We start from the raw sequence: 110625 nt of genomic DNA, 5'->3' as shown, positions 1-110625 counted from the left end.
CGATGAGCAGCAGCATCACCAGCGCGATGCCGTCGACCCCGAGCGCGATCCGCACGCCGAAGTCGGGGATCCAGGCGAAGTCGGTGGTCAGCTGGAAGCGGTCGCCGCCGGTGTCGAAGGCCACGGTCGCGAGCACGGCGAGCACCAGCACGAACAGGCTGACGCCGAGGGCGATCTGCTTGGCCAGCAGGTCACGGCCGCGCGGGAGACCCGCGACGACCGCGGCGGCGACCGCCGGGACGACGATCATCACGAGCAGCCAGGGGAAGTCACTCACCGGTGTCCGGCCTTTCCAGAGGTCGCGCCAGCAGTCATGGTGGTCATCCCGCCGTCACCGCCAGCAGGGCGCCCGCGACGAGCACGGCGCCGCCGAGCATGCCGAGGGCGTAGGTGCGCACGAAGCCGGTCTGGGTGCGGCCCAGCCGCGACGAGGACCCGCCCAGCGTCGCGGCGAGGCCGTTGACGGCCCCGTCGATGCCGCGGTTGTCGAAGAACACCAGCGCGCGGGTCAGCCACTGGCCGGGACGCATGAACAGCGACTCGTTGATCGTGTCGGCGTAGAGCGCCTTCCGGGCGGCCCGCGTCACGAACGAGACCCGGGCCGGGGCGGTCACGGGCACCTCGCGGCGGCCGACGAACAGCCAGGCGAGGAAGGCCCCGATCAGCATGACCGCGAACAGTGCGATCCCGATGGAGAGCGGCGCGACCACGTGCTCGGCCTCCTTCGGCTCCCCGAAGACCGGCGCGAGCCAGTCGCTGAGCGGGAAGGCCTGGACGAGCAGGAACCCGGCGAACACCGACCCGACGGCCAGCACGATCATCGGCACGGTCATCACCGACGGCGCCTCGTGCGGGTGCACGCCCTCCTCCCACCGCGCGCGGCCGAAGAACGTCATGAACATCAGCCGTGTCATGTAGAAGGAGGTGAGACCGGCGGCGAGCACCGCGATGATCCCGAAGGTGTAGCCGAGGGTGTCCCCGCGGTCGAACGTCGCCTCGACGATGGCGTCCTTGGTCCAGTAACCGGCCAGGCCGGGGAAGCCGATGAGCGCCAGGTAGCCCAGCCCGAAGGTCACGAAGGTGACCGGCAGCTTCTTCCACAGCGCGCCGAACCGCCGCATGTCCACGCCGTCGTCCATGGCGTGCATGACCGAGCCGGCGCCGAGGAACAGCCCGGCCTTGAAGAAGCCGTGGGCGAGCAGGTGGGCGAGCCCGGCCACGTAGCCGACCGGCCCGAGGCCCACCGCGAGGAACATGTACCCGATCTGGCTGACCGTGGAGTACGCCAGCACCTTCTTGATGTCGTCGTAGGCGCAACCGGCGATCGCGCCGATCAGCAGGGTGAGCGCCCCGATGCACATGACGACGACGCGGGCGGTCTCGCTGAGGTCGTAGATCGGCGCCGAGCGCGCGATCAGGTAGACGCCGGCGGTGACCATCGTGGCCGCGTGGATGAGCGCCGAGACGGGGGTCGGTCCCTCCATGGCGTCGGGCAGCCACGCCTGGAGCGGGAACTGGCCGGACTTGCTGCAGGCCCCGAGCAGGAGCAGCAGGCCCATCGCCGTGACCGTGCCGCCGGCCAGGGTGCCGACCGAGCCGAAGACGCCCTCGTAGGACGTCGTCCCGAGCTGGCTGAACATCAGGAAGATCGCGAGCGCCAGGCCGACGTCGCCGACCCGGTTCATGATGAACGCCTTCTTGGCCGCGGTGGCGGCCGACGGGCGGGTGTACCAGAACGCGATCAGCAGGTAGGACGCCAGACCCACGCCCTCCCAGCCGACGTAGAGCGCCACGTAGTTGTTGCCGAGGACCAGCAGCAGCATCGCCGCCACGAACAGGTTGAGGTAGGCGAAGAACCGCCGGCGCCCGGGGTCGTGCGCCATGTAGCCGATCGAGTAGATGTGGATCAGCGAGCCGACCCCGGTGATCAGCAGGACGAAGACCGCCGACAGCGGGTCGTAGAGCAGCCCGGCGCGGATGTCGAGCGAGCCGCTGGAGATGAAGGTGAACAGGTCGACGTTCACCGACTTCGCGTCCTGCCCAGCCAGCTGGATGGTGCAGACGAGGCCGATCACGAACGCGGCGACGACGGTCGCCGACCCGAGCAGGTGGCCCCACCGGTCGGTGCGGCGGCCGCCGAGCAGCAGCACTGCTGCACCGGCCAGCGGCAGCGCGATCAGCAGCCAGGAGTACGTGAGCATGCGCGTTTCCCCGTCAGTACTTGAGCAGGTTGGCGTCGTCGACCGAGGCGGACCGGCGGGTCCGGTAGATCGACATGATGATCGCGAGGCCCACGACGACCTCGGCGGCGGCCACGACCATGACGAAGAAGGCCATGATCTGGCCGTCGACGGTGCCACTGGCGCGGGCGAAGGTGACCAGCGTGAGGTTCACGGAGTTGAGCATCAGCTCGACGCACATGAACACGACGATGGCGTTGCGCCGGACGAGCACGCCGACGGCGCCGATCGTGAACAGGATCGCGGCGAGTACGAGGTACCAGGACAGCGTCACCGACGGTCACCCCCGTCCAGGGGAGCCGGGTCGAGCGTGCCCAGCGCGGCGTCCGGGGAGCCGAGCTGCCCCCGGCCGATGGGTCGCGGCATCTGGTCGGGCTCCTGGGGGTCGAGGCCGGTCGCGAGCGAGTCCTCCGCCACCTGGCCGTCGGGCAGGATCGCGGGCACGGCGACGGAGTTGGCGCGCGCGAACACACCGGGTCCCGGCAGCGTCTGCGGCCGGTCGGTGAGGAAGCGGGCCCGCGAGAGGTCCTTCTGGCTGCGCCGGCTGCCGGGTTCGCGCTCGATGTGCGCGAGCACCATCGCTCCGACCGCGGCGGTGATCAGCAGTGCGCTGGTCACCTCGAACGCGAGCAGGTACTTGGTGAACAGCAGCTCGGCGATCGCGTGGATGTTGCCCCTGCCGCCCAGTGCGTCGTTCAGGCCCGCCACCGGCAGGTCCTGGGTGGCGCGGGCGATGCCGGCACCGACCAGCCCGGCGAAGCCGATGCCCAGGACGATCGCCGCGACCCGCTGACCGCGCAGCGTCTCCACGACGGAGTCCGACGAGTCGCGTCCGACCAGCATCAGCACGAAGAGGAAGAGGATCATGATCGCGCCGGTGTAGACGATGATCTGCACGGCGCCGAGGAACGGCGCCTCCTGGACGACGTAGAACACGCCGAACGACAGCATCGTGGTCACCAGGAACAGCGCCGAGTGGACGGCGTTGCGGCTGAGCACCATGCCCAGCGCCCCGGCCAGCGCGATCGGGCCCAGGATCCAGAAGACGACGGTCTCGCCACCGGCGAGGTGCTGGCTCATACCCGCTCCTCGGTGACCGGCTCCGCGGGCGCCGACCCCGGCACGCGCAGGTAGTAGTCCTTCTCGTCGTCCCCGAGCCGCATCGGGTGCGGCGGGGCCTCCATGCCGGGCAGCAGCGGTGCCATCAGCTGCTCCTTGGTGTAGATGAGGTCCTGGCGGTTGTCGTCGGCCAGCTCGAAGTCGTTGCTCATCGTCAGCGAACGCGTCGGGCAGGCCTCGATGCACAGGCCGCAGAAGATGCAGCGCAGGTAGTTGATCTGGTACACGCGGCCATAGCGCTCACCGGGTGAGAAGCGGGCGTCCTCGGTGTTGTCCCCGCCCTCGACGTAGATGGCGTCGGCCGGGCAGGCCCAGGCGCACAGCTCGCAGCCGACGCACTTCTCCAGGCCGTCCGGGTGCCGGTTGAGCACGTGCCGGCCGTGGTAGCGCGGCTTGGTCACCTTGGGCTCGAACGGGTACTGCTCGGTGGTCACCTTGCGGAAGATCTGGGCGAAGGTCACCCCGAAACCCTGCGTCGGGGCGGGCATGACGCTGTCACGGACGGCGGGCCGCTTGCTCCCCCGGCCGGACGAGCGCTCGACCTCGCCCCCCGAGCGCCGGGCGGGTGTCCGGTCAGACATCGCCGTCCTCCTTCTGACTGGTCGGGCCGCGGCGTCCGGTGCTCACGACGGGAGCGCCGTCGCTGGCCACCGGCTGGCGCCGCAGTCGCGGCGACGGCGGCACCTTGAGATCCATCGGCGGGATCGGGAAGCCGCCCTCGGAGCGGCTCGGCGCGCCGGTCGGCCGGCGGCGGGGGCCGAGGGCGGGCAGGACGTCGGGTTCCGGGTCGACGGCGTGCACGCCCCCGGCCGAGGCCTCGACGGCCATCAGCCGCGTGTCGCGGTTGGCCGAGCGGCTGGCGATCAGCAGACCGGCGAGCACCAGCAGCGCGGCCGGGACGCCCACGTAGAGCGCCACCTCGCCGGTGGACAGGTCCGCCTCCCGCGACACGGTGCGCATGGTGGCCACGACCAGGATCCACAGCAGCGCCGTCGGCACCAGGACCTTCCAGCCGAACCGCATGAACTGGTCGTAGCGCAGGCGAGGCAGCGTGCCGCGCAGCCAGATGAAGACGAACAGCGCGACGACGACCTTGAGGAAGAACCAGAGCAGCGGCCACCAGCCGGTGTTGGCGCCGTCCCAGATCGAGATCGGCCAGGGGGCGCGCCACCCGCCGAGGAAGAGCGTCGCGGCCAGCGCGGAGACGGTGACCATGTTGACGTACTCGGCGAGGAAGAACAGCGCGAACTTCAGCGACGAGTACTCGGTGTGGAAGCCGCCGACCAGCTCGCTCTCGGCCTCGGGGAGGTCGAACGGCGCGCGGTTGGTCTCGCCGACGACCGCGACCACGTAGATGACGAACGAGATCGGGAGCAGGACCGCGTTCCAGCTGGGCCCGGTGAACTCCCAGCCGAAGAAGGACAGCTGGTGGCCGTGGGCCTGCGCGCCGACGATCTCCGAGGTCGACATCGACCCCGAGTAGAGGAAGACGGCGACGATGGACAGGCCCATCGCGATCTCGTAGCTGACCATCTGGGCGGCGCTGCGCAGGCCGCCGAGCAGCGGGTAGGTCGAGCCGGAGGCCCAGCCGGCCAGCACGATGCCGTAGACGCCCATCGCGGAGCAGGCCAGGACGATGAGGACGCCGATCGGCGCATCGGTGAGCTGCAGCGGCGTGTGGTGGCCGAACATGCTGACCGAGGGACCGAGCGGGATGACCGAGAAGGCCAGGAACGCCGGGATCGTGGCGATGACCGGCGCCAGGAAGTAGACCGGCTTGTCGGCCAGCGCCGGCATGATGTCTTCCTTGAACGCGAGCTTCAGGCCGTCGGCCAGGCTCTGCAGGTAGCCGCGGGGGCCGACCCGGTTCGGGCCGAGCCGCTGCTGCATGCGGGCGACGACCTTGCGCTCGAAGACGATCGCGAACAGCGTCATGAAGACCAGCACGACGAAGATGCCGACGATCTTGATGAGGACGATCCACCAGACGTCGTGCCCGAAGTCGTCGAGCGTCGGCTGGTTCGCACTGGCCAGCACGTTCACGCGACACCTCCGACGGACAGCCGCACCACGCCACCGGGACCGGAGCCGAGATCGGTGCGGATCTCGCTCCCCGGTGACCTCATCGGCAGCCACACCACCCGGTCGGGCATGGGGGTGATCCGCACCGGCAGCGTGACGGAGCCGGTCGCCCCGCTGACGGTCAGCCGGTCGCCGTCGGCGAGACCCAGCCGGCCGGCGGCGTCGGCGCCGATCCGCGCCACGGGCTGCCGCGCGGTGCCGGCCAGTTCGGGCTCGTCGCGCTGGAGCGTGCCGGCGTCGATCAGCTGACGCCAGGACGCCAGGACGGCGGTCTCACCGGCGGGCAGGTCGGGTGCCGCCGGGGGCCGGACGTCGAGCCCGATCCCCTCCGCGGGCCGGCGGGAGGCGCCGAGGGCGGCGAGTTCGGCTCGCGCCGCCTCGGGGGTGGGCAGCCGGAGGTCGACGTCCATCTCGTCGGCAAGGCCCTGCAGTACCCGCCCGTCGGGAAGCTGTCCGGTGCCGTGCAGCGTCGCGTCGAAGGAGCGGGGGCGGCCCTCCCAGTCGAGGAAGGTGCCGGCCTTCTCCGGCGCGGCGGCGACCGGCAGGACCACGTCGGCCCATTCGGTGACCGCCGAGGGGAACATCTCCAGGCTGACCACGAAACCGACGTTGGCCAGGGCCGCCTCCGCGAGCGCGGGGTCCGGCAGGTCGTGCGGGTCGACCCCGCCGACCAGGAGACCGCCGAGCTCGCCGTCGCGGGCGGCGGTGAGGATGCCGGTGACGTCACGACCCGGCGTGGCCGGCACGTCGGCGCCCCAGCGCTGGGCGACGTCCGCGCGCCCGGCCGCATCGGCCACGCTCCGCCCACCGGGGAGCAGGCCGGGCAGGGCGCCGGCCTCGACCGCGCCGCGCTCCCCCGCCCGGCGTGGGACCCACGCCACCCGCGCGCCCGTCTTCTGCGCCAGCGCGACGAGCGCCGAGAACGCGCCGGGCACCTCGGCCAGCCGCTCGCCGGCCAGGATCACCGCACCCGGCTGCCGCAGCGCCTCGATCGCGGGGCCGCCCCACGAGCCGTCGGTGAGCGCGCGCAGCGACTGGGCCTCGGCCCCGGGCAGCGTGGTCAGGACGGTGGCCTGCAGCTTCTCCGCAGCCCGGGTGGCGAAGGGCGCGAGGTCGAACACCGGCAGGTTGCGGGTGCGCACGTTGCGGCGCAGCCGCAGGAAGACGATCGGCGACTCCTCCTCGGGCTCGAAGCCGGCGAGCAGCACCGCCGAGGCCTCGTCCAGCTGCTGGTAGGTCACCGCACCCCGGCCGGCTCCAGTGCCGGCGACCCGCGCCTCCAGGAACGCGAGCTCCTCGGCCGAGTGCGCGCGGGCGCGGGCGTCGACGTCGTTGGTGCCCAGCGCGACGCGGGCGAACTTGGCGTAGGCGTAGGCGTCCTCGAGGGTCAGCCGGCCGCCGGGCAGGACACCGACGCCGCCCTGCTCACGGGCCGCCAGCAGGCCCTCGGCCGCCGCCGCCCATGCCTCGGGCCAGGACGCGGGCTGCAGTTCGCCGTCCCGTCGTACCAGCGGCGTCGTCAGCCGGGCGTTCGCGCTGACGTAGCGGAACGCGAAGCGACCCTTGTCGCAGTTCCACTCCTCGTTGACCGCGGGGTCCTCGCCGGCCAGCCGGCGAGTGATCTTCCCCCGCCGGTAGTCGGTGCGCTGGGCGCAGCCCGATGCACAGTGCTCGCAGACGCTGGGCTCGCTGCGCAGGTCGAACGGACGCGCGCGGAAGCGGTACTGCGCGCTGGTCAGCGCCCCGACGGGGCAGATCTGGATCGTGTTGCCGGAGAAGTAGGAGTCGAACGGCTCGTCCTCGTAGATCGCGACCTGCTCCAGCGCGCCGCGTTCGAACAGGTCGATGAAGGGATCACCGGCGATCTGCTGGGAGAAGCGGGTGCAGCGTGCGCACTGGATGCACCGTTCGCGGTCGAGCAGGATCTCGCTGGAGATCGGCAGGGGCTTCGGAAACGTCCGCTTCGCCTCCTGGAAACGACTCTCCGCCGGCCCGTTGCTGATCGTCTGGTTCTGCAGCGGGCACTCGCCGCCCTTGTCGCACATCGGGCAGTCCAGCGGGTGGTTGATCAGCAGCAACTCCAGGTTCCCGTGCTGCGCCTTGTCCGCGACCTCGCTGGTGAGCTGCGTCTGCACGACCATGCCCTCGGCGACCGGCATCGTGCAGGAGGCCACGGGCTTGCGCTGGCCCTCGACCTCGACCAGGCACTGACGGCAGGCGCCGACCGGCTCGAGCAGCGGGTGGTCGCAGAACCGCGGGATCTGGACGCCGATCATCTCGGCGGCCCGGATGATCAGGGTGCCCTTGGGGACGGCCACGTCGAACCCGTCGATCGTGCAGTGCACGGCGTCCGGCGGGGTGTGCGGACCAGGCGAACCGGGCGGCACCGCGGGTGCGGGACCGGGGGTCGTCAGCGTCATGAGGCAACCTTCACGGGCTCGATGCGGAGCGTTCGGCCGAGGCGGGCCTGTTCCTCGGGAGGCAGCAGGGCCACGTAGTCGTCCTTGAAGTACTTCAGCGAGCTGACGACGCAACTGGTGGCACCGTCGCCCAGGGCGCAGAACGCGCGGCCCAGGATGCTGTCCGAGATGTCGAGCAGCGTGTCGAGGTCCTGGGCGGTGCCCTGGCCGGCGACCAGCCGCTGGAGGATCCCGACGTACCAGTAGGTGCCCTCCCGGCACGGGGTGCACTTGCCGCAGCTCTCGTGCGCGTAGAACTCGCTGAACCGCAGGGTCGCCTCGACGATCGAGTCGGTCTCGTCGAAGACCATCAGCGCGGTGGTGCCGAGCATGGAGCCCGCCGCTGCGACCGAGTCGAAGTCCAAGGGGATGTCGAGGTGTTCCGCGGTGAAGTACGGCGTCGACGAGCCCCCCGGCGTCCAGAACTTCAGCTCGTGGCCCGGGCGGACGCCGCCGGCCATCTCGAGCAGCTCGCGCATCGTCGTCCCCATCGGGGCCTCGTACTGGCCGGGACGGACCACCCGGCCAGACAGCGAGTAGATCTTCGGACCGGGGGACTTCTCCGGGCCGAACTCCTTGAACCAGTCGGCACCGCCGCGGACGATGAACGGCACGCTGGCCAGCGATTCGACGTTGTTGATCACCGTCGGTGCGCCGTACAGGCCGGCGACCGCGGGGAACGGCGGCTTCAGCCGCGGCTGGCCGCGATAGCCCTCCAGGGAGTCCAGCAGGGCGGTCTCCTCGCCGCAGATGTAGGCGCCGGCGCCGGCGTGGACGATCAGCTCGAGGTCGAAGCCGCTGCCGAGGATGTCCGTGCCGAGGTAACCGGCGTCGTAGGCCTCGCGCACGGCCGACACCAGCCGGCGGTGCGCGTGCACGGCCTCCCCGCGCACGTAGATCACCGCGAGGTGCGAGCGGATCGCGTACGCGGCGATGATCACGCCCTCGATCAGCGAGTGCGGGTCGGCCATCATCAGGGGCAGGTCCTTGCAGGTGCCCGGCTCGCCCTCGTCGGCGTTGACCACCAGGTACTTCGGCATCGCCGCCGGACCGGTCGGGGTCTCCCCCGGCTTGGGCTGCGGGATGAAGCTCCACTTCATGCCGGTGGGGAAGCCGGCGCCGCCGCGGCCGCGCAGGCCGGAGTCCTTGACCAGGTTCACGAGCTCGTCCGGGGCCATCGACAGCGCCGTCCGCAGGGCCGCGTAGCCCTCGAGCCGTTCGTAGGTCGACAACCGCCAGGACTGGTCGGCGCCCCAGCGGGTGGTGAGCACGGGAGTGAGAGGCATCGGATCAGGCCTTCCCGGGACCTTGACCGGTCGTACCGGGCTCGGTCCCTGCAGGGGAGTCGGTGCCGGCGCGACCTCTGCCGGCATCGCGGCGAGCCGGCTCGGGGGCGCCACGCCGGGCGGACTCGACGCCCGCGGCCTCGGCCGCTGAGGCATCGGAGGACGAGGTGGCGGCACGGCGCATCTCGGGGGCCGCCTCGCCGCGCTCCTCGGCCAGGTGCAGCCCGCGCAGGGTCGGCCCGTACTCGCCGGGATTGTCGATCGCGGCGTCGGCGTCCTGGTACTGGTTGAAGCCGGCGAGCTGGCGGGAGATGCCCCGGAAGTCGGTCAGCGGAGCACCGCGGGTCGGTAGTGGCTTCTCGCCCCGGCGCAGCGCCGCGACCAGTTCCCGCGCGCTCTCGACGTCCTGCTGGTCGTAGAACTCGTAGTCGACCGTGACGACCGGCGCGTAGTCGCAGGCGGCCAGGCACTCGGCGTGCTCGAGGGTGATCGAGCCGTCGGCGGTCGTCTCGTCGTGGTGCACCCCGAGGTCGACCGAGAGCGCGTCCATGATCCGCTGACCGCCGAGCACGTTGCAGAGCGTGTTCGTGCAGACGCTGACGATGTGCCGGCCGGTGGGGCGGCGCTTGTACATCGTGTAGAACGTCGCGACCGCGCCGACCTCGGCCTTGGTCAGGCCGAGCTCGTCGGCGCACAGCGCGACGCCCTCGGGCGAGACGTAGCCCTGGTAGCTCTGCACCAGGTGCAGCATCGGCAGCAGCGCCGACCGCGCGACCGGGTAGCGGGCCATGATCTCCCGCGCCTCGAGCCGGGTCTGCTCGGTCAGCGGCGGCAGGTCGGCGTACGCCGGCTGTACCGGGCTCGAGTCGAGCCCGGTGACCGCGGTTCCTTCGGCGGATCCGGGAAGGGCACTCACCGGTCCACACCTCCCATCACGGGGTCGATCGAGGCGACCGCGGCGATGACGTCGGCGATCATGCCGCCCTCACTCATCGCCGCCGTGGCCTGCAGGTTCACGAATCCTGGGTCCCGCACGTGGACGCGCCACGGCCGCGTGCTGCCGTCACTGACCACGTGGTAGCCGAGCTCGCCGCGAGGCGACTCGATCGGCACGTACACCTGGCCGGCCGGCACCCGGAAGCCCTCGGTGACCAGCTTGAAGTGGTGGATCAGGGCCTCCATCGACTGACCCATGATGTGCCGGACATGCTCGAGGGAGTTGCCCATGCCATCCGCGCCGAGGCTCAGCTGCGCCGGCCAGGCGATCTTGCGGTCCTCGACCATGACGGGGCCGGGCTCGAGCCGCTCCAGCGCCTGCTCGATCAGCTTCAGCGACTCGTTGATCTCGGCCATGCGCACGAGGTAGCGGCCCCAGGCGTCCGCGGTGTCGGCGGTCGGCACCTCGAAGTCGTAGGTCTCGTAGCCCAGGTAGGGCTCCACCTTGCGCAGGTCCCAGGCCAACCCGGCGGACCGCAGGATGGGACCGGTGACGCCGAGCGCCAGGCACCCGGTCACGTCCAGGTAGCCGACGTCCTTGAGCCGCCGCTGCCAGATCGGCTGGCCGGTGAGCAGCCGGTGGAAGTCGGCGACCCGCCCCGGCATGATCTTCAGGAATTCCCGGATGTGCTCCACCACGCCCTCGGGCAGGTCCTGCGCCAGGCCGCCGGGGCGGATGTACGCGTGGTTCATCCGCAGGCCGGTGATCTCCTCGAGCAGGTCGAGGCACATCTCGCGCTCGCGGAAGCCGTTCGTCATCGCCGTCAGCGCGCCCAGTTCCATGCCGCCGGTGGCGAGGCCCACCAGGTGCGAGGCGATCCGGTTGATCTCCATCACGAGCAACCGGATCGTCTGCGCGCGCTGCGGCACCTCGACGCCGAGCAGTTTCTCCACCGACGTGCAGTAGGCGAACTCGTTGAACAGCGGGGCGAGGTAGTCCATCCGGGTCACGAAGGTCGTGCCCTGGGTCCAGTTGCGGTACTCGAGGTTCTTCTCGATGCCCGTGTGCAGGTAGCCGATGGTCACCCGCGCCTTGGTCACCGTCTCGCCCTCGAGGTCGAGGATCAGGCGGAGGACGCCATGCGTCGAGGGGTGCTGCGGCCCCATGTTCACGACGAGGCGCTCCTCGCCGTGCGGGTCGGCGAAGGTGAGGTCCCAGTCGCCACCGGTGACGGTGTAGACGCGGCCCTCGGTGGTCTCGCGCGAGCCGGCGTACGGGTCGGCCTCGTTGTAGGCAGTGCTCATCTGCAGGCCCCCTTACCTGTAGGCCCGGCGCGTGTCCGGCGGCGGGATGGTCGCGTCGTGGTACTCCACGGGGACGCCGCCCAGCGGGTAGTCCTTGCGCTGCGGGTGGCCGTCCCAGTCGTCGGGCATGAGGATCCGGGTGAGCGCGGGATGGCCGTCGAAGACGATTCCGAACATGTCCCAGGCCTCGCGCTCGTGCCAGTCCGCGGTGGGGTAGATGCCCGTGACCGAGGGGACGTGCGCGTCCTCCGCGGTGACGGCGACCTCGAGGCGGATCCGGCGCCGGTAGGTCATCGAGGTGAGGTGGTAGACGACGTGCAACCGGGGGCGGCCGGGCGAGACCGCCGGGCCGCCGCTGTCGAGGTAGTCCACCCCGGACAGGCTGCTGAGCAGCTCGAATCGCAGCGCCTCGTCGTCCCGCAGGGCCTGGGCGAGCGCGAGCAGGTGCTCGCGCTCGACGAAGTAGGTGATCTCGCCGCGGTCGACCAGCACCCGTGACACCGCCGCCGCGTAGGTGCCCTCGCCGACCGCTTCGATCAGCGCGTCGGTGACCTCGTCGAAGTAGCCGCCGTAGGGCCGCTCGGTGGAGTGCAGCGCGACCGCACCACCGGGCTCGACCCGCACGAGGCCGCCGAAGCCGGAGGTGTCGCCGCTGCCGGTGACGCCGAACGCGCCCTTCCGGAAGCCGCCGCTCGGCGCCTGGGCACCCTGCGAGGCGTCCATCCCGCTGCGGTCGCCCGGCCCCGTCATCTCCAGGCCTTTCCGAGCCCCGTGGGCCGCTCCTCGGGCAGCAGGACGGCGTTGCCGCCGCGCTGCTCGATCGCGAACTGGCCGGTGCGGCCCTGCGCGGCCGCCTCCTCGTAGGCCCGCCGCGCCTTCTTGTCCACGCGCACCGTGGAGGGCATCTCGACGTGCAGGTCCTTCGCGGTGCCCTCCTCCTGGGCGCGGGCCAGCTGCCGGGCCCGCTTGGCGCCGAGCGGCTCGTGCTGGATCTTGTGGTGCAGCTTGAGGATCGCGTCCATCAGCATCTCCGGCCGCGGCGGGCAGCCGGGCAGGTACATGTCCACCGGGACGATGTGGTCGACGCCCTGGACGATCGCGTAGTTGTTGAACATGCCGCCGGAGCTGGCGCAGACGCCCATGGCGAGCACCCACCGCGGCTCGGGCATCTGGTCGTAGATCTGGCGCAGTACCGGGGCCATCTTCTGGCTCACCCGGCCGGCCACGATCATCAGGTCGGCCTGCCGCGGCGAGGCCCGGAAGACCTCCATGCCGAACCGGGCCATGTCGTACCGCCCGGCGCCCGACGCCATCATCTCGATGGCGCAGCAGGCCAGCCCGAAGGTGGCCGGCCACAGCGAGGACTTGCGCGTCCAGTTGACCAGCTTCTCGACCGTCGTCAGCAGGACGCCGCTCGGCAGCTTCTCCTCGAGTCCCATCTCAGTCCCATTCCAATCCGCCGCGCCGCCACACGTACGCGTAGGCGATGAACACGGTGGCGATGAAGACGACCATCTCGACCAGCCCGAAGACGCCGAGCCGGTCGTTGGTGACCGCCCACGGGTAGAGGAAGACGATCTCGATGTCGAAGACGATGAAGAGCATCGCCGTCAGGTAGTACTTGATCGGGAAACGGCCGCCCGACAGCGGCTGGTGGACCGGCTCGATCCCGCACTCGTAGGCGTCGAGCTTCGCCCGGTTGTAACGGCGCGGACCGACATAGGGCGCAGCGGTCACCGAGAACAGCGCGAACCCGGCGGCGAGCGCGAAGAGCCCGATCAGCGGGACGTAGTTCGACAGCATCAGCGGCACCCTACGGTGAGGGCGATCACGTTCCGGACAGGCGTCATGCCTCACGCTCCGTGTCGGCTTGTGTTCGAGGTGTGATGTCGACCACGATCACACCGCCGGTGTCAGTCGGGTGAGCGCGGCGATGGCCCGGTCGACCCGGTCCCCGTCGGCCCCGTCGGTCAGGTTCCCCATCAACCGCACCGCGGCGCCGACCATCGCCGGCCGCTTCAGGCCGTGCGACGTCGCGAACCGGACGAGGTCCGGACGGCTCAGGAGCGCGAGGAACCCCATGCCCAGCCGGTGGTGCCGGCCGTAGGTGGTCCGGAGCCGGTCCGGGTACCGACGCAGCACCGCCTCGCGCTGCAGGCCCTCGGGACGGGCGAGAGCGTTCACCGAGGTCTCGGCGGCCATGCGCCCGGTCTCCATCGCGTAGCTGATGCCCTCGCCGTTGAACGGGTTGACCGTGCCGGCCGAGTCGCCGGCGAGCAGCAGCCCGCGGCTGTACGCGGGGCCGCGGTTCAGCGCCATCGGCAGGCCGGCGCCCCGCAGCGGGGTGACGGCGTGCTCCTCGTCCAGCCCGTCCTCGGCGGGGAACGTGTCCAGCCACCGGCGCAGGATCTCGCGGTGGTCGCTCCCGTCCCCGCGGCGCGTGTCGAGCAGGCCGAAGCCGACGTTCGCCGTCCCGTCGCCCATGCCGAAGATCCAGCCGTAGCCGGGCATGGACGACCTCGTCGGCCCGTCGGCGGAGAGGTCGAAGGAGATGTCGAGGTAGTCGTCGGACGCGCGTGGGGTGCGGACGTATCGCCGGACGGCGATCCCCAGCGGCCGGTCCTCGCGGCGCACCAGGCCCAGGGACTTGGCGAGGCGGCCCGAGAGCCCCTCGGCCGAGACGACGAGCGTCGCCCGCCACGTGCCCGGCTCCTTGTCCGGCCCCGTGAGGGTGTGCACCCCGACGACCCGGCCGGCCTCGTCGAGCAGGGGATCGGTGACGGTGACACCGGTGTGCAGCCGCGCCCCCGCGGCCTGCGCGTGGTCGGCCAGCTGGGCGTCGAACTCGCTGCGCCGGCGGACCACGCTGTAGTGCGGCCAGGAGTCGAGCTCGGGCCAGTCCACCTCGATGACCTGGCCGCCGCCATGGACGCGTAGACCCTTGTGCCGGACCCAGCCGGCGGCGGGCGAGGTGTCGATGCCCATGTCGTCGAGCACCTTCACCCCTCGCGGCGTCAGTCCGTCGCCGCAGACCTTCTCGCGGGGGAAGGCCGACTTCTCCAGGACGACGACGTCCACCCCGGCGCGGGCCAGCCAGTAGGCGGCGCTGGAGCCGGCGGGGCCGGCGCCGACGACGATCACGTCGGCGGAGGTCACGTCGGCCGAGGTGTCGGGCACGCTCCCCTGCCTCCTCCCGGACCGTTTGCCTGACTTTGTGAATCAGTTCACAAAGTCGCTCGGTCCGAGTCTAGGCCCGGCTGTGAGGAAGGGAACAGCGACCCCCGGTCAGACGGTGTCCCGCCGCACGGGTAGGGCTCCCGCCCTCCCGCATGTCGGTACCGGGTCAGAAGGGTGGTGGGTCGGGATCTCGCTCGGCGGTCACCCGCAGCACGGGTCCGTCGTGGTCGGCGGCGATGCCCGGTGGCCGGCTGGTGCGGGTGACGCCGCTGGGTGTGGTGATGGCGAGGACGCCTTCGGCGGTCATGACGTAGTGCCAGCCGGGGGCGTGGGTCTTCAGCCGGTGATGCCGGCGGCACAGGCAGCACAGGTTGGTGCAGTCGGTCTCGCCGCCGTCGGCGTGCGCGAGCACATGGTCCAGGTCGGCCCAGCCGGCCCGGTTGGCGCAGCCGTAGTGCCGGCAGGTGCGGTCGCGGGTGGTGGTGAACCGCCGCTGGGCGGGGCTGGGTTCGTACCGGTCCACCGCCGGCGGCGGGCACAGTCCCCCGCCGTGCCGCACCGCGGACTCCAGCTCCCGGCGGGTCACCGCGGCGATCAGCCGCCCGTTCTCATCGACCACCGACAGCATCAGGGTGCCGTCGGTGGGCGCCCGCAGCCCGCCCGGGCACAGCGCGTCCAACCGCTCCAGCAGCTGCCGGGCCTGCGCCGCGGTCACCGGCTCCCCGTCGACCAGCACCGGCTCCCGCCCCAGACCGGGCGCCCCGGCGGCCGCGGACTCCAACGCGTCCAGGTGGGCGAGGACCTCCACGTGCGCCGACACCGCCGGCCGGTCCTGCCCGGCGCCGGTGACCCGGGCGTGCAGCGCCACGGCCCGCAGCAGGCCGATCGGACGCTGGTCCCCGGCGGCCTTCGCCGCCCGCGCGTCGGCGTCGACCCGCGCCCGGATCTCCTTCGCCTCCGGCAGCGGCATCGTGGCCCGCAGCTCCCCCATACCGTTCCCGATCCCGCCCGCGGTGACGTCGGCGGCGCGCAGAGCCTTCTTCTTCCGCAGCTCCACGGCCGCGGGGTCGGCCTTGATCAGCTCCGCCCGCACCAGCGCCTGCAACCGGGTGATCGACAACCCGGCCGCCCGCGGCAACACCACCCGCTCGACGGCGGCCAGCACATCCTCGGGGGTCTCCCGGGCCGGCCAGCCCAGCTCGACGGCGATCGCCCGCGCCCGCGGCCAGTCCAGCTCCCCGTCGGCCAACGCCGCCCACGTCCCCGGCAGCCGCCTGCGCAACGTCGTCGACTGCTCCCACAGGTTGGTCGCCGCCGTCCGCGAACAGTTCAGCACCATCGCCAGCTCGTCGGCGTAGAACTCCGACACGTCCTCGTCCAGCAGATCGTCGGCCCACGCATCCGACGCGGCGCCGGTCTGCCCCCGCCGCCGGTCCACCGTCGCCGGCCGATCCGCGGCCAACCCCACCACCAGCTCCACCTCGAAGGCGGCCAGCACCGACTTCGCCTGCTGCACCCGCTGCAGCTGCGCGGCCTTCTGCTCCGGCGACATCGACGCCACCCGCAGCAGGTCCCCGATCCGCGACGGCCGCGACGACACCACACCCTCCGGCACGACATCCGCCCACGGGTCCGGGTGCAGCCGGTCCACGGTCACACCGACCGCGAACGACTCCGGAGGGAACATGCCCGAACGCTAGAACACACGTACGACAGATTTGCCCTGCTCGACGGCAGGACCGGAAGATCAGATCCGGCGGGCGCGGTGCAGCGCGACGATGCCGCCGGTGAGGTTCTGCCAGGCCACGTCCGTCCAGCCTGCGTCCTGCACGCGACCGGCCAGCGCCGCCTGGTCGGGCCACGCGCGGATCGACTCGGCGAGGTAGACGTAGGCCTCGGGGTTGCTGCTGACCGCCCGGGCGATCCGGGGCAGCGCCTTCATGAGGTACTCCGTGTAGACGGTGCGGAACGGCGCGAACGTCGGGCTGGAGAATTCGCAGATCACCAGCGCCCCGCCCGGCCGCGTGACCCGGCGGAACTCCCGCAGTGCGGCGTCCGGATCCGCGACGTTGCGCAGCCCGAACGAGATGACGACGCCGTCGACGCTCTCGTCGGCCAGGGGCAGCGCCATCGCGTCACCGGCCACCTTGGGCACGTGCCGGGAGGCGCCGGCCCGGAGCATCCCCTGCGAGAAGTCGCACGCGATCGCGGTCACGCCGCCGGCCGCCAATTCGACCGTCGACACCGCCGTGCCGGCCGCCACGTCGAGGACGGTCTGCCCCGGGCGGGCCCCCAGCGCCTCGCGGGTGGCCCGCCGCCAGGATGCGTCGAGTCCGCCGGAGAGCACCGTGTTGGTGACGTCGTAGCGCCGGGCGACCCGGTCGAACATGGCGGCGACGTCGGCCGGTTGCTTGTCCAGGCCGGCCCGCAAACCGGTGGTGTGCGCGTCGTCTCCCCGGTCTCCCACGGCGGCGACGGTACCGGGCCTCTTACGCTGGCACCGTGACCGCGGCAGCCCTGACCTCCCCGGCCGCCGCCGCGCGCACGGTGACGACCGTGCGGACCGACGACGCCGTCGCCCTCCTCGACCGCCTGCCGGCCGAGGGCGCCCTGTCGTGGGTGCGCCGCGGCGACGGGCTGGTCGGCCGCGGCGAGGCGGCCCGGCTGGAGGTCACCGGCCCGGAGGCACTCACCGAGGCCGCGCAGTGGTGGGAGTCCTACACCGCCGAACTCGGCGTGGACGACGACCTGGGCATCCCGGGGTCGGGGCCGGTGCTGTTCGCCAGCATCGCGTTCGACCCCGTGGCCGGGACGTCGGTCTTCGTCGTCCCGGAGGTCACGGTCGGACGGCGCGACGGCGTCGGCTGGATCACGACCATCGGCGACGTCGATCCGCGGGACGTCCCCGCGACCGAGCGCCCGGACGACGAGACCCCGCTGCGCCTGCGCTACGCCGACGGCGCGCTCGACCCGGCCACCTGGTGCGCCGCCGTCGCCACCGCGGTCGAGCGGATCAAGGACGGCGACCTGGCCAAGGTCGTGCTGGCCCGAGACCTGCTGGTGTCCGCCGACGTGCCGCTCGACCCGCGCCGCCTGCTGCGCCGGCTGGCCGCCCGATTCCCCGATTGCTGGACCTTCGCCGTCGACCGGCTGCTGGGCGCGACCCCCGAACTCCTTCTCCGGCGCACCGGCCGCGAGCTGTCCGCACGGGTGCTCGCGGGCACCGCCCCCCGAGGCGCGGGCGCCGACGACCAGCGCCTCGCCGATGCGCTGCTGGGCTCGACCAAGGACCGCGCCGAGCACGCCCTCGCGGTCGACTCGCTCGTCGACGCCCTGGCGCCGTACTGCACGGCGCTCCACGCCCCCGCCGAGCCCGAGCTCCTGACCCTGGCCAACGTGCGGCACCTGGCCACCGACGTCACCGGGACCCAGCGCAGCCGGGGCCGCCGCGGCGCGGCCGGGCTGCTCGAACTGATCGGCGCCGTGCACCCCACCGCAGCGGTGTGCGGGACGCCGACCCGCGACGCGGCAGCGCTCATCGGCGAGCTCGAGGGCATGGACCGGGGGCGCTACGCCGGACCGGTCGGCTGGCTGGACGCCCGGGGCGACGGGGAGTTCGGGCTGGCGTTGCGCTGCGCCGAGCTGGTCGGGGACGACAGCGCCCGGCTCTTCGCCGGCTGCGGCATCGTGGCCGGCTCCGACCCGAGCGCCGAGCTCGCCGAGACGCAGTCGAAGTTCGCGGCCTTCCAGGCGGCCCTCGAGGGGTGACGCCCGGTACGGGCCGGCGTCAGGCGCAGAGCACCTGCGCGGTGTGGGCGGATTCCGCCGTCCAGCCGTACGGCGTCTGCGTCCACACGGTGAAGGTCATGACGTAGCCGTTGACGTAGGTGGTCGAGGTGTTGCCGGTCCAGGTCGTGCCGGCCACGGTGGTCACGTCCTGCCACGCATTGCCGAGCCACAGTCGTACGCGGTAGCCCGAGACGCGGGGGGCGGTGCTGGCGTTCCAGGTCACGGTCACCGTCGCGGTGCTGCCGCTGCAGGTCGCGCGGCCGGTGGGAACACCGGGCACCGCGAGCGTCGCGGTGGACACCGTCGTCTGCGGCAGGGCGACCGAGTCGGTGAAGGAGGCCCACGACGGGAGCGCCGCTCCCAGGACCAGGCCGGCGGTGAGCAGCAGCAGGACTGCGATTCGCCGCAGGAGCGAAGGGCGCTGGACGGCGGTCATGGTGTGCCTCCTCTCGACACGAGATGCGGACCCCGGCGGGCCTCCGGGGAGGCCCGCCGGGAAGGTCGCCCGGGAAGGGTCAGCCGAAGATCGAACCGCCGGTGATCTCGCCCTCTTCGGGGATCACGATGCAGCCGTGCTTCAGGTAGACCGCGAGGGGCACGTTGGCCCGCTCCATGTTCTGGCAGGCCTTCAGGGGCACGTTGCCCTGCGCGGCAGAGGGCGCGGCAGAGGCGGGGGCGGCGCCGACGGTCGCGAAGGCGGCGATCGCGGCGGTCACGCCCACGAGGCGAAGCGAGCCCGCGATGCCGCGGGCAGTCGTCGTGGTGCTCATGTCGGTGTCTCCTCGGTCCGTTTCGCCGCGGGTGTCTCCCGCGACAACTAGGACTCTGGACGGCCGACCGCAGGGCACCCGCCAGGAAACCGCAAGAAACCCGCAAGGTCGGACGAGGACGCCGGCACCGGCCGGCGTCAGGAGCAGAGCACCTGCGCGCTGTGGGTGGATTCCGCCGTCCAGCCGTAGGGGGTCAGCGTCCAGACGGTGAACGTCATCACGTACCCGTTGACGTAGGTGGTCGAGGTGTTCCCCGTCCAGGTCGTGCCGGTCACGGTGGTCACGTCCTGCCACGCGTTGCCGAGCCACAGCCGCACGCGATACCCCGAGACGCGGGGGGCGGTGCTGGCGTTCCAGGACACCGTCACCGTCGCGGTACTGCCGCTGCAGGTCGCGCGGCCGGTGGGGACACCGGGGACGTCGAGCGTCGCGGTGGACACCGTCGTCTGCGGCAGGGCGACCGAGTCGGTGAAGGAGGCCCACGACGGGAGCGCCGCGCCGAGGAGCAGACCGGCGGTGAGCAGCAGCAGGACTGCGGCTCGCCGCGCGAGCGAGGGTCGCTGGACGGCGGTCACGGTGTGCCTCCTTCCCGGAGCGGTGCCGACCCGGTGGGCCTCGGGAGAGGCCCACCGGGCATGGGTCAGCCGAAGATCGAGCCGCCGATGATCTCGCCCTCGACGGGGATGACGATGCAGCCGAGCTTCAGGCGGACATCGGTGGGCACGTTGGCCTGCTCCATCTGCACGCAGGCCTTCACCGGCAGCGTGATCTTCGGCAGGGTCACCTTGCTGGCCAGGTTCGACAGCGCTGCGCCCTGCTGGTCGGTGAGCGTGAACTGCGCGACGTTGACGGTGGTGGCGGCCTGCGCAGGCGCGGCGCTCACGGTCGCGAAGCCCGCGATACCCGCGACGACGGCGGCGGTGACGCCGGCGAGGCGGACGGAGCCCACGATGCCGCGGGCGATCATCGTGGTGCTCATGTCGGGGTGTCTCCTCGGTCGGTCCCGTCGCCGGGTTTCCGGTGACAGGACAGACTCTGACGGCCGAACCGCAGGTCACCCCCGCGGAAACCGCAAGACAGCCGCAAGGTCAGAAAGGACCGCCCAGCGCCGCCTGCGCCGCGCTGCGGAGCACACCGGCCAGCTGCGCCTCGGCGCGCTGATCGGTGCCCACGACAACCACCCGCGGTCCCCCCGGCGCGAGGGCCGGCCGGAGCTCGGCGGCCGTGGTGATCCGCGTCGCCGCCCAGCCGAGGCCCTGTGCCACGGCGACCAGGTCCCGCCCGTGCGGGGTGCCGAAGACGCGCCGATAGTCCTGCGCGTAGCGGTCCTCCCCCGGTTCCAGCTGCGCGAAGATCCCGCCCCCGTCGTTGTCGGGCACGACGACGGTCAGATCCGGCAGCCGTTCCCCTTCGCCGACCAGCAGACCGGTGAGGTCGTGCAGGAAGGTGAGGTCACCCATCAGGGTGAACGCCGGACCCCCGTGGGCGAGCGCGGCGCCGATCGCCGTCGAGATCGTGCCGTCGATCCCCGCCACGCCGCGGTTGGCCAGCACGCGGACGTCGGCCCGGGGCACCGCGAGCCGGTCGACGTCCCGGACGGGCGTGGAGGAGCCCAGCACCAGCAGCGCGCCCGCCGGCAGTGCCGCCACCGTGTCGCGGGCCAGTCGCGCGGCGGTCAGCTCGGGTGCGGCGTCCAGCACCGCGTCGATCGCCCGCCCGACCTGCGTGGCGGCGTCCTGCCAGGCGGCGGACCAGCCGCCGGAGGGAGAACCGCCGTCCAGGGTCGCGGTGAGGAGGGCGCTGCTGCGCCCGGGATCGGCCCAGCGGGGGGACGACGGCACCGTCTCCACCCGCACCGCCGGGTCGGCGAGCAACGCGGCGACCGGCCGCGACAGCGTCGGGCGCCCCAGGACGACCACCCGGTCGGGCCGGTGCGCGGCCAGCCAGTCACGGGCGCCCAGCAGGAGCGCGCCGGCCCGCAGCCCGCCCGGTGCGCCCCAGAGCCCGCTGCTGGGCTCCGCGATCAGCGGTGCCGCGGCGACACCGGTACGGACCACTCCGTCACCCGCGACCACGAGTGTCCTCGGCGCGGCGGATGCCGAGCCCTGGACCGGCGGGGGCGTCCGGGCCGCCGTCCACGGGCCGCCGTCCGGCCGGCCGGCCCAGGCGCCGGTGAGCGCGACGCCGTCGTCCTCGGGGAGGAGGGGCTCGCGCAGGGCGAGGTTCAGGTGCACCGGACCCGGATCGCCGGAGACCGCGCCGCCGGCCACCACCAGCGCCTTCGCGACCAGCGACCGCCAGTAGCGGTTCTGCGCCGCCTCTCGCCCCGCCTCGGGCACTCCCACGTCGGCCGCCCAGCGCACCGCGCCGCCGTAGATCCCGGGCTGCGCGATCGTCTGGTTCGCCCCGGTGCCGCGCAGCTCGGGCGGCCGGTCGGCGGTGAGCGCGAGCAGCGGCACGCCGGCGGCGTCGGCCTCGAGCACCGCGGCGTGCAGGTGCGCCGCCGCCGTCCCGGAGGTGGTGAGCACCGGTACGGGACGCCCCGAGCCCTTCGCCAGGCCGAGCGCGAGGAACGCCGCCGTCCGCTCGTCGATCCGCACGTGCAGCCGGAGCCGACCGGCCCGCTCCGCTGCGGCCAGTGCGAGCGCGACCGGTGCCGAGCGCGACCCGGGCGCGAGGACGGCGTCGGTGACTCCGCCCCGCACCAGCTCGTCGACCAGCACCCGGGCGAACGCGGTGGCGGGGTTCACGCGGTCACCGCGGCCAGCCGGGCCGCCCACCGGGCCGTGGTCGCGGGGCCGGCGGTGACGTCGTCGCGGTCGGGCGCCACGCGCCGCACCGGTAGGACGCCGTCGACCGGCAGCAACGGTTGGGTGCAGACGTCGTCGGTGAACAGGGCGACGGTCGCGAGGCCGCAGGCGAAGGGCAGCTCGGGCAGTGCCGCCGCGAGCGCCACCCCGGCGGCGATGCCGACCGACGACTCCAGCGCCGACGACACGACGCAGGGCAGGCCGTGTGCCTCGGCGACCCGCAGGGCCGCCCGCACCCCGCCCAGCGGCTGCACCTTGAGGACGACGACGTCGCAGGCCTCGCGCAGGTCGACCCGCAGCGGATCGTCGGCCCGGCGCACGACCTCGTCGGCGGCGATGCGGACGTCGATCCGCCGGCGCAGCGCGACCAGCTCCTCGAGCGTGGCGCACGGCTGCTCCACGTACTCCAGGCCCACGCGGTCGAGCTCCGCGATCCGGGCGGCGGCGGTGTCGACGTCCCACGCGGCGTTGGCGTCGACGCGAAGGGCGCCATCGGGCCCGAGGGCGTCCCGCACCGCCTCGACCCGGGCGAGGTCGTCAGCGGCGGACTGTCCGGGCTCGGCCACCTTCACCTTCGCCGTCCGGCACCCCGAGTCGCTCACGATGGCGTGCGCCCGCTCGGCGTCCACCGCGGGCACGGTGACGTTGACCGGCACGGAGCTGCGCACCGGGTCGGGCCAGCCGTCGACGGCCCCCTCGACCGCGGCCGCCCACCACCGCCGGCTCTCGGCGACGTCGTAGTCCCAGAACGGGGAGAACTCGCCCCAGCCGGCCGGGCCGCGCACCAGCACGCCGTCGCGGACGTCGATGCCCCGGAACCGCGAACGCATCGGCACCGACCAGACACGGACGTCGGAGATGCCGGCGGGCACGGTGATCACGGGGGCGAGCCTAATGAAAGGAGCCCACTGGCCCCTGTCCCCTCGCGAGCTCGGGGCCGGGCCCCTGCAGCGGGGCCCAACCGTAGGCTTGCCTCTCGTGGCCAGGCAGCTCCGGATCGTCCCCGCCGCCGAGCTGTCCCCCGACGACGTCCGGGCGGCCCTCAGCGGGACCTCGCCGCTCGCCGTCCTCCCGGCCGGGCCCCCCGCTGCCGTCGCCGCCGCCCGGGAGGTCCTCCGGCCCGACGTCCCCCTGGAGCCGGGCGCCGACCTCGTCGTCGTGACGTCCGGCTCGACCGGGAACGGCCGCGGCGTGCTGCTGTCGGCCGCCGCACTCACCGCCTCGGCGGAGGCGACCCACGACCGGCTCGGCGGTCCCGGCGCATGGCTGCTGACGCTGCCGGTCTCGGCGATCGCCGGGCTCCAGGTGCTCTGCCGCGGCATCGTGGCGGGCGAGCCGGCCACGGCGCTCGCCCGCGCGGAGCGCCTCGGCACCGCGGTCGCCCGCATGCCCGCCGGACGCCGGTACACCGCCATGGTGCCCACGCAGCTGCGCCGGTTCCTCGACGCCGAGCCCGACGGGCTGCGCGCCTTCGACGCCGTGATCGTCGGCGGTGCGGCCACCGACCGTGCGCTGCTGTCCCGGGCACGGGCCGCCGGGGTCGCGGTCGTGACCACGTACGGCATGACCGAGACCGCCGGAGGGTGCGTGTACGACGGCCGACCGCTGCCCGGCGTGCAGGTGCGGGTCACCGACGGCGGCGTGGAGCTGTCCGGCCCGATGCTGGCGCTGGGCTACCGCCACGACCCCGCCGCGACGGCCGAGGCCTTCGCCGACGGGTGGTTCCGCACCCGGGACGCCGGCAGCCTGCGCGACGGCATCCTCACGGTCACCGGCCGGCTCGACGACGTCGTCATCACCGGCGGCGTCAACGTCGCCCCGGCGGCGGTCGAGGCCGCCCTGCGCGACCACCCCGACGTGGCCGACGCCGTCGTCCTCGGGTGGCCGGACGACGAGTGGGGCCAGCGGGTCGTGGCCGCCGTCGTGCCGCAGGGCGACCGCCGTCCGCAGCTCGCCGAGCTGCGCGCCTGGGTGGGCGAGCGGCTCGGCGCGCCGGCGGCCCCTCGCCAGCTGCACCTGCTCGCCGAGATCCCGCTCCTGCACACCGGCAAACCCGACCGCCGCACGGTCGCGACCCTCATCGACACGACCCAGCTCCCGGAGGTCTGATGGCCACCCCCGCCCAGTGGGTCGCGGGTGCCCGCCCCCGCACCCTGCCCGCCGCACTGGCGCCCGTGCTGGTCGGCACCGGCACCGCGGTGGCCCTCCACGGCTTCCGCGCGGGCCCCGCCGTGCTGGCGCTGGTCGTGGCGCTCGCGCTGCAGGTCGCGGTCAACTACGCCAACGACTACTCCGACGGCAGGCGCGGCACCGACACCGACCGCGTGGGTCCCATGCGGCTGGTCGGCTCGGGCGCCGCCACCCCCCGGCAGGTGCTCGCCGCGGCCGTCGTGTCCTTCGCCGTCGCGGGGGTGGCCGGCCTGGGGCTCGCGGCGCTGTCGAGCTGGTGGCTGGTGGTCGTCGGCGCGGTCTGCATCGCCGCCGCCTGGACCTACACCGGGGGTCCGCTCCCCTACGGCTACCGCGCGCTCGGCGAGGTCTTCGTCTTCGTCTTCTTCGGCCCCGTGGCCGTCGTCGGGACGACGTACGTGCAGACCCGCACCCTCACGGGCCTGGCGTTCGCAGCCTCGGTGCCGGTCGGCCTGCTCATCGTGGCCATCCTGGTGGTCAACAACCTGCGCGACATCGAGGGCGACGCGCTCGCCGGCAAGCGGACCCTGGCAGTTCTCCTGGGTGACCGGGGGACCCGCCTGCTGTTCACCGGCCTGATCGTCGCGGCCTTTGCCGTCGTCGTCCTGATCGGGGTCGCCCGCCCCTGGGCACTCGTCTCGCTGCTCGCGGTCCCCCTTGCGGCGGCGCCCACGCGTACGGTGCTCTCCCGTGGACGCGGGCCGGCGCTGATCGGCGCGCTCGCAGGCACCGGGGTGCTCACGCTGGCGACCGGCGTACTGCTCGGCGCCGGACTCGCCCTCAGCGGATGACATCGGGGGAGCGCAGCGCATGGCCACAGCCGAGGACTTCCTGACCGCCGTCGACGAGGTCATCTCCGACGGGATCCGCCGGGGACTCCTGCACAACGACGTCGAGGACGAGGTCCTGGACGGCCGCCACATCACGGTCGCCGGCCGGCGGCTGGTCAACTTCGGGTCCTGCTCGTACCTCGGCCTCGAGACCGACCCGCGGCTGAAGGCCGCCGTCCGGGACGCCGTCGACCGCCACGGCACCCAGTTCTCCTCCTCCCGGGCGTACGCCTCCGCGCCGCTCTACCGCGTCGCCGAGGCCGAGCTCGCGGAACTGTTCGGGCGGCCGGTGATCGTGACGCCGTCGACGTCGATCGGGCACATCGCCACGATGCCGACGCTCATCGGCAGCCGCGACGTGCTGGTGCTCGACCACCAGGCGCACCACTCCATGCAGACGGCGGCGAAATTGGCGCAGGCGGGCGGCGCGCGGGTCGAGCTGATCCCGCACAACGACCTGCGCTCCCTGGAGCGCCGGATCGTCGAGTGCCGCGGCACCCACCGGCGCGTCTGGTACGCCGTCGACGGCATCTACTCGATGTTCGCCGACTTCTTCCCGGCCGCCGAGCTGGACGCGCTCGTCGCGCGGCACGACAACCTCTGGCTCTACGTCGACGACGCCCACGCGTTCTCCTGGACCGGCACCTGGGGCCGCGGCTACGCACTCGAGCACCTCGCGCCCGCGACCCTCGCCCGGACCGTGGTGGGGGGCTCGCTGAACAAGTCCTTCGCCGCAGCCGGTGGCGCGATCACCTTCCCCGACGAGGAGTCGCGGCGGCTGGTGGCCACCGTCGGCGGACCGCTGATCTTCTCCGGGCCGGTGCAGCCGCCCATGCTGGGTGCGATCGTCGCCTCCGCGCGACTCCACCGGACGCCGGAGATCGCCGCCCGGCAGGAGCTGCTGCGCTCGCGCATCCGGCTGTTCAACCGGCTCACGACCCAGGCCCGGCTGCCCCTCGTCTCGGAGTCCGAGGCACCGATCCGCTATGTGGGCGCGGGGGTCGCCTCGGTCGCCTATCGCCTGACCGAGCGGCTGCGCGACGCCGGGTTCTTCGTGAACACCGCCACGTTTCCCGCCGTGCCGGCGAAGCGGTGCGGTGCCCGGTTCACGCTGACGGCCCACCACACCGAGGACGACGTCGCCGGTGTCGTCGCCGCCCTCGGCGAGCACCTCCCCGCCGCGATCGCCGACGAGGGCGCCGGCGTCGCAGACCTGCGGCGCGCGTTCGCCCGGCAGCTCCGCGGGCGCCCCGAGGTGCTCCCGGGGCCGCCGCCGGTGGTGCCGTCGCCGCGCCCCGCGCCGTCGCAACTGCGCCTCCAGCACGTCCGCTCCATCGACGAGCTCGATCCGGCCGAGTGGGACGCGCTGGTCGGGCACCGCGGTGCCTTCGACGCCGCGGCCCTGCGGACGCTGGAGCGGGTCTTCGCCGACCCGGCCGCCGCACCCGAGGACCGGTGGGCCTTCTCCTACCTCGTCGTCCGGGACCCCGATGGCACGCCCGTCGCGGCCACGTTCCTGACCACGGCGCGCTGGAAGGACGACATGCTCTCGCCTGCCGACGTGTCACGGGAGGTCGAGCGGCGGCGCGCGGAGAACGGGGACCCGTGGTTCCTCACGTCACCGATGGTCGGGATGGGCTCGTTGCTGACCGAGGGCGACCACCTGTACCTCGACCGCTCGCGGGACTGGCGGACCGCCCTTCGGCTGATCCTGCGGACCGCCCGGCGCGAGGAGGACGCCGCCGGCGCCGCGGCGGTCGTGCTCCGCGATCTGCCCGACGGGGACGACGAGCTGCACGCGTTCCTGCTCGGCGAGGGGCTGCTGCGGATCCCGGTCCCCGACAGCTGGGTGCGCGAGCACGGCTGGGCGACCGACGAGGAGTTCCTGGCCGGGCTGACCCGCAAGCACCGCTACCACCAGCGCTCCCGGGTCCTGGCCCGCGAGGCGGAGTTCGACGTGGAGGTGCTCGCCGGGGGCAGCGCCGCGGCCACCGCGCTGCCCGCCCTGCATCGGGACGTCCTGTACGCGCGCTATCGGGCCGTGCACGCCCGCGCCTTCGAGCTGAACGTCTTCCCGCTGCCGCGACGGCTGATCGACGCCGTGCTCGAGTCGCCGGCGTTCGAGGTGGTGGTCCTGCGCCTCGCCGACCGGCCGCGCACACCCACGGGGGAGGACGTCGTCGGGTTCGCCGTCCAGCACGTCACCGACGAGCAGGTGGTGCCACTGTTCGTGGGGTTGGAATATGCGTACGTGCCGACACACTCGAGCTATCAGGTGCTGCTGCTCCAGGCGCTCCGCTCGGCCCAGCGCCGGGGCTCGCGCCGGGTGCGCTTCGGCATGGGCGCGGACCTGCACAAGGCCAGGTTCGGGGCTGCCCGGGAGAAGCGCTGGGCGTACGTGGCGGCCAACGAGACCTACAACGCGGACGTGCTCGCCCACATCGCGGAGACCGTCCCCGCCCGCTGAGCGGTTCAGTCGGTGGCGGGCCCGCTCAGGCGCGCGCGCAGCTCCTCCTTCGCGGCACGGCGGGACACGCTGCGCGCCGCGAGCGCCTCGGTGAACCTGTCCCGCACCGGCTGCAGCAGGAAGTAGGCGACCGGCATGGACAGCAGGGCGCCGAACAGCAGCGCCGGGTAGCCGCCGAGCCCGACCGCCCAGAGCAGCCCGATGAGCGCGGCCGCGATGACCAGGCGGCCGAGTGTGTAGGCGAGCATCCAGGGCAGGACCTTGGGCGGCGCGGCCGGTCCGCCGGTCGGTGCGATCGGATTGCTGCTCTCAGCCATGACGGCCTTCCCATTTCGTGGAGAGGACAACGGTCGTGCGGGTGCGGGCGACGCCTCTGATCCGGTTCAACGCGCCGATGGTCGCTTCGAGTGCCGGGATGTCGGTCACGCGCACCTTGAGCACGTAGCCCTCGCTCCCGGCGACGCGCCAGCAGGACTGGACCTCCGGCAGGGCTCGCAGCCCGTCCTCGACCCCGGTGTCGTCGACCGCGTCGCTCTCGATGACGCTCACCAGCGCGGTGACGTCCAGGCCGAGGGCCGCCGGGTCGACGACGGCGCGGTAGCCGGTGATCACGCCGGCCGCCTCCAGTTTGCCCACCCGCTCGTGCACCGCCGGCGAGGAGAGCCCCACCTGCCGGGCCAGCTCGGCATAGCTGGCACGCCCGTTCGCGAGCAGCAGGTCGATCAGCTGCCGGTCCACCGCGTCGATGGCTCGTCTCCCTCCCGGTCGGCCGTCCTGTTCCGCTTGTTCGGCACCGAGTATCGCCGCGGACGTACGCTGGCGTCCGACGAGGGGGTGGAGCCGTGCCGATCCTGGTGGTGCTCGTGGTGGCGGTCGTGGTCGCGGTGCTCGTCATGCGCGCGGGAGCGGCCCATGGACGGACCGGCGGAGGGGCGCGTCCGACGCGCCCGCGGGCGCAGCGCCCCACCCGGCCGCTCGCCCCGGACGACGACCCCGAGTTCCTCCGCGAGCTGGAGCGCCGCGCCCGACGCGACGGCGGCTCCGCCGCCTGAGCTCAGGCAACAGCCACCTCAGGCAGCAGGCACCCCAGGCGGCAGGGACCTCAGGCAGCAGAGCGCAGCCGGAACAACCGGCGCCAGCCACGCTGAGCGCCGGGCACCTCCCCGACCGACGGCGCCCCGGCGCCCGCCGACTCGGAGCCCGGCCAGCCGAGCCCACCACCCCCGGGTGCCGGCGGCGCGGGCCAGCCCACCGGTCCGGTGCGCTCCGCCGGCGCCTGCTCCTGCTGCCCGTCGGTCCCGCTGATGGCACGGCGGGCCAGGGCATCGGCGACGAGCGGGTGGACCGCGGAGCCGTCCGGCGCTGCGTGCTTACCCACGGTGACCACCGGCGTGGAGCTTCGTTCGACCGTTCACGCAGGCATGGAAGCACGGACCCGCGACATCCGGCACATCGGCGGGGAAAAGTGCCCCATCTCCCCATCACGATGAGTGACGGGGCGACTCAGGTCAGCTGACGCCGGCGTAGCTGTGCAGCCCCGTCGACACCATGTTCACGAAGAGCAGGTTGAAGATCATCACGACCAGGCCGACGACGTTCACCCACGCCGCGGGCCGGCCCCGCCACCCGGCGGTGGTCCGGGCGTGCAGGTACGCGGCGTAGACGACCCAGGCGATGAACGCCCAGGTCTCCTTGGGGTCCCAGCCCCAGAACCGGCCCCAGGCGGCCTCGGCCCAGATGGCCCCCGCGATCACCGCGAACGTCCAGATGGGGAAGCCGAAGACCGCGGTGCGGTGGGCGACCCGGTCCAGCGCGGCGGCGGTCGGCAGCTTGGCGACGACGCCGGACTCGGCCGGGGCGCCGTCGGCCACACGGGCCTCGTACCGCGAGCGGACCAGGTACATGACGCTGGCGATCCCGCTGACGAAGAAGATCCCGAACCCGATGATCGCGGTGGTCACGTGGATGGCCAGCCAGTACGACCGCAGCGCGGCCACCAGCGGACCGGCGTCGGCGTAGAGGAACAGCCCGATGAGCACGAGCGCGAGGACGACGGGCGCGAGGACGAACAGCCCGAGGTGCCGCAGCGCCGGCACGCGGACGGCGAAGCCGACGTAGGCGACGACGGCCACGAGCACGGTCGCCGTCGCGAACTCGTACATGTTGCCCCAGGGCAGCCGGTCGGTCGCCAGGCCGCGGCACACCAGCACCCCGGCCTGCGTGAGCGCCCCCAGGATCGTCAGGCCCACCGCGACGATGCCCCAGCGCCGGCCCCGGCCGTCCTCGACCGGCGGCTCCGGCGCGCGGGCGGCGGGCGCGCCGGCTCCGACCAGCTCTGGGGTCCGCGCGGGACGCCGTCCGAACGCGAGCTGCGCGCAGAAGGCGACCACGGCGAGGGAGTACAGCGCCACCGTGACGGAGAACAGGCTGTCCGACAGTGACGACAGCGAATCGGGAGTCACGGGATCTGTCCTCCGGTGGGGCGAGCGGTGGCCCGGTCGGTGAGTGCGTCGTCCAGGTCGTCGGTCAACGCGGCGAAGCGGGGTGCGCTCTCGCCGCTGCCCCGCGTGAGCGAGGCCAGTGTCAGGACGGTACCGCCGCCACCCTGGTCGGGAGCGACCCGGGCGAAGACCCGCTCGCGGCGGAGCAGCAGCATGCCGAGCAGGCCGAGGAGCAGGCTGATCGCCGCCCCGAGCACCCAGAGCTGCCCCGGGTCGTGGGACAACTGCAGCGACGCGAACTCCTTGTAGCCGGTGAAGGCGACCGTCGTCCCGTCGGGCAGCGTCGTCGACTCCCCCACCTTGAGGTTCGCCGCGGCCACCTTGGTCAGCCGGCCGCGGTCGATCTGGGTCCGGTCGAGGGAGTAGACCGACTGCGGGATCCCGGAGTCCAGCCCCAGGTAGCCCTGGTAGATGAAGATCGCCACCTCCGGGTCCAGCGGCCGGGGGTCGATCGAGGTGAGGATCTTGTTCTGCACCACTCCGGTCGGCGCGAAGAACCCCTCGAGTGCGAGCTGGTCGTTCCCGGCCGTCCCGATGTCGGGCAGCTTGAGCGCGCCCTCGCTGGCCATCGTCGACTGGTTGGTGGGGAGGAAGGGCACCGACAGGTCGTCGAAGGTCGTGCCGTCCGGGCTGGTGACGCTGAACGTGGGGCTGTAGCCGTGGCCGGTCACGTAGACGCGGTCGCCGTCGACGCGCAGCGGCTCGTTGACGCCGATCGTCGTCGGCCGCGGCTTCTGCCCGGGGGGCCCGTAGGTGATGTCGGCGGTGAACGATGCCGCCGTGAGGTTCTCCTCGTACTTCGCCCGGAACTGGTCCAGGTCGATGCACAACGGGGTCAGGTCGCGGCTCTTGACCAGCGGCCCGGACGCGTAGGTGTCGTACTGCTGGAAGGAATTGCAGAAGCCCTGTCCCTCGGTGACCAGGATGCTGCCCTCGTAGCCCCACAGCTTGCCGCCCGCCAGCCCCAGCAGCAGCGCGATCAGGGAGAGGTGGAAGAGCAGGTTGCCGGTCTCCTTGAGGAAGCCCTTCTCGGCCGACAGCTCGCCGTCCCGGCGCACGACGCGGAAGCGGCGCACACGGAGCTCCTCCTCGACGACGTCGAGCGCCTCCGGCCCGGCCAGGGGCGTGCGCAGGGCGCCCGAGTCGGGCAGCCGCAGCAGGTTGCGCGGAGCCGGCGGGGGCGCGGCCCGCAGGGCGCGGGCGTGCTCCAGCGCCCGGGGCAGCACGCAGCCGATGAGGGAGACGAACAGCAGCAGGTAGACCGCCGCGAACCACGGCGAGCGGAACACGTCGAACAGGAAGAACCGATCGAGCACCGGGGCGAGCCTGGGGTGGTCGGTGAAGTACGCGTTCACCTTGTTCTGCGACAGCGAGCGCTGCGGCAGCAGCGACCCCGGCACCGCCGCCAGGGCGAGCAGGAACAGCAGCACGATGGCCGTGCGCATGGCCGTCAGCCGACGCCACCACTGCAGCAGCCGGCCGGTGATCCGGCGTCCGGTCGGGCGGCGGGCCGGCGGCGGCGCCGCGGGCCGCGGCGGTGCTTCCACGCTCACAGTGCCGACTCCCCGAATCCGGTGGCCGCGAGCCACGACCGCAGCCATTGCATGATCTCGGTCCAGGCGCCGGTGACCAGCAGCAGCCCGACGACGACGAGGACGGCGCCACCGACGCGGGTGACCGTGCGGGCGTGCCGGCGCAGGAACGCCGTGGCGCCCATGGCCCAGCGCGCGCCGAGCGCGACCAGGACGAACGGCACCCCGAGACCCAGGCAGTACGCCGCCCCGAGGATCGCACCGCGGGTGGCGGTCGCCTCGGTGACCGCCAGCGAGTAGACCGCCGACAGCGTCGGCCCGAGGCAGGGCGTCCAGCCGAGTCCGAAGACGATGCCGAGCAGCGGCGCCCCGGCCAGCCCGGCCGCGGGGAGCGCGGAGATCCGCTTGGTCCGCTGCAGCAGCGGGAGCCAGCCCAGGAAGCCGAGCCCGACGAGGATCGTGATGACACCGAAGATCCGGTCGAGCAGGTCGGAGTACTCCAGCAGCAGCCGGCCGAGGCCGCCGAACGCGGCCCCGAAGGCCACGAACACCGCGGTGAAGCCCAGCACGAACAGCACTGCGCCCAGCACCATCCGGGTGCGGGGGGAGAGCTGGGTGCGGACGGCGGTCGCCGTCCCCCCGGAGCCCGGCGACTCGACCGTCGTCCCCGTGCCCACGAGACCGGACACGTAGGCGAGGTAGCCCGGAACCAGCGGGAGGACGCAGGGCGAGGCGAAGCTGATCAGCCCGACCAGGGCCGCGACCCCGGCGGCCACGAGCAGCGGGCCGTCGGCGACGAGCGAGCGGAACGTCTCCCCCACGTCACTCCTCTCCGAGAACCCGGTCGATGACGGCGCGCAGGTTCTGCTTCGAGACGGTGCCGGTGTACACCGCCGCCACCCGCCCCTGCTGGTCCAGCACGATGGTGGAGGGGATCGCGTTGGCGGGGTAGCCGCGGAACGCCAGCGCCACCTCCCCGCGCGGGTCGTACAGCGAGGGGAACTCGACGCCGAACCGCTTCACGAAGGACGTCGCGAACTGCTCGCTGGTCTCCTTGACGTTCAGCCCGAGGAACTTCACGCCCTCGTCCTTCACGTCCGCGTAGACCTCCTGGAACTCCGGGGTCTCCACCCGGCAGGGCCCGCACCACGACCCCCAGAAGTTGAGGACCGCGACGTCCCCGTCGAACTCGGTCGAGGAGAACTCGCCGCCGCCCAACAGCCGGCCGGAGAACCTGGGCGCCGCGGCGCGCTGGTCCGGCGCGATCACCTCGCCGGCAGGGGTACCGGCCACGAAGCGGAACTCGCCGCCGTTGTTGACGTCGACGGCTCCTGAGCCGGTGGAGCAGCCGGCGAGCAGAAGCGCGGCGAGCGTCGCGAGGACGGCACGTCTCATGCCCCGGGCACCGCGTCCGGGTCGGTGGCTCCGGCGGGCTCGGCGTAGGAGATGCCGCTCATCCGGTCGCCCTCGTAGACCACCGAGGTGACGCTGGCCAGACCGCACTGGCGTCGGCGAGGGTCGTGCACATAGCGGCGCCCCTCCAGGTGCAGCCGCAGCGTCCAGATCGGCAGCTGGTGGCTGACCAGGACGGCTTCGTGCCCCCGGGCGGTGTCCCGGGCGGCCTCGACGGCGGCCAGCATGCGCGCGGCGATCTCGACGTAGGGCTCGCCCCACGACGGGCGGAACGGGTTGCGCAGCTTCCACCAGTGCTTCGGCTCGCGCAGCGCCCCGTCACCGACGCCGACCTTGAGGCCCTCGAAGGCGTTGCCCGCCTCGATCAGCCGCTCGTCGATCGTGACCGGCAGCGACAGCGCCTCGGCGATCGGCGCGGCGGTCTGCCGGGCGCGCTCGAGCGGGCTGGACACCAGGAGCGTCACGTCCTTGTCGGTGAACCAGGCGGCCGCCTTGTCCGCCATCGCCAGACCGGCGTCGGAGAGCCGGAACCCGGGCAGCCGGCCGTAGAGGATCTTGCCCGGGTTGTGGACCTCCCCGTGCCGGAGCAGGTGGACGACCGTCCGCTCGCTCACTGCCTCACCTCCGCCGCGGCGCGGGCGGCCGCGGGCAGGGCCTCGAGCACGCGCTCCAGGGCGGTTCCGGACAGCGCCGCGTTGACGAACCACGCCTCGAACGCCGACGGCGGCAGGTACACCCCGCGCGCGAGCATCGCGTGGAAGAAGGCGGTGTACTGCGCGACGTCCTGGCTGCGGGCGTCGTCGTAGTCGCGCACCTGGCGGTCGTCGGGCACGAAGAAGATCGAGAACATGTTGCCGGCCTGCTGGACGCGGTGCGGGACACCGGCGGCGAACAGCGCCGCGCTGGCGGCGCCGCGCAGGGTCGCCGACACCTTGTCGCAGTGCGCGTAGACCTCGTCGGTGCAGTGCCGCAGCGTGGTCAGTCCCGCGGCCACCGCGACCGGGTTCCCGGACAGCGTGCCGGCCTGGTAGACCGGCCCGACGGGGGCCAGCTGGTCCATCAGGTCGGCCCTTCCACCGAACGCGGCGGCGGGCAGCCCCCCGCCCATGACCTTGCCGAAGGTGAACAGGTCGGCGTCCACGGGATCGAGGCCGTACCAGCCCGAACGCGAGACCCGGAAGCCGGTCATGACCTCGTCGAGGATCAGCAGCGCGCCGTGCGCGGCGGTGATCCGGCGGAGGGAGGCGTTGAAGCCGTCCAGCGGCGGGACGACGCCCATGTTGCCGGCGGCCGCCTCGCTGATGACGCAGGCGATGTCGGCGCCCCGCTCGGCGAACACCTTCTCCACCGCGGCGGCGTCGTTGTACGGCAGGACGACGGTGTCGGCGGCCGCGCCGGTGGTGACGCCCGGGGTGTCGGGCAGCCCGAGGGTGGCGACGCCGGAGCCGGCCGACGCCAGCAGCGCGTCGACGTGCCCGTGGTAGTTGCCGGCGAACTTGACGACCAGCGGCCGGCCGGTGGCGCCACGGGCCAGCCGCACCGCCGACAGCACCGCCTCGGTGCCGGAGTTGACCAGCCGCACCCGCTCGACGGGAGCCATCCGGTCGCGGATCTCCTCGGCGAGGTCGAGCTCGCCCTCGGTGGGGGCCCCGAAGGTGAGGCCCCGCCGGGCCGCCGCGGTGACGGCCTCGACGACGGCCGGGTGCGCGTGGCCCAGCAGCAGCGGGCCCCACGAGCTGACCAGGTCGACGTAGCGCCGTCCGTCGGCGTCGGTGATCCAGGGGCCGGAGCCCTCCACCATGAACCGCGGGGTGCCTCCGACGGCGCGGAACGCCCGCACCGGGCTGTTCACGCCGCCGGGCGTGATCGTCTGCGCGCGGTCGAAGAGGGCGGCCGATGCCGGGGCCTCGTAGGTGTAGGGAGAGCGGTCCAGCGAGGTCACGACCCCAGTGTCCCCTGCGAATCTGAGAGCGCCGACCACAGGGCGGCCGGGTCCCGTGTGGGAACGAGCACGGTGCGCCCGTCGGTCAGCTTCAGCGGCAGCCCGGTACGTCCCTTGGGCAGCGACCAGCCACCGCCGAGCACCGGCGCCCCGGCGTCCACGCCGGAGTCCACCTCGTGCAGGTGGTCGGCGTCGATGTCGGACAGCGCCACGCGCTCACGGCCCACCGTGAGCGCGGCGTCGTCCACCCGCACGGTCCAGATCCGGCGCGCGGACAGCGTGCCGGTGCCGACGATGCCGAGGACGGCGACGATCGCGACTGCCCACAGCAGCGCCGGCACGTCGCCGCCCGGCAGGACCAAGTCGAGCGCCAGCATGCCCGCGAGCGCGAGCGCGACCAGCCAGAACGGCCGCCACGAGGCGCCCTTCTCGACGTAGGGGGTCACCGCAGGAGACGGGCCGCCTCGACCGCCCAGTAGGTCAGCACGGTGCCCGCACCCGCCCGGCGGATCGCGGTCAGGGTCTCGAGGATCGCCCGCTCGCGGTCCACCCAGCCGTTCGCCGCGGCTGCCTCGACCATCGCGTACTCGCCGCTGACCTGGTACGCGCTGACCGGCACGTGCACCGCGTCGGCGACCCGGGTGATGATGTCGAGGTAGGGCAGGGCCGGCTTCACCATGACGGCGTCCGCGCCCTCGGCGAGGTCCTGGGCCACCTCGCGCAGCGCCTCGTCGGCGTTGGGCGGGTCCATCTGGTAGGTCGACCGGTCACCGAACTGGGGCGCGCCCTCGGCGGCCTCGCGGAACGGGCCGTAGAAGCCCGAGGCGTACTTCGCGGCATAGGCGAGGATCGGCGTCTCGGTGTACGCGGCACCGTCCAGGGCCCGGCGGATCGCCGCGACCTGGCCGTCCATCATCCCGCTCGGGGCGATGACGTGGGCTCCGGCCTGCGCCTGGGCGACGGCGACCGCCGCATACCGGTCCAATGTCGGGTCGTTGTCGACGACGCCCGCCGGGGTGATCAGGCCGCAGTGCCCGTGATCGGTGTACTCGCACAGGCAGAGATCGGCCATGAGCACCAGCTCGTTCCCGAGGTCGGCCTTCAGCTGCTGCAGCGCGACGTTGACGATGCCGTCCGCGGCGTCGGCCTGCGAGCCGACCGGGTCCTTCTCGCCGGGGATGCCGAAGAGCATCAGCCCGCCGATGCCGGCGTCCGCGGCTTCGTGCGCGGCCTTCCGCAGCGAGTCCAGCGTGTGCTGGACGACGCCCGGCATCGACGAGATCGCGACGGGTGCGTCGATGCCCTGCTTGACGAACACCGGCAGCACGAAGTCCGCCGGCGCCAGCCGGGTCTGCGCCGTCAGCCGGCGCAGCGCGGGCGTCGACCGAAGCCGGCGCCCGCGACTGAAACCGGGAGTGCTCACTTGCCCTCGCCGTCCTCCGACTCACGCAGGGACAGGGCGTACGCGGCGAGCGCGTCCACCAGCGGGCCGACGGCCGCGGTCTCGGGCTGCACGTCGACCCGCAGGCCGAACTCCTGCGCGCTGGCGGCGGTCGCGGGGCCGATGACGGCGACGACGGTCTTCGCGTGCGGCTTGCCGGCGATGCCCACCAGGTTGCGCACCGTGCTCGAGGACGTGAAGCAGACGGCGTCGAAGCCACCGCCCTTGATCGCCTCGCGCACCGACGCGGCCGGCGGAGCGGCCCGGACCGTGCGGTACGCGGTCACGTCGTCGATCTCCCAGCCGCGCTCCTTGAGCCCCGCGGCCAGCGCCTCGGTCGCGATGTCGGCGTGCGGCAGGAGCACGCGGTCGATCGGGTCGAAGACGTCGTCGTACGGCGGGAAGTCGGCCAGCAGGCCCTGGCTGGACTGCTCGCCGCTGGGGACCAGCTCGGGCTGGATGCCGAAGGCGCGCACGGCGTCGGCGGTCTGCTCGCCGACGCAGGCGACCTTCACGCCGGCGAACGCGCGGGCGTCGAGGCCGAGCTCGGTGAACTTCTCCCGCACCGCCTTCACGGCGTTGACCGAGGTGAAGACGATCCACCCGTAGCGGCCGGTGACCAGGCCCTTGATGGCGCGGTCCATCTGCGCGGGGCTGCGCGGCGGCTCGACCGCGATCGTCGGCACCTCGACCGGCACGGCGCCGTAGGCGCGCAGCCGGTCGCTCATCTCGCCGGCCTGGTCCTTGGTGCGCGGAACGAGCACCCGCCAGCCGAACAGCGGCCGGCTCTCCCACCAGGACAGCCGGGCCCGCTTGTCGACGGCGGCACCGATGGTGGCGACGACGGGGCCGCTGAACGAGTCCAGGCCGGCCGTCTTCTCGGCCACGGCGACGAGCTTCGCGACGACGCTCCTCTGCGCCGTCCCGGAGCCACCGGTGGTGACGACCACCGGGGTGCTGCCGGACAGGCCGCCCTCGACGAGGCGCGCGGCCGCGTCGGGCAGCTCGTCGGCCTCGCCCTGCAGGACGAGCGTTCCGCCGGCCACGGCGGTCGCGAGAGCGGCGAGGTCCACCCCGCTGCGCAGGTCGGCGGTCAGCGCGGTGCTGCCGAGCGCCACGCCGGCGAACGCCGGCACGGCGGTGGAGGTGGCGACGCCCGGCACGACGTCGAAGGGCACCGAGGTACGACCGACGGCGAGCACCTCCTTCACCACGGCGTCGGCGGTGTAGGGGTCACCGGCGACCAGCCGGACCACCACGTTGCCGCTCTTCGCGGCGGCGACGGCGGCCTTGGCCACCTCGGCCGGCTCGCCGGCCGCGGGCGTGATCTCCGCCTGCGGGTGGGCCTCGCGGACGGCGTCCTGGACCGCGACGGAGACGTCGGGGTCGACGAGGACGACGGCCGCCTCGGCCAGTGCCGCGGTCGCCCGTGCGGTCAGCATCCCGGGGTCGCCCGGGCCTGCACCGACGAAGACGACCCGGCCGGTCGTGCCGGAGGTCGCGCGGTTGCGCGTCATGGCGTGCTCCTGATCCTGGCCCGGAGGGCCGTCATTGCGGGGGTCTGGGGGGAGGCGGTCATGTGCCCGCCTCGCTGGCGCTCGCCGGGCACCTGCCCGGCGGTGCTGTGTTCGCTGGGTGCTCTCGCAAGCTCGATCACCTGCTGACCGCCATGAGCTCGGCCGCACCGCGGTCGAGGAGTTCGGTCGCCAGGGCGCGCCCGAGCGCGGCGGCCTGCGGCAGCGGTCCGGAGACCGAGCCGCGGACGGCGTCGCTGCCGTCGATCGCGGTGACGGACGCGCGGAGGAACAGCTCGGGGCCCGACTCGCCCTCGGCAACCTCCGCGTAGGCGGCCACCGGCGCACTGCAACCCGCCTCGAGGGTGGCCAGCGTCGCGCGCTCGGCGGTGACGCACGCCCGGGCCAGCGGGTCCTCCAACCGGCCGAGCAGCTCGCGGGTGCGCGCGTCGCTGGTGCGGCACTCGACGGCGAGCGCACCCTGCGCGGGGGCGGGCAGCACCTGCAGCGGGTCGAGCGTCTCGCTGATGGCGTCCAGCCGGCCGAGCCGGGCCAGGCCTGCGCGGGCGAGCACCACGGCGTCCAGGTCGCCCTCGGCGACGCGGCCCATGCGGGTGTCGACGTTGCCCCGGATCGGGACGACGTCCAGGCCGAGACCGAGCGCCCGCAGCTGCGCGACCCGCCGCGGGGCGCCGGTCCCGACCTTCGAGCCGGGCGGCAGCTCGCCGAGGGTGAGTCCGTCACGGGCCACGAGCGCATCGCGGGGGTCCTGCCGGCCGGGCACCGCGGCGATGATCAGTCCCGGTTCGGCGGACGTCGGCAGGTCCTTGTAGCTGTGCACCGCGAGATCGACGCTGCCCTCGAGCAGCGCCCGGCGGATCGCCGCGACGAACACGCCGGTGCCGCCGAGCTGCGCGATGGCCGCCGCCGAGCGGTCGCCCTCGGTGACGATGTGCACGAGCTCCACCGGCGTCCCGGTGGCGGCGGTGATGGCGTCGGCGACGGTCTGCGACTGGGTGTGCGCGAGCTCGCTGGCGCGGGTGCCCAGCCGCAGGGTCGCCGTCCTGGCGGCGGCGGTCACGAGGCCTCCCCCGCATGCAGGGCGGGGTCGACGGTGACCGCCTCGGCCAGTTCCTCGACCGGGGCGTCGAGGCCGAGGCCGAACAGCGCGCGGAGCGCGCCCGCGTAGTCCGTGTCGCCGGGTACGGCGGCCAGTTCCTTCACACGCACCGTCGGCTCGTGCAGCAGCTTGTCGACCACGCGGCGCACGGTGCGGGCGATCTCGGCGCGCGCCCGCGTGTCCAGGTCGGGCAGCCGGCTGGACAGCCGCAGCAGTTCGGCGTCCACGACCCCGGCGGCCTGGCTGCGCAGCGCGGAGACGGTCGGGGCGACCGCGGCCGCCTGCCGCTCGGCCCGCAGCAGCGCGGTCTCGGCCGCGACCACGGCGCGCGCCGCGGTGATGTCGTCGGCCGCGACCGACTGCTCCCCGCGCTGCCCCTGCAGCAGCGCGAGGTCGACGACGTGCACGCCCGGAAGTGCGGCGACCCCCGGGTCGACGTCCCGGGGCAGCGCGAGGTCGACCACCGCGAGCGCGCGGCCGTCGCGCGCGGCCATGGCCTCGGCGACGACGTCCGTGTGCACGACGAGGCCCGTCGAGCCCGTGCAGGTCACGAGCACGTCGGCGGCGGCGAGCTCGGCCGGCAGCTCGGCGAGCGCGGCGGAGCGCCCGCCCACGCTCTCGGCGAGCCGCGCGGCCGTGGCGTCGGTGCGACTGCTGACGACGACGGCGGCGCCGCGGCGGGCCAGGGTCGTGGCCGCGAGGGCGCCCATCGACCCGGCGCCGACGACGAGCACCGGCCGGTCCTGCAGGCTGCCGATGCGGTGCTCGGCGCGGTCCAGCGCGACCGAGACCAGCGAGGCCCCCGCCCGGTCGATGCCGGTGTCGGTGTGCACCCGCTTACCCACCCGCAGGGCCCGCTGGGCGACCGGGTGCAGCGCGCGTCCCACGGTGCCCTCTTCCCGGGCCAGGGCGTAGGCGGCGCGCAGCTGGCCCAGCACCTGGGTCTCGCCCACCACCATCGAGTCCAGGCCCGAGGCAACGGTGAACAGGTGGGAGACGGCCTGGTCCTCGTAGTGGACGGTGACGTAGGGCGACAGCTCCTCGACCGTGGCGCCCGCCTGCCGGGCCAGCACCCGGCTGACGTCGGCCACGCCGCCGTGGAACCGCTCGACGTCGGCGAAGACCTCGATCCGGTTGCACGTGGCCAGGACGAGGGCCTCGCTCACGTGATCGCTCGCGACCAGCTCGTGCAGCGCCTTGACCCGGTCGTCGGCGTCCATGGCGAACTGCTCCAGCAGCGCCACCGGTGCGGTCTGGTGGGAGATCCCCACGGCCAGGAGGCTCATGCGCTCTCACCGACCAGCTTCTGCTGCCCGACGAAGGCCAGGACCTGCAGCTCGACGGAGAGGTCGACCTTGCGGACGTCGACCCCCTCCGGTGCGGCCAGCGTCACCGGGGCGAAGTTCAGGACGCTGCGCACGCCGGCCGCGGCCAGCCGGTCGCAGACCGACTGGGCCACCTCGGCCGGCGTCGTGATGACCCCGATGGAGGCCTGGGTCGCGGCCACGACCTCGTCCAGGTCGTCCATGGGGCGCACGGGAAGCCCGCCGATCCGCTGGCCGATCCGCGCCGGTGACGCGTCGAAGAGGCCGACGAACTCGAAACCCCGGGAGCCGAACCCCGCGTAGTCGGCGAGCGCCGAACCGAGGTTGCCGATGCCCACGAGCACGCAGGCCCGCGACCGCTCGACACCGAGGACACCGGAGATGCGGTCCCGCAGGGTCGCCACCTCGTAGCCGACGCCCCGCACGCCGCAGGGGCCCAGATGCGAGAGGTCCTTGCGCAGCCCGGCCGGGTTGACCCCGGCCGCCGTCGCCAGCTCGCCGGATGAGACGGTGCTCCGGCCACCGTCGGCAAGAGCCGACAGCACCCGGAGGTACACGGCCAGGCGTGCGACGGTGGCCTCCGGGATGGTCCGGGGCCGCGGCTGGATCACGGGCTCTCCACAGCGGTCGCGCCCGAGAACGTCAGGACACGGGACTAGGGACGCGGGCATTGCAACGACCCGCGTCAGCCACGGTAACCGCTTGTGAACGCAGGAACAAAGTCGCTGGCCCGCGGCCGAGCCGCTGACCGGCCCGAACGGGTGGCGCTGTGGTGGACGACACCTTAGCCGACGCTCCGGAGGTCCCTCCGGAGCCGGTCGACGTCGACGGTGAAGTAGCTGTGCTCGCGCCCGTCGAGCAGGACGACGGGCACGCGGTCGCCGTACTCGGCCTGCAGCCCAGGGTCGGTGTCGACGTCCACGGCCTCCGGCACCAGGCCGGCCTCGCCCGCTATCCGGGTCAGGGTCTCCGCGGCGGTCTCGCACAGATGACAGCCCGCCCGGGTGAGCAGCACCAGGCGGGCCCGCTCCTCAACCACCGGCCACCACCGGCTCCTCGGCGTCGGACCCGGTCAGCCCGAGCTCCCGCAGGCGCGCACGGCTGACCTTCCCGGTCAGCGAGTGCGGGAGCGCAGGCAGGAAGTGCACCGACGTCGGCACCTTGTACCGGGCCAGGGACTCCGCCGCGTAGTCCCGGAGCTCCTCGAAGGTCAGCTTCTCCCCCGGCACCAGGACGACGACCGCGCGGACGGCGGCACCCGTCCGCGGGTCCGGGACGCCGATCACCGCGCTCTCGGTGACTGCGGGGTGCGCGTCGAGGACCCGCTCGACCTCGGCGGGGTACACGTTGAAGCCGCTGACCAGGATCAGGTCGCTGCGGCGGTCGACCAGGTGCAGGTCACCGTCGGCGTCCCGGTAGGCCAGGTCGCCGGTGCCCAGCCAGCCGTCCTCGCCCGGCCCGTCGGCGCCGTCGGGCCAGTAACCGGAGAACAGGTTCGGGCCGCGCAGCCAGATCTCGCCGGGACCCTCGAGGTGGTCCTCGTCGCCGGGCTCCTCGTCGCCGTGCTCGGACGTGGCGGTGTCGCGCAGCTCCAGCTCGACGCCGGGCACCGGGCCGCCGATGCAGTTCGGCTTGGCCCGGCCGGTGGCCAGCGTGCTGGCGACGACGGGGGACGCCTCGGTGAGGCCGTAGCCCTCCCACACCGTGACGGCGGCCCGTTCGCGCATCGCCGTCCAGATCTCCTCCGGCAGCGGGGCGGCCCCGGAGGAGGCCATCCGCATCGCGGCGAACGCGCGACGCAGGTCGGCGTCACTGCCCGCCGCGTCGGCGGCGGCGAGCCACGCCTGGTACATCGGCGGTGCGCCGGGAACTGCGGTGACCTGCTCGTCGGCCATCAGGGCGAGCGAGACGCGGGGGTCGAAGGTCTCCTCCAGCACGGCGCACGCCCCGGTGGCGGCCACGAGCCCGAAGCCCGCGTTGAGGCCGTACACGTGGAACAGCGGCAGCACCAGCAGGACCCGGTCGTCGGAGCGCACGACCGGTGGCTCCATGGCCAGGCACTGCTCCTGGTTGGCCCGCAGCGCGGCCGAGGTGAGGATCGCGCCGCGCGGGCGGCCCGTCGTCCCGCTGGTGTAGGCGAGGAACGCCGGGGCGGCCGGGTCCTCCGCGACGTCCGGCGGCGCCCCGTCGGCGTCCGGCGGACCGGGACAGATCCGCACGCCGGCGACCGGGCTGCGCTCGCCCGCGGCGACCAGCAGCGAGGCCCCCGAGTCGCCGAGGACGTACTCCAGCTCGGGGTCGGTGTAGGCGGTGTTGACCGGCACCACCACGAGCCCGGCCCGCAGCGCACCCAGGGCCGCACGGAGCCAGAGCAGCCCGTTGGGCAGCTGGACGGCGACGCGGTCGCCCGGCTGGAGATCGAAGGCCGCGTACCCGGCCGCCGTGCGGTCGACGGCCGCGTCGAGCTCCGCCCAGGTCAGTCGCTGATCACCGGCGACCACCGCGGGCGCGTCCGGGCTCCGCCGCGCGGCCGCGCGCACCAGTGCCGCCAGGGACGCACCTGTCTCGCTCACTGGTTCCTCTCCTCCGGTGGGGCTCCGCCGATCGTGCACGTCAGGGGCCCGTCAGCCTGCAGGATCGCCGTTCTTCGTGCAGGCTGACGTGGACCGGCTGGAGCGATGTTGTCACCATGGGGGCAGCCCCGCAGCGCACACGGCCGCCCTCCGGCGGGCGCGCCGGAGACACGTGGTCCAGTTTCGGCGGGCCGTAGAGGAGGTCGATCGCCCGCATGCCGCACCCCCTGGACGCGGAGCGTGCGGCCGAGCCGGCCCCTCCGGAGACCAGCCGCCGGCCGACGCCCGTGCCGCGGTCCAGCGCGGAGGCGCTGACCACGGCAACAGCGGTGGAGGAGCCGGACGACGTCCACGTCGAGTCGATCCCGGCGCCGCAGGGCGTCGACGTCTGGGCGCTGGTGCACCGTGCCCAGAACGGCGACGCGGAGGCGTTCGGGGAGCTCTACGACCACTACGTCACGATGGTCCACCGCTACGTCTACCACCGGGTGGGCGACCGGGCGACGGCCGAGGACGTCACGAGCGAGACCTTCGTGCGTGCCCTGCGCCGGATCGACTCGCTCTCGTTCCAGGGGCGCGACGTGGGCGCCTGGCTCGTGACGATCGCGCGCAACATCATCCGCGACCACGTGAAGAGCAGCCGGTACCGGCTGGAGGTCGCGACGGCGGACATGCGGGACGCCGACCGGGCCACCGACGGCCCGGAGGACGCGGTGGTCACGCACCTGACCAACCGCGAGCTCCTGGCGTGCGTCCAGCAGCTCGGGAGCGAGCAGCAGGAGTGCATCGTGCTGCGGTTCATCCACGGTCTGTCGGTGTCGGAGACCGCGGAGATCATGGGCAAGAAGGACGGCGCGATCAAGGCGCTGCAGCACCGCGCGGTCCGTCGCCTGGCCGGTCTGCTCCCGGACGGTCTGCGATGAGAAAAACGCCGATCGTCGGGTGCGTAACCGAATACGGTGCCTCCTCGTTGGAGCGGGTGTCAGCAACGATGGCGGGGGGATCGAGATGAGCGTGCGCGACCGTGAGGAGATGGTCGTCGCGCGTCTGCACGCCCTCGCCCCGCAGCTCGACGGCGAGCCCGACCCGGACTTCCGGGCGGCCACGCGTGCACGGCTGGTCGCGATGGCCGCCGTCCGGTCGCCCGAGCCCGAGCCGGTCTCCGGCCTGAAGCGGCTCCTGGCCGCGCGTCCGGAGCCGACGGCCCGGCCCCGCTGGCGCACGCGGCTGACCGCGGGCCTCGCCGGTGCGGCGCTGACCGTCACCGCCGCGGCGTCGCTGGTCGCGCTGGCCGACAGCGCGCGCCCCGGTGACGTCCTCTACGGGCTCAAGCGCGGCACCGAGCAGACCCAGCTCGCGCTGGCGGGCGACGCGCGGGGCACCACGCTGCTCGGCTTCGCCAGCACGCGGCTCGAGGAGCTGCAGGAACTGGTGGACGCGCCGAACGCGCTGCCCGTGGCCGGTGGCAGCGACGGCTCCGGCGGTCCGGTGCTCGCGGCCGGCGCCGATCCCGAGCTGGTGATCTCCACGCTGGAGACGATGGACGACCAGACCACCGAGGGCACCGCCTGGCTCACCGACCGGGCCGTCACCTCTGCGAACGAGAAGCCCCTGGACGAGTTGTCGGTGTGGGTGGCCGGCCAGACCAAGGGCCTCACCGCCCTGGCACCCCAGTTGCCGGACGCCGCAGGGGCAGCCGTGTCGCACTCGCTGACCCTGCTGTCCGAGGTCTCGACGCGGGCCGGCGCCCTCCAGGGCGCGCTGACCTGCTCCTCGGGTCCCGCGGTCGGCGGGTCCGACGCGCTGGGGCCGACCCCGGGCCCGTGCGTGCCGGCGGCCCCGCAGAGCCCGGGCGCACCGACCGACGGGGGTCTCCCCGCCCCCGGTTCGACTCCCGGGACGGTGCCGTCGACCGGTGCGGTCCCCACGCCGAGCGGGGCGCCGGGCAGCGGTGGCACGGGCGGAGGCGGCGTGCCGGTTCCCGGCGTCCCGACGGTCCCCGCACGCCCGACGGTCCCGGGCACCCTGCCGACGATCCCCGGCCTGCCGACGTCCCTGAGCGTGCCGCAGCTCCCGCTCCCGGGCGCGCCGACCGCGCCCCTCCTCGATGTGCCGGCGACCGGCACTCCGGGCGTCTGCCTGCCCCTCCTCGGCTGCTGAGACCCGACCCACGGGCGGAGAGCCCCTCGCCCGACACCGATAGGGTCGCAGTCAGTCGATCGCAGGGAGGTCCCGTGCCGCGAGTGCCGTTGGCCGGCCGCCGCTCCGCACGTTCCACGGGCCCGGCGGACGAGGAGACGCGGGCGCACGTCGCCGGTGCCGCCTCGGCGGCCGCCGCCGACGTGGAGGCGCCTGCGGCCGTCGCGCCCGACCGCACCGCTGCCGCGTTCTTCGACGTCGACAACACGATGATGATGGGCGCATCGCTCTTCTGGTTCGCCCGTGGCCTGGCCGCCAGGAAGTACTTCACGACGCGCGACATGCTCGGGTTCGTCTGGCAGCAGGCCAAGTTCCGCATCGCCGGGAACGAGGGCAGCGCGGACGACGTGCACGCGATCCGCGAGAACGCTCTCGCCTTCGTGGCCGGGCGGCCGGTCGCGGAGATCGTGGCGGCCAGCGAGGAGATCTACGACGAGCTGATGGCCGACCGGATCTGGTCGGGCACCCGGCAGCTGGCGCAGCAGCACCTCGACGCGGGCCAGCGGGTGTGGCTGGTGACGGCGACGCCGGTCGAGCTGGCGTCGATCATCGCGCACCGCCTGGGCCTCACCGGCGCCCTCGGCACGGTCGCCGAGGTGGTCGACGGGAAGTACACAGGGCGTCTGGTCGGCGAGCTGATGCACGGTCCGGCGAAGGCCGAGGCCGTCCTGGCGCTGGCCGAGCGGGAGGGCCTCGACCTCTCGCGGTGCACCGCCTACAGCGACTCGGCGAACGACCTGCCGATGCTGTCGCTGACCGGCACGGCCGTCGCGGTCAACCCCGACACGGAGCTGCGCGCGATCGCCCGGTCGCGAGGCTGGGCCGTCCGGGATTTCCGGACCGGCCGCAAGGCGGCGAAGATCGGCATCCCGACGGTCGCCGCCGCTGCGCTGGCCGGCGGCGTCGTCGGCGGAGCGGTCGCCCTCCGGAGGCGCGACAAGCTCCCCTGGTAGGGCCGCGAGCCGGAGTGTGTGCGCCGACGTCCCGTTCCATCGCTGGGAAGAGGGCTCTGGCGCACACGCTCGGGGTGGGCGCGGGGCTCAGCCGAAGACGCTCTTGCGCTGCAGGAGCAGCTGGTACAGCGACTGCTGGATGGTCTCGCGCACCTGGTCGGTGAGGTTGAAGACCAGCATCGGGTCCTCGGCGGCACCGGGGCCGTAGGACGCGGTCTCGATCGGCTCACCGAACGCGATCAGCCACTTCGACGGCAGCGGGACCAGACCCAGCGGGCCCAGCAGCGGGAACGTCGGCGTGATCGGCAGGTAGGGCAACCCCAGGAGCCGGGCCGCCGTCTTCGCGTTGCCGATCATCGGGTAGATCTCCTCGGCGCCCACGATCGCGCACGGGATGATCGGGACGCCGGTGCGCAGAGCCGCCGTGACGAAACCGCCGCGACCGAACCGCTGCAGCGTGTACCGCTCGCGGAACGGCTTGCCGATGCCCTTGAAGCCCTCGGGGAAGACGCCCACGATCTCGCCGTCGGTGAGCAGCCGCTCGGCGTCCTCGTTGCAGGCCAGCGTCGAGCCCATCTTCCGCGACATCGACCCGATCAGCGGCAGGTCGAACACCAGATCGGCACCCAGCAACCGCAACCGGCGCTGCGCCGGGTGGTCGTCGTGCAGCGCGACGGTGGTCATCATCGCGTCGACGGGGATCGTGCCCGAATGGTTGGCGACCACGAGGGCGCCGCCGGTGTCGGGGACGTTCTCCATCCCGCTCGTCTCGACCCGGAACCATTTCTGGAACAGCGGTCGCAGGATGGGCAGCAGGACGTGGTCGGCCAGGTCGGGGTCGAATCCGAACTCGTCGGTCTCGTACTCGCCGCTGACCCGGCGGCGCAGGAACTCGACGATCTCGGCGAGCTGGTCCTCCCAGCCCGGCGTGGGTGCGGGCGGGACGTAGGGCTCGTCCTCGTCGGGACGCAGCGGGATCACGCGGGCCTCAGGCATCGCGCACCGCCCGGAGTCCGGGGGCCGGTGGCGCCGGCCGGAACCGCCGCCCCACCGCCGTGGCCGTGTCGCCGGCCCGGGCGATGGTCGAGCGGACGCCGGCCGCCGCCGACTCCACCAGGGACGGCGAGACCACCGGGGGCACCGTGCGCGCGTAGTCGGCCAACGCGGCCTCCGTCGTGTAGCGGGGGGTGTAGCCGAACTCCTCGCGCAGCACGGTCGTGTCCACGACGCGGCCGAAGTTGAGGAAGCGCATCTGCTCGGGTGAGTAGTCGACGAACCCGAACCGCCGGGACAGCCGCCCCACCGAGCCGAGGGCCGGAGTCGGGATGGGCAGCTCGACCCGGCCGAGGCGGCGGATGGTCTGCGACAGCAGGAGTGTGCCCTCCCCGCCGACGTTCACCGTGCCCACGAAGTCGCCGGTGGTCGCGCGCGTGAGGACCGCCAGCGCGTCGTCCTCGTGCAGGAGCTGCACCCGGGCGTCGTAGCCGAGCGCGGTCGGCACGACCGGCATCCGGAAGAAACTGGTGAGCACCGAGTCGATCCGGGGGCCGATGAAGTTCGTGAACCGCAGCGAGGCCACGCCGACGTCGGGACGACGCCGTGCGAACGCCCGCACGTAGCCCTCGATGTCGAGGCTGTCCTTGGCGAAGCCGCCCGAGGGGACGCTGCGGGCCTGCATCTTCTCGGTGAAGACGGCGGGGTCGCGGGAGGAGGCCCCGTAGACCGCCGTCGTCGACTTCAGCACGAACCGGCGCACCATGGGTGCCCGCTGGCACGCGGCCAGGAGCTGCATGGTGCCGATGACGTTGAGTTCCTTCATCGGCACGCGCCCACCGGAGCCGGCGGGCGTCGAGCTGATGTTCATGTGCACGACCGTGTCGACCGAGGCCGACGCGATCACCTTGCCGATCAGCGGGTTGCGGATGTCCGCCCGCACGAACTCGGTGCGACCGAGCCGGCGGAGCATGTCCTGCGAGGGCGGGACGGTGTCCACGCCGATGACCCGCTCGATCGCGGGATCGGCCGCGAGCTCGGCCGCCAGGGCACCCCCGAGCCACCGGCTCACGCCGGTGACGAGAACGACCGCAGGCGGCACGAGCGTCAGCTCACTTCTTGTTGCGACGCTGAACGCGCGTCTTCTTCAGCAGCTTGCGGTGCTTCTTCTTCGCCATCCGCTTGCGCCGCTTCTTGATGACCGAACCCACGTGGTGCTCCCGACGTCGTCTTGATGTGATCAGCTCGAACGTGACCCCCGAGGACCTGCCCCGGAGTCACCCGGCGTCCGAGCGTACCGGCCGCCCCGCGGCGCCGTTGCCGCGGGCGGACCGAAGACGACAGACGTTTTTCAGGCGATGTCGGTGTACGCGTCGCGCAGGTAGTCCTGGACGGCCCGCTCCGGGACGCGGAAGGACCGGCCGACGCGGACGGCGGAGAGCTCGCCGGCGTGCACGAGGCGGTACACGGTCATCTTGGAGACGCGCATCATCGCGGCGACCTCGGCCACCGTCAGGAAGGTGACGGCCTGACGCGGCTGCGGGACGGCCGGGCGGCCGACGGGCATGGCGGCGGGGTGCGCAGCGGGCACGGGGCGGGCCATCGTGGCGGCCATCGGGCGGCCGACCGGACGGGGGCCGGGCACACCCGGACGACCGAGGGCGGGGGCTGCAGAGCGCTGGGGCATGGTCATGTCTTCGTCTCCGGTACCTAGCTCATGTCGTGGCGCCGGCTTCCCCACCGGCAACTGAACACGCATGTGCTGCCACCGAGAGTAATGGGACGGGCGCGACAGGAGCGATGGTTGAATCGAACAGGCGGACCGGTCCGTCCTCGGCAGAACTACACGTATGCAACACAGGAAGTCTGTTCTGCGGCGCGTTTCGCAACGCCGTCACGACGCGATGACGGACAGTGGTGGCGTCGAGTCGACATGTGGTCTACGGTGCGCCGCTCTGCTCCCACCGGTCCGGGCAGCCGCACCGGCCCCCTGGACCCCAGGACCGTCAGTTCGCGTCCCGGCCGAGTTCCACCGAGCGGGCGTGCGCGGCCTCGATCGCGGCCATGAGCGCGGCCCGGACGCCGTGCCGCTCCAGCTCGCGGATGGCCGCCACCGTCGTCCCCCCGGGGCTGGAGACCGCCTCACGCAGCTGCACGGGGTGCTCCCCCGAGTCCCGCATCATCACGGCGGCGCCGAGCGCCGTCTGCACCACCAGGTCGGCGGCCAGCGTGCGGGGCAGGCCGAGCAGGATGCCCGCGTCGACCATGGCCTCGACCAGGTAGAAGAAGTAGGCCGGCCCGCTGCCCGACAGCGCCGTCACGGCGTCCTGCTGGGCCTCCGGCACGCGCCGCACCTCGCCCACCGCCGCGAGCAGGGCCTCGGCCTCGTCCAGGTGCTCCTCCCCCGCGTGGGCGCCGGCCGACACCACGCTCATCCCCTCGTCGACCAGCGCCGGGGTGTTCGGCATGACGCGGACGACGGGCACTCCCTCGGGCAGGGCCGCCTCGATCCGCGCCGTCGGAACGCCCGCGGCGACGGAGACGACCAGGTGTCCCTGGTCGACCACGCCGGAGAGCAGGCGGAGCAGGCTGTCGATGTCCTGCGGCTTGACGGCCAGGAGCAGGACCCGCGCCCGCGCCGCGGCATCGGCGAGGTCGAGGGCGGGCACGCCGTAGCGCCCGGCGAGCACCGCCGCCCGCTCGGGACTGCGCTCGCAGACGATCAGGCCGTCCGGCCCGCCGCGGCGGACCAGCCCGGACAGCAGGGCCTCGCCGATCTTCCCGCCGCCGATGATGGCCAGCCCGCGGCGCCCGTCGGCGGTCACGCGCGGCCACCGAAGGACCGGATCAGCGACGCCGCGGCGCCGGCCCCCGAGGGGACGGCGACGCGGACGACGTAGCCGCCGGCCACCAGCCGGTGCTGCTCGTCGGTCAGGACTCCGTAGGGCATGACGTGCTCCCAGCTGTCGGGGGTCCGGCCGTTCCAGGCCGCCCGTTCTCCGGTGATCGCGATCAGCCGCTTGTCGGAGGCGGCGATCTCGGGCCGACCCTCGCCGGCCATCAGGACGTTCAGGCAGCGGACGAACGCGAGGTCGGCGGCGCTCCCCGGCCCCTCGGTCAGCCGCACGCGGTGCGAGGCGAGGGCGCGGCAGCGGGCTTCGGCGTCCGCGTCGTGCGCGCGCACGATCGTCGTCGCGCCGGCCAGGTCGCCGGGCGTCGCGACCGCCAGTCCTGCCGCGGCGGCGACGGGGGCGAGGCCGAGCTGCTCGGGGGGCAGCGTCACCTCGCACTCGTCCGCGAGCCCCGCCGCACGGATCTCCGCGATCAGGGCGGCCAGCTCCGCCGCGGCGTCGTCCGCCGGGGCCGGCACGTGCTCGAGCGCGACCCGGCGGCCGTCGCTGACCAGCTCTCCGGCCACCCGGACGGCGTCCTCGACCCGGGGCCCGGCCACCAGCCGGCCGGAGAGCAGAGCGGTCAGCGTGCGGCTGACCAAGCTGGGCACGGGCACGACGGAAACCGTAGTGCGCCGGTGTGTGCCCTGGTCGGGCCCCGGGTAGCGGCCGGTGCATGGCAGGAGAACTGACTGGGATGAAGGTGGCCGTGCTGGCTACGGACGGCGTCGAGCAGATCGAGCTGGACCGGCCGTGGCAGGTGCTCGAGGAGGCCGGCGCGGAGCCGGAGCTGGTCTCTCTGGGCGGCGGGCCGATCACCGCCTACGACCACATCGACAAGGGTGACACCAAGCAGGTCGACGCCGTCGTCAGCTCGGCGGACCCCGACTCCTACGCGGCGCTCGTGCTGCCGGGGGGTGTCATCAACGGCGACTTCGTGCGCGCCGACGCCGATGCGGTGGCGTTCGTGAAGGCCTTCTTCGACGCCGGGAAGCCGGTGGCGGCGATCTGCCACGCGCCGTGGGTGCTCGTCGAGGCCGACGTCGTGAAGGGACGGCGCATGACGTCGTGGCCGTCGCTGCAGACCGACCTGCGCAACGCCGGCGCGGACTGGGTCGACGAGGAGGTCGTCGTCGACGGCAATCTCATCACCAGCCGGAAGCCCGACGACCTGGACGCCTTCGGTTCGGCGATCGTCGAGGAGTTCGCGCGCAGCGAGGCGGACGAGGACGACGAATCGGACGAGTGACCGCTATCCGCCGCCGGCCAGCAGGCCGGCGGCGGGCGCGATCGTGAGCAGCGTGCCGGCGAACACCAGGATCGCGAGCAGCCGCGGGCCGACCGGCTCGCGGCCCTGGCGCTGTCGCCAGAGGCCCACGCCGCTCACCAGCGCGGTCACCGCGAGCGGCGCCAGCAGGACGGCGACGTGCGGGATGTTCTCCCAGAGCAGGGTCGCCGCGAAGTAGACGCCGACTCCGGCGGCCAGGGCGATGAGCAGCTCGCCGGCGAAGCGCAGCCAGGCCAGCGCGCTCTCGCGCGGCGTCGAGTCGAGGTCGTCGGCCTCGTCGAACGAATCGGCACGGACGACCGGTATCGGGCCGGTAGTGGGGTGGTGCTCCACCGCGGGCGCCCGGCGGGCCGGCCGCTCGGCACCGCCCTGGGCCGGCCGCCGGTCGCCGCGCTCGGGCTCTGCCGGACGACGGTCTGGCTCGGGGGCCCGTCGCTCGCGCATCGGGGGGAGGGGCGCGCTGGGATGGCTCGTCGACGCGGGGACCCCGGGCTTGCGGTCGGGGCGCATGCCGGGGATGGCTGCGGTCGACGGATCCGGCGTACCGGTGCGCCCGACCGCCCGGCGCTCGACGGCGGGTGGTTCCTCGTCGGTCCGGTCGCTCCGGCGCCGGCCGAGGTCGGGCCGGCGGGCGGCGGCCGCCTCGGCCCGCCGCTGGCGGATGCCGGTCTCCTCCGGGTCGTCCCAGGTGCGGCGGCGGGCGGCGCGGTTCGCCGACTCGATGCCGGCCTCGCGGAGGATCTCGGCGAGCGAGCGTCCTCCCGTGTCCGGGTTCCAGTCCGGTTCGGTCATCACGCTCCTCCCAACGAGTCCAGCCTGCGCAGGATGACACCCTCGCGCAGCGCCCACGGACAGATCCGCACGCACGGTACGGCCAGGAGGCGCATCGCCGTGGCAGCCACGACCGCGCCCGCGGGAACCTGGTGCGCGCGGTCGGGCGACACGCCTCTCAGCTCGGCCAGCGCGGCGGACTCGATCCGGGCCACGAAACCGGCCAGCTGATCCAGCCCCTCGAGGGTCAGCTCCCGTGGCACCTGCAGCCCGGCGGAGTAGGGGGCGGCGCCGGTGAGCCGGGCGAGCGTGCGGAACGTCTTGCTGGTCGCGGCCACGAGATTCGGCCGGCCGACCGTCGCCAGCTTCTCCGCCGCGGGCTCCAGCAACCCGGTGGCATGGCTCTCGAGCTCGGCCAGGGCCGCGAGATCGGGCCGGCCACCGACGCGCGCCGTGGGGAGGAACCGGCGGGTCATCCGCCCGGCGCCCAGGGGCAGGGACAGGGCGACCTCCGGGTCCTCGTCGATGCCGCTGGCCAGCTCCAGCGAGCCGCCGCCGATGTCGAGGACCAGCAGCTTCCCGGCGCTCCAGCCGAACCACCGGCGGACGGCGAGGAAGGTCAGCCGCGCCTCGTCCTCGCCGCTGAGCACCTGCAGGGCGACCCCGGTCCTCTCCCGGATCCGGTCGATCACCTCCAGCCCGTTGACGGCCTCCCGGATCGCCGAGGTCACCAGGGCCAGGAGCTCGTCGACGCCCTGCTTCTCCGCTTGGGCACACGCCTCCTGCACGGCCTGCAGCAGCGCCTTCTCCCCCGCCCTGGACAGCTGTCCGTCCTCGCCGATCTGCTCGGCGAGGCGCAACAGCCAGCGGTCGTCGTGCATGGGCGTGGGGTGCGCCCCGCGGTGCGCGTCGACGACCAGCAGGTGGACGGTGTTCGAACCGACGTCCAGAACTCCGAGCCGCATGGGGGCCAGTCTGCCCGGCGGAGCCGGACATAGGCTGGGCACGTGCCCGATGCCCCGCCCGACGAGGTTCCCCTCGACTTCGCGCGGGAGTGGGTGGAGTTCGCGGACCCGGCCGACCCCGAGCACCGGGTGCGTGCCGATCTGACCTGGCTGACCTCCGCCTGGACCTGCATCTACGGGCGCGGCTGCGCGGGCGTCGTGGAGGGGCGGCCGGACGACGGCTGCTGCAGCCACGGCGCGTTCTTCACCGACGAGGAGGACCTGGCCCGGGTCACCGCCAACGTCGCGCTGCTGACCGACGACGACTGGCAGCTCGCGTCCGAGGGCCGTGTGGCGTGGACCGAGGAGGACGCGGCCGACGACGCCGAGCCCAGCGTGCGTTCGCTGCGCACCCGGACGGTCGACGGCGCCTGCGTCTTCCTCAACCGCCGCGGCTTCCCCGGCGGCATGGGCTGCGCGCTGCACCGGATGGCACTGCGCACCGGCGTGCACCCGCTGACGACCAAGCCCGACGTCTGCTGGCAGCTGCCGGTACGGCGGGAGCAGGAGCACGTGGAACGACCGGACGGCACGACCGTACTGGTGACGACGATCGGCGAGTTCGACCGCCGGGGCTGGGGTCCCGGCGGCCACGACCTGCACTGGTGGTGCACCGGCTCGCCAGCCGCGCACGTCGCGCCGGAGCCACTGGTGGAGACCTACGGGCCGGAGCTGATCGCGCTGCTCGGCGAGGCGGCCTACGCGGAGCTACGCCGGCTGACCGAGCTCCGCCTCGACCGGGGTCTGGTCGCGCCGCACCCCGCCAGCCCGGTGCCCGTCGAGCTGCACCGCCGCCGCCCCGGAGGCTGAGCCCGCCCGGAACGTCTGCCGGTAGGCGCGCGGCGAGACACCGCGGCGTCGTCCGAACTGCTCGCGCAGCCCGGCGGCGGTGCCGAACCCGACGAGCCGGGCGATCTCCTCGACGGGGGCGTCGCTCTCCTCCAGCAGGGCCTCGGCGGCGGCCAGCCGTTGGCCGAGCAGCCAGGCGTGCGGGGTCGTACCCGTGGTGGCCTTGAACCGGCGGGCGAAGCTGCGCGGGCTCATCAGTGCCCGCCGGGCCAGCGACTCCACGGTGATGTCCTCGGCCAGGTGGGCGGCCGCCCACTCGAGCACGGCACCGAGCAGGTCGTCCTGGCAGGCCGGGACGGGGGCGTCGATGAACTGGGCCTGACCGCCGTCGCGGTGCGGCGGCACCACCATCTCGCGAGCCAGGGCATTGGCCGCGGCGGCGCCCCACTCGCGCCGCACCAGGTGCAGCAGCGTGTCGACGCCGGCCGCCGTCCCGGCGCCGGTGAGGATCTGCCCGTTGTCCACGTAGAGCACCGACGGGTCGACCTCGACGGCCGGGAACCGGGCGGCGAGCTCGCCGGCCCACTTCCAATGCGTCGTCACCCGCTTGCCGTCGAGCAGCCCTGCGGCGGCGAGCACGAACGCGCCGGTGCAGTGGCTGATGATCGTGGCGCCGCGGGCGTGCGCCGCCCGGAACGCGTCGAGGAGCGCCGGGGAGGGGACGCGGTCGAACAGCTCCCACGCGGTGATCGAGATGATGTCGGACCGGGCCAGGCGTTCCAGCCCGTGCTCGACGGCGACGGCGAGGCCGGTGTCGGTGCGCAGCAGGCCCGGCGCCTCGGCCACCAGGCCGAAGTCGAACCGCGGCAGACCCATGTGCGTGCGGTCGTAGCCGAAGACCTCGACGCTGACCCCCAACCCGAAGGCCCCGACGAGCCCGTCGGTGACGACAAGGCTGACGACGAGAGGACGGTCGCTCATGTGGCCATGATGGCAGAAAACCTGCCATACGGGCCATCCCTGCCAACAGGCGTTGCCAGCTATGACGACCTACGATCGAACACATGAGCGAACCGCAGGAGAACCAGACGCTGGAGAAGGACCCGGAAAGGACCCCGTCCTACTCACCGCTCGCAGGCTCGCGGCGAGCCTCCGGACGGGGCCACGGCCTGTCGTCGACGTGCGATCGCTCCTGAGGCCGAGGCGTCGAAGAAGATCGACGAGCTGAAGAGCTGACTCAGGCTTCCAACTTGTAACCCAGCCCCCGGACCGTGAGCAGATACTTGGGGTTCGCGGGGTCCGGCTCGACCTTGGCCCGCAGCCGCTTGACGTGCACGTCGAGGGTCTTGGTGTCGCCGACGTAATCCGCCCCCCAGACCCGGTCGATCAGCTGACCGCGGGTGAGCACCCGGCCGGAGTTGCGCAGCAGGTACTCGAGCAGGTCGAACTCCTTGAGCGGCAGGGCCGCCGGCTCGCCGTCCACGGTCACGATGTGCCGCTCGACGTCCATGCGGATCGGTCCGGCCTCGAGCACCCCGGCGGCGTCGGGGGACGCCTCGGCGGCGTCGCCGCGGCGGCGCAGCACCGCGCGGATACGGGCGACCAGTTCCCGCGCGGAGTAGGGCTTGGTCACGTAGTCGTCGGCGCCCAGCTCCAGGCCCACGACCTTGTCGATCTCGGCGTCCTTCGCGGTCAGCATGATGATCGGCACGTTGCTCCGGCTGCGCAGCGCGCGGCAGACCTCGGTGCCGGGCAGTCCCGGCAGCATCAGGTCGAGCAGGACGATGTCGGCACCGCCGCGGTCGAACTCCGCGAGCGCGTCGGGGCCGGTGCCCGCGACGACGGCCTCGAACCCCTCCTTGCCGAGCATGTAGGACAGGGCGTCGGAGAAGGACTCCTCGTCCTCCACCACCAGCACACGGGTCATGGGTTTCCCTTCGGGGCTTCTGCGGACGCGTCGACTGCGGACGCTTCGGCGACCGGGGCGGTCGCCTCCAGCGGGATGCGCAGCGTGAACGTGGAGCCGAGGCCTTCTTCGCTCCAGACCGACACGGACCCGCCGTGGTTGCTGGCGACGTGCTTGACGATGGCCAGCCCCAGGCCGGTTCCCCCGGTGCTGCTCGCCCGGGACTGGTCCACCCGGTAGAACCGCTCGAACACCCGCTGGCGGTCCTGCCGCGGGATGCCGATGCCGCTGTCGGTCACGGTGATCTCGGCGAACCCCGAACGGGCACGGGCGGCCACCGCGATGCGGCTCTCGCCCTCGCTGTAGGCCACGGCGTTCGCGAGCAGGTTGGTCACCGCGGTGCACAGCTGGCTCTCGACCCCGCGGACGACGAGCTCGTGCTCACCGCCGACCGCGATGTCGAGAGCCTTGGCGCGAGCCGCGGTGCGGGTGCGGTCGACCGCCTCGGCGATCACCCCGTCGACGTCCACCGGTGCCAGTTCAGGCAGCGGCTCTCCGCCCTGCAGCCGGGACAGGTCGATCAGCTCGCTGACGAGCCGGCTCAGCCGGTCGGCCTCGCGCGCGATCCGCCCGGCGAACCGCTGCACCGCCTCGGGATCGTCGGCGGCCTGCTCGATCGCCTCGGCGAGCAGTGACAGGGCGCCGACCGGTGTCTTCAGCTCGTGCCCCACGTTGGCGACGAAGTCGCGGCGCACGGCCTCGGAACGCCGTGTCTCGGTGACGTCCTGCAGGACGAGGGCGACCGGGCCGGGGGACGGCACTGTCCCGCTGTGCAGCCGCACCCCGTGCACGCCCATCAGGCGGGGCCCGGTGCCCACGAGGTCGCCGGGCAGGTGCACGTCCAGCCGGCGGCTGCCCGCGGATCGGACGGTCCCGGCGAGCTCGAGCAGCTCCGGCACCATCAGCCGGCTGCCGCGCACGATGCCACTGGCGCGCGCGGCCGGGTTGGCGAGGAGCACGGCGTCACCCGGGTCGATGATCACCACGGCCGGGTCCATGAGGTCGAGCAGCCGCCGGGCCAGCGCCGCCTCGGGCAGCCCGGTCACGACGGTCTCGTCGTCCAGCACCGGGGCGGGGCGCATACGGAGGATGACCAGGGTGGCCACCACCCCGCCGAGGAGGAGGCCGACCACGAGGGCGACCAGCGGACTCACGGTCCCGATGCTAGGTGGCGCGCGGGCCCGGCCGGCCGTTCCGCGGGGTCGTACCACCGCTAGGGGTCAGTGTTCACCTCGTCGTGGACGCCCGTTCACCTGCGGGCCACGGGAGACGCCGGCGTCCCCCTTACTGTCGAGCCGACGCACAACGGGAGGACGACGCATGCGCGAGAGCTACTTCGAGGAACTGGACGACATCCGGGGGTGCCTCGTGGAGATGGCGAACTCGGTGGGCTCGCAGATGAGCACGGCCACGACGGCCCTGCTCGACGCCGACGTCGCGCTGGCCGACCTCGTGATCGCCGGGGACGAGCAGATCGACGCGACCCGGGAGAACATCGACCAGCGCTGCTTCACGCTGCTGGCCCGACAGCAGCCGGTGGCCACCGACCTGCGCACGATCGTGACGGCCACCCGGATCGCCAGCGACCTCGAGCGCATGGGCGACCTCGCCGAGCACATCGCCAAGGTGGCCCGGATGCGCTTCCCGGAGCACGCGGTGCCGCAGGAGGTGCGGCCGGCGTTCCTGGAGGCCGGGCACGTGGCCGAGATGCTGGTCGCGAAGGCGGGCAGCGTCATCGCCACCCGCGACGTCGAGGCGGCCCGAGAGCTGGAGACCGACGACGACGCGATGGACCGTCTGCACCGCGGGCTGTTCCGGCAGGTGCTCTCCGACGACTGGCCCTACGGCGTCGAGGCGGCGATCGACATCACGCTGCTCGGCCGCTACTACGAGCGGTTCGCCGACCACGCCGTCACCGTCGCCCGCCGAGTCGTCTACCTGGTGACGGGCGAACGGCACGTGGCCGAGAGCGCCTAGGACCGGCCCCCTGGCCTAGTCGCAGGGCCCGCGCCGAGCGCCAGCGAGGTGTGGGGGGCGACTAGGTCCTCTTACCCTGGTTCTTGACCGCCTCGATGGCGGCGGCCGCAGCCTCGGGGTCGAGGTACTGCCCGCCGGTCGTCACCGGGCGCAGGTCGTCGTCCAGGTCGTAGCGCAGCGGCACGCCGGTCGGGATGTTCAGCCCGACGACCTCGTCGTCCCCCATGCCGTCGAGGTGCTTGACCAGCGCGCGCAGGCTGTTGCCGTGGGCGGCCACGAGCACGGTGGCGCCGCTGCGGAGGTCCGGGACGATCGCGTCGTACCAGTACGGGAGCATGCGGACGACGACGTCGGCGAGGCACTCGGTCGCCGGCCGCGCCTCCGGCGGCAGGAAGGCGTAGCGCGGGTCGGCGTCCTGGCTGAACTCGCTGCCGGCCTCGATCGGCGGCGGCGGCGTGCTGTACGAGCGGCGCCAGGTCATGAACTGCTCCTCGCCGTACTCGGCGAGGGTCGCGGCCTTGTCCTTGCCCTGCAGGGCGCCGTAGTGGCGCTCGTTGAGCCGCCACGAGCGGCGCACCGGGATCCACTGCCGGTCGGCCTCGGCCAGAGCCAGCTCGGCGGTGCTGATGGCCCGGCGCAGCAGCGAGGTGTGCAGGACGTCGGGGAGCAGCCCGTGCTCGGCGAGGAGCTGACCGCCGCGTGCGGCCTCCTGGCGGCCCTTGTCCGACAGGGGCACGTCGACCCAGCCGGTGAAGAGGTTGGCCTTGTTCCACTCGCTCTCGCCGTGGCGGAGCAGCACGAGGGTCCCAGTCGTCACGCCGTCATCCTGCCCGAAGCGCCCACGCCGTGAGCAGCGGCCAGGTCAGCCAGAGCTCGAACAGGGCCGGCGGGGCGAAGCCGAGCAGCAGCCAGGGGCTGCGCACGCGCCGGGCGGCACCCCAGCGGACGGCGGCCACGAACGCGACGCTGCACAGCAGGCCGAGCACCAGCCATCCCACGACCGCGGCCAGGTCCGCGGTGAGCAGCTGTGCGACGAGCAGCTCGACGGCGCACAGCAGCAGCGGATAGGTCAGCGCCGAGGCGGCGACCACGCCGATGAGCGCGCGTCCCCGCCGCTCCGGCGCGGGTCTGCGCTCTGCCATCCGGTCAGGCGGTGGCGTCGTTGCCGGCGGGCGACACCGCGGAGCGGGCGGACTCCACCGACTCGGCGATGATCTCGCCGGCCCGGCGCAGCTGATCGGGCGTGTGGGTGGCCATCAGCGTCAGCCGGAGCACCCCGCGGCCGCGCGGCACGGCCGGATAGGTCACGGCGTTGGTGTAGACGCCCGCCTCGAAGGCCAGCTTCCAGGCCGGGCCGGTCACCTCGTCGGGGCCGGTGGGGACGGCGATGACGGCGCCGTGGCCCGGGACGGGCGGGATGCCGTTGTCGGTGAGCACGGACCGCAGCAGGGCACAGTTGTCCTGGAGCCGGGCCACCCGCTCGGGTTCGGTGCGGAGGATGCGCAGGGCGGCGAGGGCGGCGGCCACGGACGCCGGATCGTTCGCGGCGCTGAACACGTAGGGCATGGCCGCCGCGCGGATGCCCTCGGCGGCGGCGCGGGTCGTCATGATGGCGCCGCCCACGCTGGCCAGCGACTTGCTGAGGGCGATGGTGATCGCGTCGACCCGGTCGAGCACGCCGCTCTGCTCGGCGGCGCCCCGGCCGGTCTTGCCCAGCACGCCGAGTCCGTGCGCCTCGTCGACCACGAGCCGGGCGCCGGAGGTGGCGCAGATGTCGGCGAGCTCGGCCAGCGGGGCCAGCTCGCCCGTCATCGAGTAGACACCGTCGACCACCACGACCACGCCGGCCCGGGCGTCGACCGGTGCCAGGCGTTCGAGCAGGCTGTCGAGGTCGTTGTGCCGGAAGCGGATCGTCGTCCCCCGGCTGGCGGCGGCGGCCGCGTGCAGGCTGGCGTGGACGTGACCGTCGACGAGCAGCACATCGCCGGGGCCGCAGATCGTCGACAGCAGGCCGACGTTGGCGTTGACCCCGGACGAGGTGAGCACGGCGGCCTCGGTGCCGTAGTAGTCGGCGAGCTCCTCCTCCAGGGCGAGGTGCAGGCCCGTGGTCCCGTTGAGCACGCGGCTGCCGGACGTGCTGGTGCCGTACCGCCGGAGCGCGGTCGCCGCCGCCTCGACGACCCGCCGGTCACCGGCCAGGCCGAGGTAGTTGCCGGTGCCGAGGTTGATCCGCTCGCGTCCGTCGGCGTACCGCGTCACCGGCAGCGGCGCCCCACCGGTGGGCACGGCCAGGGCGGCGGCGCCGGGTCCGTCGGGGTCGCGCAGCATGGCGGCCAGCGGGTTCTCCAGGAGCGGTGCGAAGGGGTCCCGGCGTCCGCTGACCGGCGCGTGGCGGTCGTCTGGCACGGGGAACTCCCTTCTCGTGGCGCGGGGAGTCCCGGCTGCTCGGCCCCCAGGGTGTGTCGAGCAGCGCCGGATCGTCAACTGCCCCCTGGCACCAACGGGTCACTCGCGCCGCGGTCCCGCCGCCCGGGCAGCCACGCCAGGACGACGAGCGCGGCGACGACCGCGGCGCCGGCGGTGAAGACCGCCGTGACGTGCATGGCCGACACGAACGCCTCACGGGCCGGGCCGACGAGGGCGGCGGCGGCGCGGGCGGCGTGCGGGTCGCCACTGGCCTGGATGTCCCCCACCACCTGCAGCGTGGCGACGATCGACTGACCGGCGGTCGCTCGCACAGCCGCGGGCAGGGCGTGCACGGCCGGCTCCAGGTGCGCGGCGTAGGAGGCGGCCAGGACCGAGCCGAGGATCGCGACACCGAGCGCCCCACCGACCTGCCGGACGGAGTTGTTGACCGCCGCTCCGGCGCCGGCCTTCTCCCGCGGCACCACGCTCATGATCGATTCGGTGGCGGGCGCCATCACCGCGCCCATGCCCAGGCCCTGCACCGAGAGGACGGCGACCAGGAGCCAGGTGGGCGTCGTGAGGCCCAGCAGCTGCACTCCGACGAACGACAGCGCGATGAGCAGGAACCCGGTGGCGCAGACCGCCTTCGCGCCGAACCGCTCGGCCAGCGTGGAGCTGCGGGGCGCCATCAGGGCCATGCCGAGCGCGACCGGGATGAGCGCGGCCCCGCTCTGCAGCGGGGTGTAGCCGCGCACGCCCTGGAGGTAGTAGACGAGGTAGAAGGTCGCGCCGAGCAGCGCGAAGAAGTTCAGCCCCAGGGCTACCGCGGCCGCGGAGAAGGCGGGATTGCGGAACAGGCTGACGTCCAGCGCCGGATGCGTCGAGCGCCGCTGCAGCCAGACGAACAGGCCCAGGAGCAGGATCCCGCCGACGAGCGGGAGGTAGACGCCGGGCGTCGTCCAGCCTTCGCCGGAGCCGCCACGGATGATGCCGTAGACCAGGCCGGCCAGGGCCGCGATCGAGATCAGCACACCGGGCAGGTCCAGCCGCCCGGGCGAGGGATCCTTCGACTCGGGGACGAAGGCACCAACGGCCACGATGCCGAGGGCGGCGACCGGGACGCCGACGAGGAAGACCGCGCCCCACCAGAAGTGCTCGAGGACGGCGCCGCCGGCGAGCGGGCCCCCGGCGACGGCGATGCCCGCGGTGCCGGCCCAGACGCCGATCGCCCGGCCCCGCTCCCGCGGCGGGAAGACGTTGGTGATGACGGCGAGCGTCGTCGGCTGGACCGCGGCGCCGCCGATGCCCATCACCGCCCGCCAGCCGATCAGCTCCAGCGGGCTGGTGCTGAAGGCGGCGAGCACCGAGCCGAGGGCGAACACGCTCAGGCCGATGAGCAGCACCCGCTTGCGGCCGATGCGGTCGCCCACGACGCCCCACGAGAAGAGCAGGCCGGCGAAGACCAGGATGTAGGCGTCGACGGCCCACTGCAGCTCGCCCTGGGTGGCGTGCAGCTCGCGCTGCAGCGTCGGGATCGCGACGTTGAGGATGGTGTTCCCCATGATCACGACGAGCAGGCAGACGGTCATGGTGGCGAGCACCCACCAGCGCTTCTCGTAGCCGGACGAGGTGTCCGCGGCCGCCTTCCGCTGGGCCGCCTTCCGCTGGGTCGCCGTCACGACGGGTCGGGACGCCGCCCGGGATCGGCGAACGCGGCGAAGGCCTCCAGGTTCTTCAGCGACTCACCGCGCTTGACCCGCCAGTCCCACTCCCGCCGGATCGAGGTGCCGAAGCCGATCTCGAGCATCGTGTTGAAGTGGTCGTCGGCGTAGCTCAGCACCGCGCCCAGCAGCCGGTCGATCTCCTCGGGAGTCACCGCTGCGTGCGGGAGGCGGCCGGTGAGGTAGACGTCGCCGACGCCGTCGATGGAGTACGCGACCCCGTACATGCGGGCGTTGTGCTGGAGCAGGAAGGTCCAGAGCTGCTCGCGGTTCTCGTCGGGCTGCCGGCAGACGAAGGCCTCCACCCGCAGCGCGTGCTCGCCGACGATGAGGCCGCAGACGGTCTTGAGCTTCTTCGTGCCCGGCAGGTCGACCAGCCAGCGGCCGGGCGCCGGGTGTTCGTGCACCAGGTCGCTGTCGCGGAGGGCGGCCTCGATCACCGCGTCGAGCTCGGCGACGACCTGCTCGCTCATCGGGCGACCTGGAAGCCGGCGAGGGCGCGGAGCGGGCCCAGGGTGCGCGGCCGTAGGGGACGGGGGGATCCGGCCATCTCCTCCGCGGCGGAGGCGTAGGCCGCGACCAGGCTGTCCGCCGTCCGGTCCCAGGAGAAGAGGCCGGCGTGGCGGCGCGCGCCGGCCGACAGCAGCTCACGGCGGGCCAGCACCGAGCGCACCGCCGTTGCGTAGTCGCGGGGATCGTGGCCGTGCACGAGCACGCCGGAGACGCCGTCGCGGACCGCCGTCCGCAGGCCGCCGACGGCCGCCGCGACGACCGGGGTGCCGCACGCCTGCGCCTCCAGCGCGACGAGTCCGAAGGACTCGTTGTGGCTCGGGACGACGGCGACGTCGGCAGCGCGGTAGTGCTCGGCGAGCCGCTCGGGCGGCTGAGGCGGGAAGAAGGTGACGACGTCGGTGATGCCCAGGTCGCCGGCCAGCTTCTGCAGCTGCTCGGGAGCGTCGAGACCGGATCCGCTGGGCGCGCCCACGACGTGCACGCGCAGCCGCGCGCGGAGCGCGGGGTCGTCGGCCACGAGCCTGGCGGCGGCGTGCAGCAGGACGTCGGGAGCCTTGAGCGGCTGGATGCGGCCGACGAACAGCAGCACGATCGCGTCGTCGGGCATGCCCACCGCACGGCGGGCCGCGGTCCGGTCCCCCGGGCAGAACCGGTCGAGGTCGACGCCCGGGGGGACGACGAGGGTGCGGGCGGGGTCGGCGCCGTACAGCCGGACGAGCTGGCGCGCCTCCTCGTCTGTGTTGGCGATCAGCCGGTCCGCCTCGGCCACGACCTGCTCCTCGCCGATGACGCGCGCGCGCGGCTCGGGGCGGTCGCCGTCGGCCAGCGCCTCGTTCTTCACCTTGGCGAGCGTGTGCGCGGTGTGGACCAGCGGCACGCTCCACCGGTCGCGGGCCAGCCAGCCGACCTGGCCGGAGAGCCAGTAGTGGGAGTGCACGACGTCGTAGAAGCCCGGCTCGTGCTGGGCCTCCTCGCGCAGCACCGCAGCGGTGAACGCGCAGAGCTGCGCGGGGAGCTCCTCCTTGCCCAGGCCCTCGAACGGCCCGGCGCTGACGTGCCGCACGGTGACGCCCGGGCTCATCTCGACGACCGGCGGGAGGTCGCTGGAGGTGGCGCGGGTGAAGATGTCCACCTCGATGCCGCGGGCGGCCAGGCGACGCGAGGCCTCGACGATGTAGACGTTCATGCCGCCGGCGTCACCGGCTCCGGGCTGGTCGAGCGGGCTGGTGTGCACCGAGAGCGTGGCGACCCGCCGCGGCGTGCCGGGCCGGGAGAGACGGCGAGCGGGCACGCGCGACCTCCGCTCGACTCTGCTCCGGTGGGGCGCTCCGCTGCCCCTGACGACACTTCAATCCTGCAACAACGCCAGGATGGGGTTCATGCCCGGTACCGATGCTTCCCATTCGCCCGCCCCGCACGCGCGGCCCGGCGTCGGCCGCACCGCCGTCGTCACGGGTGCCTCGAGCGGCATCGGCGCGGCCACCGCGACCCGGCTGGCCGCCGAGGGATTCGACGTCGTCCTGGGCGCGCGGCGGCTGGACCGGCTGGAGTCGCTGGCCTCGTCGATCGGCGGGCGGGCACTCCCGCTCGACGTGACCGACGGGGCGTCCGTGGCCGCGTTCGCCACGGCGCTGGACCGGGTGGACGTGCTGGTCAACAACGCGGGCGGATCCTTCGACGCGGCACAGGTCGCCGAGGCCGATCTGGACTCCTGGGCGCGGACCTACGACGTCAACGTGCTCGGCACGGTGCGCGTGACGAAGGCGCTGCTGCCGGCGCTGCGGGCGGCCGGCGGCGGAGATGTGGTGTTCGTCGGCTCGACCGCGGGGCTGGTCTCCTACGAGGGAGGGGCGTCCTACACGGCCGCCAAGCACGGGATCCACACCCTGGCGGAGACCCTGCGGCTCGAGCTGAACGGCGAGCCGGTGCGGGTGGTCGAGATCGCGCCCGGGATGGTGCGCACCGAGGAGTTCTCCCTCAACCGGCTGGGGTCGCAGGAGTTGGCGGACGCCGTCTATCGCGGGGTGCGCGAGCCGCTGGTCGCCGACGACATCGCCGACTGCATCGTCTGGACGGTCACCCGGCCGAGGCACGTGAACGTCGACCTGATGGTGGTGCGCCCGGTCGCCCAGGCCGCCCAGCACAAGGTCGCGCGGGAGGGCTGATTCCGTGGACATCCGCCCGGCCCGGGATGACGACTGGGCCAAGATCTACCCGATCTTCGCAGGCATCGTGGACGACGGCCGCACCTACGCCTATCCGGAAGGGCTGTCGTCCGACGAGGCCCGGGCCCTCTGGATGGAGCCGCCGCCGGGCCGCGCGGTCGTCGCCGTCGACGGGGACCGGGTGCTCGGCACCGCCAAGATGGGACCCAATCGCCCCGGCCGGGGCGCGCACGTGGCGACGGCGAGCTTCATGGTCGACCCGGCCGCGCGAGGTCGCGGCGTCGGGCGGGCCCTCGGTGAGCACGTCGTGGACTGGGCGCGGGAGGCCGGCTACCGGGCGATCCAGTTCAACGCCGTCGTGGAGACCAACACCGGGGCGGTGCAGCTGTGGCAGTCACTGGGTTTCCGCATCCTGACCACGGTCCCGGGGGCCTTCGACCACCCGGAGCACGGGTACGTCGGCCTGCACGTGATGTACCTGGAGTTCTGAGCCTCAGGGCCGGACGGCGGTGGGCTCGCGTTCCAGGGTGACGCCGAACTTCTCCTCGACCGTCGCGACGACGCGGTCGGCGAACTGCAGCAGCTCCCCCGCCGTCGCGCCGGGTTCCGTCGTCAGGGCGAGGCTGTGCCGCGACGACGTCCCCACGTGACCGTTCCGCGTGCCCTTGCCGAACCCGGCGTGCTCCACCAGCCACGCGGCGCTGAGCTTCACCCGTCCGTCGTCCGCGGGCCAGCTCGGGCAGCCCTCCACGGCGCGGGCCGCCGGGACGATCGGGTTGGTGAAGAAACTGCCGGCGCTGCGGCTGTCGGGGTCGGCCGGGTCGAGCACCATGCCCTTGCCGCGCCGCAGGTCGATGACGGCGTCCCGCACCTCCTGCAGCGGCGCGCGGTCGCCGATGGCGACGTCCAGCCGCCGGGCCAGCTCGGCGTAGCCGACCGGCCGGGACAGCTCGCTCTCGTCCAGCTCGAACGTCACATCCAGGACGACGAACCGTCCGGGCTCGCGCTTGAGCCGGCTGTCGCGGTAGGCGAAGCCGCACTCGGCCGGCGTCAGGGTGCGCTCGCTCTTCTCGGCGCGGTCGTAGACGCGGACGGCGGTGACCGTCTGCGCGACCTCCTGGCCGTACGCGCCGACGTTCTGCACCGGCGTCGCCCCCGTCGACCCGGGGATGCCGCTGAGCGCCTCGACGCCGGCCAGCCGGTTCCCGACGGCGTGGGCGACCAGGTCGTCCCACGGTTCGCCGGCCTGGACGACCAGCCGCCCGCCGTCGCGCTCGATCCCCCGCGTGCGGACGGCGACGACGTCCCCGGCCCAGCCGTCGTCGGGCGCCACTACGTTGGAGCCCCCGCCGAGCAGGAGCAGCGGGCGGCCCGCCTCGTCGGCCTCGCGCACGGCGGCGACGAGTTCGGCCCCGTCCTCGACCTCGACGAGCCGGTCCGCCGGGCCGCCGACGCCGAGCGTGGTCAGGCCCGAAAGCGGCGCCCCGAGTCGAACCTGCACAGGTCAACGCTAGCCGGGACTACTCTGCGGACCGGTGAGCGAGGCCCGGAGCGACCACAAACGCCGGGCATCGCTGTCTCCGGCCCCGCAGCGCAAGGCACCCCGGCTGGCCGCCGGTCGGGCCCGGGCACTCGGGCTGCCGACCCGCGGGACGACGAACGCCAACCGGTTGCGGCGGGTCGACCGGTGGATCCTCGCGACCCAGGTGCCCCGCCTGCGTGACTGCCCCCGGCCGCTGGTCGTCGACCTGGGCTACGGCGCCTCCGCGGTGACCACCCTCGAGCTCGTCGAGCGGCTGGGGCCGGAGGTCGACCGGCTGGAGGTCGTCGGCCTGGAGATCGACCCGGCCCGGGTCGAGGCCGTCGCCGCGGACCGGAACCCGCCGCGGGTGGACTTCCGCGTGGGTGGCTTCGAGCTGGCCGGCTTGCAGCCCGTGCTCGTGCGGGCGTTCAACGTGCTCCGGCAGTACGACGAGGACTCGGCCGCCCGGGCCTGGGACACGATGCGGGCGGCGCTCGGGCCGGGCGGGGTGCTCGTCGAGGGCACCTGCGACGAGTGGGGACGACGGTCGGCGTGGGTCGCGCTGGACGCCGACGGTCCGCTGACGCTGACGCTCGCCACCCGGGTCTCCGACATCGCGCAGCCGTCGGACCTGGCCGAGCGCCTGCCCAAGGCACTGATCCACCACAACGTCCCCGGACAGCCCGTGCACGAGTTCCTGCGCGCCTTCGACGCCGCCTGGGCCGCGGCGGCCGGGCTGTCCACCTTCGGGCCGCGCCAGCGGTGGGTCGCCGCCGTCGAGGCGCTGGCCGAGCATGGGTGGCCGCTGGTCGGCTCCACGCGGCGGTGGCGGCACGGCGAGGTGACGGTGCGCTGGTCGGCGGTCGCACCGAACTAGTCCTCGTCCTGTCACTAGTCCTCGTCCTGTCCGAATGGACCGGTCCGTCCACAGGTTGGAGGGCTGCCCACAGTGCTGTTTCCGCTGGTCAGTCCTGCGTTGTTCGGTTAGAATCGAACACATGATCGAACTGCTGGAGTGCCCGTCGTGGGGTGTCTCGCTGTTCGAATCAGTGCTGGCCCAGCACCGGCTGGAGCGCCTGGGAGTGCAGGTCTTCTTCGACGGCCCCCTTGCGGGTGTGGCCGGCTCACGACCCGATGCGGCAGATGAGCCCGAGGCCGACGGCATCACTGGCGAACTCGACGCGGAGGGGCTCGAGGTCCATGACCGGTTTCCCGGGCTGAACCGGTTCGGCCGGTTGCTGGAAGTGGGCGCCGGGCATCTGGAGGTGGCCCGGGCGGCCTATCGCGAGCAGGGTCAGAGGGCTGCGGTGCAGGCTCGCGCGCTGGCGGCGTTCGCCGCGGCTCGCCCGGCCCGCCTGCTGGACCGGCCCGATGACCAGGTCGGGGCCGCCGCCGCGGCGTCGCGGGCCGCCCGGCCGGCGGCGCTGACCGAGGTCAGCGAGTGGGCGGTCGACGAGGTGATGGTCGCCTTCGCGCTCACCTCGCAGGCCGCCGGTGAGCTGCTGGCCGACTCGATCACCCTCGACCAGCGGCTGCCCGCGACGCTGGATGCGCTCGAGGAGGGGCGGATCTCCTGGGCGCACGCCCGGATGCTCGCCGAGGTCGTCGGGCCGGTGAAGGACGAGGTCCGGGCCGCCGTGGAGGCCCGTCTGCTGGCCCGCGCGGAGGGCAAGACCGTCGCCCAGTTGCGGGTCGCCGCCGGGCGGGCGGTGCTGCGCGCCGACGCCGCAGCGCACACCAAGCGGCTGGCCAAGGCGATCCGGGACCGGTCGGTGCGCGCCCATCCCGGGCGCGACGGGATGGGCACGCTCGCCGCGACCATGCCGATCCCGCTGCTGGAGGCCTACAGGAGCAAGCTGCGGGCCTACGCCGAGGAGTGCGCGACGCCCGGTGACGAGCGGACGCTGGACCAGCGGATGCTCGACTGCCTGGCCGATCTGATCCTCCGGCCCGGCGAGACCGACCTGCCGCCGGTGCAGGCGAAGCTGACGATCGTGGCCACCGCCGCCACCATGGCCGGTGGCGACGAACCCGGCGAGGTCAACGGCCAGCCGGTGTCGGCGGCGGAGATCCGAGAGATCGCCTACGCCCTCGGCCTGCTCCCGCGACCCGGGACCGGCGAGCCGCCGGCACCGGTGATCCCGGACGACGAGGCCGCCACCGACGAGGGCGCCGCTCCCGATCCCAGCAATTCCGGATCGAACGCCGCGATGGGCATCGCGGCCGAAGGTCTCGGCCAGCTGCTGTCGCTGCGCAGCACCTCCGACACGGCGCTCGCCGAGCTTGCGCACATCGCGATCGTCGACGAGATCTCCGGCCAGCTGCTGGCCCTGACCAACGGGACCGCGCTCCGGCGCGCCGCCAGCTGCGGCCACCCGACATGCCGCACCGGCCAGCGCCTCTGCACCCATCCACCCGGCGGACCCGGCCTCGGCCCGCCACCGCCCACCGACGGCTACAGTCCCTCCGATCCGCTGGCCCGGTTCGTGCGCGCCCGCGACCGGCGCTGCCGCTTTCCCGGCTGCCGCGCCGCGGCGATCCGCTGCGACCTCGATCACAACCTGGTCTGGCCCCACGGCTCGACCAGCGCCGACAACCTGTGCTGTCTGTGCCGGCACCATCACCGGCTCAGTCACCAGGCGCCCGGCTGGACCATGACCCGCCTGCCTGACGGCGGCCTGCAATGGACCACGCCCGGCGGACAGACCATCACCACCCACCCGATCGGCTACGGCACCGACGACGACCTACCCCCACCGGCCGACGAGCCAGCACCAGCGAGCGTCAGGAAACCGGTCGGCACCCTCGAATACCTCCGCAACTGGCCCCCGCCGCCACCGGACCCGAATGACGAACCCGCACCCTTCTGATGTCGAGGCTCCGACCGCACGCACGTTGAGTACAGCCACGTCCGGCACCATGACGGCGTGACCCTCCTGATCGGTGACGCGCTGCGCCAGCGGTGCATCGAGGCCGTCGTCGAGGAGGGTGAGCGCTTCGGCATCGTGGCGCAGCAACTGGCCTCGGGCCTCACGCCCCTCAGCGGCGGCCTGGACGTGCCTGTTCCTTGGGTGCCAGAGTGGCGGGCCCGCGACCTGATCGGGCACCTGGGCACCGTCCATCACTGGGCCACCGCCATCGTGCGCGCCGGCACCACCGAGCCGCCGCCGGCCGACGCACGGCAGCAGCCGCCGCACGACGAGAACCTGCTCGAGTGGTACGAAACCGGACTGGTCGAGCTCGTCGCGACGCTGCAAACCGTCCCCCCCGACGCCCCCGCCTGGCACATGAGCCCGGCCGCCGAGAAGGTCGCGGCGTCCTGGGCCCGCCGGCAGGCACACGAGCTCGTCGTCCACCGGACGGACCTCGAGGTCGCGGCCGGCATCGAACCCGCAGGGGTGGACCCCGCCCTGGCCGAGGACGGCGTCGACGAGCTGCTCGCCGTCGTCGTGCCACGCTGGGCGCACACCGAACCGATCGCGAGCGCGGAAGCCACCGTGGGCGTCACCAGCACCGACACGGGCCGCACCTGGTCGGTGTCCGTCGTCCGTGGTCAGGTCACCCTGCGACCGGAACGCACCGGCCGCGAGGACGCCCAGGTGCACGGCGACGCAACCGCGCTGCTGCTGCACCTCTGGGGCCGGCCTGCCGAGGTGACCGTCGACGGGGACCCCGCCGCCGAGGCACTCCTGCGGGGCCGCTGAGGTGGCCCGTCCGATGGGACTGCCACCGGGTCCGACGCCGGTCAGCGGCGGCACCGCCGAGCTGCTCGCCGACGCCGACCGCGACTCCTCCTGGATGCTGCTGGTCAACGACACCCCGCAGTCCCACGTCGACCTCGACGACCCGGAGCACCTGGAGTTCGAATACGTCCGGCGGATGGGCCACGTCCTCGACCTGGCCACCCCGCCGGGCACCGCCATCGACGCCGTCCACCTCGGGGGCGGCGCCCTGACGCTCCCCCGGTACGTCGCCGTCACCCGCCGCGGGTCGCGGCAGCGCGTCGTGGAGATCGACCAGCCGCTCACCGACCTCGTCCGCGAGCACCTGCCGCTCCCTCGCGGCGCACGCATCCGCGTCCGCGCCGACGACGCCCGCGTCGGTCTGGCCGCCCTGCACAGCGACAGCGCCGACGTCGTCGTGTGCGACGTGTTCGCGGGTGCGCGAACGCCCGGGCACCTCACCACCGTGGAGTTCGCCGCCGAGGTCCGTCGGGTGCTGCGTCCGGGCGGTGTCTACGCGGCCAACGTGGCCGACGGCCCGCCGCTGCGGTTCGCCCGCAGGCAGATCGCCACGCTGCGGTCGGTGTTCCGGCACGTCTGCGTGCTCGCCGAGCCGGGGACCATGCGCGGACGGCGGTTCGGCAACCTGGTCGCCGTCGCCTCGAACGCGGACCTGCCGATCGACGACTACGTCCGCCGGTGCGCCCGCGACCCGATGCCGGCGCGCGTCGTCCACGGCGCCGACCTGCGCCGCTTCGTCGGGACGGCGCTCCCGGTCCACGACGCCGACGCGGCCGACTCCCCCGAGCCCCCGGCGGGCGTCTTCAACCGCTGAGCGCGGCCTCGAACGCGGCCAGGACCGGCTCGGAGAACAGCACGAACCTCACCTCGGTGACGCGCTGGACGAGCACCTCCCGCACGCCGGCCACCGCCTGCCGCGCGGCGTCGTCGACCGGCCAGCCGTAGATGCCGGCCGAGATCGCCGGGAAGGCGACGCTGTGCGCGCCCAGGGCGTCGGCGACCCGCAGGCTCTCCGCGTAGCAGGAGCGCAGCACGGCGGACCGGTCGGTCGAGGCCGACCAGATCGGCCCGGCGGTGTGCACGATCCAGCGGGCAGGCAGCCGGCCGGCCGTCGTGGCGACGGCCTGACCCCGTGGCAGGCGGTGGCCGGCCAGCTGCTCGACGATCGCCCGGCATTCGGCCAGCACCGAAGGACCCGCCGCCCGGTGGATCGCCCCGTCCACACCCCCACCGCCGAGCAGTCCCGGGTTCGCCGCGTTGACGATCACGTCGACGTCAGCATCGGTGATGTCGCCGAGCACCGCGCGCAGCTCCACGGATCGACCGTAGGGTCACCGGCATGACCGTGCCCGCTCCCGCACTGCGCCGAGACACCCAGCACAAGGTGATCGCCGGGGTCTGTGCGGGCATCGCCCGTCGCTACGGGCTGTCCCGCAACGGATTGCGGATCGCCTTCGTGATCTCCTGCGTCCTGCCCGGACCGCAGTTCCTCGCCTACCTGCTGCTGTGGGTGCTGATCCCGGCCGACTGACGGCCGCTCCGGCTCAGCGGCCCGGGGTCACCAGCTGTTGCCGCGGCGCAGTCCCCGCACCGCCGGACGCACGTCGACGAGGTACACGACCGCGGCGATCACCGCGGGCAGGCCGAAGAAGCTCATCAGCCCGAAGAAGTAGACGACCACGGTCGCCAGACCGGTGATGGCCAGCCAGCCCGGCTTGGTGAGCTTGCCGGCGGCGACGAACCCCGCGGCAGGGCGGACCAGCGCGTCGATGAACGCCCACGCCCCCAGGGCGAGCGCGGCATAGGTCAGGACCAGCATCAGCAAGCCGTCGAAGGACGCCATGGCCGCGAGCGTACCCGCCTGGAGGCCCGGATCAGGCGCCCCGAGCGGGGGACAGCACAGGGCCCCGGAGCGCTGATGCAGCTCCGGGGCCCTGGTCGTGCGACGTCAGCGGGACGTCAGTTCTTCTTCGCGGGCACCGCGGTCGGGTTGGCCGGCTTGGCCGTGCGGGCGCGGGTCACGCGGGCGGAGGTCGCCTTGGCTGGCGAAGACTTGCGGGCCGGCGCGGTCTTCTTCGCCGGGGTGCCGTTGCTGGCCTTCGGGGTCACCGGCTTGGCGCCGGAACCAGGGGCCTCGACGGCCTTCTCGGCGGTCGCCTTGGTGTTCTTGGCGGCGTCGTCGACCTTGGTCTCTGCCTTCTCGGCGACCTTGGTGGCGCGGGCGGCGGTCTTCTGCGCCACGGAGGTCGCCTCGTCGGAGGCCTTGGCGACCTTGGTCGCGGTCTCCTCGAGAGCCTCGTCGAGGGTGTCCTCGACGGTGTCGACGGCGCGCTCGGCGCGACGCACGACCCGGCGGAAGCCGGGCTGCTTGCGCAGCTCCTCGACGACCTCGGCGCCGTGCACGGCCAGCTTCTCGACGGTCTCGACGGCCTGGGTGCGCGCGGTCTCGAGGAGGCTCTCGACGGTGCTGCGCAGCGCCTCGGGACGGACGGCGACGGCGAGCTGCTGGGCCGTGGCGCGGGCGGTGCCGGCGGCGTCGGTGGCCCGGGTGCGGGCCTCCTTCACCGCGAGGTCGGCCTGGACCTGGGCCTCGCCCGGCAGGGCCTCGGCGCGGGAGCGGAACTGCGCGACGGCGTTCTTCGCGCGCTCCACGGCCAGGTCACCGGCGCCGACGGCGGCCAGGAACGGCGTCTTGGCCTGCTCGGCGAACGTCCGGGTCTGTGCCACGGCGAGCTCGCTGTACTGCTTCACGGTCTGGGTCGGGGTCATGCTGACTCCTTCGGGGGTCGGGGTGCGGGGGGAACGGGCTGCGTGGCGGCCTCGGGAGAGGCCCGATGCTCACGGACATAGGTCTCGTAGAGCTCCAGCAGGACTGCCTTGTGTCGCTCGGACAGGGCGCTGTCCGACCGGATCGCCGCCACGGTGTCCGGGTTCCCGGAACGCCGATCGAGGATGCCGGCCTGCTCGTAGAGCGATTCGGCCGAGATCTTCAGGCCCCGGGCGATCGACGCGAGGATCTCCGCTGACGGCTTGCGGAGGCCCCGCTCCACCTGGGACAGGTACGGGTTGCTGACGCCGGCCGTGCGGGCCAGCTCGCGCAGCGAGACGCGCGCGGCGCTGCGCTGCTCCCGGATGAAGTCCCCCACCTGCGAGCTGACGGCGGCGACGCTCGGGGCCTCGTTGATCGACCCGGCGACCGACTCCGCCACGTTGCTGGCGACCTGCTCCGCCTTCTGACGGACCGTGGTCACCTGCCCGCGGACGAACTCACTCGGTGTCTGCACGTATATGACCGTAGCCGCCGGTGCTAGCTTTTGCAAGCGGAGTTGCTAGCAGCTTGCCGTGAGCCCGCTCACAGCAAATCACTGCAGGTCAGCCGCCCAGATGGGCTGCGGCCCGCACCTCACCGACCACGTCGTCACCACCCGTGACCGGGATGTTCGACCACGGTGCTAGCACGTCGGCCGGCACCCCGAGCCGCAGCAGGGCGGCGCTCAGGACCGGCGTCCTGCCCCGCTCACCGCCGTCGTCCAGCTTCAGGGCGACCGCCCCGCGGCCGGGCACCGCCGCGACGTGCACGCCGTCCGCACCGCCCTTCACCAGCAGACCCGGGACTGCGCGCATCAGGTCGGTGTCCTCGCGACCGGTGCCCGCGACGAACCAGGGCTGCGCCCGCATGGCATCGGCGACCGACCGCTCCCGACTGCCCTCCGGCGCCTCCACCAGGGACGACACGCCGCGGGCCAGGCCGGTCAGCGACAGCGCGTGCTGCGGGGCGCCACACCCGTCGACGACGACTGCTGCGACCGGCTCCTCCGCCGCCTCGGCCAGGCGGCCCTCGATCGCCTGCTGCAGCGGGTGCCGGCGGTCGAGGTAGCCCGCGGTGGGCCAACCGGCGGCCACGCAGGCCGACAGCATCGCCGCGTGCTTGCCCGAGCAGTTCATGGCCAGCCGGTCGGCCGTGCGATCGGCCACGATCCAGGCCGCCTTCGTGGCCTCGTGCTGGGGCAGCGCGGGCGGGCAGCCGAGGTCGTCGGCATCGAGGCCGACGGCGCCGAGCATGGCCGCGACGAGCTCGCGGTGCCCGTCCTCCCCGTTGTGCGATCCCGCGCCGATCGCCAGTTCGGCCTGCGACCGCGGCACCCAGCCGGCGGAGAGGAGGGCCGTTGCCTGCACGGGCTTGTTCGACGACCGCGGCAGGACCGGCCGGTCGACCGCTCCGACCGCGAACGTCACCTCGCCGGCGGCGTCCAGGACGACGAGAGACCCGCGGTGCGCGGACTCGAAGAACCCGGAGCGCCAGACCTCGACGAGGACCGGGTTCTCCGGCCAGCCGTTCAGTGGCGACCTTCGTCGGCCAGCAGCGCGGCGACGTCCGCCTCCCCGTCGCGGTACCGGCGGCCGAGCTCGGCGGCGAGACCGTCCATGACCTGCTGCACGCCGCGGCGGCGCTCCGACAGCCCGCTCTCGGCCGCCGACAGCGCACGCGCCGCCTTCTCCAGCTTGGCGTCGGAGAGATCGGCGATGTCGGACATGTCGATCGAGCCGGTCAGCGAATTGACCCAGGACTCGTATTCCTCGGGCGCGTGCGGCTGCACCGTCTGGTGCCGCCCGAGGCCGTGGGCCGGCCCGCGCCCCTTCTCCGACAGGATCTCGGGCAGCAGGTCGACCAGCGACCGCCCGTCGTGCTCGGCGCGGCGCTGCAGCTCGCGCCGGACGATGTCGAGCCGGCCCTGCAGCAGCCGCCGCGTGTAGGAGAGGTTGACCTCCTGCTGCTCGGCCTCGCGGCGCAGCCGGCGGACCTCGCTCATGGGCTGCGTGGTCGCGCCCTCGAGGAACGCCGGGTCGAGCAGCGCGTCGACGGCGGCACCGCCGGCCGGGGCTGGCTTCGGACTCATCGGGTTGCCTCCATCGGCTTGATGCCCAAGAAGCTTCGGGCGTCGTCGGTACTCATCGGCGGACGCTGGGCGATCTTGGCGAGCCCGGCGGCGCGCGCGACCAGCTGGGCGTTGTCGCGCACCGGCTCGCCCGGAGCGTAGGTGAGCGTGTCCTCCATGCCCACCCGGAGGTGACCGCCGGCCGACAGCGCGGCGAGCATCACCGGGATCGACGTCCGGCCCACGCCGGTGGCGGCGAAGGTGGCGCCCTCGGGCAGGAACGGCAGGCAGGCGGTCAGGGCCTGTGCGGTTCCGGGCATCCCCCCGGGCACGCCCATCACCAGGTCGACGTGCACGTGGCCGCCGTGCGGCGGGCCGTACCTGTCCAGCAGCCGCCGGAGCGTGGCCAGCTGGCCGAGGTCGAAGACCTCGTACTCGGGGACGATGCCCCGCTGCTGCATCTGGGTGTGCAGCTCGACGATCAGGTCCCAGGGGTTGCTGAAGACGTCGTTGCCGAAATTGACCGTGCCCAGGGTCAGCGAAGCGGCGTCCGGCTGGGCGTCGAGGACGGCGAGCCGGGCGTCGAACGGGTCGGTGACCGCGCCGCCGCTGGACAGCTGCACGACGAGGTCGGTGTTCTCCCGGACGGCGGCCACCACCTCGCGCACCCGGCCGAGGTCGAGCGTGGGTCGCGTCTCGGTGTCCCGGACGTGCAGGTGGACCACCGACGCACCGACCCGCTCGCAGTCCTTCGCCGTCGCCACCACCTCGTCGACCGTCACGGGCAGCGCCGGGACGTCGGCCTTGGCGGACTCCGCCCCCGTGGGCGCGACCGTGATGAGAGTGCTGGAGGTCACCGGCCGATCGTCGCAGATCGGACCGCCTGCACCCGCGCACGGGCGGCGGCGACGTCGGCGTCGGTGCCGGCCGGCGCGTCGTCCGGGTCGATGGATGCGGTCGACCCGGCGACCGTGAGCTCCGCGTCCATCGCGACCGACTGCTTCACCAGCGCCAGCGCGATGACCCCCAGTTCGTGGTGGCGCACCACGGTGCCGACACGGCCGACCTCGCGGGTCCCCGCGAGAACCGGCGTCCCGGGTTCGGCCAGCACCTCGCTCACGCCGTCCAGGTGCAGCAGGACCAGCCGCCGCGGCGGGCGGCCGAGGTTGTGCACGCGGGCGACGGTCTCCTGGCCGCGGTAGCAGCCCTTGTCGAGGTGGACGGCGGTGCGCAGCCACTGCAGCTCGTTCGGGATGGTGCGGTGGTCGCTGTCCACGCCGAAGCGCGGACGGCGGGCCTCCACCCGCAGCGCCTCGAAGGCCGAGAGCCCGGCGAGCGGCGCGCCGAGCCGGTCCACGACCCCCTCGACGTCGGCGCGCGGGACGACGAGGTCGAACACGAGCGCCCCGCCGTCGCCGATCGGCGGCATCCGCCGGACGAAGCCGCCACCGTCCAGGGCGGCCACGTCGTCCGGCACGGGAAGGGCCGCGGCGGCGAGGACCCCGGGAGCCCTCGGCCCGACGACGCTCAGCACCGCCCACTGGTCGGTCACCAGGGCGGGATCCACCCGGAGCATGAACCGCATCTTCTGCAGGAAGTCGAGCAACGCAGCGCCGGCACCGGGTTCGGTGTCGGCCCAGGTCGTGCCCGCCAGGTCGGCGAGGACGAGGTGGTGTTCGACGTGCCCGTTCGGCGACAGGACGAGCGCCTCGCTGCCGCTCGCGTCGGACAGTCGCTCCAGGTGCTGGCTGGTGAGGCTGTGCAGCCAGGTCAGCCGGTCGGTGCCGGGGATCGTGAGCACGTCGCGGTCGCTGCGGTCGACGACGCCCGCGGTCTCGGCGAGCAGGCGCTGTTCGCGCAGCGGGTCGCCGTAGTGGACCGCGACGACGCCGTCCTCCTGCTGCACGGCGCCCGGCCGGCCCGCCAGGGGTGAGACGTTCATGGATGCTCCGATCCGGCTCGCTCGCGGCATGCGCGGCAGGTTCCCGACAGGGCCACGTGACCCACGTCGACGGTGAAACCCAGATCGCCCGCCAGACGTTCCGCGGCGCTGTCGAGCAGGTCCGACGGCACCGACGTGATCTCGCCACAGGCCTGGCAGACGACGTGCAGATGGGGGTGCTCGGCGGCGTGGTAGACCGGCGCCCCCTTGCCCAGGTGCGTGTGCCAGACCAGACCGAGCCGCTCGAGCAGCTCCAGGTTCCGGTAGACCGTGGAGGCGTCCGGCGCGGCCCCGTCGGGCCCGGCCTGTTCGCGGAGCCGGGCACCGATCGCCTCGGGGGTCGCGTGCTCCAGCGTCATGACCGCGTCCAGCACCTGGGTGCGCTGCGCCGTCATCCGCAGGCCGCGGGCGCGCAGCCGCTCGGCGAGCGGCCTGCTCGCCGCGTCAGCGCCGTGCTCGGTACCCATGTGACGAGACTAGGCCCGCGATCGGGCAGGCTGGACCCGTGGACGACCAGCGACGGGTGGCGGTCTGGCGGAACGGCGCGGCGGTGTCCGTGCCGGCGGACGAGCCGGTGGTGACCGCGTTCGACCAGGGACTGGGCCGCGGCGACGGCGTCTTCGAGTCGGTGGCGGTGTCCGGACGGACGACGCCGCACCTGCCCGCGCACCTGGAACGGCTCGCCCGGTCGGCCGCACTGCTCGAGCTGGCCGACCCCGGCCAGGCCGTGTGGCGCTCGCTCGTCGACACCGTCCTGGCCGACTGGCCGGCCGAGGTCGAGGGCGTGTGCCGGCTGTTCCTCACCCGCGGCCTCGGCGACGGGCTGCCCCCGACCGCCGTCGCCCTGCTGTCCCCGGTGCCCGCGGAGGTGCTCCGCCAGCGCGCGCAGGGGATCTCCGTGATCAGCCTCGGTCTGGGCGTCCCGGTGGGCTTCCGCGCCCAGGCCCCGTGGCTGCTCGGCGGCGCGAAGACCCTGTCCTACGCCGTCAACATGGCCGCCCAGCGGCACGCCCACCACCGCGGTGTCGACGACGTCGTCTTCACCTCCCTGGAGGGCCAGCTCCTGGAGGGTCCCACCTCCACGGTCGTCTGGGCCGGCGGCGGCGCCCTGCGCACGCCCCCGCTGGAGACCGGGATCCTGCCCGGCACCACGGTCGCCCGGCTCTTCGCCCGGGCTGTGGCGGCCGGCTGGCGGACCGAGGTCAGCTGGGGCACGGTCGCGGATCTGCACGCCGCGGACGCCGTCTGGCTCGTCTCGGGCGTGCGCGGTGCCGCGCCGGTGCACACCCTCGACGGGGTCCACCGGGGCGACGCCGGCCTGACCGGACCGATCCGGGAGCTGCTCGCCCGCTAACCTGGTTCCCGGTGCGCCGGGAAGTCTGGTCGGCAGTGTCCTACCCGACCCTGCTTCCTGGAGCCGCCCCGTGACCACCCCCGCCACCCGGCTGTTCTCCCGCGGCTCCCGGCCGGAGACCAGCCGGATCGCGGCGGTCCTGCGCAAGGAGACCGTCGGCGGCGTCCTCCTCCTGCTCGGCACGCTCGTCGCCCTGGTGTGGGCCAACTCCCCCTGGGCCTCGGTCTACGCGGCGGTCCGGGACGCCCGCATCGGCCCGCAGGCGCTGCAGCTGCACCTGTCGCTGGGCAGCTGGGCAGCCGACGGGCTGCTCGCGATCTTCTTCTTCGTCGCCGGGCTGGAGCTCAAGCGCGAGTTCGTCGCCGGCGACCTGCGCGACCCCCGGCGGGCCGCGCTGCCCGTCGCCGCGGCGGTCGGCGGCATGGCCGTGCCCGCGGTCATCTACGTGCTGGTCAACCTCGGCACCGGCGACGGCGCCCTGCGTGGCTGGGCCGTCCCGACCGCGACCGACATCGCGTTCGCCCTCGCCGTCCTCGCGGTGATCAGCACCCACCTGCCGAGCGGCCTGCGCACCTTCCTGCTGACCCTGGCCGTCGTCGACGACCTGCTGGCCATCTCGATCATCGCCGTCTTCTACACCTCGGCCCTGTCGGTCCCGCCGCTGCTGCTGGCTTTGCTGCCGCTGGCGCTGTTCGGGCTCCTGGTCCAGCGGCGGATCCGCTCGTGGTGGCTGCTGCTGCCGCTGGCCCTGCTCACCTGGGGCCTGGTGCACGCCTCGGGGGTCCACGCGACCGTGGCCGGGGTGCTCCTCGCCTTCACCGTGCCGGTGGTGCGGAGCGAGGGCGCCGGGGGTCCGGACGCCGGACCTGGTCTCGCCGAGCACTTCGAGCACCGTTTCCGGCCCCTCTCCGCCGGGGTCGCGGTGCCGGTCTTCGCGTTCTTCGCCGCCGGCGTCACCGTCGGCGGCCTCTCCGGCCTCGCCGACTCGCTCGCCGATCCCGTCGCGCTCGGGATCGTCGTCGCCCTCGTCGTCGGCAAGACGGTCGGCATCACCGCGGCAACCTGGCTGGTCTCGCGGTTCACGCGGGCCGAGCTCGACAGCGACCTCGGCTGGTGGGACGTCGTCGGCCTGGCGCTGCTCGGCGGCATCGGATTCACCGTCTCGCTGCTGATCGGCGAGCTGGCCTTCGGGGCGGGCAGCCTGCGCGACGAGCACGTGAAGGTGGGCGTCCTGGTCGGCACCCTGACCGCGGCGCTGCTGGCCGCGGTGCTGCTCCGGCTTCGCAACCGCCGCTACCGGTCGGCGACGTTCGCCGAGGGCTGAGAATTGCGGTTGCCGGGCCCTCTTTCGCGGTCGTACCTTCGTCGTACACGAGAGAGGAGGTGGTCCGTACTTTGCATAGCTACAGGACTCGTGAGGTGGCTGTCCGCTAGCCGCCGTCCAGATGGGCCGCCCGTTCAGACTCGCGTCTGAGCGACGGCAGATCGCCCGTCCGTCGTACGGCGGCGAGCGAGAACCGGACAGTCACCCGACCCCCGGGCCGCCGACATTTGTCCAGTCGGCCCGCGTGCAGTTGCATTGTGCGAGCGCAGCGCCGCGGAGCAGCCCGGGGGTTGTCCGTTGTCTGGGTAGGTTCGTGTCGTGCAGCTCGGCGGACTCCCGGTCGAGGACGACGTCTCCCGCGGGGTCTGGGTCTCCTCCGGCCGGCGGCGTGGGTCGCCCGGCACCGTCTCCGCCCTCGTCCCCGCGGTCTTCGAGGCCTATGCGCGGGTCCTCCACCCGGCGATCCGCTACGACGGAGACGACGACGTCGAGGTCCCCTGGGCCGACGTCGCCGCGTACAACGGCACCGGCACCCACCCGCAGATGCAGTGGGTCGCCGTGACCCGGGGGCCGGTCGAGAGCCAGCCGCCGCTCTGGGACGACGGCCCCAGCGAGGGACACCTGCCGATCGCGGTCGCCGCACGCCTGATCGAGGCGCTCGGCCGGCACACGACCACGCCCGAGGCGTGCCTGTTCGGCCGCTGGGACGGATTCGGGTACGACCTGGCCGACCCCGACGTCCCGCCGCGGCTGCTGCTGCGCGGCGGCAAGGACGTCGTCCTGGTGCGTGGCGCGCTCGCCGACGCCGTCCGCAACCTCGCTCCCGAACCGCACGAGCAGAGCGCCAACCTGTGGTGGCCGGCCGACCAGGCCTGGTGCGTGGTCACCGACATCGACCTGACCAGCACGTACGTCGGGGGCAGTGTGGCCTGCATCGCCGACCTCGTAGCCAGCGATGGCCTCGAGGCGCTGCCCGTCACCGCCGATCAACCCGCCGCATAGGTGATCATGCGTCGGTGCGCGCACTCGCGGTCCGGGTCCTGGCCCTCGTCTTCGCCCTGAGCTGGCTATTCTTCCCCGGCTTCGGTCTGATCGATCTCGCGGTCTCGTGGGACGCGGACTGGCCCGTGGTGCTGGAGGCCGGCTGGGGCGCGTTCATGACGCTGCTCCTCGGCGGCTCCTTCCTCGCCGTGGCGATCCGGCCGACCCGTGCCGCACCGGCCACGGTCACGCTGGTCACCGCCCTCGCCGCGCTGCTCGTCTCGTCGGTGGCCGGCCTCGAATGGCAGCTGCTGGGCTACGCGGCGCTCCTCTGCGTCGAGAGTGCCGTCGTCCTCCTCGTCCCGGGCCGCGAGCGGGTGCACCCGCTGACGCGGTCGACCTCCGTGCCGCTGCTCGTGCTGGCCGCCGCCGGCGCCGTCCCGCTCCTCGCACACGCCGTGCGCATGTACCGGCTGAACCGGCAGGACGCCGGCGAGGCCATCGGCGAGCTGACGATGGGCGTGGACCACCACGCCGTGCAGGGCGCGCTGGCACTGGTGCTGGCCGCCCTCGCCCTGGTCGCCGCGGTCTGGCCCCGGGGGCGGCGGTACGTCGGGACGTCGGCCGGGCTCTGCGCGGCGTACGGGGGCCTGGTGTCGTTCGCCTTCCCCGGAACCTGGGCAGGAGCCGGCCCGACCTGGTCGGTCCTCTGCCTGCTCTGGGGCGTGGCCCTCGCGGCACTCGCCCTGGTCGCGCCCCGGCCGCTACAGCCGGGCGAGCTCCACGGCGAGGTCGTCGAGGCCGAGCGAGCCCTGTGACAGCGCCGCCATGTGCCAGGCCTTGAGGTCGAAGTCGGCGCCGCGTGCCTGTTTCGCCGCCTCCCTGCCTTCCAGCCAGGCCCGCTCCCCGAGCTTGTAGCTGATCGCCTGCCCGGGGATGCCGAGGTAGCGGACCAGCTCGCTGTCCAGGAACGCGATGTCGGCCCCGGAGTTCTCGCCCAGGAAGGCCCGCGCCAGCTCCGGCGTCCACGGCTCGCCACGGTGGGCCTCGAGAGCGCCCTCGGCGTCGTCCGGGATGGTCAGCCCGAGGTGCATGCCGATGTCGATGACCACCCGCACCGAGCGCAGCTGCTGGGAGTCCAGGTACCCGAGTCGCTCACCGGGGTCGCTGAAGTAGCCGAGCTCGTCCATCAGCCGCTCCGCGTAGAGCGCCCAGCCCTCGACGTTGGCGCCCACCGACCCCAGCGACGTCTGGTAGCTCGACAGGTCCCTCGAGACGTAGGCCCACTGCGCCAGCTGCAGGTGGTGACCGGGGACGCCCTCGTGGTACCAGATCGAGACGAGGTCCCACAGCGGGAAGCGGGTGCGGCCCAGCGTCGGCAGCCAGGTGCGGCCCGGCCGGGAGAAGTCCTGCGCGGGACGGGTGTAGTACGGCGCGGCCGCGCTGCCGGGCGGCGCGATCATGGCCTCGACCCGGCGCACCGGCTCGGCGAGGTCGAAGTGCGTCCCGTCCATGGCGGCGATCGCGTCGTCCATCATCTGCTGGAGCCGCGCGCGGATCTCCTCCACGCCCTCCACCGCCGGCCCGTTGGTGGCCAGCCAGCGCATGGCCTCCATGGGAGTCGCACCGGGCAGCACCTTCTCCGCCTCGATGCGCTGCTCGGTGAGGATCCGCCGGTGCTCGGACCAGCCCCAGGCGTAGGCCTCCTCGAGCCCCTGCCCCGCGCCCAGGTCCGAGCCCGTCCACCGTCGCGCCGCGGTGGCGTAGCGCTCGCGGCCGACGGCGTCCGGCGTCCCCTCGGTCTGCGGCGCGTACTCGTCGCGCAGGAAGTCGCGCATGTCGGCCACGGCCTGGTCGGCGGCGTGCGCGGCCTTGACCAGCTCGGCGCGCAGCGACTCCGGTCCGGTCGCGACGAAGCCGGCGAAGTAGGGCCCGGCCAGCCACTCGTCGAGCTGCCCGACGACGGTGCGCACCTGACGCCCGGCGACCAGCAGTCCCTGCCGGGCGCCCTCCTCCAGGCTCTCGCGGAAGCTCCGGTACGCCTCGGGCACCCGCGCCATGCGCCGGGCGATCACCGCCCAGTCGTCCTCGGTGACCGCCGGCATGAGGCTGAAGACCTGCCGGACCGCGTGCACCGGGCTGAACAGGTTGGACAGCGCCCGCAGGCCCTCCCCCTGCTCGTGCGCCGCGAGCTCGGCGCCCAGCCGCTCGCGCAGCAGCCGGGCGCAGCTGCGCTCGATCGGGTCGTCGGCCAGCGCCGGGTTCTCCGCCAGCACGCGGTCGAGCTCGGCGAGGGTCGCCCGGTTCAGCGCCGCCTCGGCCTCGAGTCCCCCCGGGCCGGCGTCGGGCAGCCGGTCGTCGCCGGGCCGGGTGCCCAGCGACGTGGCGACCAGCGGGTTCAGGTCGCACACGGCGTCGACGTAGCGGTCGGCGACCTGCCGGGGGGTGCTGGGAGAAGTCATCGGATCCGTTCGAGTCGGGCGGACATCAGTGGCCGCAGTGGTCCGTCGGGTCCCGCCCGGTCGATGGCGTACATCAGCGCGCCGTCGACGATGCCGTAGAGGCGTACGGCCCGGCTGACGTCCGGGGCGTCGGGGGTGCGGGCGAGGACGTCGGTGGACAGCTCCCAGCTGGTCGTCGTCCGGGCGGAGCCGACGTAGAGCTCGACCAGGCCGTCGGGGCTGGTGACCAGCAGCTCGACGTCGTCCGCGCCACGGGGCCGCCAGAAACCGGACTCCCGGGCGTCGGCAGCGGCGATGGCCCCGTCGTCGGTCAGCCGCCAGGTGCGGGACTCGTAGGCGAGGAAGCCGCGGCCGTCGTGGCTGAACCGGATCCACTGGCCGAACCGGACGTCGGCCTCCGAGCCCGCCGCCCCGCCGCTGCGCACACCCTCCCCGTGCCACTCGCCCAGCAGCGGCAGGACCGAGAGGAGCTCCTCGGAGACCTCGGGACCGCTGCGGACGTCGGCGGTGTCGGGCACCGGGAGCTCGGTGGGGCCGCTCATCGGCGGGCCCCCTTCGGGCTGCGGGCCAGGCGGAGGGCGCCGTAGGCGAAGGCGAGCGCCGCCGACGACGCCAGGGTGACCAGTGCCCATGCGGAGACCATGGCCTCCACCGTATGCGGACTGCGGCCGCCCGGTTCAGCCGGTCACGAGCGAGACCGCCGCGATCGCGGCCACCACCTCGTTCCAGGGGGTGGGCCGCAGGCCGAAGGTCTCCGTGGTGGCGGTCGCGTCGATGACGTACGCCTGGTCGAACTGGTGCCGGACGGCGACGACCTCGCGCAGGAACGGGACGACGACACCGGCCGTCCGCAGCATCGGCCACGGGATGCTGCTCACCGGCACCGACGGCACCCCGAGGACAGCGGCCAGGTCGCCGATGGCCTGCCGCTGCGACCGTGGCGGGGCGCTCGGCACGTGCCAGGCGCGTCCGAGCGCGCGCTCGTCGGTGCCGAGCGTCGCGAGGGTGGCGGCCACGTCGGGCAGGTACGCCCAGGTGCGCGGGGCATCCGGATCGCCGACGACGTACGCGCGGCGGCCGGCGCGGATCGCGGGCAGCTGACGGGCCAGGTGCGAGTGGTCGCCGTCCACCTGCGGACCGACGAAGTCCGCGGCCCGCGCCTCGGTGACCTGCACGCGGCCGGCCTCGTGCGCGGCGAGCGCGTCGGCCCACATCCGGGCGCGCACCCGGCCCTTGACGTCGGTGGCCGCCATCGGCGACTGCGGCGTCATCGGCCCGGAGGGACGCCCGTACCCGTACAGGTTCGACATGGTCACGAGGACGGCGCCGCTGCGCTCGGCCGCGGTCAGCAGCGCGGCAGCCACCGGCGGCCAGTCGGTCGCCCACCGGGTGTAGGCGGGGTTCACGGCGTTGTAGAGGGCGGCCGCGCCGTGTGCCGCGCCGGCCACGGCGGCGGCGTCGGTGGCGTCCACCTGCCGGTGCTCGACCGCGTCGGTCGAGACGCCGCCGCTGCGCGACAGCACGCGCACCTCGTGGCCTCGCGCGACCAGTTCCTCGGCCGTGGTCAGGCCGACCGGCCCCTTGCCGACGATCACGTGCAGTGCCATGGAAGGCTCCTTCGCTCCGTTGCGAGAGCGGTGCTCTCGCTTACGGGGAAGACGCTGACACTTCCGCACCAGGGTGTCAAGAGCGGCGCTCTCTTTTGTGCTCACTGCTCTCTATATGGCACCATCGTGCCCATGCCGTCCGCCCGCGAACGCGTCCGCGCCGAGCTCACCGCAGAGATCACCGACGCCGCCCGCCGGCAGCTCGCCGAGGTCGGTGCGGCGGCGCTGTCGCTGCGCGCGGTCGCCCGCGAGGTGGGCATGGTGTCGTCGGCGGTCTACCGGTACTTCCCCAGCCGCGACGAGCTGCTGACCCGGCTGATCATCGACGGCTACGACGACCTCGGCGCCGCGGCCGAGGCGGCCGACGTCCCGTCCGCGCCGCCGGTGGAGCGCTGGCTCGGGGTCTGCCGCGCCGTCCGCGCCTGGGCGCTGGCCCACCCGCACGAGTACGCACTGCTCTACGGCTCGCCGGTGCCGGGCTACCGGGCGCCGAAGGACACGGTGCCCGCGGCGTCCCGTGTCGGCGTCGTCCTCGGCACCATCCTGGGCGACGCGGCGCGGGCCGGCCTGCTGCCCGACGGCTCCGGCGAGCGCGACCCCGGGGTGGTCAGCGACGGGGCGGCCGCCGTCCTCGGTGGCGAGCACCCGGCGCTCGACGAGACGGTGCGCGTGCGGGCGCTGCTCGCCTGGAGCGCCCTGTTCGGGACGATCAGCTTCGAGCTGTTCGGCCACTTCGTCGGGTCGGTGGAGGACGCCGACCGCTACTTCGACCGCGCCGCCACCGACCTCGCCCACCTGATCGGTTTCTGAGATGCCGTTCACCGGCAGCCATCCCGCGGCCGGCCTGCCGTTCCTGCGCACGCCGCTGCCCGCGTCCGCGCTCGTGATCGGCAGCATGGCTCCCGACTTCCCGTACTACGTGCCGTTCCAGCCGGCGCTGTACACGCACACCGCGCCCGCCGTCCTCACCACCGACCTGCTGCTGGGCGCCCTGGTCTGGGTTCTCTGGCACGGCGTGCTCGCGACCCCCGCCATCGCAGCGGCACCGCCCGCTCTCCGCGGTCGGCTGGCCGGGATCCCGCTCGGCCTGCGCCCCAGGCTGAGCGGCGTCCGCGCGGTCCTGCTCACCGCCGTCGGCCTCGCGCTCGGCTCCGCCACGCACGTGCTGTGGGACGAGTTCACCCACCCCCGGCGCTGGGGCACCCGGCACGTCCACGCGCTCGCGGAGAACTGGGGACTGCTCCCGGGCTACCGCTGGCTGCAGTACGCCAGCGGCCTGGTGGGCGGGCTCGTCCTCGTCGTCTGGCTCCTCCGCTGGTGGCGGCGGACGCCGCCGTCGCGCGCCGACACCGGAACCCGGGCGCCGCGCTGGCCCTGGGCGGTCGTGGCCGGCACCGGCGTCCTCGCGGGTGTCCCGGGGGCGCTCACCGCACCGAGCCTCGGGGCCGCCGGCTTCACGGGGGCAACCTGGGCCGGCGGGGCGGCGCTCGCCACCGGCGTCCTGCTCGCGGCCGGCTGGCACGTCGCCCGGTCCCCGGAGCCCTGACGCCCCCGCAACGGAGAAGGACCTGCCCGATGGTCCGGACAGGTCCTTCTCCACGCTCCGGGGAGCGGTGCTATTCGATGACGATCGTCGTCTCGTTCAGGCCGACCTCGGCCGGGACGAGCCGCTCACCCTTGCCCACGCGGGCCAGCGAACGGACCTTCCACTTGCCGGGAGCGGCGAAGAACCGGAACTCGCCCTCGGGACTGGTCACCACCTCGGCGGTGAACTCGTCGGTCTCGTCCAGCAGCCGGACGTAGGCACCGGCGACGGGGGCGCCGTCGTGCCAGACCTGGCCCTGGATGACCGTCTGCGTGCTCAGGTCGATGCCGGCCAGGGCACCACCCTGCTTGGGGGCTCCGCACATGGTCAGCTCACTTCTCGATCGGGACGCCGACGAGCGAGCCGTACTCGACCCAGCTGCCGTCGTAGTTCTTGACGTCGGACTTGCCCAGCAGCTCGCGCAGCACGAACCAGGTGTGGCTCGAGCGCTCGCCGATGCGGCAGTAGGCGATCGTCGCCTTGCTCTCGTCGAAGCCCTGCTCGGCGTAGAGCGCCGCGAGCTGCTCGTCGGTCTTGAAGGTGCCGTCCTCGTTGGCCGCCTTGCTCCACGGGATGTTCTTGGCGGTCGGGACGTGGCCGCCCTTCTGCGCCATCTCCTGCGGCAGGTGGGCGGGGGCGAGGATCTTGCCGGAGAACTCGTCGGGCGAGCGGACGTCGATCAGGTTCTTCGAGCCGATCGAGGCGACGACCTCGTCGCGGAAGGCGCGGATCGACAGGTCGGGGTCCTTCGCCCGGTACTGGGTGGCCGGGCGCTCCACCGGGTCCTTCGACAGCGGACGGCCGTCGAGCTCCCACTTCTTGCGGCCGCCGTCGATCAGCTTGACGCTCTCGTGGCCGTACAGCTTGAAGTACCAGTACGCGTAGGCGGCGAACCAGTTGTTGTTGCCGCCGTAGAGGATCACGGTGTCGTCGTTGCTGATGCCCTTGGCCGACAGGAGCGCCTCGAAGGCCTCCTTGTCGACGAAGTCGCGGCGCACCGGGTCCTGCAGGTCCTGCTTCCAGTCCAGCTTGACGGCACCCTCGAGGTGGCCGCCGTCGTAGGCGCTGGTGTCCTCGTCGACCTCGACGAAGACGAGCCCGGGCGTGCCCAGGTTCTCCTCCGCCCAGTCGGCGGTGACGAGCACGTCGTTTCTGCTCATGGTTGGTTCCTCCGTTTGGTGGTTCAGGCGCGGGCCGGCAGGACCCGCCGGGCGATCAGGTAGAGCTCGCAGCCCAGGCAGAAGCCCGTGACCGCGTTGAGCAGGGCCGCCACGAGCGCGAGCCCGGTGGCGACGGCGCCGAGCACCGGGAAACCCAGCAGGTAGCCCGCCGCGCCCACGACGGCGAACAGCAGGCCGACGAGCTGGGCGAAGCGGGGCGGCGCCTCCGGCTCGCGCTCGCGCACCGGGCCGAGCCGGGGCGCGACCACGGCGCGGAAGAAGGCGCCGTACGGCGCGTACCGGAGGCCGGCGAACGCCCCCACGGCGAAGACGACCGCCTGGACGGCGACGAGCACGCCGCTGCCGAGGAGGAGCGCGACGGCCAGCACGACGGCCGTGACGGACGCGGCGAACCGCGGCCCACGCACGTCGATCTCACGGGACAGGGCAGGACTCATGGCTGCAGGGGGCTCTCCGGACGGCGGTCAGGGCGCGTCTGGGCGAGGAAGGGCTCGCCCTCAGGGAGCCGGACAGAGGCAGCTGTCGACGCGGCACAGATCGACTGTGCGTCGCGACGTCAGCAGGGTGCCCACGCGGCGAGGGTAGCCGATCACGAGGGGACGCCTGCATGCGCGTCCACCAGGGCGGTCAGCTCGTCGGGCCGCGGAGCGCCGCTGCTCCGGCCGATCAGCTGCCCCTCGCGGTCGAGGTAGAACAGCGTCGGCGTCCGGCGGACGTCGAGTTCGCGGACCTCGTCGAGGTGGCTCTCGGCGTCGACGTGGACGTAGGCCAGCCGCGGACGGGCGGCCCGCAGGTGCTCGAGCCGGGCCTTCGTCGTCCGGCAGGGCGCGCAGAACGCCGTCGAGAACTGGACGACGGTCAGATCGGCGACGGCCGGATCGACGCCCAGGCGCGTGAACACCGGCAGGTGGGCGGGCGCGGCGGCCGGCGTCCGCACCGCGCCGTCGCGCGTGCGGACCCACCACGCGACGACGACCGTCACCGCGAGCGCGGCGAGCACCACGACCACTCCGACTCCACTCATCCCTGGCACCAACCCGGCCGGTTCGGTCGGCTATTCCCGCCGGCTCAGCCGCCGAGGACCGCGTCGCTCGCCGCCACCGTGATGTCGACGCCGTGCGCGGCGGGGCGGACGCCGGTCAGCTTCAGCCCGAACGGCAGGGCCGGCAGGTCGTAGCGCAGGTCGAGCAGGTCGCTCGCCCGGCTGACCAGGAAGCCGGGCAGGTCGACCCCGGCGCCTGCCGCCTTGGACACGTCGATCACCAGCTGGTTGCCGTCGAGGCCGACCGTTCCGGCGGCGGTCAACGGGATCGTCTGCCCGACCAGCTCGACGGTCTTGGTGATCCGCAGGCCCTTGCCCTCGGGGCGCAGCGTCGTGTCGCCGCCGAGCTTGGCCGACAGCAGCGCGTAGGACAGCGTCGCCGTCCCGTCGATCCGGTCGACCGGCACCCGGTCCACCGAGCCGGACACGACCTTCGAGAGCGGAACGTGCACGCCGTGCAGGACGACGTGCGCCTCGGTCCCCGCCGGCTGACCCAGCTGCTCGGCCGTGAGCGAGATGCGGACGTCGTCGTAGGTGCCGGCGAAGGCCTGGGTGAGGAACGGGAACCCGGCGATGTCGACGGTGGGCGTCCCGTGCAGCCCGCCCTTCTCCGCCAGCTGGGTGGCGACCTTGTCCTCCGCGATGCCCACGGCGAACCGGTCGGCGGCGACGGCCAGCCCCAGCAGCAGGAGGACGACGACCAGCAGCGCCCGCACGGTCAGAGCACGCTCTGCAGCGCGAGAGCCACGGGGCCGCAGGCGGCCAGCGGCAGCACGCCCTGGATCACCGCGAGGGCCCAGACCGGCGGCGGCTGCTCGCCGTCGGGCGGCTCGGCTGCGTCGGCCTCGACCACCACGTAGGACGCGACGAGGGAGACGATGCCCGCCACGCCGCCGAGGACCGCGCCGTAGATCACCGCCGCCAGGGGGTCGACGGTGCCGCTCACGCTCCGGCCGAGGACCGTCACGGCCGCCGCGGCCACGACCGCGACGCCGAAGCCGAGCAGTCCGCAGGGCACACCCTGGGCCAGCTGGGGGCGGGGCAGCACGAGATCGGCCAGGTGCCCGGCCACCAGGGCGGCACCCACCGCCAGCAGCGCGACCAGGGCGCGGCCGTGCCCGGCCTCCGTCCGGCCGAGCAGGAGGAGGGTCGCCAGCGCCCCGGTCACTGCCAGCAGCAGGGCGGTGCCCGCCAGCGAGGCGACCAGGTCGTGACGCGGACGCCGGAACATCTGCTGGAGCACCATCGCCACGAAGCTCACGCCGAACACCGCGAGCAGGCCGCCCATCGCCGGTCTCCCCGGCAGGACCAGCACGAGATCGGCCGCGACCGCCGCGCCCGCGCCGACGGCCAACGATCCGAAGAAGCCCTGGATGCCGGTCACCAGGACCCACACGAGCACCAGGCCCAGTTGCAGCACGATCACCGCGGCCAGCCGGCCCAGATCGCCCAGGATCTCGGGCAGGACCACCAGGAGCGCGACGGCGCCGGCGGCGCAGCCCGCGGCGGGCAGGTGGTGCGCCCGCGCGGGCAGCGCGGACTCCAGGGCAGGTGAACTCACGTGTCGATGGTCGCAGAAGCCCAGCGTCCGATCCGTTCGACGAGCGGAGCGGTCGCTCCGCTCTCGGCGTGTCCGAAGCCCGGGACCACCCACGCGGTCGCCGTCGGACCGGCCGCCTGGGCGATCGCGCTGACGACGTGCAACGGGGACGGCGGTGGGGTGAGCCACGCCTCGTCGAACCGGTGCGTGATGAGCCGGGAGAGCACCCGCCGGCCCACGGTCGTCTCCAGCAGTCAGTGCACCCGGCGCATCGGCCGGGTGTCGCGTCGGCCCCGCTGCAGGGTCCCGCCGCGAGCGTGCGAGCGGTGGGGGGCAGCGGGGTCCTTCTGCTGCCGCAGCAACCGCACCGCCGCCCATGGACAGGCCGACGGTCACGACGGCCCGGGCCCCGTCCACACGCGCGGCGCGCACCGCGGCGTCGACGTCGCACAGGCTCTTAGCCCCGCTGCAGGGGCCCGCCGCGAGCGTGCGAGCGGTGGGGGGAAGCGGGGTTTTGTCCGGCGGACAGCCACCCGACCAGCCGGCGAAGCGGGGCACGCGCGGTCGAGTTCGTGAACCCGTGCGTGACCACGAAGATGAGGGGTGCCGCGTTCGGCCCGGCCGGGACGACGATGCCGGCGAGCTCCACCCCGTCGTCGGTGTGCACCGTCAGAACCCGCGAAACAGGGCTCTCGGCAGGCACATCGGTTATCCTGCGCTCCCACCTCGACAGCGCCGTCGTCGGCTCCCGCGAAGGAGACTTGATGCGACTCGTGCTCATGACGGCGGCGCGCCAGGCCACGACCGAGGTGCTCCCCGCGCTCGGACTGCTGGCCCACTCGGTGCGAGTGGTCGCGCCCGAACTCTCCAGCCTGCTCGACGGCGACTCCGGCGACGTCGTCCTCGTCGACGCGCGTCACGACCTCATCCGGGCGCGCACGCTGTGCGGCCTGCTCTCCTCCACCGGTGTCGCCGCCGCGCTCGTGGCCGTCCTCTCCGAGGGCGGGCTGGTCGCGCTGTCGGCCGACTGGGGGGTCGACGACGTCCTGCTCGACACCGCCGGTCCGGCCGAGGTCGACGCCCGCCTCAAGTGGGCTGCCGCCCGCCGGCTCGCCGCCGCGGCACCCGCCGACGGTGCCGAGCGCGGCGTCACCCAGGCCGGCGAGCTGGTCATCGACGAGCACAGCTACTCCGCCAAGCTCCGCGGCCGCCCGCTCGACCTCACCTACAAGGAGTTCGAGCTGCTGAAGTACCTGGCCCAGCACCCGGGCCGGGTCTTCTCCCGCGCCCAGCTGCTGCAGGAGATCTGGGGCTACGACTACTTCGGCGGCACCCGCACGGTCGACGTCCACGTCCGGCGGCTGCGGGCGAAGCTCGGCACCGAGCACGAGGCGCTGATCGGCACGGTCCGCAACGTCGGCTACAAGCTCGACCAGCAGGTGGCCGATGCCGCGGCGAAGGCCGCCCAGGCGGACACCTCCGACGACCGGGCCCGCGCCGAACTGGTCTGATGACCGGGTGAGCGACCGCGTCGACGTCCCCGAGGTGCTGGCCCTGCTGGACGCCGCCGCCGCGGCCGACGGGGTGCGTCCGCTGTCGGAGGACGCGCAGCTGGGGCTGCAGCACGGCTCTCCCGGCGGGCACGACCTCGTGGCCCGGGACGGCGACCGGATCGTCGGCTACGCCCGCCTCGACGAGGGCTCGGCCGAGCTCGTCGTGCACCCCGGGTTCCGGCGCCGCGGGTTCGGCGGCGAACTGCTCGACCGGGTGCTCGAGCGCGCCGGCGACGGGGCGCTCCACGTCTGGGCGCACGGTGACCTGCCCGGGTCGGCCGAGCTGCTCTCCTCGCGGGGCTTCACCCGGGACCGTGTCCTGCTGCAGATGCGGCGCGACCTCGCCGGCGTCGACCCCGACCCCCGACCGGCTCTCCCGGACGACGTGACCGTGCAGCCGTTCCGCCCCGGCCGGGACGAGGACGCCTGGCTCCGCGTGAACGCGCGCGCCTTCGCCTGGCACCCCGAGCAGGGCCGGATGACCCGGGGCGACCTGGAGCTCCGCGAGGCCGAGCCCTGGTTCGACCCCGAGGGCTTCCTGATGACCTGGCGCGGCGATCCCGAGGACGGCGGTGAGCTGCTCGGCTCGCACTGGACCAAGGTCCACCCGCCGGGCGATGTCGGTGCGGACCCGGTCGGCGAGATCTACGTGCTGGGCGTCGACCCGGACGCGCAGGGGCTGCGACTGGGCCGGGCGCTGACCGACCTGGGCCTGGCGCACCTGCGCGCGCGGGGCCTGGGACAGGTGCTCCTGTACGTCGAAGAGGACAACACCGCCGCCGTGCGGCTCTACGAGGGCCGCGGTTTCCAGCGCTTCTCCGTCGACGTCTCCTGGCGGCACGACCCGCGCTGAGACGCGCGTCACGTCCCCGCCGGGAAAGCTCAGCCCTCGTTCACCGGCTGTTCACCTTCGCACCCGGAAGCGGCCACTTCGGCTCCCTAACTTGCCGGTCATGACGCTTCGCAGCACGACTCGCGCCACGGTCCTCCTGACCGCGGCTCTCGCCGGCTCCCTCTCCCTCGCAGCGTGCGGGGCCTCCAACGAGGGCGGCAGCGACACGGCCTCCAGCACCAGCGATGCCCCGCAGCTGAGCGGCGACCTCGTCGGCGCGGGCTCCAGCGCCCAGCAGGCCGCCATGCAGGCCTGGCAGGCCGGCTTCAACAGCCAGCAGCCCGGCGTCAACTTCAGCTACGACCCGGTCGGCTCGGGCGGTGGCCGCGAGCAGTTCCTCGCCGGCGGCACGGACTTCGCGGGCTCTGACTCGGCGCTCAGCGACGACGAGCTGAAGAAGGCCACCGACCGCTGCACGACCGGTGGCGTGTTCGAGCTGCCGAACTACATCTCGGCGATCGCCGTCGTCTACAACCTCGACGGCGTCGACACGTTGAACCTCTCCCCGGCCACGATCGCCGGCATCTTCAACGGGTCCGTCACCACCTGGAACGACCCGAAGATCACCGCCGACAACCCGGACGCGAAGCTGCCCAGCACCGCGATCACCCCCGTGCACCGGGGCGACAAGTCCGGCACCACGGAGAACTTCACCGACTACCTGAGCAAGACCGCGGGTGACGTGTGGACCGCCGGCAAGGTCGGCGAGTGGCCGATCAGCGGCGGCGAGGCGGCCAACGGCACCTCCGGCGTCATCGCCTCCGTGTCCGGGGGCCAGGGCACGATCGGCTACGCCGACGAGAGCCAGGCCGGCAAGCTCGGCATCGCGAACATCAAGGTCGGCGACACGTTCGTGAAGCCGTCGTCCGAGGCCGCGGCCGCCGTCGTCGCCAACTCCGAGAAGGTTGCGGGCCGGGGCGAGAACGACCTCGCCGTGTCGGTGAACCGCACGACCACCTCGGCCGACGAGTACCCGATCGTGCTGGTCAGCTACCACATCGGCTGCATGCAGTACGACGACAAGGCCAAGGCCGACGCGGTGAAGGCGTTCGAGAACTACGTCATCAGCGAGGACGGCCAGAAGGCCGCGGCCCGCGCCGCGGGGAGCTCGCCGATCACCTCGGACGCCCGGGACGCCGCGCAGAAGGTCGTCGACGCCATCAAGGCGTCCGCTTGATCCTCGGATCCACCCCGGCCCGGGATGCCGCTGCGGCATCCCGGGCCGTCGGGCGTCCCGGAACCTGCTCGTCCGGGCCGCACATTCCAGCGCCGAAGAGACGGAGCGATCGGTGACCATCGCCAGCGCACCCCCGCAGCCCACCCGCCCCAAGCGGCGCGTGGGCGACCGCATCTTCGCCGGCAGCACGACGGGCGCGGGCGTGCTGATCCTGCTCGTCCTCGCGGGCGTCGCGGTCTTCCTGGTCAGCGAGGCGTGGCCGGCGGTCACCGCTCCGGCAGGTGACATCGCCGGCGGGGACGGACTCACCGGGTACATCGCGCCGCTGCTGTTCGGCACGCTGCTGGCGGCGGTCATCGCGCTCGTGGTGGCGACCCCGCTCGCCGTCGCCATCGCGCTCTACATCACCTACTACGCCCCGCGCCGGCTCGCCGCCGGCATGGGGTACGTGATCGACCTGCTCGCCGCGATCCCCAGCATCGTCTACGGCTTCTGGGGCGTCGCGACGCTGGCACCGGCGCTGGTGCCCTTCTACGTCTGGGCCGAGAAGCACCTCGGCTTCCTGCCACTGTTCGCCGGGCCGGCCTCGGCCACGGGACGCACGATGTTGACCGCCGGCCTCATGCTCGCGGTGATGATCCTGCCCATCATCTCGGCGATCGCCCGCGAGGTCTTCGGGCAGGCGCCGGCCCTGCACCGCGAGGCCGCGCTCGCACTCGGCGCCACCCGCTGGGAGATGATCCGGATGGCGGTCCTGCCCTACGGCAAGTCCGGCGTCATCGGCGGCGCCATGCTGGGTCTGGGCCGGGCGCTCGGCGAGACCCTCGCCATCGCGATCGTCCTGTCGGCCTCCGGCGGGATCACGTTCAACCTCATCTCGAGCAGCAACCCGTCCACGATCGCGGCCAACATCGCGCTCCAGTTCCCGGAGTCGACGGGTCTGGACGTGAACACGCTGATCGCGAGCGGGCTGGCGCTGTTCGTCATCACCCTCGCCGTGAACATGCTCGCCCGCTGGGTCGTGAACCGGCGGGCCGACTTCTCCGGAGCCAACTGATGACCGCGACCCGCACGGCGCCCCCCGAGGCGCAGGGAGTGGTCGAGCACTCGCGGCGGCTGCCCCGCCTGGCGCCCGCCGGCCTCTTCGCCGCCGGGGTGCTCCTGGGCGCGGCGCTGTCGACGCTCACCGGCTCCAGCATCGTCCTCGCCGCGATCTACGCCACCGTTCTCGGGACGCTCGCCGTCTACGTGGTCACGCGGGCCGTGGAGGGTCCGCGCAAGGCGATGGACCGCCTCGTCACCTGCGTGGTCACCAGTTCCTTCGCGCTGGCCATGGTGCCGCTGGTGTCCCTGGTCTGGACGGTGCTCAGCCGCGGCCTGCGCCGGCTGGACGCGGAGTTCTTCCACTCCTCGATGCTCGGGATCGTCGGCGAGGGCGGGGGCGCCTACCACGCGATCTTCGGCACGCTGGTCATCACAGGCATCACCGCGGTGATCTCCGTGCCGATCGGCCTGCTGACCGCCATCTACCTGGTCGAGTACGGCCGGGGCCGGCTGAAGCGGGCGATCACCTTCCTGGTCGACGTGATGACCGGCATCCCCTCGATCGTCGCCGGCCTGTTCGCCTACGCCCTGTTCGCGATCTTCTTCGGACCCGGCATCCGGCTCGGGATCATGGGGGCGGTCGCACTCTCGGTGCTGATGATCCCGGTGGTCGTCCGGTCCTCGGAGGAGGTCCTCAAGCTCGTGCCGAACGAGCTGCGCGAGGCCGCCTATGCCCTCGGCGTGCCCAAGTGGCGCACGATCGTCAAGGTCGTCCTGCCCACCGCGATCGCCGGGCTCGCCACCGGCGTCACCCTCTCCGTCGCCCGGGTGATCGGCGAGACCGCTCCCCTGCTCATCACCGTCGGCATCATCAACGGCACCAACCTCGACGCCTTCTCGGGGCGGATGGCGACCCTGCCGGTCTTCGCCTACTACCAGCTCACCCAGCCCGGCTTCCCGCCCGAGTTCGCGATCGACCGGGCCTGGACGGCGGCCCTGACCCTCATCGTCCTGGTCATGGCCCTCAACGTCGTCGGGCGCCTGATCAGCCGTTTCTTCGCCCCCAAGACCGGTCGCTGACCGGCAGTTCTGGAGGAAACCGTGGCCAAGCGCATCGACATCTCCGACCTCGACATCTACTACGGCAATTTCCTGGCCGTGCAGGGCGTGACGGTGTCCATCGAGCCCCGCACCATCACGGCGCTCATCGGGCCGTCCGGCTGCGGGAAGTCCACCTTCCTGAGGTCGATCAACCGCATGCACGAGGTCATCCCCGGCGCCCGGGTGGAGGGCAAGGTCGTCATCGACGGCCAGGACCTCTACGGCGCCGACGTCGACCCCGTCGACGTCCGCCGGCACATCGGGATGGTCTTCCAGCGTCCCAACCCGTTCCCGACGATGTCGATCTACGACAACGTCGCGGCGGGGCTGCGGCTCAACGCACGGAAGATGAAGAAGGGCGACCTCGACGACCTGGTCGAGCGGTCCCTGCGCGGGGCCAACCTCTGGAACGAGGTCAAGGACCGGCTGAACCGACCGGGGTCGGGCCTGTCCGGCGGTCAGCAGCAGCGGCTGTGCATCGCCCGCGCGATCGCCGTCGAGCCCGACGTCCTGCTCATGGACGAGCCGTGCTCGGCGCTGGACCCGATCTCCACGCTGGCCATCGAGGACCTGATGACGGAGCTGAAGGAGCGCTTCACGATCGTCATCGTCACGCACAACATGCAGCAGGCCGCGCGCGTCAGCGAGTTCACCGGCTTCTTCAACCTCGCCGGGGTGGGCCAGCCGGGCCACCTCGTCGAGTTCAACCCGACCGAGAAGATCTTCAGCAACCCCGACGAGAAGTCGACGGAGGACTACATCTCCGGCCGCTTCGGCTGACACAGGACCCGTCAGCAGCTGACGGCGGCGGCCTTCGCGGTGGGGGTGGCGGTCTCGGGGGCGGCGCCGCCCGTCGGCGGGGCGCTGATCTGCACCGGCACCACGGTCGAGTAGCCCGGGCCGATCACCAGCTGGACGGTGTCGCCGATCGAGTCGCTGGGCTGGAGCACCGAACCGGGCACGGCCGCGGCCACGGTGTGTGCCTGGGCCAGCACGTTCGGGCCGTAGCGGACGACGGTCTGATTCACCGTCCCGGACTCGTTGCCGACCGATCCCACGGTGAAGCCCTGGCCGCGCAGCAGGTCGGCGACGGTGCCGGCCAGCCCCGTCGTCCCGGTGCCGTTGAGGACGTCGAGGGACACCGCGGACGGCGGGACGGTGGGCACGTCATCGGCCGCGGCGGCCGGCTCCGCGGGTGCGGGGGCGGGTGCCTCTGCCGAGCTGTCCGCGGCGGGATCACCGGCGCCGGTGGTCAGCTCGGGCGGGACGGGATTGCCCTCGATCATCGCGTCGAACAGCGTCCGGGTGCCGGCGCGGTCGAGCAGGACGTACGCCTGGTCCGTCCCGGCCGGGACGTAACCCACCTGCTGCACCGGCAGCGCGGCGCGCTGCACGGCGTCGCCGGACAGCTCCCCGAGCGAGCCGGCGAGCGCACGGAGGTCGCCGAGCGTCGTCTGCTGGTCGACGGTCAGCGCGCCCGCGGCCCGGTTGAGGAAGCGGGTCAGGGTCAGCGGATCGGCGATGGTGCCGCGCGACATCGCCGCGCGCAGCGTCGAGGTCAGCAACCGCTGCGCCCGCTCGGCCACAGCGGCCCCGGTGACGTCGGATCCGGTGTCGCCGGGGCGCAGGAAGCCGTTCGCGGCCCGGCCGGTCATCGTCGACGTGCCCGCCGGGAGCGGCGTGGCGGCCGCGTCGGTGGCCGCCGACGGGATCACGCAGACCGGCACCCCGCCGAGCGCGTCGATCATCCCGGGCAGCCGGTGCAGGTCGACGTCCAGGTAGTGGTCGATCCGCAGCCCGGACAGCTGCTGGACGGCCCGCACCATGCAGGAGGGCCCGCCCTCGAGCAGGGACGACGCGAAGGCCTCGGTCACCGGGCTGCGCAGGGAGCCGTTCGCGGTGCGGCACTCGGGGGTGTCGACGAGCGCAGTGGGCGGGAAGCTGACCAGCACCGCCCTGGTCCCGTCGGAGGAGACCGACGCCAGGAGGGTGGCCACCGAGGCGGCACCCTGCTGGCCGGGGATCCCGGTGCCGACCACGAGGTAGTTCTCGGCGCCGGCCTGCAGACCGGGCGCGAGCACCTCCGGCCCGTCGGTGGCCAGCGCGTCGACCCGGTCGATCTTCTGGTCGACGTAGAAGTAGAGCCCCAGGTGGTAGAGCAGGACGACGCCGACGACGGTGGCCAGGGCGAGCAGCACGCGGCCCAGGCGGCGCCGGCCGGGGCTCGCAGGTGGACGCTCCCGCCGGTCGGAGGAACGGCGACGGCTGCCGTCACGGGGCGGCGGCGGCGTGCCGGGCGCCAACCCGGGCAGCGGCGGGATCGGGCCGCTGCGGCGGGACGGGCGGCTGTCGGGCTCCCAGGCCGCGGGTCCGCGGACCGGCGCGGAGGTGGCGGCCGGCACGGGGGCGGCGCCCGGCACCGGCGGCAGTCCGGCCTGGCGGGCGGGCGCGGGAGCTCCGGGGACGGGCGGGAGGCCCGCCTGCCGGACGGCTGCGCGATCTCCGCCGGGAACGGGCGGGAGGCCCGGTCGACGGACGGCGGGCCGTGGCTCCTCCGCCGGCCGCTGCGGGGCCTCCTCGACCCGACGCGCGGCGCGCCGCCGTCCGACCGCGCTCCCCTGCCGCGCCAGCAGTTGCTCCACGGTCACTGCTTCGCGGGGGCCGCCCCGATCCTCGTGCCGGGAGCCTCCGGGGACACCACGGGAGGCCCCTCGGCCACCCGCCCCGTCCCCCGTCGGCTGTTCCCCCACCGGTGTCGACACCTTCTCGTTCTCGGCCCTGCCCCGTACATACGTCTGCCGACGATACGGGGAGAGCGGCGGTCACCACCGGGGACGCGCGGCAGGCCCGCCGCCCCCGTGGGCGGTCGTCCGGCGCAACCGAATAGTGCGCCATCGAATCCCTGCGTAGCGTCGTACCGCATGAGACTGCCGTCGGTGCCCGGCCCCTTCGACGTCCTCCACGCGGTCACCGACCTGCGGGACGGCGTCGCCGACGCACTCGCCCTCGTGCCCCGGCTCGGCGCCGCGCTCGGCCGGATGGAGGGCTACCTCGACCGGGTGGGCGGCCTGCTCGACCGGGTGGACGCGGTGGTGGACCGGGCCGAGGACGCCATCGCGTCGGTGGGGGCCACCCGGGAGAAGGCCGACGCCGCCATCGAGCGCGTGACGGCGACCCAGGCCAAGGCGGATGCCGCGATCGAGGGCGTCGACCGCACGCAGGGCAAGGCCGACGCAGCGATCGAGCGGGTGGGTCGCACGACGTCGCGCGCCGACGGCATCGTCGACCGCGCCGAGGGGCTGCTGGGCCGCGTCGACCCGATGCTCGCCGACTACGAGCCGGCGCTGACCGCCCTGGCGCCGTCGGTCCGGCGGCTGGCGAGCAGCCTGGCACCGGAGGAGGTCGAGGCGATGGTCACGCTCATCGATCGCCTGCCGGAACTGGTCCGGCACCTCGACGAGGACATCCTCCCGGTGCTGGAATCGCTCGACAACGTCGGCTCCGACGTGCACGACCTCGTCGACACCGTCCAGGACCTGCGGCAGGTCGTGAAGGGCTTCCCCGGCTCGCGGCTGTTCCGCCGCCGCGGCGCGGAGGAGATCGCGGAGGAGGAGGCCGCCGGGGGCTGACGGCCTCCGCCTCGCCTCAGGTCTCGGTCGGGTAGCCCAGGGCGCGGACGACGTCGCCGATCCGCTCGTACGTCTCGCCCTCGGGCAGCCGCATGAGCTCGGCGGCGACGGCGTCCGGCGCACGGTGGTCGCGCGCCGCCTCGACCAACTGCGGCCCGGTGCTCGGGAAGTCGGCTCGGTCCAGCCACCGCGCCAGCTCGGCGCGCCTCTCCACCGCATCGGCGTCCATGCCCACCGGGGTCCCGCCGACGAGCGTCCCGTTGGGGGCCGTGTCGATGTCCGGATCGCCCTCGGCGGTGGGCTCCGGATCGCGCCACTCCTCGGCCCGGGTCGCGTGACCGCCGCGCAGCATGCCCTGGATGTCGTGCTCGAGCTCCTCGTCGACCCGGGGGCTGTGCTTCGTGCTCCGTTCGGCCGTGCCCGCGAAATCGTCCCCGGTCTCGGTCACTGCGCCTCCTGTCCGGCCACGGCTGCGTGCCGAGGCCTCCGGTGCCCTGTTCGACGCCCGTGGCCCTGCCCGCGCGGAGGCAGCCGCACACATCTCGGGACGGATCACCCGTTCGGGAGCCACCCTCACCCGTGCGAGCAGTGGCAGAACGTCTTTCGTGACGTAGCGTTCACAGCGACGGGGGTCTGAATCGAATCCACGCTGGTGACGGCAAGAAACCGGTCACCCAGTGTGAGATCAGCACCCGTCCCTCGATCGCCGGTCCGGTCGACTCCATTCCCCCGGGGTCGGCCGGGCCGGCCCCTCTAGGCTGGGCGGACGTGAGCATCGCGACCCCGGTTCCCGACGACGGCCTGCGGCCCGTCGACGTCCTGACCGTCGCCGCCGTCGCGGACGTCACCCCGTCGGTGCGTCGGGTGGTCCTCACCGGCACCCCGGCAGCCGTCACCGCCGCCGGGCCGACCGTGAACCTGCTGGTCCCGCGGGTGGGCGATCCCGCGCCACGCTGGCCCCGCATCGCCAAGGACGGCCGGATCGTCTGGCCCGAGGGCGCGCACGGAGTCAGCCTCCGCAGCTACACCGCCCGCCGCCAGGATCCCGCGGCGGGGCGGGTGGAGATCGACTTCGTCCTGCACGGCGACGGCCCGGCTGCGGCCTGGGCCGGGGCGGCGGCACCCGGCGACCTCCTGGCCGTGGCGGGCGCAGGCGCCCTCGGGGAGCGGACGGCGGCGCACCTGCTGCTGGCCGGCGACGAGACCGCGCTCCCCGCCATCAGCCGGATCCTCGCCGCGGCGCCCGCCTCGACCCTCGGCGTCGCGCTGCTGGAGGTGGCCGGTCCGGCGGAGGAACAGCCGCTGCACGCCCCCGCCGGTGTCGAGGTCCGCTGGCTGCACCGCGAGCACACCCCGCCCGGGGAGAGCACCCTGCTCCCCGACGCCGTCGCCGCGCTCGACCGGCCGGACGGCGACGACGTCTTCGCGTGGGTGGCCGCCGAGTCCGGCGCCGTCCGCGCGATCCGCGCCGACCTGCGCGGCCGGTGGGGTCTCGGCCGGTCGCAGCACCACGCCATCGGCTACTGGCGGCGGGGTCGAGCCATGTCGCCCGCCGGTTGAGGCCTCCTCAGGGAGTTCACAGGTAGCGTCCAGAGCGACGCCAGCCTGCGGGATCACGCTCGCTGCCATGACGACCCTTTCCGCACGCGCGACCGGAGGATCAGTGGCCGGTAGCTCATCCGCCGGACGGACCACTCCCGAGGCGCGGCTGCTCGTCGTGGACGACGAGCCGAACATCCGCGAGCTGCTGTCGGCGAGCCTGCGCTACGCCGGCTTCGAGGTCGCCACCGCCGCCGACGGCCAGCAGGCCCTCGCGCTGGCCGACTCGTTCCGCCCCGACCTGCTGGTCCTCGACGTGATGATGCCCGGCCTGGACGGCTTCGGTGTCGTCCGGCGGCTGCGGCAGTCCGGCCGGCACACGCCCGTGCTGTTCCTGACCGCGCGCGACGCGGCGGAGGACAAGGTCTCCGGGCTGACGCTCGGCGGTGACGACTACGTGACCAAGCCGTTCAGCCTCGACGAGGTGCTCGCCCGGATCCGGGCCGTGCTGCGCCGCAGCGCCGGGGCCCAGCAGGCCGCCGCCGAGGCTCCGCGGCTGACCTTCGCCGACATCGAACTGGACGAGGAGAGCCACGAGGTCATCAAGGCCGGCGAGGTGATCAGCCTGTCGCCCACCGAGTTCAAACTCCTCCGCTACCTCATGGCCAACGCCGGGCGCGTGCTGTCGAAGGCGCAGATCCTCGACCACGTGTGGAACTACGACTTCAACGGCGAGGCCAACGTCGTCGAGTCCTACATCTCCTACCTCCGGCGCAAGATCGACACGACCGAGCCGCGCCTGCTGCAGACGATCCGAGGAGTTGGGTACACGTTGCGCCTGCCCAGGGGAGCGTGAACTCCTTCGTCCCACCGAGGCGGCCGGGCTCCCGGGTACCGCTGCGGATCACGCTGGTCGCGCTGCTCGTGGCTCTGCTGACCGTCAGCCTGCTCGCCACCGGCTTCACGGCGACGTCGATGCTGCGGGGGTACCTCCTGGACCAGCGGGACGCCGACCTGCGCGCCCAGGTGAACGCGATCGCCCACGACCCCCGGCTCGACGACCTCTGCGCCGCGGGCCAGTACTACGCCCTGCCCGGCGGCTCGCGCAGCGCGTACCTCGGCTGCGTGCGCCCCGGCGACGACGACGTGATCGACCTGCAGGGCCCCGACGACCAGACCGACCTGCCGCACTTCACCGGGCAGACGGTCTCCTCCTCGCCCCAGTCCGTCACCTCCTCCGACGGCCATACCGACTGGCGGGTGATGGCCGCCCAGGTGCCCGGCGGCTACACCATCGTGGTCGCGACCGACGTCGAGCACGACCAGGCAGCGATCCGCCGGCTGGTGTCGATCGAGGCGATCGTCGGCCTGATCGTGCTGACCATCCTCGGGGCCGCCGGCTACGTCCTCGTGCGCAACAGCCTGCGGCCGCTGACCGAGGTCGAGACGACCGCCCGGGCCATCGCCGCCGGCGACCTGTCCCGGCGCGTGCCGGAGGGGAACGAGCACACCGAGGTCGGCCGGCTCGCGACGTCCCTGAACGGCATGCTCTCCCGGATCGAGACCGCGTTCCGCGCCCAGCAGGTGTCCGAGGAGCAGGCCCGCGGGTCGGAGACCCGGATGCGCCGGTTCGTCGCCGACGCCAGCCACGAACTGCGCACGCCGCTGACCTCGATCCGCGGTTTCGCCGAGCTCTACCGGCAGGGCGCCGTCCGGTCCGACGACGACGTCCGGCGGCTGATGGAGCGCATCGAGGCCGAGGGCGCGCGGATGGGCCTGCTCGTCGAGGACCTGCTGCTGCTCGCGCGGATGGACCAGCAGCGTCCGCTGACGTTCGCGCCGGTCGACCTGGCCGCCATCGCGGGGGACGCCGTGCACGACGCGAAGGCGGTCCAGCCCGACCGGCCGATCGCCCTGTACCTGGACGAGTCCCTGACCGACGTCCCGGTCGTGCGGGGCGACGAGGGCCGGCTGCGGCAGGTGGTCGGCAACCTGGTCACCAACGCCCTGACCCACACCCCGGCGGGCACCCGCGTCACCGTGACCGTCGGCCAGGCGCCCGACGACCCGGACGTGCTCGTGCTGAAGGTCGCCGACGAGGGCCCGGGCATGCATCCGGCGGACGCCGCGCGGGCCTTCGAGCGCTTCTACCGCGCCGACGCCTCCCGCACCCGCGCCGCGGGCGGCACCGGCCTCGGGCTGGCCATCGTCTCCTCGCTCGTCGCCGCCCACGGTGGGACGGTCGACCTCGACACGGACCTCGGCAAGGGGGTCGTCGTGACCGTCCGGCTGCCCCGGTCGGGGCCGGCGGACGTCGTCCCGCCGCCGGACGTCGACGGGGGCGGCGAGGACGCGGACTAGGCGTCCTGCCACCATCCGCACGTGACGACGAACGACAGCGCGACCATCCCCGACGCCGAACCGGTCGCCGCCGCGGCCGACCTGGCCACCGCGATGCGGGACCTGATCGAGACCGCGGTGACCACGACGGTGGCCGCCGGCGAGGTCCGGGCCGCCGCCGAGCTGGTCCGCCAGGTGACCGAGCGGCTGGGCGTCGCGCGCCGCCCGGTCTCGCAGCTGCCGGCCCTGGACGACGTCACGACCGGCCGCCGCGTGTTCAACCCGGTGACCGGCGCGGGCAGCCCGCTCGCGCCGCCACTCGTCGTCCGTCTGGACGGCGAGGGGGTCGTCGGCCGCGTCACCCTCGGGGTGGCGTACGAGGGGCCGCCGAGCTTCGTGCACGGCGGCATGAGCGCGCTGCTCATGGACCAGCTGCTCGGCTCCGCCGCCGCCGCGGCGGGGGTCTGGGGGATGACCGCGCACCTCGCGCTCGACTACCGCGGCCCCCTCCCCCTGGAGCGCGAGCTGGTGCTGCGGGCACAGGTCGCGGAGACGTCGGGCCGCAAGTCGGTCATCACCGGCACCATCGCCCTCGCCGACGCCCCCGACCGCGTCCTCGTCGAGGCCCGTGGCGTGTTCGTCCTGCCCCGGCCGGAGAAGGTGGAGGCCTACTTCGGGTCGATCACCGACTCGGCCGGGCAGCACACCCCGCCGCGCCGTCACGGCGACGCGACGGCACTCGACCAGGACTGAGCGTGCCCTCGGACGTCGGCGTCGCCGCCGCGGCCGCCCGTGCCGCCGCCGACGTGCTGCTGCGGCTGCGTGCCGGCGGGCTGGAGGGGCGCGCCCTCGGGGACGCCGGCGACGCCGCGGCGCAGCAGGCGATCCTCGCCGTCCTCACCGCCGAACGCCCGGTCGACGTCGTCTTCAGCGAGGAGGCGGCCGATGACCGGCGCCGGCTGACCGCCGACCGGGTCTGGATCGTCGATCCGCTCGACGGCACCCGCGAGTACGGCGAGATCGGCCGGCACGACTGGGCGGTGCACGTCGCGCTGTGGGCGGACGGCGAGCTGACCGCGGCCGCCGTGGCGCTCCCCGGCCTGGGCGAGGTGCACGTGACCGAGCCGCCGCCGGGGGTACCCGCCCGCGCCGGCGCGGTCCGCATCGCGGTGAGCCGCAGCCGCCCACCGGCCGTCGCCACGGCCGTCGCCGATGCGCTGGGGGGCGAACTCGTCCCGCTCGGGTCGGCGGGCTACAAGGCCCTCGCCGTCGTCCGAGGGGAGGTGGACGCCTACGTGCACGCCGGCGGCATGTACCAGTGGGACTCGGCCGCCCCTGTCGCCGTGGCCCGGGCCGCGGGGCTCACCACCTGCCGGATCGACGGGTCACCGCTGGGCTACAACGACCCGGAGCCGTCGCTGCCCGACCTGGTCGTCTGCCGCCCGGAGATCGCCGAGCCGATCCTGGCCGCGGTGCGGTCTTCGTCATAGCGGACACTGGTCGGGAATCCGCACCGAAGCGATGCGGTTGGCCGTCCTTGATGTCGAACCTCCGGAGCCGAGTGCCGTGACGACCCCCGACTACCGGCTGAGCCAGCTGGAGACGCTGGAAGCGGAGTCCATTCACGTCCTCCGCGAGGTCGTCGCCGAGCTCGAGCGGCCCGTGCTGCTGTTCTCCGGGGGCAAGGACTCGATCGTCATGCTCGAGCTGGCGCGCAAGGCGTTCGCGCCGGCGCGCATCCCCTTCCCGGTCATGCACGTCGACACCGGGCTGAACTTCCCCGACGTCCTGGAGTTCCGCGACAAGCGCGTCGCCGAGCTCGGCGTCCAGCTCATCGTCGCCTCGGTGCCCGACGCGATCGCCGCCGGCACGGTGAAGGAGGAGCCCAACGGCTCCCGCAACCGGATCCAGACCCCGGTGCTGCTCGACGCGGTCGAGGAGCACGGCTTCACCGCCCTGTTCGGTGGCGCCCGCCGCGACGAGGACAAGGCGCGGGCCAAGGAGCGGGTGTTCTCCTTCCGCGACGAGTTCGGCCAGTGGGACCCGAAGAACCAGCGCCCCGAGATCTGGGACCTCTACAACGGCCGGATCCACCTGGGCGAATCGATTCGGGTCTTCCCGCTGTCCAACTGGACCGAGCTCGACATCTGGCAGTACATCGCCCGCGAGCAGATCGCGATCCCGCCGCTCTACCTCGCCGAGGAGCGCGAGGTCGTCGAGCGGCAGGGCATGCTCTACGCGGTCAACGAGTTCATCCGCCCGCGCGACGGCGAGCAGGTGCGCCGGGAGACGGTGCGCTACCGCACCGTCGGCGACGCCAATCTCACCGCCGCCGTGCTCTCGGAGGCCAGGACGGTGGACGACGTCATCGCTGAGATCGCGGCGACCCGGATGACCGAGCGCGGAGCGACCCGTGGCGACGACAAGGTCAGCGACGCCGCCATGGAGGACCGGAAGAAGGAGGGGTACTTCTGATGGAGAAGGACATCCTCCGCATCGCGACCGCGGGCTCCGTCGACGACGGCAAGAGCACCCTGATCGGCCGGCTCCTGTACGACAGCAAGGCGATCTTCGAGGACCAGTACGAGGCCGTCGAGCGCGCCAGCAAGGGCGACTACGTCGACCTCGCGCTGCTCACCGACGGGCTGCGCGCCGAGCGCGAGCAGGGCATCACCATCGACGTCGCCTACCGCTACTTCTCGACGCCGCGACGCACCTTCATCCTCGCCGACACCCCCGGGCACGTGCAGTACACCCGGAACATGGTCACGGGGGCCTCGACCGCGGACCTGGCGATCGTCCTGGTCGACGCGCGCAAGGGCATGGTCGAGCAGAGCCGCCGGCACGCCTTCCTCGCGTCCCTGCTGCGCGTGCCGCACGTGCTCGTAGCGGTGAACAAGATGGACCTGGTCGACTGGTCCGAGGACGTCTACGAGTCCATCCGCGACGAGTTCACCGCGTTCGCGGCCAAGCTCAACGTGCCCGACCTGACGGTCATCCCGATCTCCGCCCTGCACGGCGACAACGTGGTGAGCCGATCCGAGCGCATGCCCTGGTACCAGGGCACGTCACTGCTGCACCACGTCGAGCACGTGCACGTCGCCAGCGACCGGAACCTCGTCGACACCCGCTTCCCGGTGCAGTACGTGATCCGGCCGCACTCCGACGCCCACCACGACTACCGCGGCTACGCGGGCACCGTTGCCAGCGGCGTGCTGCGTCCCGGCGACGAGGTGCAGGTGCTGCCCAGCGGCCTGACGACCACGATCGCCGCGATCGACGGTCCCCGCGGTGCCGTCGACGAGGCGTTCGCGCCGATGGCGGTGACCGTCCGGCTGGCCGACGACCTCGACGTGTCGCGCGGCGACCTGATCTGCCGGCCGGCGAACGCCCCGCACGTCGTCCAGGACCTCGACGCGCTCGTCTGCTGGATGGCCGACGAGCCGCTGCACCCGCGTCGCCGGCTGGCCGTGAAGCACACGACCCGCACGGTGCGCGGCATGGTCAAGGACCTGCAGTACCGGCTGGACGTGAACACGCTGCACCGCGAGCCGGAGGCAACGGAGCTGGGGCTCAACGACATCGGGCGGGTGCGGCTGCGCACCACCCAGCCGCTGTTCGTCGACGACTACGCCCGCAACCGGGTCACCGGCCGGTTCATCCTGATCGACGAGGCGAGCAACGCCACCGTCGGCGCCGGGATGCTCATCCCGTCGGCCTGATGGCGCGCTCCCGGGCGGCCGCCGTCCTCCTGGTGGTGGCGATCGTCGCGGTGGCGCTCAACCAGCGGCCCGCCGTCGTCGCCGTCGCCCCGGTCCTGCGCGACATCCGCGCGGACACGGGCATGTCGGCGGCGCTGGCCGGCCTGCTGACCACGCTGCCCGTGCTCTGCTTCGGCGCGTTCGCTCCCGCCGCGCCCCGGCTGGCCCGGCGGATCGGGCTCGAGACCGCGGTAGCGCTGTCGCTGGTGCTGCTCGCGGCCGGGATCGCTCTCCGGCTGCTCTCCCCCGTCGCCCTGCTGTTCGCCGGCAGCCTGCTCGCCGGTGCCGCGATCGCGTTCGCCAACGTGCTGCTGCCGGCCTACGTGAAGCGGGAGTTCGACCGGCCCGGTGCGGTCATGGGCTTCTACTCGGCCGCGCTCAACGCCGGCGCCGCCGCGGGCGCCGCCCTCACCGTGCCGCTCGCCGGTGCGCTCGGGGTCGGCTGGCGGACGGCGCTGGGTCTCTGGCTGGCCCTGGCGCTGGCCGCCCTGGCCCTCTGGCTCCCGGTCGCCGGCACCGGCCGGGCACATCGCACCAGCGCGCCGCTGCCCGACGGCGACGCCGGCTCCTGGTCGCTGCTCCGGCAGCCGCTGGCCCGCCACGTCACCGCCTACCTCGGGCTCCAGAGCGTGCAGTTCTACACCGTCTCGGCCTGGTTGCCGACGCTTCTGGCGGACTCGGGTGTCCCGGTCCGGGAAGGCGGCCTGCTGCTCGGGCTGGCGAACATCGTCGGCGCGGCCGGGGCCCTGCTCGCCCCGGCCCAGGCCGGCCGGATGCGCACCCAGCGGCCGCTGATCCTCGGGGTCGCGGCGGCATACGCGATCGGGCTGGGCGGCCTGCTGGTCGCGCCCACCTCCGGCACCCTCATCTGGGTCGCCGCGTTCGGGCTCGCGCAGGGCAGCGGGTTCGCGCTCGCGCTGACCCTCATCGTGCTGCGCAGCCCGACGCCGCTGGTCGCGGCCCGACTGGGCGGCATCGCGCAGTGCCTGGGCTACCTGCTCGCCGCCCTCGGCCCGCTGGTGATCGGCGCCCTGCACGACCTCACCGGCGGGTGGACCTGGCCGGTGGCCGTACTGCTCGCGGTCCTCGTCCCCATGATCCGGGTCGGCTGGGGCGCCGCCCGCGACGCGACCCTCGAGACCCCCGAGGTCAGCGCAACGTCACCGGGAGGTGCTCGAAACCCCGCAGCGTCTGCAGATCCCGCCGCACCGGCCGGCCGCTGACCCGCAGTTCCGGGAACCGCTCGGTCAGGGCGCGGAGACCGACGACGCCCTCCAACCGGGCCAGCCCGGCGCCCACGCAGTAGTGGATCCCCGCGGAGAAGGCCAGGTGCTCGCGGGCGTTCGGCCGCGTGACGTCGAAGCGGGCCGGGTCCGCGAAGACCTCGGGGTCCCGGTTGGCCGCGCCCAGCAGGACGGTCACCCGCCCGCCCGTCGGCACGGTGCGGCCGGCCACGACCGCCTCGGCCTTCGCCGTCCGGCCGGTGATCTGCACGGGGCTGTCGTTGCGGAGCACCTCCTCGACGGCGTTGTCCCAGCCCGCGGGGTCCTCGCGCAACGCCTGCCACTGGTCGCGGTGGGCATCGAGCAGGACCACCGCGTTGCCGAGCAGGTTCACGGTCGTCTCGAACCCGGCGCCGAGCAGCAGCATCACGGTGGCGTGCAGTTCGCGTTCGCTGAGCGCCTCGTCGTCCGGCAACCCGACCAGGCGGCTCACCAGGTCGTCGGCGGGCTCGCGACGCAGCCGCTCGAAGTGCTCGCGGAGGAAGCCGTGCATCGCCCGCAGCGCCCGCTCGGCCGACACGTACCGGCCGAAGCCCAGGCCCGGATCGAGCGTGGCGGCCGCCGCGGCGCCCCAGCGCAGGAAGTCCTCCCGCCGCTCCGCCGGAACGCCGAGCAGGTCGGCGATGACCAAGACGGGCAGCTGTGCGGCGTAGGTCTCGACGAGGTCCACGGTGCCGTCGCGCGGTTCCAGGGCGTCGAGCAGCGCCTCCGCGGTGCGCTGGACGACCGGCTCGAAGGCGGCGATCGCACGCGGGGTGAACGACCGGCTCACCAGCCGCCGGAACCGCGTGTGATCGGGCGGGTCGACGACCAGCATGGACGGCGGCTCGGCCACGCCGCTGGCGTCCAGCTCGTCGCCGAAGCGCAGGGCCCAGCGGATCAGCCGGGGCGCGACGGACCGGTCCCACCCCACGCCGAACCGATCGGTCCGCAGGACCTCCGAGGCGACCGCGTGCGAGGTGGTGACCAGGCCGAGACCGCTGCCGGCCAGGGGACCGCGCGCTCGCAGCTCCTCGTGCACCCCGTACGGCTGGTCGCGCACCTCGGTGTCGCGCAACAGCCGTCCGACCGGGTCGCCCCTGCGCGCCGCGCGGTCGAGGAAGGCCGACGCCAGCCCGTGCCGCACGCCCCAGCGGACGACGGTGCGGGCCGGCCGCAGGGCGGTGGCCGTCATGCGGGCCACCGCCGCAGCGTGCCGGTCAGCCGCGGTCGTCGGGAGCAGGGGCGTCGCCCGGCTTGCCGTTCCAGTCCTTGCCCGCGGTGTCGGCGTTCTCCGAGGCGCTGTCGGTCTGTGCGGCGACGGTCTCGACCATCTCCTCGTCGGACACTCCGGCGCCGGCTTCCTCGGTCTGGTTGGTGGGTTCGCTCATGGAGCACCCGTCCCCCCTCCCGAGGGGCGGCAAACTCCGCGTCAGGCGATCAGCGCGTCGATCGCCTTGTAGACCCGCTGCTCGGACACCGGCCGTGGGGTGCCGATGACCTGCGCGAACAGCCCGACCCGCAGCTCCTCGACCATCCAGCGGATCCGGTTGACCGGGTCGTCGGGCGCCCCGGTGGCCGGTACCTGCGCCCGCAGCTGCTCGTACTCGGCGGTGACGGCCTCGACCTGGCGCATCCAGAGCTCGTCGCGGACGGCGTTCGCGGGCAGCTTCTCCAGCCGGTGCGCCATCGCCCGCAGGTAGCGGACGACGTCCGGCAGCCGGCGCCGTCCCGTCGCGGCGACGAAGCCGCGGTGCAGCAGCCCGCCCATCTGGCGGCGTAGATCGGCGATCGCGGCCTCCGGGACCCGCCGTCCGGGTGCGGCGCCGATCGCCACCGCCACCTCCCGCGCCTGGGTGAGCACCGCCTCCACCTTCGTGACCGTGTCGTAGGTGAGCCGGTGCAGCTCGGTGCGCGCGGTCGCCACCAGCGCGGCGAACGCCGCCTCGTCGCGCGGCGGGCCGCCGGCGGCGGCGATCAGCTCGTCGGCCGCCGCGTCCACGCAGTCGGCGACCAGGTCGGGGATCTCGCCGTCGGGGTTGAACTGCAGCGCGAGCCGGGTGCGCGGCGGCATCGCCTTGACGATCTGCCGGGCCGGCGACCCGGCGACGAGGACCAGCAACCGCCGGACACCGCGCCAGGTCAGCCGGCTCGCCTCGGCCGCGGTGGGGACGACGCGGAGGCCGACGGTCTCCCCCTCGTCGACCAGGGCCGGGTACGCGGTCACGGTGTGGGCCCCCCGCTGCACCTCGACCGTGGCCGGGAGGGTGCCGAACTCCCACGCCGTCAGCCCGGTCCGTTCGACATACAAGGCCGCCCGGGCCAGGCTCGCGCGAGCCTTCGGGGCCACCTGCGCCTTCAGGGCGGCGAGGTCCTTGCCCACGGCGAGTGGCCGCTGCTGGTCGTCGAGCACCCGGAAGGTGGCGCGCAGGTGGTCGGGCACCTGGTCCGGAGCCCACGCGTCCGGCGGGATCGTCACCGCCGTCGCCCGGCGCAGCTCGCGTTCCAGCGCGGGCAGCAGCGGCTCCCCCGGATCGATGTGCGGGAGCACCTCCCGGACGCGGTCCGGGATCGGCACCAGACCGCGCCGCAGCTGCTTGGGCAGGGTGCGCAGCAACGCGGTCACGAGCTCCTCGCGCAGGCCCGGAACGGTGAACGCGAGCGATTCACCCGACGTGGTCGACGCGACCCCGTCCAGCACGGCGAGCGG

General features: G+C 73.6%; 121 protein-coding genes (2 of these 121 running past the window's edge). 40 read left to right on the top strand and 81 right to left on the bottom strand.

The features are described from left to right. The 16 genes from AC2H4J_RS12690 to AC2H4J_RS12615 all read right to left on the bottom strand — a co-directional run. Positions 1-277 carry the start of an NADH-quinone oxidoreductase subunit M gene (locus AC2H4J_RS12690; RefSeq protein ID WP_487465240.1) on the bottom strand. 1298 nt of this gene lie to the left of the window's left edge, so 277 of the gene's 1575 nt are visible here — the first part of the coding sequence; its start codon is at positions 275-277; its stop codon lies off the left edge, out of view. Positions 278-320: 43 nt separating this feature from the next. Further along, positions 321-2201 carry an NADH-quinone oxidoreductase subunit L gene (gene nuoL / locus AC2H4J_RS12685; RefSeq protein ID WP_487465239.1) on the bottom strand — a complete coding sequence of 627 codons (1881 nt, stop codon included), beginning with the start codon at positions 2199-2201 and terminating at the stop codon, positions 321-323. Between the two features lie 13 nt (positions 2202-2214). After that, positions 2215-2514 carry an NADH-quinone oxidoreductase subunit NuoK gene (gene nuoK, locus AC2H4J_RS12680; protein WP_487465238.1) on the bottom strand — a complete coding sequence of 100 codons (300 nt, stop codon included), beginning with the start codon at positions 2512-2514 and terminating at the stop codon, positions 2215-2217. Continuing rightward, the gene (locus AC2H4J_RS12675; RefSeq protein WP_487465237.1) at positions 2511-3320 is read right to left on the bottom strand and encodes an NADH-quinone oxidoreductase subunit J; all 810 of its coding nucleotides are present in this window, start codon (positions 3318-3320) and stop codon (positions 2511-2513) included. Before AC2H4J_RS12675 ends, nuoK begins: the two co-directional genes overlap by 4 nt. Next, the gene (gene nuoI, locus AC2H4J_RS12670; RefSeq protein WP_487465236.1) at positions 3317-3940 is read right to left on the bottom strand and encodes an NADH-quinone oxidoreductase subunit NuoI; all 624 of its coding nucleotides are present in this window, start codon (positions 3938-3940) and stop codon (positions 3317-3319) included. The genes AC2H4J_RS12675 and nuoI overlap by 4 nt, the downstream gene beginning before the upstream one ends. Further along, on the bottom strand, positions 3933-5402 hold the full coding sequence (gene nuoH, locus AC2H4J_RS12665) for an NADH-quinone oxidoreductase subunit NuoH (RefSeq protein WP_487465235.1): 1470 nt from the start codon (positions 5400-5402) through the stop codon (positions 3933-3935). The genes nuoI and nuoH overlap by 8 nt, the downstream gene beginning before the upstream one ends. Next, on the bottom strand, positions 5399-7861 hold the full coding sequence (locus tag AC2H4J_RS12660; RefSeq protein ID WP_487465234.1) for an NADH-quinone oxidoreductase subunit G: 2463 nt from the start codon (positions 7859-7861) through the stop codon (positions 5399-5401). The genes nuoH and AC2H4J_RS12660 overlap by 4 nt, the downstream gene beginning before the upstream one ends. Next, positions 7858-9186: an NADH-quinone oxidoreductase subunit NuoF gene (gene nuoF / locus AC2H4J_RS12655; protein ID WP_487465233.1), complete on the bottom strand. Its 1329-nt coding sequence runs from the start codon at positions 9184-9186 to the stop codon at positions 7858-7860. Before nuoF ends, AC2H4J_RS12660 begins: the two co-directional genes overlap by 4 nt. Positions 9187-9190: 4 nt before the next feature. Continuing rightward, positions 9191-10102, bottom strand: a complete 912-nt coding sequence (gene nuoE, locus AC2H4J_RS12650) for an NADH-quinone oxidoreductase subunit NuoE (RefSeq protein ID WP_487465232.1) — start codon at positions 10100-10102, stop codon at positions 9191-9193. Beyond that, a complete protein-coding gene (locus AC2H4J_RS12645; RefSeq protein ID WP_487465231.1) occupies positions 10099-11427 on the bottom strand; it encodes an NADH-quinone oxidoreductase subunit D in 1329 nt (442 codons plus the stop codon). Before AC2H4J_RS12645 ends, nuoE begins: the two co-directional genes overlap by 4 nt. A 12-nt stretch (positions 11428-11439) precedes the next feature. Then, complete coding sequence (locus AC2H4J_RS12640) at positions 11440-12177, bottom strand: NADH-quinone oxidoreductase subunit C (RefSeq protein ID WP_487465230.1); 738 nt, start codon at positions 12175-12177, stop codon at positions 11440-11442. Then, positions 12174-12866: a NuoB/complex I 20 kDa subunit family protein gene (locus AC2H4J_RS12635; protein ID WP_487465229.1), complete on the bottom strand. Its 693-nt coding sequence runs from the start codon at positions 12864-12866 to the stop codon at positions 12174-12176. Before AC2H4J_RS12635 ends, AC2H4J_RS12640 begins: the two co-directional genes overlap by 4 nt. Before the next feature lies 1 nt (position 12867). Then, positions 12868-13230, bottom strand: a complete 363-nt coding sequence (locus tag AC2H4J_RS12630) for an NADH-quinone oxidoreductase subunit A (RefSeq protein WP_487465228.1) — start codon at positions 13228-13230, stop codon at positions 12868-12870. A gap of 96 nt (positions 13231-13326) precedes the next feature. Beyond that, on the bottom strand, positions 13327-14604 hold the full coding sequence (locus tag AC2H4J_RS12625) for a geranylgeranyl reductase family protein (RefSeq protein WP_487465227.1): 1278 nt from the start codon (positions 14602-14604) through the stop codon (positions 13327-13329). Between the two features lie 166 nt (positions 14605-14770). Beyond that, positions 14771-16291, bottom strand: coding sequence for an HNH endonuclease (locus AC2H4J_RS12620; RefSeq protein WP_487465226.1), 1521 nt, complete (start codon positions 16289-16291; stop codon positions 14771-14773). A 60-nt stretch (positions 16292-16351) separates the two neighbouring features. Next, entirely contained in the window at positions 16352-17071 is a 720-nt protein-coding gene (locus AC2H4J_RS12615) for a demethylmenaquinone methyltransferase (RefSeq protein WP_487465225.1), read from the bottom strand. A gap of 35 nt (positions 17072-17106) precedes the next feature. On the opposite strand from AC2H4J_RS12615, the gene AC2H4J_RS12610 reads away from it, so the two are divergent. Beyond that, complete coding sequence (locus AC2H4J_RS12610) at positions 17107-18372, top strand: isochorismate synthase (protein ID WP_487465224.1); 1266 nt, start codon at positions 17107-17109, stop codon at positions 18370-18372. Between the two features lie 19 nt (positions 18373-18391). On the opposite strand, the gene AC2H4J_RS12605 is transcribed toward AC2H4J_RS12610, so the two are convergent. The 6 genes from AC2H4J_RS12605 to AC2H4J_RS12580 all read right to left on the bottom strand — a co-directional run bounded on the left by AC2H4J_RS12605 (position 18392) and on the right by AC2H4J_RS12580 (position 22854). Continuing rightward, positions 18392-18829, bottom strand: a complete 438-nt coding sequence (locus tag AC2H4J_RS12605; RefSeq protein ID WP_487465223.1) for a hypothetical protein — start codon at positions 18827-18829, stop codon at positions 18392-18394. A 79-nt stretch (positions 18830-18908) separates the two neighbouring features. Continuing rightward, positions 18909-19163 (bottom strand): hypothetical protein, encoded by a 255-nt coding sequence (locus AC2H4J_RS12600; protein WP_487465222.1) that lies wholly within the window; start codon positions 19161-19163, stop codon positions 18909-18911. A 137-nt stretch (positions 19164-19300) separates the two neighbouring features. Next, positions 19301-19738 (bottom strand): hypothetical protein, encoded by a 438-nt coding sequence (locus AC2H4J_RS12595; protein ID WP_487465221.1) that lies wholly within the window; start codon positions 19736-19738, stop codon positions 19301-19303. A gap of 65 nt (positions 19739-19803) precedes the next feature. Continuing rightward, positions 19804-20142, bottom strand: coding sequence for a hypothetical protein (locus AC2H4J_RS12590; RefSeq protein ID WP_487465220.1), 339 nt, complete (start codon positions 20140-20142; stop codon positions 19804-19806). A gap of 109 nt (positions 20143-20251) precedes the next feature. Beyond that, a complete protein-coding gene (gene menD / locus AC2H4J_RS12585; RefSeq protein WP_487465219.1) occupies positions 20252-21913 on the bottom strand; it encodes a 2-succinyl-5-enolpyruvyl-6-hydroxy-3-cyclohexene-1-carboxylic-acid synthase in 1662 nt (553 codons plus the stop codon). Further along, complete coding sequence (locus tag AC2H4J_RS12580) at positions 21910-22854, bottom strand: o-succinylbenzoate synthase (RefSeq protein WP_487465218.1); 945 nt, start codon at positions 22852-22854, stop codon at positions 21910-21912. Before AC2H4J_RS12580 ends, menD begins: the two co-directional genes overlap by 4 nt. Before the next feature lie 97 nt (positions 22855-22951). On the opposite strand from AC2H4J_RS12580, the gene menE reads away from it, so the two are divergent. The 3 genes from menE to AC2H4J_RS12565 are packed head-to-tail and all read left to right on the top strand — an operon-like array spanning position 22952 to position 27460. Next, on the top strand, positions 22952-24082 hold the full coding sequence (gene menE / locus AC2H4J_RS12575; protein WP_487465217.1) for an o-succinylbenzoate--CoA ligase: 1131 nt from the start codon (positions 22952-22954) through the stop codon (positions 24080-24082). Beyond that, positions 24082-24954 carry a 1,4-dihydroxy-2-naphthoate polyprenyltransferase gene (locus tag AC2H4J_RS12570; protein WP_487465216.1) on the top strand — a complete coding sequence of 291 codons (873 nt, stop codon included), beginning with the start codon at positions 24082-24084 and terminating at the stop codon, positions 24952-24954. Before menE ends, AC2H4J_RS12570 begins: the two co-directional genes overlap by 1 nt. 19 nt (positions 24955-24973) lie before the next feature. Beyond that, complete coding sequence (locus AC2H4J_RS12565; RefSeq protein WP_487465215.1) at positions 24974-27460, top strand: aminotransferase class I/II-fold pyridoxal phosphate-dependent enzyme; 2487 nt, start codon at positions 24974-24976, stop codon at positions 27458-27460. A gap of 5 nt (positions 27461-27465) precedes the next feature. Here AC2H4J_RS12565 and AC2H4J_RS12560 read toward each other — a convergent pair whose 3' ends face one another. Both AC2H4J_RS12560 and AC2H4J_RS12555 read right to left on the bottom strand, forming a co-directional pair. Then, on the bottom strand, positions 27466-27777 hold the full coding sequence (locus AC2H4J_RS12560; RefSeq protein WP_487465214.1) for a DUF4229 domain-containing protein: 312 nt from the start codon (positions 27775-27777) through the stop codon (positions 27466-27468). Then, positions 27770-28198 carry an Lrp/AsnC family transcriptional regulator gene (locus AC2H4J_RS12555; protein ID WP_487465213.1) on the bottom strand — a complete coding sequence of 143 codons (429 nt, stop codon included), beginning with the start codon at positions 28196-28198 and terminating at the stop codon, positions 27770-27772. Before AC2H4J_RS12555 ends, AC2H4J_RS12560 begins: the two co-directional genes overlap by 8 nt. A gap of 104 nt (positions 28199-28302) precedes the next feature. Between AC2H4J_RS12555 and AC2H4J_RS12550 the strand changes: the two genes are divergently transcribed. Beyond that, a complete protein-coding gene (locus AC2H4J_RS12550; protein WP_487465212.1) occupies positions 28303-28512 on the top strand; it encodes a hypothetical protein in 210 nt (69 codons plus the stop codon). A gap of 50 nt (positions 28513-28562) precedes the next feature. Here AC2H4J_RS12550 and AC2H4J_RS12545 read toward each other — a convergent pair whose 3' ends face one another. The 15 genes from AC2H4J_RS12545 to AC2H4J_RS12475 all read right to left on the bottom strand — a co-directional run bounded on the left by AC2H4J_RS12545 (position 28563) and on the right by AC2H4J_RS12475 (position 42821). Continuing rightward, positions 28563-28838, bottom strand: a complete 276-nt coding sequence (locus tag AC2H4J_RS12545; RefSeq protein ID WP_487465211.1) for a hypothetical protein — start codon at positions 28836-28838, stop codon at positions 28563-28565. Positions 28839-28968: 130 nt separating this feature from the next. Then, positions 28969-29922, bottom strand: coding sequence for a c-type cytochrome biogenesis protein CcsB (gene ccsB, locus AC2H4J_RS12540; RefSeq protein ID WP_487465210.1), 954 nt, complete (start codon positions 29920-29922; stop codon positions 28969-28971). Beyond that, positions 29919-31514: a cytochrome c biogenesis protein ResB gene (resB, locus tag AC2H4J_RS12535; protein WP_487465209.1), complete on the bottom strand. Its 1596-nt coding sequence runs from the start codon at positions 31512-31514 to the stop codon at positions 29919-29921. The genes ccsB and resB overlap by 4 nt, the downstream gene beginning before the upstream one ends. After that, entirely contained in the window at positions 31511-32314 is an 804-nt protein-coding gene (locus AC2H4J_RS12530) for a cytochrome c biogenesis CcdA family protein (protein WP_487465208.1), read from the bottom strand. The genes resB and AC2H4J_RS12530 overlap by 4 nt, the downstream gene beginning before the upstream one ends. Before the next feature lies 1 nt (position 32315). After that, positions 32316-32888, bottom strand: a complete 573-nt coding sequence (locus AC2H4J_RS12525) for a TlpA family protein disulfide reductase (RefSeq protein ID WP_487465207.1) — start codon at positions 32886-32888, stop codon at positions 32316-32318. Next, positions 32885-33520 (bottom strand): histidine phosphatase family protein, encoded by a 636-nt coding sequence (locus tag AC2H4J_RS12520; protein ID WP_487465206.1) that lies wholly within the window; start codon positions 33518-33520, stop codon positions 32885-32887. The genes AC2H4J_RS12525 and AC2H4J_RS12520 overlap by 4 nt, the downstream gene beginning before the upstream one ends. After that, positions 33517-34848 (bottom strand): glutamate-1-semialdehyde 2,1-aminomutase, encoded by a 1332-nt coding sequence (gene hemL / locus AC2H4J_RS12515; protein ID WP_487465205.1) that lies wholly within the window; start codon positions 34846-34848, stop codon positions 33517-33519. The genes AC2H4J_RS12520 and hemL overlap by 4 nt, the downstream gene beginning before the upstream one ends. Beyond that, entirely contained in the window at positions 34845-35294 is a 450-nt protein-coding gene (locus AC2H4J_RS12510) for a hypothetical protein (protein WP_487465204.1), read from the bottom strand. The genes hemL and AC2H4J_RS12510 overlap by 4 nt, the downstream gene beginning before the upstream one ends. Further along, positions 35291-36271, bottom strand: a complete 981-nt coding sequence (gene hemB / locus AC2H4J_RS12505; protein ID WP_487465203.1) for a porphobilinogen synthase — start codon at positions 36269-36271, stop codon at positions 35291-35293. The genes AC2H4J_RS12510 and hemB overlap by 4 nt, the downstream gene beginning before the upstream one ends. Further along, the gene (locus AC2H4J_RS12500; RefSeq protein WP_487465202.1) at positions 36268-37806 is read right to left on the bottom strand and encodes a uroporphyrinogen-III synthase; all 1539 of its coding nucleotides are present in this window, start codon (positions 37804-37806) and stop codon (positions 36268-36270) included. Before AC2H4J_RS12500 ends, hemB begins: the two co-directional genes overlap by 4 nt. Before the next feature lie 136 nt (positions 37807-37942). Beyond that, positions 37943-38884 carry a hydroxymethylbilane synthase gene (gene hemC / locus AC2H4J_RS12495; protein WP_487465201.1) on the bottom strand — a complete coding sequence of 314 codons (942 nt, stop codon included), beginning with the start codon at positions 38882-38884 and terminating at the stop codon, positions 37943-37945. After that, complete coding sequence (locus tag AC2H4J_RS12490; protein WP_487465200.1) at positions 38881-40209, bottom strand: glutamyl-tRNA reductase; 1329 nt, start codon at positions 40207-40209, stop codon at positions 38881-38883. The genes hemC and AC2H4J_RS12490 overlap by 4 nt, the downstream gene beginning before the upstream one ends. Beyond that, a complete protein-coding gene (locus AC2H4J_RS12485) occupies positions 40206-40859 on the bottom strand; it encodes a redox-sensing transcriptional repressor Rex (protein WP_487465199.1) in 654 nt (217 codons plus the stop codon). Before AC2H4J_RS12485 ends, AC2H4J_RS12490 begins: the two co-directional genes overlap by 4 nt. Before the next feature lie 173 nt (positions 40860-41032). Next, positions 41033-41287 carry a glutaredoxin family protein gene (locus tag AC2H4J_RS12480; RefSeq protein WP_487465198.1) on the bottom strand — a complete coding sequence of 85 codons (255 nt, stop codon included), beginning with the start codon at positions 41285-41287 and terminating at the stop codon, positions 41033-41035. Next, complete coding sequence (locus AC2H4J_RS12475) at positions 41280-42821, bottom strand: AMP-binding protein (RefSeq protein ID WP_487465197.1); 1542 nt, start codon at positions 42819-42821, stop codon at positions 41280-41282. Before AC2H4J_RS12475 ends, AC2H4J_RS12480 begins: the two co-directional genes overlap by 8 nt. Before the next feature lie 215 nt (positions 42822-43036). On the opposite strand from AC2H4J_RS12475, the gene AC2H4J_RS12470 reads away from it, so the two are divergent. The 3 genes from AC2H4J_RS12470 (at position 43037) to AC2H4J_RS12460 (ending at position 45973) form a co-directional block, all read left to right on the top strand. Further along, positions 43037-43744 (top strand): sigma-70 family RNA polymerase sigma factor, encoded by a 708-nt coding sequence (locus AC2H4J_RS12470; protein WP_487465196.1) that lies wholly within the window; start codon positions 43037-43039, stop codon positions 43742-43744. Positions 43745-43829: 85 nt separating this feature from the next. Beyond that, a complete protein-coding gene (locus AC2H4J_RS12465) occupies positions 43830-44981 on the top strand; it encodes a DUF5667 domain-containing protein (protein ID WP_487465195.1) in 1152 nt (383 codons plus the stop codon). A gap of 74 nt (positions 44982-45055) precedes the next feature. Next, positions 45056-45973 carry an HAD family hydrolase gene (locus AC2H4J_RS12460; RefSeq protein ID WP_487465194.1) on the top strand — a complete coding sequence of 306 codons (918 nt, stop codon included), beginning with the start codon at positions 45056-45058 and terminating at the stop codon, positions 45971-45973. A gap of 87 nt (positions 45974-46060) precedes the next feature. Here the strand turns inward: AC2H4J_RS12460 and AC2H4J_RS12455 are convergent, their stop codons facing one another. From AC2H4J_RS12455 to AC2H4J_RS12430, 6 genes are all read right to left on the bottom strand, one after another. Then, on the bottom strand, positions 46061-46969 hold the full coding sequence (locus AC2H4J_RS12455) for a lysophospholipid acyltransferase family protein (RefSeq protein ID WP_487465193.1): 909 nt from the start codon (positions 46967-46969) through the stop codon (positions 46061-46063). Further along, the gene (locus AC2H4J_RS12450) at positions 46962-48068 is read right to left on the bottom strand and encodes an NAD-dependent epimerase/dehydratase family protein (protein ID WP_487465192.1); all 1107 of its coding nucleotides are present in this window, start codon (positions 48066-48068) and stop codon (positions 46962-46964) included. Before AC2H4J_RS12450 ends, AC2H4J_RS12455 begins: the two co-directional genes overlap by 8 nt. Before the next feature lie 10 nt (positions 48069-48078). Beyond that, complete coding sequence (locus tag AC2H4J_RS12445; protein ID WP_012854759.1) at positions 48079-48177, bottom strand: 30S ribosomal protein bS22; 99 nt, start codon at positions 48175-48177, stop codon at positions 48079-48081. Between the two features lie 140 nt (positions 48178-48317). Next, positions 48318-48659: a helix-turn-helix domain-containing protein gene (locus AC2H4J_RS12440; protein WP_487465191.1), complete on the bottom strand. Its 342-nt coding sequence runs from the start codon at positions 48657-48659 to the stop codon at positions 48318-48320. A 313-nt stretch (positions 48660-48972) separates the two neighbouring features. Continuing rightward, positions 48973-49791, bottom strand: coding sequence for a pyrroline-5-carboxylate reductase (gene proC / locus AC2H4J_RS12435; protein WP_487465190.1), 819 nt, complete (start codon positions 49789-49791; stop codon positions 48973-48975). After that, positions 49788-50474, bottom strand: a complete 687-nt coding sequence (locus AC2H4J_RS12430; RefSeq protein ID WP_487465189.1) for a hypothetical protein — start codon at positions 50472-50474, stop codon at positions 49788-49790. Before AC2H4J_RS12430 ends, proC begins: the two co-directional genes overlap by 4 nt. An 80-nt stretch (positions 50475-50554) precedes the next feature. Between AC2H4J_RS12430 and AC2H4J_RS12425 the strand changes: the two genes are divergently transcribed. Further along, the gene (locus AC2H4J_RS12425) at positions 50555-51106 is read left to right on the top strand and encodes a type 1 glutamine amidotransferase domain-containing protein (RefSeq protein WP_487465188.1); all 552 of its coding nucleotides are present in this window, start codon (positions 50555-50557) and stop codon (positions 51104-51106) included. Positions 51107-51109: 3 nt separating this feature from the next. On the opposite strand, the gene AC2H4J_RS12420 is transcribed toward AC2H4J_RS12425, so the two are convergent. Both AC2H4J_RS12420 and AC2H4J_RS12415 read right to left on the bottom strand, forming a co-directional pair. Next, entirely contained in the window at positions 51110-51937 is an 828-nt protein-coding gene (locus AC2H4J_RS12420) for a hypothetical protein (RefSeq protein WP_487465187.1), read from the bottom strand. Further along, a complete protein-coding gene (locus AC2H4J_RS12415) occupies positions 51937-52881 on the bottom strand; it encodes a Ppx/GppA phosphatase family protein (protein WP_487465186.1) in 945 nt (314 codons plus the stop codon). Before AC2H4J_RS12415 ends, AC2H4J_RS12420 begins: the two co-directional genes overlap by 1 nt. Positions 52882-52923: 42 nt before the next feature. Between AC2H4J_RS12415 and AC2H4J_RS12410 the strand changes: the two genes are divergently transcribed. Further along, the gene (locus AC2H4J_RS12410; protein ID WP_487465185.1) at positions 52924-53730 is read left to right on the top strand and encodes a DUF3109 family protein; all 807 of its coding nucleotides are present in this window, start codon (positions 52924-52926) and stop codon (positions 53728-53730) included. On the opposite strand, the gene AC2H4J_RS12405 is transcribed toward AC2H4J_RS12410, so the two are convergent. After that, entirely contained in the window at positions 53629-54690 is a 1062-nt protein-coding gene (locus tag AC2H4J_RS12405) for a helix-turn-helix domain-containing protein (RefSeq protein WP_487465184.1), read from the bottom strand. The genes AC2H4J_RS12410 and AC2H4J_RS12405 overlap by 102 nt on opposite strands. 83 nt (positions 54691-54773) lie before the next feature. On the opposite strand from AC2H4J_RS12405, the gene AC2H4J_RS12400 reads away from it, so the two are divergent. Continuing rightward, entirely contained in the window at positions 54774-54905 is a 132-nt protein-coding gene (locus tag AC2H4J_RS12400) for a hypothetical protein (protein WP_487465183.1), read from the top strand. Positions 54906-54946: 41 nt separating this feature from the next. Here AC2H4J_RS12400 and AC2H4J_RS12395 read toward each other — a convergent pair whose 3' ends face one another. After that, a complete protein-coding gene (locus AC2H4J_RS12395) occupies positions 54947-55636 on the bottom strand; it encodes a winged helix-turn-helix domain-containing protein (protein WP_487465182.1) in 690 nt (229 codons plus the stop codon). After that, complete coding sequence (locus AC2H4J_RS12390) at positions 55633-56829, bottom strand: sensor histidine kinase (RefSeq protein WP_487465181.1); 1197 nt, start codon at positions 56827-56829, stop codon at positions 55633-55635. Before AC2H4J_RS12390 ends, AC2H4J_RS12395 begins: the two co-directional genes overlap by 4 nt. Positions 56830-56995: 166 nt before the next feature. Here AC2H4J_RS12390 and phoU point away from each other — a divergent pair, with 166 nt between their 5' ends. Further along, entirely contained in the window at positions 56996-57652 is a 657-nt protein-coding gene (gene phoU / locus AC2H4J_RS12385; protein WP_487465180.1) for a phosphate signaling complex protein PhoU, read from the top strand. Between the two features lie 61 nt (positions 57653-57713). Here the strand turns inward: phoU and AC2H4J_RS12380 are convergent, their stop codons facing one another. The 6 genes from AC2H4J_RS12380 to mshA form a co-directional block, all read right to left on the bottom strand. Continuing rightward, the gene (locus AC2H4J_RS12380) at positions 57714-58469 is read right to left on the bottom strand and encodes a phosphoglyceromutase (RefSeq protein WP_487465179.1); all 756 of its coding nucleotides are present in this window, start codon (positions 58467-58469) and stop codon (positions 57714-57716) included. A 4-nt stretch (positions 58470-58473) separates the two neighbouring features. Further along, positions 58474-58794: a hypothetical protein gene (locus AC2H4J_RS12375; RefSeq protein ID WP_487465178.1), complete on the bottom strand. Its 321-nt coding sequence runs from the start codon at positions 58792-58794 to the stop codon at positions 58474-58476. Positions 58795-58798: 4 nt separating this feature from the next. Further along, complete coding sequence (locus AC2H4J_RS12370) at positions 58799-60058, bottom strand: aminotransferase class I/II-fold pyridoxal phosphate-dependent enzyme (RefSeq protein ID WP_487465177.1); 1260 nt, start codon at positions 60056-60058, stop codon at positions 58799-58801. A gap of 74 nt (positions 60059-60132) precedes the next feature. Then, positions 60133-61737 (bottom strand): MFS transporter, encoded by a 1605-nt coding sequence (locus AC2H4J_RS12365; protein ID WP_487465176.1) that lies wholly within the window; start codon positions 61735-61737, stop codon positions 60133-60135. After that, a complete protein-coding gene (locus tag AC2H4J_RS12360; protein ID WP_487465175.1) occupies positions 61734-62252 on the bottom strand; it encodes a type III secretion system chaperone family protein in 519 nt (172 codons plus the stop codon). The genes AC2H4J_RS12365 and AC2H4J_RS12360 overlap by 4 nt, the downstream gene beginning before the upstream one ends. Next, complete coding sequence (gene mshA / locus AC2H4J_RS12355; protein WP_487465174.1) at positions 62249-63583, bottom strand: D-inositol-3-phosphate glycosyltransferase; 1335 nt, start codon at positions 63581-63583, stop codon at positions 62249-62251. The genes AC2H4J_RS12360 and mshA overlap by 4 nt, the downstream gene beginning before the upstream one ends. An 88-nt stretch (positions 63584-63671) precedes the next feature. On the opposite strand from mshA, the gene AC2H4J_RS12350 reads away from it, so the two are divergent. Both AC2H4J_RS12350 and AC2H4J_RS12345 read left to right on the top strand, forming a co-directional pair. Further along, positions 63672-64457, top strand: a complete 786-nt coding sequence (locus AC2H4J_RS12350) for an SDR family oxidoreductase (protein WP_487465173.1) — start codon at positions 63672-63674, stop codon at positions 64455-64457. A 4-nt stretch (positions 64458-64461) separates the two neighbouring features. Beyond that, positions 64462-64947: an N-acetyltransferase family protein gene (locus AC2H4J_RS12345; protein WP_487465172.1), complete on the top strand. Its 486-nt coding sequence runs from the start codon at positions 64462-64464 to the stop codon at positions 64945-64947. 3 nt (positions 64948-64950) lie between these two features. Here the strand turns inward: AC2H4J_RS12345 and AC2H4J_RS12340 are convergent, their stop codons facing one another. Next, positions 64951-65958: a UDP-N-acetylmuramate dehydrogenase gene (locus AC2H4J_RS12340; RefSeq protein WP_487465171.1), complete on the bottom strand. Its 1008-nt coding sequence runs from the start codon at positions 65956-65958 to the stop codon at positions 64951-64953. Positions 65959-65992: 34 nt separating this feature from the next. On the opposite strand from AC2H4J_RS12340, the gene AC2H4J_RS12335 reads away from it, so the two are divergent. The 4 genes from AC2H4J_RS12335 to AC2H4J_RS12320 all read left to right on the top strand — a co-directional run bounded on the left by AC2H4J_RS12335 (position 65993) and on the right by AC2H4J_RS12320 (position 70536). Continuing rightward, positions 65993-66856: a class I SAM-dependent methyltransferase gene (locus AC2H4J_RS12335; RefSeq protein ID WP_487465170.1), complete on the top strand. Its 864-nt coding sequence runs from the start codon at positions 65993-65995 to the stop codon at positions 66854-66856. A gap of 121 nt (positions 66857-66977) precedes the next feature. Further along, a complete protein-coding gene (locus AC2H4J_RS12330; RefSeq protein ID WP_487465169.1) occupies positions 66978-68849 on the top strand; it encodes an HNH endonuclease signature motif containing protein in 1872 nt (623 codons plus the stop codon). 57 nt (positions 68850-68906) lie between these two features. Next, positions 68907-69683, top strand: a complete 777-nt coding sequence (locus tag AC2H4J_RS12325; RefSeq protein WP_487465168.1) for a maleylpyruvate isomerase family mycothiol-dependent enzyme — start codon at positions 68907-68909, stop codon at positions 69681-69683. Between the two features lie 13 nt (positions 69684-69696). Then, positions 69697-70536, top strand: coding sequence for a spermidine synthase (locus AC2H4J_RS12320; RefSeq protein ID WP_487465167.1), 840 nt, complete (start codon positions 69697-69699; stop codon positions 70534-70536). Here the strand turns inward: AC2H4J_RS12320 and AC2H4J_RS12315 are convergent. Continuing rightward, complete coding sequence (locus tag AC2H4J_RS12315; protein WP_487465166.1) at positions 70526-71038, bottom strand: O-acetyl-ADP-ribose deacetylase; 513 nt, start codon at positions 71036-71038, stop codon at positions 70526-70528. The two genes, AC2H4J_RS12320 and AC2H4J_RS12315, sit on opposite strands and share 11 nt — an antisense overlap. Positions 71039-71061: 23 nt before the next feature. On the opposite strand from AC2H4J_RS12315, the gene AC2H4J_RS12310 reads away from it, so the two are divergent. Next, positions 71062-71253 (top strand): PspC domain-containing protein, encoded by a 192-nt coding sequence (locus AC2H4J_RS12310; RefSeq protein ID WP_487465165.1) that lies wholly within the window; start codon positions 71062-71064, stop codon positions 71251-71253. A gap of 27 nt (positions 71254-71280) precedes the next feature. On the opposite strand, the gene AC2H4J_RS12305 is transcribed toward AC2H4J_RS12310, so the two are convergent. The 8 genes from AC2H4J_RS12305 to AC2H4J_RS12270 form a co-directional block, all read right to left on the bottom strand. Continuing rightward, positions 71281-71565, bottom strand: coding sequence for a DUF2516 family protein (locus tag AC2H4J_RS12305; RefSeq protein ID WP_487465164.1), 285 nt, complete (start codon positions 71563-71565; stop codon positions 71281-71283). Between the two features lie 116 nt (positions 71566-71681). Continuing rightward, positions 71682-72491, bottom strand: coding sequence for a hypothetical protein (locus tag AC2H4J_RS12300; protein WP_487465163.1), 810 nt, complete (start codon positions 72489-72491; stop codon positions 71682-71684). Then, the gene (locus AC2H4J_RS12295) at positions 72488-73006 is read right to left on the bottom strand and encodes a helix-turn-helix domain-containing protein (RefSeq protein WP_487465162.1); all 519 of its coding nucleotides are present in this window, start codon (positions 73004-73006) and stop codon (positions 72488-72490) included. The genes AC2H4J_RS12300 and AC2H4J_RS12295 overlap by 4 nt, the downstream gene beginning before the upstream one ends. 88 nt (positions 73007-73094) lie before the next feature. Further along, positions 73095-74063 (bottom strand): asparaginase, encoded by a 969-nt coding sequence (locus tag AC2H4J_RS12290; protein ID WP_487465394.1) that lies wholly within the window; start codon positions 74061-74063, stop codon positions 73095-73097. Then, entirely contained in the window at positions 74060-74620 is a 561-nt protein-coding gene (locus tag AC2H4J_RS12285) for an RsiG family protein (RefSeq protein WP_487465161.1), read from the bottom strand. Before AC2H4J_RS12285 ends, AC2H4J_RS12290 begins: the two co-directional genes overlap by 4 nt. Then, positions 74617-75456 carry a beta-keto acid cleavage family enzyme gene (locus tag AC2H4J_RS12280; RefSeq protein WP_487465160.1) on the bottom strand — a complete coding sequence of 280 codons (840 nt, stop codon included), beginning with the start codon at positions 75454-75456 and terminating at the stop codon, positions 74617-74619. The genes AC2H4J_RS12285 and AC2H4J_RS12280 overlap by 4 nt, the downstream gene beginning before the upstream one ends. After that, the gene (gene ygfZ, locus AC2H4J_RS12275; RefSeq protein WP_487465159.1) at positions 75453-76541 is read right to left on the bottom strand and encodes a CAF17-like 4Fe-4S cluster assembly/insertion protein YgfZ; all 1089 of its coding nucleotides are present in this window, start codon (positions 76539-76541) and stop codon (positions 75453-75455) included. Before ygfZ ends, AC2H4J_RS12280 begins: the two co-directional genes overlap by 4 nt. Beyond that, positions 76538-77008, bottom strand: coding sequence for a Fur family transcriptional regulator (locus AC2H4J_RS12270; RefSeq protein ID WP_487465158.1), 471 nt, complete (start codon positions 77006-77008; stop codon positions 76538-76540). The genes ygfZ and AC2H4J_RS12270 overlap by 4 nt, the downstream gene beginning before the upstream one ends. Before the next feature lie 38 nt (positions 77009-77046). Between AC2H4J_RS12270 and AC2H4J_RS12265 the strand changes: the two genes are divergently transcribed. From AC2H4J_RS12265 to AC2H4J_RS12250, 4 genes are all read left to right on the top strand, one after another. Then, a complete protein-coding gene (locus tag AC2H4J_RS12265; protein ID WP_487465157.1) occupies positions 77047-77895 on the top strand; it encodes an aminotransferase class IV in 849 nt (282 codons plus the stop codon). 70 nt (positions 77896-77965) lie between these two features. Beyond that, the gene (gene nhaA / locus AC2H4J_RS12260; protein ID WP_487465156.1) at positions 77966-79219 is read left to right on the top strand and encodes a Na+/H+ antiporter NhaA; all 1254 of its coding nucleotides are present in this window, start codon (positions 77966-77968) and stop codon (positions 79217-79219) included. Between the two features lie 318 nt (positions 79220-79537). Continuing rightward, complete coding sequence (locus AC2H4J_RS12255; protein WP_487465155.1) at positions 79538-80221, top strand: hypothetical protein; 684 nt, start codon at positions 79538-79540, stop codon at positions 80219-80221. 14 nt (positions 80222-80235) lie between these two features. Further along, positions 80236-81018, top strand: a complete 783-nt coding sequence (locus tag AC2H4J_RS12250) for a hypothetical protein (RefSeq protein ID WP_487465154.1) — start codon at positions 80236-80238, stop codon at positions 81016-81018. Here AC2H4J_RS12250 and AC2H4J_RS12245 read toward each other — a convergent pair. The 3 genes from AC2H4J_RS12245 to AC2H4J_RS12235 all read right to left on the bottom strand — a co-directional run bounded on the left by AC2H4J_RS12245 (position 80965) and on the right by AC2H4J_RS12235 (position 84269). Continuing rightward, the gene (locus AC2H4J_RS12245) at positions 80965-82662 is read right to left on the bottom strand and encodes a DUF885 domain-containing protein (protein WP_487465153.1); all 1698 of its coding nucleotides are present in this window, start codon (positions 82660-82662) and stop codon (positions 80965-80967) included. The two genes, AC2H4J_RS12250 and AC2H4J_RS12245, sit on opposite strands and share 54 nt — an antisense overlap. Continuing rightward, the gene (locus tag AC2H4J_RS12240) at positions 82659-83204 is read right to left on the bottom strand and encodes a heme-binding beta-barrel domain-containing protein (RefSeq protein ID WP_487465152.1); all 546 of its coding nucleotides are present in this window, start codon (positions 83202-83204) and stop codon (positions 82659-82661) included. Before AC2H4J_RS12240 ends, AC2H4J_RS12245 begins: the two co-directional genes overlap by 4 nt. A gap of 135 nt (positions 83205-83339) precedes the next feature. Further along, a complete protein-coding gene (locus AC2H4J_RS12235; protein WP_487465151.1) occupies positions 83340-84269 on the bottom strand; it encodes an NAD-dependent epimerase/dehydratase family protein in 930 nt (309 codons plus the stop codon). A 132-nt stretch (positions 84270-84401) separates the two neighbouring features. Here AC2H4J_RS12235 and AC2H4J_RS12230 point away from each other — a divergent pair, with 132 nt between their 5' ends. Continuing rightward, positions 84402-85079, top strand: a complete 678-nt coding sequence (locus AC2H4J_RS12230) for a TetR/AcrR family transcriptional regulator (RefSeq protein WP_487465150.1) — start codon at positions 84402-84404, stop codon at positions 85077-85079. A gap of 1 nt (position 85080) precedes the next feature. After that, positions 85081-85815, top strand: a complete 735-nt coding sequence (locus tag AC2H4J_RS12225) for a DUF4184 family protein (RefSeq protein WP_487465149.1) — start codon at positions 85081-85083, stop codon at positions 85813-85815. A 70-nt stretch (positions 85816-85885) separates the two neighbouring features. On the opposite strand, the gene AC2H4J_RS12220 is transcribed toward AC2H4J_RS12225, so the two are convergent. The 7 genes from AC2H4J_RS12220 to AC2H4J_RS12190 form a co-directional block, all read right to left on the bottom strand. Continuing rightward, on the bottom strand, positions 85886-86179 hold the full coding sequence (locus tag AC2H4J_RS12220; RefSeq protein ID WP_487465148.1) for a DUF1416 domain-containing protein: 294 nt from the start codon (positions 86177-86179) through the stop codon (positions 85886-85888). A 7-nt stretch (positions 86180-86186) separates the two neighbouring features. Further along, positions 86187-87014: a sulfurtransferase gene (locus AC2H4J_RS12215; RefSeq protein ID WP_487465147.1), complete on the bottom strand. Its 828-nt coding sequence runs from the start codon at positions 87012-87014 to the stop codon at positions 86187-86189. Between the two features lie 23 nt (positions 87015-87037). Further along, positions 87038-87472, bottom strand: a complete 435-nt coding sequence (locus AC2H4J_RS12210; RefSeq protein ID WP_487465146.1) for a DUF4395 domain-containing protein — start codon at positions 87470-87472, stop codon at positions 87038-87040. 152 nt (positions 87473-87624) lie between these two features. Further along, positions 87625-88059 (bottom strand): thioredoxin family protein, encoded by a 435-nt coding sequence (locus AC2H4J_RS12205; protein WP_487465145.1) that lies wholly within the window; start codon positions 88057-88059, stop codon positions 87625-87627. A gap of 44 nt (positions 88060-88103) precedes the next feature. Beyond that, entirely contained in the window at positions 88104-88793 is a 690-nt protein-coding gene (locus AC2H4J_RS12200; RefSeq protein WP_487465144.1) for an LmeA family phospholipid-binding protein, read from the bottom strand. Positions 88794-88795: 2 nt separating this feature from the next. After that, positions 88796-89638, bottom strand: coding sequence for a hypothetical protein (locus AC2H4J_RS12195; RefSeq protein ID WP_487465143.1), 843 nt, complete (start codon positions 89636-89638; stop codon positions 88796-88798). Next, positions 89635-89856 (bottom strand): hypothetical protein, encoded by a 222-nt coding sequence (locus AC2H4J_RS12190; RefSeq protein WP_487465142.1) that lies wholly within the window; start codon positions 89854-89856, stop codon positions 89635-89637. Before AC2H4J_RS12190 ends, AC2H4J_RS12195 begins: the two co-directional genes overlap by 4 nt. Before the next feature lie 525 nt (positions 89857-90381). Between AC2H4J_RS12190 and AC2H4J_RS12185 the strand changes: the two genes are divergently transcribed. The 6 genes from AC2H4J_RS12185 to pstB all read left to right on the top strand — a co-directional run bounded on the left by AC2H4J_RS12185 (position 90382) and on the right by pstB (position 96164). Beyond that, a complete protein-coding gene (locus AC2H4J_RS12185; protein WP_487465141.1) occupies positions 90382-91128 on the top strand; it encodes a winged helix-turn-helix domain-containing protein in 747 nt (248 codons plus the stop codon). 7 nt (positions 91129-91135) lie between these two features. Continuing rightward, entirely contained in the window at positions 91136-92023 is an 888-nt protein-coding gene (gene mshD / locus AC2H4J_RS12180; protein WP_487465140.1) for a mycothiol synthase, read from the top strand. A gap of 100 nt (positions 92024-92123) precedes the next feature. After that, positions 92124-93239, top strand: coding sequence for a phosphate ABC transporter substrate-binding protein PstS (pstS, locus tag AC2H4J_RS12175; RefSeq protein WP_487465139.1), 1116 nt, complete (start codon positions 92124-92126; stop codon positions 93237-93239). Positions 93240-93351: 112 nt separating this feature from the next. Then, positions 93352-94296, top strand: a complete 945-nt coding sequence (pstC, locus tag AC2H4J_RS12170; RefSeq protein WP_487465138.1) for a phosphate ABC transporter permease subunit PstC — start codon at positions 93352-93354, stop codon at positions 94294-94296. Then, positions 94296-95363: a phosphate ABC transporter permease PstA gene (gene pstA, locus AC2H4J_RS12165; RefSeq protein WP_487465137.1), complete on the top strand. Its 1068-nt coding sequence runs from the start codon at positions 94296-94298 to the stop codon at positions 95361-95363. Before pstC ends, pstA begins: the two co-directional genes overlap by 1 nt. A gap of 21 nt (positions 95364-95384) precedes the next feature. After that, on the top strand, positions 95385-96164 hold the full coding sequence (gene pstB, locus AC2H4J_RS12160) for a phosphate ABC transporter ATP-binding protein PstB (RefSeq protein WP_487465136.1): 780 nt from the start codon (positions 95385-95387) through the stop codon (positions 96162-96164). 11 nt (positions 96165-96175) lie between these two features. On the opposite strand, the gene AC2H4J_RS12155 is transcribed toward pstB, so the two are convergent. Then, positions 96176-98026 (bottom strand): LCP family protein, encoded by a 1851-nt coding sequence (locus AC2H4J_RS12155; protein ID WP_487465135.1) that lies wholly within the window; start codon positions 98024-98026, stop codon positions 96176-96178. 279 nt (positions 98027-98305) lie between these two features. Here AC2H4J_RS12155 and AC2H4J_RS12150 point away from each other — a divergent pair, with 279 nt between their 5' ends. Then, complete coding sequence (locus tag AC2H4J_RS12150) at positions 98306-99013, top strand: hypothetical protein (protein ID WP_487465134.1); 708 nt, start codon at positions 98306-98308, stop codon at positions 99011-99013. Between the two features lie 16 nt (positions 99014-99029). On the opposite strand, the gene AC2H4J_RS12145 is transcribed toward AC2H4J_RS12150, so the two are convergent. Further along, positions 99030-99461: a DUF2795 domain-containing protein gene (locus AC2H4J_RS12145; RefSeq protein ID WP_487465133.1), complete on the bottom strand. Its 432-nt coding sequence runs from the start codon at positions 99459-99461 to the stop codon at positions 99030-99032. Between the two features lie 320 nt (positions 99462-99781). On the opposite strand from AC2H4J_RS12145, the gene AC2H4J_RS12140 reads away from it, so the two are divergent. From AC2H4J_RS12140 to AC2H4J_RS12105, 8 genes are all read left to right on the top strand, one after another. Continuing rightward, positions 99782-100573 carry a siderophore-interacting protein gene (locus AC2H4J_RS12140; RefSeq protein ID WP_487465132.1) on the top strand — a complete coding sequence of 264 codons (792 nt, stop codon included), beginning with the start codon at positions 99782-99784 and terminating at the stop codon, positions 100571-100573. A gap of 67 nt (positions 100574-100640) precedes the next feature. Continuing rightward, the gene (locus tag AC2H4J_RS12135; RefSeq protein ID WP_487465131.1) at positions 100641-101408 is read left to right on the top strand and encodes a response regulator transcription factor; all 768 of its coding nucleotides are present in this window, start codon (positions 100641-100643) and stop codon (positions 101406-101408) included. Next, complete coding sequence (locus tag AC2H4J_RS12130) at positions 101405-102913, top strand: sensor histidine kinase (RefSeq protein WP_487465130.1); 1509 nt, start codon at positions 101405-101407, stop codon at positions 102911-102913. The genes AC2H4J_RS12135 and AC2H4J_RS12130 overlap by 4 nt, the downstream gene beginning before the upstream one ends. A 21-nt stretch (positions 102914-102934) precedes the next feature. Then, positions 102935-103645, top strand: coding sequence for a PaaI family thioesterase (locus AC2H4J_RS12125; RefSeq protein ID WP_487465129.1), 711 nt, complete (start codon positions 102935-102937; stop codon positions 103643-103645). A 2-nt stretch (positions 103646-103647) separates the two neighbouring features. Beyond that, positions 103648-104382: an inositol monophosphatase family protein gene (locus AC2H4J_RS12120; protein ID WP_487465128.1), complete on the top strand. Its 735-nt coding sequence runs from the start codon at positions 103648-103650 to the stop codon at positions 104380-104382. Between the two features lie 76 nt (positions 104383-104458). After that, positions 104459-105367: a sulfate adenylyltransferase subunit CysD gene (gene cysD, locus AC2H4J_RS12115; protein ID WP_487465127.1), complete on the top strand. Its 909-nt coding sequence runs from the start codon at positions 104459-104461 to the stop codon at positions 105365-105367. Next, positions 105367-106614: a sulfate adenylyltransferase subunit 1 gene (locus AC2H4J_RS12110; protein ID WP_487465126.1), complete on the top strand. Its 1248-nt coding sequence runs from the start codon at positions 105367-105369 to the stop codon at positions 106612-106614. The genes cysD and AC2H4J_RS12110 overlap by 1 nt, the downstream gene beginning before the upstream one ends. Then, positions 106614-107876 carry an MFS transporter gene (locus tag AC2H4J_RS12105; protein ID WP_487465125.1) on the top strand — a complete coding sequence of 421 codons (1263 nt, stop codon included), beginning with the start codon at positions 106614-106616 and terminating at the stop codon, positions 107874-107876. The genes AC2H4J_RS12110 and AC2H4J_RS12105 overlap by 1 nt, the downstream gene beginning before the upstream one ends. On the opposite strand, the gene AC2H4J_RS12100 is transcribed toward AC2H4J_RS12105, so the two are convergent. The 3 genes in view from AC2H4J_RS12100 to hrpA are tightly spaced (at most 41 nt apart) and all read right to left on the bottom strand, a layout consistent with a single transcriptional unit that may run on beyond the window. Next, positions 107803-109110 carry a cytochrome P450 gene (locus AC2H4J_RS12100; RefSeq protein ID WP_487465124.1) on the bottom strand — a complete coding sequence of 436 codons (1308 nt, stop codon included), beginning with the start codon at positions 109108-109110 and terminating at the stop codon, positions 107803-107805. The two genes, AC2H4J_RS12105 and AC2H4J_RS12100, sit on opposite strands and share 74 nt — an antisense overlap. A gap of 25 nt (positions 109111-109135) precedes the next feature. Continuing rightward, on the bottom strand, positions 109136-109306 hold the full coding sequence (locus tag AC2H4J_RS12095; RefSeq protein WP_487465123.1) for a hypothetical protein: 171 nt from the start codon (positions 109304-109306) through the stop codon (positions 109136-109138). Between the two features lie 41 nt (positions 109307-109347). Next, positions 109348-110625, bottom strand: partial view of an ATP-dependent RNA helicase HrpA gene (gene hrpA, locus AC2H4J_RS12090; protein ID WP_487465122.1) — the end only. Its footprint extends 2649 nt past the window's final position; only the last 1278 of its 3927 coding nucleotides appear in the window; its start codon lies off the right edge, out of view; the stop codon is at positions 109348-109350.

This window comes from Blastococcus sp. OS1-29, assembly GCF_057628075.1.
This window is presented reverse-complemented; position numbering and strand designations above follow the sequence as displayed.

Coding starts and splice junctions, on each gene's coding strand:
- AC2H4J_RS12455 (WP_487465193.1), bottom strand. CDS start 46,969: ATGCCTGAGGCCCGCGTGATCCCGCTGCGTCCCGACGAGGACGAGCCC.
- AC2H4J_RS12405 (WP_487465184.1), bottom strand. CDS start 54,690: ATGAGCGACCGTCCTCTCGTCGTCAGCCTTGTCGTCACCGACGGGCTC.
- phoU (WP_487465180.1), top strand. CDS start 56,996: ATGCGCGAGAGCTACTTCGAGGAACTGGACGACATCCGGGGGTGCCTC.
- AC2H4J_RS12560 (WP_487465214.1), bottom strand. CDS start 27,777: ATGGCTGAGAGCAGCAATCCGATCGCACCGACCGGCGGACCGGCCGCG.
- AC2H4J_RS12470 (WP_487465196.1), top strand. CDS start 43,037: ATGCCGCACCCCCTGGACGCGGAGCGTGCGGCCGAGCCGGCCCCTCCG.
- AC2H4J_RS12395 (WP_487465182.1), bottom strand. CDS start 55,636: ATGACCCGTGTGCTGGTGGTGGAGGACGAGGAGTCCTTCTCCGACGCC.
- AC2H4J_RS12565 (WP_487465215.1), top strand. CDS start 24,974: ATGGCCACAGCCGAGGACTTCCTGACCGCCGTCGACGAGGTCATCTCC.
- AC2H4J_RS12320 (WP_487465167.1), top strand. CDS start 69,697: ATGGGACTGCCACCGGGTCCGACGCCGGTCAGCGGCGGCACCGCCGAG.
- AC2H4J_RS12420 (WP_487465187.1), bottom strand. CDS start 51,937: ATGACCGAACCGGACTGGAACCCGGACACGGGAGGACGCTCGCTCGCC.
- AC2H4J_RS12220 (WP_487465148.1), bottom strand. CDS start 86,179: ATGTGCGGAGCCCCCAAGCAGGGTGGTGCCCTGGCCGGCATCGACCTG.
- AC2H4J_RS12270 (WP_487465158.1), bottom strand. CDS start 77,008: ATGGGTACCGAGCACGGCGCTGACGCGGCGAGCAGGCCGCTCGCCGAG.
- AC2H4J_RS12305 (WP_487465164.1), bottom strand. CDS start 71,565: ATGGCGTCCTTCGACGGCTTGCTGATGCTGGTCCTGACCTATGCCGCG.
- AC2H4J_RS12240 (WP_487465152.1), bottom strand. CDS start 83,204: ATGAGCGGCCCCACCGAGCTCCCGGTGCCCGACACCGCCGACGTCCGC.
- AC2H4J_RS12440 (WP_487465191.1), bottom strand. CDS start 48,659: ATGACCATGCCCCAGCGCTCTGCAGCCCCCGCCCTCGGTCGTCCGGGT.
- nuoF (WP_487465233.1), bottom strand. CDS start 9,186: ATGCCTCTCACTCCCGTGCTCACCACCCGCTGGGGCGCCGACCAGTCC.
- AC2H4J_RS12425 (WP_487465188.1), top strand. CDS start 50,555: ATGAAGGTGGCCGTGCTGGCTACGGACGGCGTCGAGCAGATCGAGCTG.
- AC2H4J_RS12300 (WP_487465163.1), bottom strand. CDS start 72,491: ATGACCCCGACCCAGACCGTGAAGCAGTACAGCGAGCTCGCCGTGGCA.
- AC2H4J_RS12235 (WP_487465151.1), bottom strand. CDS start 84,269: ATGGCACTGCACGTGATCGTCGGCAAGGGGCCGGTCGGCCTGACCACG.
- AC2H4J_RS12100 (WP_487465124.1), bottom strand. CDS start 109,110: ATGACGGCCACCGCCCTGCGGCCGGCCCGCACCGTCGTCCGCTGGGGC.
- AC2H4J_RS12350 (WP_487465173.1), top strand. CDS start 63,672: ATGCCCGGTACCGATGCTTCCCATTCGCCCGCCCCGCACGCGCGGCCC.
- nuoI (WP_487465236.1), bottom strand. CDS start 3,940: ATGTCTGACCGGACACCCGCCCGGCGCTCGGGGGGCGAGGTCGAGCGC.
- AC2H4J_RS12105 (WP_487465125.1), top strand. CDS start 106,614: ATGGCGCGCTCCCGGGCGGCCGCCGTCCTCCTGGTGGTGGCGATCGTC.
- AC2H4J_RS12245 (WP_487465153.1), bottom strand. CDS start 82,662: ATGACTTCTCCCAGCACCCCCCGGCAGGTCGCCGACCGCTACGTCGAC.
- AC2H4J_RS12225 (WP_487465149.1), top strand. CDS start 85,081: ATGCCGTTCACCGGCAGCCATCCCGCGGCCGGCCTGCCGTTCCTGCGC.
- AC2H4J_RS12570 (WP_487465216.1), top strand. CDS start 24,082: ATGGCCACCCCCGCCCAGTGGGTCGCGGGTGCCCGCCCCCGCACCCTG.
- AC2H4J_RS12600 (WP_487465222.1), bottom strand. CDS start 19,163: ATGAGCACCACGACGACTGCCCGCGGCATCGCGGGCTCGCTTCGCCTC.
- AC2H4J_RS12205 (WP_487465145.1), bottom strand. CDS start 88,059: ATGAGTGGAGTCGGAGTGGTCGTGGTGCTCGCCGCGCTCGCGGTGACG.
- AC2H4J_RS12675 (WP_487465237.1), bottom strand. CDS start 3,320: ATGAGCCAGCACCTCGCCGGTGGCGAGACCGTCGTCTTCTGGATCCTG.
- AC2H4J_RS12360 (WP_487465175.1), bottom strand. CDS start 62,252: ATGAGCGAGCAGGTCGTCGCCGAGCTCGACGCGGTGATCGAGGCCGCC.
- AC2H4J_RS12110 (WP_487465126.1), top strand. CDS start 105,367: ATGGAGAAGGACATCCTCCGCATCGCGACCGCGGGCTCCGTCGACGAC.
- ygfZ (WP_487465159.1), bottom strand. CDS start 76,541: ATGAACGTCTCACCCCTGGCGGGCCGGCCGGGCGCCGTGCAGCAGGAG.
- AC2H4J_RS12605 (WP_487465223.1), bottom strand. CDS start 18,829: ATGACCGCCGTCCAGCGCCCTTCGCTCCTGCGGCGAATCGCAGTCCTG.
- AC2H4J_RS12375 (WP_487465178.1), bottom strand. CDS start 58,794: ATGGCAGAGCGCAGACCCGCGCCGGAGCGGCGGGGACGCGCGCTCATC.
- AC2H4J_RS12185 (WP_487465141.1), top strand. CDS start 90,382: ATGCGACTCGTGCTCATGACGGCGGCGCGCCAGGCCACGACCGAGGTG.
- AC2H4J_RS12135 (WP_487465131.1), top strand. CDS start 100,641: ATGACGACCCTTTCCGCACGCGCGACCGGAGGATCAGTGGCCGGTAGC.
- AC2H4J_RS12590 (WP_487465220.1), bottom strand. CDS start 20,142: ATGAGCACCACGATGATCGCCCGCGGCATCGTGGGCTCCGTCCGCCTC.
- AC2H4J_RS12635 (WP_487465229.1), bottom strand. CDS start 12,866: ATGGGACTCGAGGAGAAGCTGCCGAGCGGCGTCCTGCTGACGACGGTC.
- AC2H4J_RS12645 (WP_487465231.1), bottom strand. CDS start 11,427: ATGAGCACTGCCTACAACGAGGCCGACCCGTACGCCGGCTCGCGCGAG.
- AC2H4J_RS12500 (WP_487465202.1), bottom strand. CDS start 37,806: ATGACGCGCAACCGCGCGACCTCCGGCACGACCGGCCGGGTCGTCTTC.
- AC2H4J_RS12525 (WP_487465207.1), bottom strand. CDS start 32,888: ATGAGACGTGCCGTCCTCGCGACGCTCGCCGCGCTTCTGCTCGCCGGC.
- AC2H4J_RS12210 (WP_487465146.1), bottom strand. CDS start 87,472: ATGAGTCCTGCCCTGTCCCGTGAGATCGACGTGCGTGGGCCGCGGTTC.
- AC2H4J_RS12310 (WP_487465165.1), top strand. CDS start 71,062: ATGACCGTGCCCGCTCCCGCACTGCGCCGAGACACCCAGCACAAGGTG.
- AC2H4J_RS12490 (WP_487465200.1), bottom strand. CDS start 40,209: ATGAGCCTCCTGGCCGTGGGGATCTCCCACCAGACCGCACCGGTGGCG.
- AC2H4J_RS12150 (WP_487465134.1), top strand. CDS start 98,306: ATGAGACTGCCGTCGGTGCCCGGCCCCTTCGACGTCCTCCACGCGGTC.
- AC2H4J_RS12230 (WP_487465150.1), top strand. CDS start 84,402: ATGCCGTCCGCCCGCGAACGCGTCCGCGCCGAGCTCACCGCAGAGATC.
- AC2H4J_RS12640 (WP_487465230.1), bottom strand. CDS start 12,177: ATGACGGGGCCGGGCGACCGCAGCGGGATGGACGCCTCGCAGGGTGCC.
- AC2H4J_RS12630 (WP_487465228.1), bottom strand. CDS start 13,230: ATGCTGTCGAACTACGTCCCGCTGATCGGGCTCTTCGCGCTCGCCGCC.
- AC2H4J_RS12660 (WP_487465234.1), bottom strand. CDS start 7,861: ATGACGCTGACGACCCCCGGTCCCGCACCCGCGGTGCCGCCCGGTTCG.
- nuoL (WP_487465239.1), bottom strand. CDS start 2,201: ATGCTCACGTACTCCTGGCTGCTGATCGCGCTGCCGCTGGCCGGTGCA.
- AC2H4J_RS12465 (WP_487465195.1), top strand. CDS start 43,830: ATGAGCGTGCGCGACCGTGAGGAGATGGTCGTCGCGCGTCTGCACGCC.
- AC2H4J_RS12415 (WP_487465186.1), bottom strand. CDS start 52,881: ATGCGGCTCGGAGTTCTGGACGTCGGTTCGAACACCGTCCACCTGCTG.
- AC2H4J_RS12215 (WP_487465147.1), bottom strand. CDS start 87,014: ATGAGCAGAAACGACGTGCTCGTCACCGCCGACTGGGCGGAGGAGAAC.
- pstA (WP_487465137.1), top strand. CDS start 94,296: ATGACCGCGACCCGCACGGCGCCCCCCGAGGCGCAGGGAGTGGTCGAG.
- AC2H4J_RS12285 (WP_487465161.1), bottom strand. CDS start 74,620: ATGAGTCCGAAGCCAGCCCCGGCCGGCGGTGCCGCCGTCGACGCGCTG.
- AC2H4J_RS12620 (WP_487465226.1), bottom strand. CDS start 16,291: ATGTTCCCTCCGGAGTCGTTCGCGGTCGGTGTGACCGTGGACCGGCTG.
- pstS (WP_487465139.1), top strand. CDS start 92,124: ATGACGCTTCGCAGCACGACTCGCGCCACGGTCCTCCTGACCGCGGCT.
- AC2H4J_RS12095 (WP_487465123.1), bottom strand. CDS start 109,306: ATGAGCGAACCCACCAACCAGACCGAGGAAGCCGGCGCCGGAGTGTCC.
- AC2H4J_RS12400 (WP_487465183.1), top strand. CDS start 54,774: ATGAGCGAACCGCAGGAGAACCAGACGCTGGAGAAGGACCCGGAAAGG.
- AC2H4J_RS12330 (WP_487465169.1), top strand. CDS start 66,978: ATGATCGAACTGCTGGAGTGCCCGTCGTGGGGTGTCTCGCTGTTCGAA.